The following is an 86,348-nucleotide window of genomic DNA, read 5'->3' as shown; positions in this document are numbered from 1 at the left end:
CCCCCCTCAAGATGAGATTTCCCAAATCGTAAGACCCCTTGAAGACGACGAGGTAGATAGGCTGGGGGTGGAAGTGCAGCAATGCATGGAGCTGACCAGTACTAATCGGTCGAGGGCTTATCCAAAACAAACCCCACTAAGTGAAAACTGGCGGGGCTAAGACGCAAAGAAGTTTCGTATCCAGTTTTCAAGCGATCAAGCTTGAAACAAGCATTTGTTATACAAATGCCCGTTTGGTGGCGATGGCGGAGGGGTTCCACACGTACCCATCCCGAACACGACCGTTAAGCCCTCCAGCGCCGATGGTACTTGGACCGAAGGGTCCTGGGAGAGTAGGACGCCGCCAAGCGGATTCCCTTTTGGGAATTTTTTTGTGAGTGTGTAATGGTTTGGGCCCTTAGCTCAGCTGGTTAGAGCGCACCCCTGATAAGGGTGAGGTCGGTGGTTCGAGTCCACTAGGGCCCACCAGATAACTACATACAAAATGTGCTTCAACAGAGCACTAATTGGAAATATGGGGCCATAGCTCAGCTGGGAGAGCGCCTGCCTTGCAAGCAGGAGGTCAGGAGTTCGATCCTCCTTGGCTCCACCATCGTATTCCAAAAGTGAAAATGTCCTTTATAGTAATTCCGGTTGCTATTCGAAGGACCCCGGTAACAACAGAATACCTTTTTACTGACGCGGGGTGGAGCAGCCCGGTAGCTCGTCGGGCTCATAACCCGAAGGCCGCAGGTTCAAATCCTGCCCCCGCAATTTGGTTTGTTATGGCGGTCGTGGCGAAGTGGTTAACGCACCGGATTGTGGCTCCGGCATTCGTGGGTTCGATCCCCATCGATCGCCCCATTCATAAAGATTGGGGATTAGCCAAGCGGTAAGGCAACGGACTTTGACTCCGTCATGCATAGGTTCGAATCCTATATCCCCAGCCACTTCACTCTTAAGTGAAGTCCAAGATTCAAGGTAAATCCGAACATTTTTTCGGAAAGTCCTTATCTGAGAGCCATTAGCTCAGTTGGTAGAGCACCTGACTTTTAATCAGGGTGTCGAAGGTTCGAGTCCTTCATGGCTCACTTTTCTTAATTGCATTATGCGGACGTGGCTCAGCGGTAGAGCATCGCCTTGCCAAGGCGAGGGTCGCGGGTTCGATTCCCGTCGTCCGCTCCAATTTTATACATAAAGCTATAGTGCCTAAGATGCCAGCATCTTGGTACTTTTTTTATACGATCAACCTGATGATTGAAACCCAAAAAAGCCCGTTTATCCTCAAACGATAAGCGGGCTTTTACATTTTACCTTAGTTCTTAAAGGATGAGCATTGCAGACAGGCCGCATAAAATGCCCAGCACGACAACAGATGAAGCAACAAAGGCAATGACCTTTCTCGGGTAGGAACGGGAAATCATCAGCAGGGACGGCAGGCTTACAGCCGGTAGCGTCAGCAATAAAGCGCCTGCAGGACCCGCTCCAAGGCCGAAGGACATGAACGACTGAATGATCGGAATTTCGGCTGCAGTCGGAATGACAAACAGCATGCCGGCAATGGCAAATCCGATAATAGCGAGCAAATGGTTTCCTTCGCTAATGCCGATTTCGGGGAAAAGCCAGGCCCGGGCTGCTCCAAGAATAAGAACAAAGATCAGATAGGCAGGGACAATGCTTAACAGCATGCTGCCGATGTTTTTAACCCAACGTATAAGAAAAGGCTTGTTATCGGCCTGAGTGTTCTCTTGAACGGAAGAGAGCACTTCGTCAGGAACTTTGGCGTCTTCGGCGAAACGATTGGCGAAGTAGCTTACACCAAAGGTGAGAGCGATGCCGAAGATCAGCCTGAGCAGCGTAAACTTCCAGGACAGGACAAAGGTCATGAAAATGAGAGTCGCCGGATTAATGGTCGGATTGCCGAGCCAAAAGGCGAGACTCGAACCTACAGAGACATCCTTTTTGCGAAGTCCGACGGCAATCGGTGCAGCACAGCAGGTGCACATCATAGCGGGCAGAGAAGCAATACCGCCAATCGCGGTGCTTTTAAATGTGGCTTTGCCAAGCACTTTGAGCAGCCATTGTCCCGGCAGAAGCACTTGCACAAGCGAACCTAGCAGGATGCCAAGCACCGCAGCTTTCCATACCGATTTAAAATAAGCGGCTGCGTAATCTACAGCTGCTGACCATGAAGGAGCAGGTGCAGTTTCCGAGCTGCCGCTTATGATCGAGGAGCCGATGGAATGCTCGGCTGCCGCCTTAAACGCTTTGCCGTAATAGGGCCACCATTTGACATAAGCCAGTCCGGCCACGGCAATGAGCACAAAAATTACCGCAAGTATGGCTGCTTTATAATTGCGGTGAGACGCAGGGGATGAATCCGTGAGTTGAACCATGTTAACCGCCACTTTCTATTAAAATGATGTCAGAATGATAGTATAACATAATAAAGAGCATTTTTTCCGGTAATTCTTTAGTGGTATACTGTTTGAGGATAGTTTGGAGCTGGATGCCAGCTTTTGATAGATAGTTTAAGAAAGGATGATCTTTATGCCATTGCAAGACAAAATAAAATTGACTTTGTTGTCCTCAAAAGGAGGCTGCGGCTGCAAAATCGGACCTGCCGATCTGGCACAGGTAATTCGCAGCCTTCCGCCTGCTGAACCAAATCCGGATCTGCTTGTGGGACTGGATACAAGCGACGACGCGGGTGTATATCGTCTTACAGACGAGCTTGCCCTGGTACAGACGGTCGATTTTTTCACGCCGATTGTTGATGATCCGTATGATTTCGGACAGGTAGCGGCAGCCAACGCGATCAGCGATATTTATGCTATGGGTGGGAAGCCGCTGACGGCTCTTAATATTGTTGCATTCCCGATTCATACGCTTGATAAAGCGGTTCTGTCGGAGATATTGAGAGGAGCCGGGGATAAATTGAAGGAAGCCGGGGTTACGCTGGTAGGCGGTCACTCGATAGACGACAAAGAACCCAAATTCGGTCTTGCCGTAACGGGGCTTGTTCATCCCGATCGTGTGCGGACCAATGCGGGCGCCAAAGCGGGGGACAAGCTGATTCTGACGAAGCCGATCGGGGTCGGGATATTGACGACATCCATCAAGAAGGATCAGCTGAATGAGGAAGAAGTGGCGAGGGTGACCCGTGTCATGACCACTTTGAACAAGACCGCCGCCGAGACCATGGAGCCCTATGAAGTGCACGCATGTACGGATGTTACCGGATTTGGACTGCTTGGACATGCCTCCGAAATGGCAAAGGGAAGCGGAACAGGCATTATCATCAGCAAGGACCAGGTGCCTTTCCTGCCTCGGGTAAGAGAGCTTGCAGAAGCCGGATTTGTACCTGGCGGAACCAAAAATAACTTTGCCCATCTTGAAGGCTCGGTCACCTTCCCGGAAGGACTGGATCAAATCGGTCAGTGGATGCTTTGCGATGCTGTAACTTCTGGAGGCCTGCTCATTTCTGTTGCAGGCGCGGAAAGCGGCGCTCTATTGGACGCCTTGAAAAAGGCAGGGGTGGAAGCCTCGTTAATAGGAGAAGTGACCGAAGATCATCCGGGTCACATTCAGGTGATTTAATATAGAAGTTGCGGGCGGCAACAAGATGGAAACAAGGGGCGGGTAGGTTTGTTTAAAGATATTAATATAGAAGAGCTTCTTGAGAAGCAAAATCAGCATGAGGTGACAACCATCGATGTTCGCTCACCTTCCGAGTTTGAAGAATCCACGATTCCCGGAAGCGTTAATATCCCGCTGTTCAATGATGAAGAGCGCGCCGAAATCGGAACCTTGTATAAACAGGTAAGCGTGGACGCAGCCAAACAGCGGGGACTGGAGATCGTTTCCGCCAAGCTGCCATCTTTTATAAGGCAGTTTCAAGCAATCCAGGGCGACAAGGTCGTGTTCTGCTGGCGGGGCGGCATGCGAAGCCGCACGACGGCAACGCTGCTGACATTAATGGACGTTCACGTTAGGCGCCTGGACGGCGGAATACGTTCCTATCGAAGATGGGTGGTTGACGAGCTCGAGCATTTTGAGATGAAGCCGCAAGCCGTCGTCCTGGGCGGGAACACCGGATCGGGAAAAACGTCTATTTTGCGAAAGCTTAAAGAAGAGGGCTACCCGGTGCTGGATCTGGAAGCGATGGCAGGCCATCGCGGATCGGTGTTCGGACAAATCGGACTCGTGCCTCATAATCAGAAAACCTTTGATTCTCTGCTGCTGCAGGGGTTGCTTCAGGTTCAACATTCGCCCTATGTGCTGCTGGAAGCGGAAAGCAAACGGATTGGAAAAGTAACGATGCCGGATTTTCTGGCCCGCAAAAAAGAAGAGGGGATCCAGTTATGGGTCGAACTTCCGATGGAGGAGCGGGTGCGGCAAATTCTGCTGGATTATGCCCCGGCTTCCCACCATGAACAATGTATGTCGGCTTTCAAAAAAATTAAGGAGCGGATTCATACTCCCATTGCCAAGGAGATCGACATTTACTTGCAAAGCGGGCGGTTCGCCGAGGCAGTAGAGATGCTGCTGGTTCACTACTATGATCCTCGTTACGAATATACAGCGAGAGAAATTGAACAAGAGCGGCGCGTAATGATCCGGGCGGCCAATGTGGATGAAGCAATCGTTCAGATCAAGCAGGTTCTGCAAGCGGAGTTTTAAACTTTAGGAAAAAGAAAGAGAATACAAAAAAAAGCGATCCTTGCCTCAGGGCAGGACCGCTTCTTTTAGTGCTGTTATAACTCTTTATCGTTAACGCCGTTCAGCCAGCTTTCGATATCTCCGATAACGGAACGGATGCAGCCGTCTTTAAAAGGCGAGATCAGCCCGGCGAGCTCAACCAGCTTGAGGAAGGATTGGCTTCCTCCGGCTTGGCAGAGCTGTAAATAATCGCTCCAGGCGGTTTTGAAATCTTCGTTCGAACGTTTCCAGAACTGGAAGGCGCAGAGTTGGGCCAACGTATAATCAATGTAATAGAACGGCGCGCCAAAAATATGTCCTTGCTTTTGCCAGAAACCGCCTTGCTCCAGATAAGCGTTGCCGTCATAATTGCGGTGCGGCAAATATTTCTTCTCGATTTCCCGCCACGCCTGTTTACGCTCGGTCGGGGTCGCTTCCGGGTTGCTGTAAACAAAGTGCTGGAATTCATCGACGGAAACCCCGTAAGGAATAAACTGCAGACAGTCCGCCAAATGATTGAACCGGTACTTGCCGGCGTCTTCTTTAAAGAACAGATTCATCCAAGGCCAGGTGAAAAATTCCATGCTCATGGAGTGGATTTCAGCCGCTTCATAGGTCGGGAAAGCATATTCAGGCACTTTGAAATTACGGCTTTCATAGGCCTGGAAAGCATGGCCGGCTTCATGGGTCAGGACGTCAATATCCCCGGAGGTTCCATTGAAATTGGAAAAAATAAACGGAGCCTGGTATTCGCTGAAGTAGGTGCAGTAGCCGCCGCCCTGCTTGCCTTTCTTGCTTACCAGATCCATGAGATCGTTGTCCAGCATAAAGGTAAAGAATTCGTCCATCTCCGGAGAGAGCTCATGGTACATCTTGGCGCCGTTCGCTACTATCCAGTCCGGATCGCCTTTCGGGGTAGCGTTCCCGGTTTTGAAATTGAAGTTCTCGTCGTAGTATTTCAACTCATCAAGCCCCAAACGCTCAGCCTGGCGTTGCTTCAGCTTCTGGGCAACCGGAACGATATGCTCAAGAACCTGTTTGCGAAAATTGGCTACCATTTCGGCGTTATAATCAGTGCGCATCATGCGGTCATAGCCCAGTTCAACAAAACTGTTGTACCCAAGCTTTTTGGCAATACGGGTGCGGACCTTGACGAGCTCGTCATAAATGCGGTCGAAGTCCGGCTCGTGTTCAGACATAAAGCCATATCTGGCTTCGGAAGCGCGTTTTCTCATTTCGCGGTCCGTGGACAATTCAAACGGAGCGAGCTGAGGCAGCGTGCGTTCCTCGCCTTCGAACGGAATTTTGGCGGACGCAATGAGCTGGGAGTATTCCGTTGAAAGTTTGTTCTCGAGCTGCAAATCCTCAATGATTTCCGGACTGAACGTGCGAAGCGAAACTTCGGCAAGCTGGAACAGCTGCGTCCCCCATTCCTGCTCGAGCTCGGCTCTGTACTTGGAATTTACGATTGCCTTGTAATATTCGGTTATGTACTCTTGGATGACAGGTCCGATTTCATCCATATAGTCTTGTTCGGCTTTATAAAATGCATCAGTCGTATCGATGGAGTGCCGAACACTAACCAGTTGCTGCATGGTGTCAAATTCGCTGCGGAGCTTATTGATTTGGGCAAAGGAAGCTCTTTGTTCTTCCAATGTAGCGGCAGCATTCAAAGTTGCCAGCAGACTGGTAAAATCCTGTTTGAGTTTGTCAACATCAGGACGTTCATATCGGTATTCGCCAAATTTCATAAATGGATCAACACCCTTTCTGTACAATCTAGTCCCTATTATATATAATCGGGAAGACAGTTTACCACTGTTTAATTAATTTAAGTCGTTTCATGCGCGGCAGCCTATGTACCGGAATTCACAGGCAATGAAAAGGAGAGGGCGAAGCTGGTGTTGGCACATAGTATAATGTCCTATTTCACAGAAGAAAATATTAGAGAGCTCATGGATCGCTACCGATCCTTCGGTCCCCTTCCGGGCATTTTGCTGACTTTTATGAAATCATTTGTACCTCCGCTTCCTACTATGCTGATTGTAGGCATCAATGCTGCTGTGTACGGAATGTGGCTGGGGTTTCTGTACTCCTGGATTGGCATAGTCGGCGGCTGCATGACCACTTTTCTGATTGTGAGGAAAATGGCGGAGATCCCTTTTATGCAGAAGTGGTTACGGAAACCTAAGATTCAGCGGAGCATGAACTGGATTCGAACCCGCGGGTTCAGCTACGTGTTCCTGCTCAGTCTTTTTCCGGTTGGACCGTTTGTCATCGTAAACATGGCCGCAGCGGCTGCCCGGATGCAGGTTCGTTCCTATCTGATTGCCGTCGTTTTCGGCAAAGCCGTTATGGTGATGTCGGTTTCCTATATCGGACATGATTTTTATGAATTCATACGTCATCCGTACAAGCTGGTTTATGTTGCCTTGTTTGTGGGGTTGTCGCTTTGGGCCAGCCGGACGATCGAAGGATATTTCGCCAAAACATCCGGTGAGAGACGGAACAGAAACCTGACGTGAAACTCAAATCATTTCTTTTTCGCCAAAAAGTCGATGTTTTGTCACTTAACAAGCGATTTGAAAGCAATATATAATTGACATAAACAAGAATCCCAATAGGAGAGCCTTAAACATGAATCATAATCCGGATCAATATAACAACGCAGCAAGAAGCTCGAAAAATTTCACCGGACTCATCATCACGGTGTCGGTCATTGCCAACATTATTATTTTGCTTCTGTTCTTCTCGCCCATCGGGTACCAGGGAGCGGTTGATTTTGACTTGACGATCTTTCCGAGACTGAATGCGATCTTCAACAGCTTTACTTTTATTTTTCTCATTGCGGGACTGATCGCCATTTTGAAGAAAAATATCCGCGTGCACAAAGTATTTATTCTGCTGGCCTTTACGTCGACGCTGCTCTTCCTTGTTTCCTATTTGACGTTCCATTATATCTCTCCGGAAACGGCCAAATATGGAGGGGAAGGCTTTATCCGTCCTGTTTACTTCTTCATTCTGATTTCGCACAGCTTCCTGGCGGCGGTTGTGGTTCCGCTTGCGCTTTTCGCTTTGGTATGGGGCTGGACGATGCAGGTTGGCAAGCATAAAAAGATTGTCCGCTGGACGATGCCCATCTGGTTGTATGTCAGTCTTACAGGCGTCATCGTATATTTGATGATGGCTCCTTACTATTGATTGATGTCCGGAACCCAGCCTAACAAGCAGCAGAGCCGACTTTTCGACAGAAGAGCCATCTGCTGCTTGTTTGTTGTATATAGGGAGGATTAGGCATTGGATGAAACAAACATGTTAGTGATGCTGCTTCAATTGTTTGAACGGTCGGCGCTGCTGCTGATGTGCCTGTTCTTTTTGAGCGCATTACGCGTTTCAGAGAGCTTCTTCAGAAGACGAGCCATTCCGTGCAGGAGCTCAGCGTGGTTGCGCTTATTTTCTCGCTGTTTGCGATATTTGGAACCTATTCGGGGATTAACGTGGAAGGTTCCCTTGTCAATATCAGAATTGTGGCCATCATCTCCGGAGGCATTCTGTTCGGTCCCTGGGTAGGTATTGTAACCGGGATTGTTTCCGGGATTCACAGGTACTTCATCGATATACACGGGGTGACCTCGATACCCTGTCTGATTACAAGCGTGATTGCAGGGGTTGTATCCGGTTATATTAACACCCGGGTTCCAAAGCGGCACAGATGGAGCTTAGGGATTGCCGCGGGTATGATCTGTGAAACGCTAACGATGGTGTTGATTTACTTGTTCGCCGAGCCTCATTCGCTGGGGGCGGAAATTGTCTCCAAAATCGCTCTCCCGATGATTGCGGGGGAATTGAGCGTAGGGCTCATCGTGCTGCTCGTTCAAAGCGTGGAAGGCGAGAAGGAGTTGGTGGCGGCAAGACAGGCCAAGCTTGCTCTCGATATTGCGAGTAAAACTTTACCCTACTTCAGACACATCAATCCGGAGTCGCTGGCGACGATCTGTACCATTATCAAAAACGAGATCGGGGCGGATGCCGTTGCGCTGACCGATACGAAGGTCATTCTTGCTTATGTGGGGACCGGCGAGGAAAGATACAACATTGGCCACGAAATTATTACGGAGGCTTCCAAGCAAAGCATAAGAAGCGGGCAAATCACGATCCGAAACAAGGACGCGGATGAGAAGACGCCGGAGATCCAGTCCCTGATCATTATTCCGCTGAAAGAAAAAGGCGAGGTGACCGGAGCGCTAAAAATCTATTACCGCAAAGCGCACAAAATTACATACTCTCTTCAGGCCATGGCCGTCGGGCTGTCACAGATGATCTCTACGCAGCTTGAGGTATCCCGAATAGAACAGATGCGGGAGATGGCCAATAAGGCGGAGCTTAAGGCGCTTCAGACCAAAATCAACCCTCATTTCCTGTTTAACTCGCTGAATGCCATTTCTTCCTTGATCAGGATAAATCCCGACAAGGCCAGGGAGCTGATCATCAGCTTGTCCAGTTATCTTCGTTATAATCTGGAACTGAACGATGAACTGATCGATATGAAAAAAGAGCTTCAACAGGTCCGCGATTACGTTGAAATCGAAATGGCCCGTTTTGGCAACAAGCTGAACGTAGTTTATGAAATCGATGAGGTTGAGGTTATGATGCCGAGCCTGCTGCTGCAGCCTTTGGTTGAGAACGCGATTGTCCATGGCATTTTGAAAGGAAAAGGCGCCGGAACGGTTACCCTTAAAGTTGAAGAATTGGGAAACCGTGTACGTATATCCGTTTCGGACAGCGGGCCCGGTATAGACCCGGAGATTATCCGAAAAATCATTTCCGGGGAAATGCCCTCCGCCAGAATCGGCCTCTCCAATGTACATGAGCGGGTCAAACTGATTTATGGAGAAGGTCTGCATATCCGCATGCTGGAACCGGGAACGGAAGTCTATTTTTTTATAAACAGGGTGAAATCATGAGAGCTATTACTGTTGAAGACGAATTTTTGGCCAGGGAAGAGCTTAACTATTTGATCAGAACCCACAGCAATATAGAAATCGTGGGCAGCTTTGAAGACGGCCTGGATGTTTTGAAATTTTTGCAGCAAAATGAAGTCGACGTTATTTTTCTGGATATCAATATCCCGTCCCTGGACGGCGTTCTGCTGGCTCAGAATATTAGCAAATTCAGCAAAAAACCGTATATCGTCTTTATTACCGCTTACAAGGAACATGCGGTGGAGGCCTTTGAAATCGAGGCGTTTGATTATATCCTGAAGCCTTATCCCGAATCGCGCATCATAGGCATGCTGCAAAAGCTTGAAGCGGCTTACAACCGGGATCGCGAGATGTCTGCCAAAGCCCGGAATTCGGGTATTACCGCCGGGAAATCCGAAGAACCGGAACCGGCTGCGGAGCCTGTAGCTTTTGCCGGCACGGCCAACCAGACAGTGAACCTTTAGAAGAATGAAAAAATAATTGTGACCGACATCAACGATATTTATTACGCCTCCGCGCAGGAAAAAGTCACTCTTGTCTATACGAAACATGAGGAATACGTGATGCAGATGAGCATCACGGAGTTTCACGGCAGGCTGCCCCAGGATCAATTTTTTCGCTGCCATCGGTCTTTTATCGTGAATTTATCCAAAATCAGAGAAATTATTCCGTGGTTTAACAATACGTACATTCTGCGGCTGCGCGATTTGGAATATGAAGTGCCGGTCAGCCGGAGCAAAGTTAAGGAGTTTCGGCAGATTATGCATATTTAACTGCCGTTCATTCCCCGTTTTCTGCATTTCGTTCCGATTTTGCTCCCTCGTTTCTTGCCTGCTATATAATGAAGACAGGACAAGGGAAAGCAGCCGTTATATGTTGTGAAAAGTGTAACATACGGAATACGATGCCGGCCGCTTTCCAATCCTAAGATAACAACAAAGAACAAAGGCGGAAAGAAGGAGATCGTATGAGTACACAACCTGTAAAACGGTGGCTTATTGTGGTGGGAACGATTATTGTTCAAATGGGTTTGGGAACGATTTACACCTGGAGCTTGTTCAATCAGCCCCTGGCAGACCGTTTCGGCTTTGACCTTAAAAACGTTTCGGTCACCTTTTCCATTACAAGCTTTGCGCTTGCTCTGGCCACGTTGTTCGCCGGAAAAATCCAGGAAAAGATCGGCATCAGAAAACTGGTTGCAGCATCGGGAATTGTGCTTGGCGCAGGGCTTATCCTCAGTTCACAGGCTTCATCGCTCGGACTCATTTACCTGCTCGCAGGACTTATCGTCGGTTGGGCTGACGGGACGGCTTACATCACTTCGCTGTCCAATCTGATTAAATGGTTTCCAAACAAAAAAGGATTGATATCCGGCATTTCCGTAGGGGCTTACGGTACGGGCAGCCTGATCTTCAAATACATCAACGGCGAGCTGATTGGATCGGCAGGCGTGTCCCAGGCCTTTATGTATTGGGGAATTATAGTTCTGGTGATGATCGTGGGCGGTTCATTTCTTTTGCGGGATGCGGTTGTTGCCCCCTTAAGTAATAAAGGCGCCGTTTCTGCTGCAAAACCGGTTGCCAAAGATTATACGGTAAAAGAAATGCTGCGCACCAAGGAAGCTTATTTGCTGTTTATCATATTTTTCACCGCATGCATGAGCGGTTTGTATCTGATCGGGATTGTAAAAGATATCGGGGTTCAGATGGCGGGCCTGAATTTAACCGCTGCAGCCAATGCGGTTGCGATGATCGCCATTTTTAATACGCTCGGTCGTATTATTCTCGGCGCGCTGTCGGACCGGGTCGGACGGATCAAGGTGGTTTGCGGAACGATGCTGGTTACAGCAGGAGCGGTATCGGTTTTAAGCTTTATGCAGCTTAATTATACCTTGTTCTTTGTATCCGTAGCTGCGATCGCCTTTTGCTTCGGCGGCAACATCACGGTATTCCCGGCCATCGTCGGCGACTTTTTTGGACTTAAAAATCACAGCAAAAACTACGGCGTCATTTATCAGGGCTTCGGCCTCGGCGCATTGTCGGGTTCCTTTATCGCCGCGCTTCTTGGCGGATTCGAGGTTACCTTTATAGTCATCGCCGTTCTGTGTGTCATCTCGTTCCTCATTGCCGTCACGATCAAGCCTCCGGGCGAGCGGAGACCGCGCAAAGAGGAAGGCTTGAAGCTCCATCCGCATACCAAACTTGGCTAAAAGCCGGGGGGTAATGCGCAGCTAATGCGCGAGCTGATCCCGGGATTCAACAACAAGAAAGGCAGACGTCTTTGGACGCCTGCCTTTCTTTCGTGCCATATCCCTGCTTATTGGGGATTGGTTGTCCAAATGCCCGCAGTTTTCAGGATAACCCGGGAAGGAAGCTTAAGCCCCGCTACAATCAGCTGCGCCACGTCTTCCGGCTGCATCATGCGGTCTTCGTCGCCGATCGGCAGGCCGGCTCCCGCAGCCAGCGGCGTATTCACCGTGCTTGGCGTAAGAGCGGTAACCCGGATGTTGGACTTGCGGACTTCCTGCATCAGCGCTTCAGTCAGCCCGAGCACCGCAAACTTGGATGCGCAGTAGGCGGAGCCGGTAGCAAATCCGCGTTCTCCAGCCGTCGAAGAGACATTGATGATATCTCCGCTGTTTTGCTGCAGCATGGCAGGAAGGGCCGCACGTGTTACATAATAGGTGCCCATGAGATTCACCTGCACAATTTTTTCCCAATCCTCGGGATCCATATCAACCAGCTTGCCCAGTTTGAGAATTCCCGCATTATTGATCAGGATATCAATCGCGCCGAGCTCCGTCTGAAGCGAAGCGACTGCGGCCTCAGCCTGATGGCGGTCGGAAATGTCCGAGACGCTGCTGGCAATCTTTACGCCGTAAGTGCCGGAAAGTTCCTCTTGCAATTGCTTCAGGTCTTTGGCGGTTCTTGCAATCAAGCCCAGGTTTACGCCCTCAGCAGCCAGCGCCTGAGCGACGGCCCGGCCGATTCCTTTGCCTGCTCCCGTGATTATTGCTGTTTTTCCTTTTAATGTCATAACGGTTCCTCCTGTATGGAAATTTAGGTTATTTAGTCAAATAAATGATGCCAATCGTTTTTGGACCGCAGTGGCTGGAAATGACGCAGCCGGCTTCTGTCAGAAATATTTCCTGCGGCTGAACCTTGTCCTGAAGCATTTGACGAAGATTGTTCGCGTCTTCCCGCGCTACGGAGTCCGTAATGAACAAAGTGTCCTTATCCATCACTTCGAGCTTGCCGAGCGCGTTTCCGACCATCTGTTCAAAAGCTTTTTCACGGCTGCCCCGCACTTTGTAAGCAGGCGTCATCTTGCCGTTAATCACTTTGATCACAGGACGGATTTTAAGCAGACTGGCGACAACGCTCTGCATGCCGGAGCAGCGACCTCCCTTATGTAAATAGTCAAGGGAATCGATGATAAATTCCGTTTCCACTTTTGGGCGAATCGTAGTCAATAACTCAATGATTTGAGGGACGGTGTGCCCTGCTTGCGCAGCCCTTGCCGCTTTAAGAACCTGGATGCCGATTCCGGTGGAGAGATTAAGCGAATCAAACACGGTCACCCGGCCGTCTTCGTATTCATTTGCAGCAATGACCGCATTTTGATAAGTAGAAGATAATTCGGACGACAGGCTAATATAAAGAATGTGGTCTCCTTGATCCAAAAATGGTTCGAAGGCTTGCATGAAATCGGAAGGCGCGGGGGCCGCCGTTAATGGAAGCCTGCCTGATTCGTCAACTTTGGCATAAAGCTGGGCAGGTGTCAGATCAACGCCATCGCGGAAAGTGTCCTGATCAAAAGTTACATATAAAGGAACGATGCCGATATCGTATTGCCTGATCAGCTCCGCAGACAGATCGCATGTGCTGTCAGCGAAAATTTTAATTTGATTCATTGCGAATCACCTTTCTCCAATAATGGGTTTAAAGCAAGGAGCTACATCTGGAGATCGCTCGTTCCGGCGACCGTAATTCCGATAATAAACAGCAAAATCAGAATGATCAGCGGCAGCAGTCCAAAAACCAAACCAAGCACGGAAAAGACCTTCTTGCGATTCTTCAGCGCCAGTCCGATAATGGCCAGAATGATGCCGGCAATATTAATGACGACACTGGCGATTACCACAAATACGCTGATGACAAATCCCTGCTGATTCATGAGTATTTCTTCCGACAACTCCGCTTCCCCAATCCGGTGCAGTGTCACGAACGTCAAGGACAGTCCGGCAATATAACCCGCGATAGTGAGTAAACTCATAATGAAGGAAGCGATACCGGGACCGGAATGTTTTCTTCTCGGCTCGCTTTCCTGCTGCTCTTCGGGACGGTAGGGGAAAGGGGGACGATTTTCTCCCTGAGGATATTCGTAATCCATGATCACATCTCCTTTGGTCTCAGAGTCTTATTCTTGTTCATTTTTCAATATTATGAAGGAAAATGCAAGCCGGTTTTGTTAGAAGATGACGAATTGGAATGGAAAAGCCCGCTGTTTTTGCGCTAAAATAAAAGGGTTCGAGTTTAGAAAAAAGGAGGGGAAGGTGTAAAGATGGGACGCAAGTATATCGCGATTGGCGCCTTTATGTGCATGCTGGCGGTGGCGATCGGTGCCTTTGGAGCGCACGGGCTTAAACCCGTTATCGGCGAAACCGCCTTGAAGACTTACGAAACCGGGGTCCAGTATCATATGTTTCATGCACTTGGCCTTCTGATCGTTGCCCTTCTGGCGAACGTTTGGGGAGAGTCCTCCAGATTGCTGCTCGGAGCGCGTCTATTGCTCGCCGGAATTATTCTATTTTCGGGAAGCTTGTATTTGCTCAGCATTACCGGTGTCAAAGCCTTGGGCATCATTACTCCGTTTGGCGGTATTGCGTTTATTGCCGGATGGATAATGATCGCACTCGCCGGAATGAAAAGAACGTAGGAAAAAGCGGACATAGCCTTGAACCGCAAGGGATGTCCGCTTTGATTTATTCGTATTGATTCATGCATCCAAAATGTCGATAATCTCATTCAGCTTGTAGGTGTAAACCTGCTTCTCGTCTACATGGTAAACATTAATGATCTCGTTCTCGGGCAAATAATTCAGAATTCGGCATGGGATGCTCAGGCGTCCTTTCGGACCATCAATGAGGACCCTAACCAGACGATTGCTGGAAATGTAGGATTGAATCCATTCTCCGACAGGATTCCCCCCCGCCGCGGTCAGATGCTTGCCTGCTTCATCCGGCTTGCTTCGGGCTTCTTTTCGCTTGACTTGGGAAGAAACCATCGATTTTCGTTTTGCCGCAAGTGAAGCTTCAATAATTTCACCGAGCTCAATGCCTGATTTAATGCGATAATCGGCAACCTCACCCTGATGGTTATTAAGCAGTTGGAGGAGCAGCTGAAGGGCCTGAGCATTCGCCGAGCTCTTTATAAGAATATCTACATTAAACAAAAACCCGTTTTCTTCATGTTCTTTCATCGTGCTCTTTCCTCCGAAATGCTATAAATAATAACATTGTCCGCCTATAGTCCCTGACGGCAATCATTATGATACCATCATTTGGCCTATAAACCTAGTCAAGAAGGCTTAGCAGGCTCATTTTTTTTGGAAAACGGGGAAGGCATGAATGAACGGCATTATTTCTTGAAAAGAGCGGCCAAACCTTCGGCGAAAGGCGGTCTCACGATTCCTTTCTCCGTAATAATCGCCGTCACGTATTCATTTGGCGTAACATCAAAAGCGGGATTAAATACTTTTACGCCTGCCGGAGCGGTCCGCTTGCCAAAAGCTTCGGTTACCTCGGTCTCCGGCCGTTCTTCGATCGGAATATCCCGGCCTGTCGGCGTGTTCAAATCGATCGTGGACAGCGGCGACGCTACATAGAACGGGATGCCATGGGCTTTCGCCAGAACGGCTACCCCATAGGTACCGATCTTGTTGGCGACATCGCCGTTGGCGGCAATACGGTCGGTACCGACGATTACGGCCTGGACCCAGCCCTTGGACATGACGACCGCTGCCATATTGTCGGTCAGCAGCGTGACGTCAACCCCGGCCTGCTGCAGTTCGAACGCGGTTAGGCGCGCGCCCTGCAGGACAGGGCGGGTTTCATCCGCGAATACTTTGAGCGGCATGCCCCGCTCCTGCGCGAGATAGATCGGCGCGAGAGCCGTGCCGTATCTCGCGGTGGCAAGGCCGCCGGCGTTGCAGTGCGTCAGCACGCCCATCCCGCTCTCGAAGAGCGGAAGGGCGTTCTCGCCGATGCGCCGGCATACGTCCTCATCCTCCTGGTGGATGAGGACGGCTTCCGCGAGCAGCCCCAAAAAGCGGTTCTCCGCTCCCTGCTGCTCTTTCGCCACAATCGCGGCGCGCTGTTTCATGCGTTCCAGCGCCCAGAACAGATTGACGGCCGTCGGCCGGGAGGTAGCGAGATAATCCGCCGCTTTCTTGACGTGCGGGAGCCAGCCGTCCGGATCATCGGCATAGCGGCTTGCGGCAAGCGCGACGCCGTACGCGGCGGATATGCCGATGGCGGGCGCGCCGCGCACGACCATCGAGTGAATCGCTTCCCATACCTCCTCCGGCGTCGTCAGCTCCACAAACACAATACGCTCCGGCAGCAGCCGCTGGTCAAGGAGCAATAGCTTGCCGTCCTCCCAGCGGATGCTCAGCAGCGGCTTCTGTTCCTGTGCGCTCATCGGACTGCTCCTTCCGCGGCAGCGGCGTCGCGTGCGATCAGCAGCACTTCTTCAAAGCTGCTTGCAAAACGGCCGCGCTTGATCAGCGCTTGTCCGATTTTAAGCGCCGTGATTCTGGCCTGACGCTGCGCATGTTCATCCGCGATCGTATCGATATCGGCGACATGGGACAAGCCGACGATGCGGCGAACGGTTTTGGCGCCAGCGAAGCCGATCGTGTCGCGAAGTATTTTTTGGATATACAAATCCTGATAGCCGGGAGCTTTGGCGGTAACGTCCACGAGATCGCGGCTCCACAGCTTGCGGAATTCCGCTTCGAAATGGTTCCATACCTCTGCTGCGGTAGCCAGGAGCCAGTTACGCCGCTGCTTCAAGGTCTCTTCGTCAGCGCTCCAGCCGGGCTGGGCCGCAAAATTAAGCAGCAGATTGGCGATGACCGCGCCGATATCAAAGCCCATAGGGCCGTAAAACGCGAATTCGGGATCAATGACTTTGGTGGAAGCTTGCGTGACAAAGACGCTGCCGGTGTGCAGATCCCCGTGCAGCAGCGCCTCCGCATGGGTCAGAAATTTTTCGCGCAGCAGGGCAACCTCAAGATGAAGCTCATCGTCATGCCAAAGCGCTTCCGCTTCTTTCCGAATGTTCTCCGGGAAGCTGTTATTCGGGGAGTCGCGGTAAGGGTCCTCGAAGATGAGGTCCTCGGTTATTTTGCATAAATCCGGATTCGCAAAACTGGCCGCCTGAAGCTTCTTCTCTTGCTGATTCATCCCGAGATCCGATGTATAGAACAGGTTATTCGCGATAAAGCGCCCGATGTGCTCCGCAAACTTCGGATAGCTGCTTCCCTCGATCAGTCCCTTTCGCATAATGACATGATCGCTTAAGTCCTCCATGACCGTTACGGCAAGCTCGTTATCGTAAGCATAGACGGCCGGAACGAGGTCGGGAGCAACAGCGTGCTGAATTTGCAGCGCTTCCCGTTCAATTCTGGCCCGGTCCAGACTGAGCGGCCACGATTCCCCAACGACCTTCGCATAAGGAAGGGCCTGTTTGATAATCAGGCTTGTCCCGTCTGCGGGATCCGAAATATGAAAGACAAGATTTAGATTCCCGTCGCCGATTTCACGGCAGGCCAGCTCCGCGTTTTCACGGAAATGACCGGGAATGGATCTTGCATATTCGATAGCCTCTTCGTTAGTGAAGGGATGATATAATGACAAAACCTACACCTCCAGTCATAAATCAAAATGCATGCCGCAAGGCTGCAAATTATTATTGGCGTACATGTAAAGTTAGTATATCGGAAAAGATTGAATTTTTGCATCATTTTTTTGAAATATAAGAATCTGTATTTTTGAGTTTGGTTTAGGCCGTTTGTATTCGGGTTTACTCGGCAGGCTTGTCAGGCTGCTTTGTTTCGCGATTTGCCCCAGCGGGTAAAATAAATCAGGGATGACATCTCCCCCTTTTGTTGACACTACAGCTTATCACCGGCCGGTCCTTAGCCGGGTAATCTGATTTCACCATTTCACCTTTATCATGAAAACAGAAAGCGGGGATTAGCATGGCTAAAGCGAATTCGAAAGCTCAGGGCAAAACCAAAAGCAAGGCGCTTCATCAGGTATTGAACGAGCAGGTGGCGAATCTTAATGTTTTGTACGTAAAAATGCACAATTATCACTGGTATGTAAAAGGGGAGAACTTCTATACCCTGCATGTGAAATTCGAAGAGCTGTATAATGAAATTACGCTTAAAATGGACGGGATTGCAGAGCGGCTGTTGATGTTGAAAGGAGAACCTGCAGCAACGCTGAAAGAATATCTGGAAATGGCCACGATTCAGGAAGGGACAGGCAAGGAGGATCAGCGGGCCATGGTTCAGTCGTTGATCGAGGATTTTGCGACATTAGCCGAATCCTTTCAGGAAGGCGTCGACCTCGCCGAGAAGGAGGGAGATGCCGCTACAGCGGACCTGTTAACCGGGTACAAGGGAGAACTTGAGAAGCATATGTGGATGCTTCGTTCTTATCTGGGCTAGCAGCCTTGGCGATCTGCTTCATCACTTTGCCAATGCGGAATTTGCCGAAAAAGCCGGAGTTCTTAAAGCGGCAATGCAGCAGCAGGATCACAGGCTTGGCCTTTATGCGGCCAGGCCTTGTTTGTTACTTAAGTCGGATTGTCATGGAATGGTCCGTTGATAATGAGTTTTAATTGCGTTAGAATGAAATGAGAATCAATGAGAATCAATCGGTATTGCTTAGAATGATTCTAATTTGATACTAATTATGATATGATAAAGATCACAACAGGGAGGCGTCCCTGTCAAAATAACGTAGAAAATCTTTGAAGATTGACCAATAGATGAAGGGAGCTTCCAGTTATGTCCACAAAGTTTGTCATTGAAGGCTTGAAAGCGACAATTGAAGGCAAGGAAATTTTGAAAGGCATTGATCTTGAAATTAAAGGCGGGGAAATTCATGCGATCATGGGACCGAACGGTACTGGTAAAAGTACGCTTGCATCGGCGCTCATGGGGCACCCCAAATATGAAGTAACGGACGGCAGCGTTACGCTTGATGATGAGGATTTGCTGGAAATGGCGGTTGACGAGCGCGCACGCGCCGGTTTGTTCCTGGCTATGCAGTATCCAAGTGAAATTGCGGGGGTTACAAATTCCGACTTCCTGCGCAGCGCCATCAACGCCCGCCGGGGTGAAGGCAATGAAATTTCCCTGATTAAATTCATCCGGCAGATGGAAGGGAAAATGAAGGAGCTCGAAATGAATCCCGAGTTCGCCCACCGTTATCTGAACGAAGGCTTCTCAGGCGGGGAGAAGAAACGGAACGAAATTTTGCAAATGATGATGCTTGAGCCAAAAGTCGTTGTGCTCGACGAAATTGACTCGGGCCTTGACATCGACGCCCTCCGTATTGTGGCTGAGGGTGTAAATGCCATGCGGAGCGAAGAGCGCGGGTTCCTCGTCATTACCCACTATCAGCGTTTGCTGAACTACATCAAACCGGACTTTGTGCATGTCATGATGCAGGGACGAATCGTGAAGTCCGGCGGTCCGGAACTAGCTGAACGTCTTGAGAAAGACGGCTACGACTGGATTAAAGAAGAGCTTGGCATTGTCGATGAAACTGTCGGCCAAGAGCAAGAGGCCTAGGAGACGGAAGGAGGAGTACAGAATGACAACACAAACCGTTCTTCCTGTGGAGGCTTCGGCTCTGACCGCTTTTTCCGAGCGCAGCAGCGAACCTGCTTGGCTCAAGGAGAAAAGACTTCAAGCTCTTGAACTGGCGGGTCAGCTGGAACTTCCAAAGCTGGAGAAGACTAGAATCGACCGTTGGAATTTGCAAAACTACGGAGCGCCCGGTGCTGGCGCACAACCCGGACAGGAGCTGCCGGACAGCATTTCGGCCTATGTTGATCCGGCCCATAACGACAATCTGATCGTTCAGCGAAATTCAGGCGCGGTGGTAGCGCGGCTGTCCAAGGAGCTTTCGGCGCAAGGCGTCATCTTCACCGATTTGGAAACAGCCGCCAAGGAGCATGGCGAACTGGTTCAGAAATACTTGTCCAGCGTCATTCCTGCAGGGGAGAATCAGCTTACGGCACTGCATCACGCGATCTGGAACGGCGGCGTATTTCTGTATGTGCCGCAGGGCGTCGAAATTGAGATCCCGCTTCAGGCTGTATTTCTCGTAGACGATGCGGATGCGGTGTTTGCGCCCCATGTGCTGGTCGTAGCGGAAAGCAACAGCCGGGTGACCTACGTAGACAACTATATTTCGGGCGAACTGAACAGCCCGCTCGTTCACAACGGTGCTGTTGAGGTTATCGTTAAACCTGGAGCAAAGGTTCAATATGCTACGGTCCATCATCTGGGAAGCCAAATCACGGATCTGACTTACCGCCGCGCTTTGGTTGAGAATGATGGCAGCATCGAATGGATTGTCGGCGAAATGAGCGGCGGAGACTCGATGAGCGAGACCCTTTCCGTCCTCAAAGGCAACGGTTCTTTGTCCGACGCCAAAGTGATTGCTGTCGGCTCCGGTTCCCAGCGCCTGAACTATACAACAAAAGCGACCCATTACGGCAAGAGCTCCGAAAGCCAAATGATTACCCGTGCCGTTATGAGAGAGGAAGCTACCGCGATTATCAACGGCATTACCAAAATCGAGAAGGGCGCGACCAAGGCAAACGGCGAACAGACAGAGAAAGTCCTGATGCTTAGCAAGAAGGCGCGCGGCGACGCCAATCCGATTCTGCTGATTGACGAGGATGACGTAAAGGCAGGACATGCCGCATCCGTTGGTCAAGTGAACCAGGAGCAAATTTACTATCTGATGTCCAGAGGGATTTCACGGGAGCAGGCCGAACGCCTCATTATTTACGGATTTCTGGCTCCGGTCGTTTCCGATATTCCGCTTAAGCAGCTTCAGGACCAACTGCAAGCTCTTGTGGAAAGGAAGTTGGGTCAATGAATTCAACATTGCTGAAGGAACAATTCCCGATCCTTGATCAGGAAATCAACGGGCACCGGTTAGTCTATCTGGACAATGCCGCGACTTCCCAGAAGCCGCGTGCCGTCATTGAAGCCGTAAAGCGCTATTACGAATGGGAAAATTCGAATGTGCACCGCGGCGTCCATACTCTGGGCAGCCGCGCAACCGATGCTTATGAAGGCGCCCGGGAGAAAGTGGCGCGCTTCATTGGCGCAGCCGATACCGCGGAAATCATTTTTACTCGCGGAACTACTTCTGCTTTAAACCTTGTCGCTTCTGCTTACGGACCTTCTGCTGTTAGCGCGGGCGACGAAATTGTCATTACCGAGATGGAGCACCACAGCAATCTGATTCCCTGGCAGCAGCTTGCGATCCGGACGGGTGCAACGCTGAAATATATTCCGATGCAGCCGGACGGACATATCGAGCTTGCCGATGCCGAGAAGACCATTACTCCGGCTACGAAGATTGTTGCCATGAACTATGTATCCAACGTGCTTGGCGTTGTCAATCCGGTCAAGGAAATTGCCGCGATCGCACACCGAAACGGTGCCGTTATGGTTGTAGACGGTGCGCAAAGCACGCCGCACATGAAAATCAATGTGCAGGATCTGGATTGCGATTTTTACGCTTTATCCGGCCATAAAATGTGTGCCCCTACCGGTATTGGTGTATTATATGGGAAGAAGGCGCTGTTGGAAGCGATGGAGCCGATTGAATTCGGCGGCGAAATGATCAATGATGTTGGTTTGTATGAATCGACATGGAAAGAGCTGCCGTGGAAATTCGAAGGCGGCACGCCGATTATCGCCGGGGCCGTCGGTCTTGGCGCCGCCATTGACTTTCTGGAAAGCATCGGAATGGATGCCATTGCAGCCCATGAGCAGCAGCTGGCCAATTACGCGATGGATCGCCTTGCCAGCATCGACGGTCTGACTTTGTACGGACCGCGCAACCGCAAGGTGGGACTTGTCACTTTCAATCTGGATGATATTCATCCGCATGATGTGGCAACTGTCCTGGATTCGTATGGAGTTGCGGTCCGGGCTGGCCATCACTGCTGCCAGCCGCTGATGCGCTGGCTTAAAGCAAGCGCTACGGCCAGAGCCAGCTTCTATTTGTATAATACCGAAGAAGACATCGACCGTCTGGTGGATGGCTTAATCCAAACAAAGGAGTATTTCGGGTAATGCAACTTGACGATCTCTACCGCCGTGTCATAATGGATCACTATAAAAATCCGCGAAATCGCGGTACGTTCGGTGATGACGCCGTAACGGTCAACCTGAACAATCCGACCTGCGGTGACCGCATCTCCCTTCAGTTAATTGTCGAGAACGGAATTGTAAAGGATGCCCGTTATACGGGGGAAGGCTGCTCGATCAGCATGTCCTCCGCATCGATGATGACGGACGCCGTCAAAGGCAAAACCGTGCAGGAAGCTCTTGAACTTGCTGACCGCTTCTCAACGATGATGAAGGGCGGCGAAGCCCAGTTTGACGATTATGAAGACATTGAAGCCCTGTCCGGCGTAAGCAAATTTCCGGCACGCATTAAATGTGCAACGCTGGCTTGGAACGCCTTGAAAAAGGGAATCGAATAAATAAGGAGGGTATAACCATGGCTAAAAAAGCGCCTGAATTGGAAGAGTACAAGTACGGTTTCCACGATGAGCACAAAGCAGTATTTCAGACCGGCAAAGGGTTGACCCCGGAGATTGTTACGGAAATTTCCCGTATCAAAAATGAGCCGGAATGGATGCTGAATTTCCGCCTGAAGTCGCTTCAGCAATTTGAAAAAATGCCGCTTCCGCGCTGGGGCGGCGATCTGGATGATCTGGATTTCAACGACATCCAATACTATGTAAGACCTTCCGAAAAGCAAGGAAAGACTTGGGAGGAAGTACCTGCTGAGATCAAGGAAACTTTCGACAAGCTTGGTATTCCTGAAGCCGAGCAGAAGTTTCTCGCAGGTGTGTCTGCGCAATACGAGTCGGAAGTCGTGTATCACAGCATGCAGAAGAACCTGGAAGATCAAGGGGTCATCTTCATGGATACGGACACTGCGCTCCGTGAGCATCCTGAAATCTTCCGCGAGCATTTCGGTACCGTCATTCCGCCTGCGGACAACAAGTTTGCCGCGCTGAACAGCGCCGTATGGTCCGGAGGCAGCTTCATTTACGTGCCAAAAGGCGTAAAATGCGAAGTGCCGCTGCAGGCTTATTTCCGGATTAACTCCGAAAACATGGGACAATTCGAACGGACGCTGATCATTGCCGACGAAGACAGCTTCGTGCATTACGTAGAGGGATGTACCGCGCCGATTTACAGCACGAACTCCCTGCACAGTGCCGTTGTTGAAATTATCGTGAAGAAAAACGCCCGCGTTCGTTATACGACGATTCAAAACTGGGCTCCGAATATTTACAACCTTGTTACGAAGCGTGCTGTGGCCGAAGAGAATGCCAATATGGAATGGGTTGACGGCAACATCGGCTCCAAGCTGACGATGAAATACCCGGCTGTTGTTCTGAAAGGACGCGGCGCTAAAGGCAGCGTGCTGTCCATTGCGGTTGCAGGCAAGAACCAGCACCAGGATGCCGGAGCGAAAATGGTTCATCTGGCGCCGGATACGACGTCCACGATCGTGTCCAAATCAATCAGCAAGCACGGCGGTAAAGTTACCTACCGCGGTCTCTCTTCCTTTGGACGCCAGGCCGAAGGCGCGAAATCCAACATCAAATGCGATACGCTCATTTTGGACAATGAGTCAACTTCAGATACGATTCCTTACAACGAAATCATGAACGATAACGTTGTCCTGGAACATGAAGCTACCGTATCCAAAGTTTCCGAGGAGCAGCTGTTCTACCTGATGAGCCGCGGCCTGACGGAAGCCGAAGCAACGCAGATGATCGTCATGGGCTTCATCGAGCCGTTCACGAAAGAGCTGCCGATGGAGTACGCGGTCGAAATGAACCGGCTGATCAAGTTCGAAATGGAAGGTTCTATCGGTTAAGCCTTGTATACCAAGGATTCCGAGTTAGAGAAGAGAGCATGTTGCGTGCATAACGAAGTGGAGTAACTAAGGAGCCGTGCGGCAACACGACTCCAAAGCACGGGTAGCCGCTCTTAAGGGCGGTGGCTCATTCAACGGTGGAAGTTAGGCTCCCTGGGTGTCGAATCCAAGGGGGCCAACTTCTTTTTTTTAAGTAGATAAGCAAAGCAAGCCGCTCCATAGTGCAGGAATATTATACAATAGCCCGAATTATACCTTCCAAACCCCATTTTGCATGATGATTTCTTCAGTCCCATCGCTATGGATGCCAAACACATCCATTGTTGAACTGCCGAACATGATATCCTGATGGGCCGATGAAAAATTCATCCCCAATTGCTTTAGCTCGTCTTCCTTTAAAGCAAATCCATCTTGAATGTTGTCCATGTAAGCCTGTCCAAAGGCAAGATGAATAGCCGCATTCTCGTCAAGCAATGTATTATTAAAGTTGACATTGGCTTTATCGATCGGGGTGTTTGCCGGAACTAAAGCTACTTCGCCAAGCCTCGAAGCCCCTTCATCAGTGTTAAGGAAATCGGACATGATTTCCGGCTTATCACTGCTTATTTTTACAATTTTCCCCTGATTGAAATGCACCCTCAGTTCATGAACTAAAATACCATTGATATTTGAAGGCTTTGTCATCGTAAAATAACCATCAACCTGCCTGCTGTCAGGCATGGTCCATATCTCTTCAACCGGCATATTGGACATAAAGGGTTCTCCACCCTTTGTGATTTCAGAACCGCCTATCCATAAATGGTTTTTAACCAATCCAATAGTCAGATTTGTTTCATCACTAACGAATTTAAGGCTTTTAAACTTCTTCGCATTTAAAATGTGCTGAACATTTTTAAGCTGACGATCATGCTGCTGCCATGCCTCAATAGGCTCATCTTCGAAAACTTTTGTAGCGCTAAAAATTACTTTCCATAATTTCGCTAATGCTGCTGCGTCTTCTAAATCCGGGTACACGGTTGTGGCCCATTCTCTGGTCGCATAGTTGACGATAACCCATTTGTTATGGTTTTCCATGCCGTATTGTCTTACCGGTTTCATGGCAATCGATTTCGCCCGGTTCATTCTCTGAATTCTCTGCTCATCAAGTAGGGCGTGGCTGTTTGTGAAGGGCGCTAAAATCGTGATTTCCGAATAACCGGAATGCTGGAAATTCAGATGATTTTCGACTTCTGCCGCCGGAAAGGTATCTAAAAATTGTTCATGTAAAAAGCTAGCCCTCGCTTCTTCTATTCTAGAGTCCCGAAAATTAAGAGCTACGGTTGAAGCCCCTCTCTTATAGGCTGATTCGGCGATCAATCTAACTAAATCAATGCTCTCCGAGTGGAAGTTGATTTTTACCTTTTCGCCTTCGTGAAGGTTCAATCCTACGGATACGATTAAATCCGCATACGTCGTCAAATGTTGATAAAATTCGCCTGCGTTCATGGTAGCCTCCATTATCTGATTTTTTTATGATTAATTTACATAATTTGTTTTCGACATTTCCTAATTATATCAATTGTAAAAGGTATAGGCGAAGACAATTTCTGAAAGCCAAGTTTAATAGTGATCTATATAAGTTGAACAAATGATTGAATCATGGATTTGTAAAATTTATGAATAAAGGTTCTTTAAAAGAGGCTGAACGTTTTCTAAAACCGGATGAGCAGGTCTTAAACGTTGAAGGAGTCAACTTGGAAAAATCTCAGGGTCTGCTAACAATCAGTTTATTATTACGGCCATTAATGGAAAAAGGGGAAAAGAAATTCAACGAAACATTATGGAGCGAATTTCTTAAGACTCCAAAGATTGTCTTATTTCCAGTTATGATGTGGAATTAAATAACCATCCAAAGTTTTAGTTTTTTTAGAATATACATAAATTCTATTCCATAAAGGAAAACGGCTGCTACTTGGAATTATAATATTATCAATCGCTTTGATTGTCGTTTGTTTCTGGATCGATAAGTTTATGAATGCATACGGATTTATGTTATTTCTGTTCCTGCTGTTTAGCACTTTGGGCAGTATTCATCGGGTCAATAATGCGGTTTACATTCACAAGAAATCTGTCGACCGTTATAATGACAGCTTTAATTTGGAGGATGATCTGCTTAGATAGTTCGGATAAGGTACAATTTATGGTTCCGGTTACTTCTTTTATTTCCAAAACAGGTATCATGGAGCCCAAGTAATTTCCTGTCATTTCGATTCCAAAGCGTACCCGGGATCGCGGATACGCCTTAAATCAGTTTGGTTTGCTATTCCATATAAAGAACGTATGTTCTTATATGACTCAAAAAAATAAAACCTACCGCGTTTTTTCAATTGTCTGCGCACATCAGCACCCCCAGAACGATTGCTCGTCCCGCCAAAACTTGGACCATTTGCTGTCTGAGGCCGCTTCCGTATAGTACGAATGAAGCCATTTCGGAATGCCGCAGCGCAGCAGGAAGTATTTCGCGGTTTCGCCGCGCTCGGGCTGCGCGGTGCCGATTAACAGCTTCAGCGCAAACCGGTTGGCCTCCTGCTCGATGCGGTCAACGGAGATAAGTGTATTTTTCCGTAGAAAAGGCGTGTTAATCTTGGAATGCAGGAGGCAGTGCCCAAGCTCGTGGGCGGCCGTAAAAAGCCTGTCAAACCGGTTCAAATTCTCATTGATATGAATGATCGGAATACGGTTCGCGTTGCTGAAGTATCCCCAGATGTTCTTGCCAAGCCGCTCGTACAGAACCAGAATATTACGTTGCTGTGCAATTCTTAAGGGGTCGTTGGTTCCGTGGGCCCTGATCAGCTTCTTTATGAGACGTTCTTCGTCCATACGGTAACCCCCGGATGTTATTTTCGGTATTTGTTCGGCGTAAATTTCTTCTTAGCCATATATTTGGACAGCCGCAGCGTGTTCTCAAGGGACGCGCGCAGCGCTTCCCGATCCTCGTCGTCTTCCAGCGGTTCACCGTAATAAGCGAGCGGAACACCGCTTTCCAGCTCATCCAACAACTTCTGCAGACGTACGGCAATATCCTTCTCTTCTTTCGAAGTTAAGGCATACGGGTCCTCGTCACCACCCGTTAAAAGAGAAGGGTCGTCTGTCTTGCCGAGCAGGTAATCGGGTTTGGTACGCAGGATATCGGCGATCTTGTCCAGATCGACGCTGGAAGGGACCACCCGGCCGTTCTCGATATGGCCAAAATTGGAGCGTCCCATATCAAGCTGCCTGGCAATTTCGATCTGCGTAAGTCCAAGCTGTTTGCGGCGATTTCGTATTCTTTCCCCAAGTGACATAAACTGCGCCTCCAATAAAAAAGTTGAATAAGGGTATTTTAAATACTTGACGGTATTTTAAATACCTAATATAATCAGGTTACGAAATGACCGGGAGGTGAAAAGAAAGCAGGTAGTCCAAATAGTCTTTTTCAAAAGGGTATTTATAATACTTTTACATTATATTAACGGATTTTAAAGGTATCGTCAATACTGATGGCCTTTTATTTTTAGACTATAGGGTATTTATAATACCCTAACATATTTCAGGGGGGAGCAAAATGGCAGAGCGGGAATGGTCGGACATGCAGGAGCTGAAGTTGGCTTATGAGTATACGTTTAGAATCCTGAAACAGCTCAGGGAGAAGCTGCCCGAGCAGGACGGAGATCGCAGGATTGTCGGTGAAATGATGGCGGATTGCACCTATGTGATCGAATGGCTGAACACTGGCCGGAGGCCGGGAAACCGAAGGGGAATTGAGCGGCTCGCGGGATATCAGCGGGAAAAGCTGATGGACCCGATACAGATGCAAGTATTTGTCAATCCTCCTGCGGCGGCGGGGTCCAGCCGTTTGTCCGAAAGGAAGCGGGTATTGGTGAAGCAAGCATTAGCAAGCTTGAGCAAGAGAGAACGGGAGTGCTACACACTGGCTTACGGGGAGTGTTTTTCACTCGCACAAATTGCGGAAATGCTCGGCATTTCAAAAAGCAGCTCAGCTCTGTATGTACGCCGGGCTCAAAAGAAAATAGCGGACTATTTAAGCTATAAAAATTTACTTAATATCTAGTTTTTGTCACACGGTTGCCACCTAAGAGTGAGAGACGAAATTAGCGTCCTTGAGGCTGATCCCGGATTCAGGGATGACCGAACAAGAAACGCCTGAAAGGAGGTGATGGAACAGCGAAAGCCGGATGAACTAAAGCAACCGAAAGGAAGGGGGAGGGGCCTATGATCCCGATTGTGGAAATCAAAACGGCTATTACGGAAGGAATATCCGCAAGTACCGGATTGATTTTCAAGGAGATTGGCCATGAAGCGGATACGGCTGAAACGGAATATTTGGTTTTCAGTTTCAGCAGCATGATGAACAGCCGAGGGTTTCCGGTTGTCGAATATGGCGACGGGATCATGCGGCAAAGCGAAACGGTCAGCTTCACGGCATCCATATTTTCCTATAGTCAGGACAAGCTGCCGAGAATCATCAATGCGATGAAGGCCCGTGACTGGGTGGACCGAATCGGGAGAATGCAGCTTAAAGACGGTTTTGACTGCGTTGTTGTCAATGTGGGACCGGTCATCACAAGGGATTACAAGGAATATGAGAATGCGGCGTGGATCCGCCGTGAAGGCTTTGACGTGCAATTCCGTATGGTAGATGTTACGGAGACGGAAGTTGAAATGATTGAAACGGTAAATATCAAAGGAGCTGATCGAATTGTCACAAATTAAAGACGTGAATGTAATTATTGATATTAAACGGCCGACACCGGTTTTGGGCTTTGGCAAACCGCTGATTATCGGCACAAGCACAGCGGGGATGGACTATACTTCCTACTCTTCCTTGGAGGAGCTCAGCGCTGCTTTTCCGGCTGGAACTGAAGAATATAAAGCGGCGGCGGCTATTTTTGCTCAGGCTAACCGGCCTGATGAGCTGGCAATCATGCAGCGGAAAACGGACGAAACGTTGGCCGACTTCCTGCCGAAAGTGTTTGACAAGGACTTTTATTTCCTGCTTACAACAAGCACTAATGTTCAGGACATTCTCGCAATTGCGGGAGCGACCGAGACTAATGGCAGCCGCCAGTTCTTTGCCAGATCGTCCAGTCTGGATGATGTGAAGACGATTCAGAACCAGAAGCTGCTGAATACGACCGTGTTCTATCACACAAATACGGACAGCTATCCGGAGGCTGCGCTGGTTGGGGAGGCCGGGTCCAAGCCCGTCGGATCGATTACCTGGAAAGGCCAGAGACTGAAAGGCATTGCTCCGCTTGAAGTCACCGCCTATGAGCTGAAGGCGATTCATGACGCCGGCGCCATCACCTATGTAATGAAAGCAGGCGATCCGGTAACGAGCGAAGGCATGACGTCGGGCGGCGAATACATCGATATTATTCATGCGAAGCATTATGTAGTTTACAGTATCGAATTCGAAGTGCAGAAGCTGTTTAACAATGCGAACAACCAAAAGATTGCATACGACAATACCGGGATTGCCCAAATCGAAGGTACTGTCCGGGGCGTTCTTCAGCGCTCCCTGATTCAGGGCATTATTGCCAAAGACAGCAGCGGCAACGGGCTCTACAGCACGAATTTCCTTACCAGGGAGCAAACAACGGCTGCCGACAGACTGTCGCGCAGCTATGACGGCGGCAATTTTGAATTTGAGTTGGCCGGCGCCATTCATGAATCTACCATTACCGGACTTGTCACATACTAAGGAGGAATATAAACGATGGCAACTACTTATGATGCAAAGCACTTGACTGTTATTGTTGACGATGTACACCTTACCGGATTTTCCGAGGATATGGTCGAGTTTGAAAAAGACGAAGATAACTGGACGACTAAAGTAGGCGCCCAGGGGGATACGGTCCGTTCGCGGGTCAACAACAAGCTTGGTACTTTAACGATTACGCTGTTGTCGATCAGTCCGCAGGTAGCTCTTCTGGACAGTCTAGCGAAAAACGACAAGCTTGTGAAGGTGTCCGTGATCTACAACGGCGATCCGAAAGAAACGATCACTTCGAATTCGGCATATATCAAAAAGCCGGCAACCCGTACCTACAGCAATGAGGTGGAAGACAGAGTGTTCGAGCTGCAGCTGATGGATGCGGAGATCAATTAACTCGTCAGGCTGACTTGATTTCAATTCCAGAAAGGATCGATGACCGTGGCAAATTTTAAACAGAAAGAATATACATCAAAGTCCGGAGCCAAGTATGTTTTCCAGCATCCCGGAGTCCGGGCCGTATCCAAAATCAACGATGCCGCCAAAAACAAGTTTGGTGTCGTGTCGGAGGAACGGCTGTCCGAAGAAATTTTAAAATATGTAGTAGTCGAGCCCAAACTGAAAATCGACGAGTTCGATGACTATCGTGAATACAGCGAGGTCGTGAATGCTGCTTACCTGTTCATCTCCGGGCAGGAAGGTGAAGAGCTTGACGATCAGCAGGGCTGAAGCGGAGCAGAGGGCTAAACAGCGCTGGCGCTACTGGCGGCTGCTGCTGTCGGATATCGGCATCAGCTATTCCGATCTTCATCAAATGGATGAAGACGACGTGGCCGAGGCCAATGCCGCCCTGGATCTTTATCTCAAGCAGCAAACCAAACGGCATAAATAAGCGGGCGTCCTTCGGGACGCTCTTTTTCCTATTGGAAAGGGGGTGTGCGGCTTGGCGGTTAATAGACGTAACACAAACAAGAAAAAGCAGGAACAGCAAGAAAAAAAACAAGAGGAACAAAACAAGCAAGACGAGCAAAAGAAAAAGAAGGCCGATGAGGCGAATGCCAAAATAACCGCTTTCAATCAAGCAAGCATCGACGCCATTATGAAATTCGGTAAGGCCTCCGTTACGGCTGCTTCTGAATTTGAGAAATCGATGTCCCGGATTCAGATGGCAACCGGGGCGACCAATCAGCAGATGAAGGCTACCAAAGAAATTGCAAAAAACCTGTATGCCCAAAATTTTGGCAAGGATTGGGAGGAAGTGGGGAGCGCCATTTCCAAAACTGTTGAGCTAACGGGACAGCAGGGAACAGCTCTTGAGCAAACGACTAAAAATGCGTTTTTGCTTAAAGAGGCCATGGGCTATGATGTGGCAAGCTCCGTTAAATCGGCCAACTCCCTGATGAAAAATTTTGGGGTCACCAGCGATCAGGCCTTTGGTCTGATTGCCCAGGGCAAGACGGCACGCCTCGATATTAAGGGAGATATGCTAGGCTCCATTGATAAATATGCAAAAGATTTTAAAGCTTTGGGGTTTAGCGCTAATCAGATGTTCAATATGTTTGCAGCCGGAGCCCAGAATGGGGAATTCAGTCTTGACGATGTAGGAAGTACGATCCAGGAATTCAAGAAACGGGCGACGAGCGGCTCCGAGGCCAGTATGAAAGCCTTCAATTCGCTTGGTCTCAATGCGAAGCAGATGAAGAGTGCCATTGCAGCCGGGGGGCCTTCAGCCAAAGCCGCTTTCGGACAAATAACGAGCTCCATTGCGAAAATAACGAACCCGGTGAAGCAGAACTCGATCGCTATGGATTTATTCGGCTCCAAGTTTGACGATGTACAGGGAAAGGTCGTATCAGCCATGGGAACCGTCCAGGGTAAGTTCGATATGACCCGGAAGACGATGGATGGCTTGAATCAGACCAGGATGAATCAACCCGGACAGGCTATGGAAATTTTCAAAAGGCAGATTGCCGTAGACATTTTACTTCCCGTAGGGGAACAGCTTATGCCAGCCCTTAATAAGTTTGGACAGTGGCTGACCAGCCATGAGCCGCTTCTCAAGGATTTTGGCGCAGCTTTGGCGGATGGTATCGGCAAGACAGTTGACTATGTTTCTTCCGTACTGAGTGATATTTTGCCTTATCTGGATTCCTTTGCGAATGTATCCCTGTCCATTTTTCAGCATGTTACCCAGTGGGAAGGACTCGTACCGGTTATTTCCGGAGTTATTGCCGCGCTTGCGGCGTACAAAACGATGGTAACGCTCATCACGCTCGCAACGGGGGTCTTGAACGCGGTGCAGACTCTACTTGAAGCCAATCCTATTCTTTTAATTATAACTGCGCTTATTGGGCTCGGCGTTGGCCTTGTTGTGGCCTATAAGAAGTGCGAATGGTTTCGCAATATGGTCAACGGAGTATGGAACGCTATTAAAATCGGCGCCGCTGCGGTGATGAATTTTTTCGTTGTGCAAATTCCTGCTTTCTTTAACCTCATTGCTTCTTTTTTCACTGTGAAAATTCCGGCTATTGCTAACAGCATTGTTGGCTTCTTCGTCACATGGGGGCAGCGGATTCTTTCCGTAATCATGTTCCCGATCAGTTGGATCGCTAATTTTATTGCTACAAACTGGACGGCTATTCGAACTAAGACGATTACAATTTTTAATGGCATCGTCTCTTTTGTAATGAATTCCTGGACCCAATTTAGAGATCAATTTATGGGCGTGTTCAGTGGAATAGGAGACTTCTTTACGGGAATCTGGGATGGCATAAAAGGCGTATTTTTTATGGGAATCAACTGGGTGATCGACCAGGTCAACGATTTGATCGGTATGCTGAATCGCGTACTAAACTTTGAAATATTCGGCCACAAGCTGGGGATTACGATCCCGACCATCGATCATGTCGTCAGCGGCTTAGATCCCAAAACGAAAGCTGTGGGAGGCGGTGGTGGCAGCGGCAGCGGAGGGATTGTCCAGGTTGCTGGCAGCTATGCAACGGGTCTTCCATATGTGCCGTATGACGGGTTTATTGCCGAGCTGCATAAAGGAGAACGTGTGCTGACCGCCGATGAAAACAAAGCGTACAGCTCGCCTGTCCAGGCGCCTGCAAGAGTGAATGCCGGAAACGGCGGCAGCCGGATGGATATTCATCTTACGGTGGACGTCCAAGGCAGTTCGCTGGACAGCAAGCAAACCTCGGATCTGATGGTCCAGTTCCGACAGGCGATGCAGCAAGTATTCCAGGAAACGATGCGGCGCGGCGGATTGGAGGGGGTTAACTGATGGCTACCATAGACGGACGATATATTTTGGTTGAGAAAGAAGACCTTAGTTATGAAGTTGATCTTACCCAGCAGCCCGTAGAACGAGGCATCGATATCACGGACCATGTGCAGCGCAAAGCCCGTTCCCTGTCCATCAGCGGTGTGGTTTCAGGGGAAAATGCTGCGGAAATGCACCGTTTCCTGGCAGAGGCTCAGGATAAGGGAAAAATAGTCAGCTTTATAGGAAGAACAGCGATCAGAGGCTTGATGTCAGGCTTGTCCACAAGCCGGGACTACACGGTTGCAGACGGCTTTACCTATTCAGTCACGATTACTGAAGTGCAGATCGCCTATTCGTCTTATACAGGCAAGCTTCCTGCGGCCGTCAAAACACAGACCGAGGGTGTCGCAAGTTCTGGCGTCAAGCAAACAAAAGGCAGTAAAGCGACTGTGAAAACCGCATCAAACATGGAGAAGCCTCCCAAGACGGTCAGCCGGGTCCGAAATTACAAAGTGAGGGCAGGAAACCTATGGCAGGAAAGCTGGTGACAAATGAATTACATCGATATTGAAAAAGAGCTGATTCCCTACCGGTTCGATATTTCCTTGTTTGGCGAAATGTTTACGATAGAGGTTCATTACAATAGCGATTATGATTTTTTTGCGATTGATCTGGAGCGGGATGGGGAAGTGCTTGTGACCGGCGAAAAGCTGATTTATGGGCAGCCGCTGTTTCGTGATGTTATGGATAACCGTTTTCCCAAACTGCCAATCATTCCGTATGATGAAGCGGGCAAAGAAAACAAGGTAATTTGGTCGACGCTCTCTGAGAGCGTCTTTTTATTTGTGGCGGATGAGGGTGCTGGCGGATGAATAATTTTGGACGTGTGGCAGAAGTCGTGACAGGCCATATGAAATTTTCCATGAAGGATTTTAATATTGAGGCTTCAGTCCCGTTTGATGCGGATGCGCTGCCTAACGAGTCCGAGATTAAAATCTGGAATTTATCGGATCAGACGGTGAACAGGCTCAAGGCTGGGCAACCTCTTATCCTGAATGCGGGATACGAGGGCGATATCGGTCTTGTGCTTCAGGGACAAATTTCAAACGTTAGAACCGCGTGGGACGGTGTTGATAAAATCACGACCATCTATGTGCTGGACAGCGAGGATTTCAGCAAGAAGAAGGCGATTGATATCGCTTTTGCAAAGGGAACCTATGCGAGCAGCATCCTCAGGCAGCTGGCAGCCAAGGCTAATCTTCCTGTTGCTCTGATAGAGCTGTATAAGGACATCCGGTATGAGAACGGCTACTCCGCTTCAGGAAAGATTATGGAAATCATCGGCAAGGTAGCGGGGGATTGTCAAACAAGAGCTTATATCAATAAAGCAAAGCTCTATATTCGTAATCTAAGGAAGGGACCCGCTAATGTGTTCAGGCTTAACGTGAATACAGGGTTGATCGGTACGCCGGAGTCGTTTGTGGAGGAAGGCGTCAAAGGCTACAACTTGAAGCAGCAGCTGCAGTATCGGGTGACGACGGCTTCGGCTATTGATCTCGACAGCTCCGTGTACCAAGGGAGGCTGTATGTGCGGAGCGGAACGCATCGGATCAGCCGGAGCGGTGATTTTACAACAGAAAGCGAGGCGATCGTTTGAAAAGCGATCCATCAGGGGTGCTGTATCAGGTGTTGACCGCTATGATTCATCATTCTTTGTCCCAGGCCCGCGTCGGTATTCCGTGCCGGGTGATCCGTTTTGATTCCGCAGGCTGCTCGGCGGATGTCCAGCCATTAATCCGGACAACGAAACATGATCCGGCCATCATTCACAGTGTGCCTGTGCTGGGGCATCGGTTGCTGCAGGATGGTTCCTCAATCGAGGCGGTTTACAGGCCGGTTCTGAAGAACGGAGATATCGTATTTGTCGTCTGCGCCGATCGGGAACTCAAGAATGCCCGGACCGGCAAGGTCGCAACGGCAGATACGGATCGGCAGCATAGCGTAAACGACGCGGTTATTGTGGGGGTGTTTCCATGGAGTCTTTGAAGCTGGATTCGGCCGGTGATATTCAATTTGAAATGATAGAGGGTCAGGAGGAGCTTGCCCAGTGCTGCCGGATCGGGCTTGGCACGAACAAAGGAGAATGGTTTTTGAATCCGGATAGCGGGCTTGATTACTCTTTGTTTGTAGGCAAGGAGCTGAATGAAGCTCAGCTGCATGACGAGCTGACGCGCGGGCTGCTTCAGGAAGAGCGCATTCAATCCGTTGATGCAGTCGATTTTACGATAGACCGCAAGGCTCGAAAGATGCTCGTTCGCTTCGAAGCGACGGCAGCAGACGGAACAGCGGTCACGCTGGAGGAGGTGCAAATCGATGCTGGATAAAACAGGCTTTAAACGGAAGCGATTTAACGATCTGTTGAGTGAAATGGAGAGCAAAGCGCGCGAATCGTTCGGGGAAACTGTCAACACTTCGGAACGGTCGCCGCTTGGGATTATATTGCGGATATTCGCCTGGTTTCTGTCCCGGATCTGGACCACGGCCGAGGATGTCTATAACAGCGGCTATATCTCGACCGCAGAAGGCGCCAATCTGGACAGGCTGGGTCCTTTTGTAGGCATCAGCCGGATTTTGGAGCAGTATGCGAAAGGAAAGGTTGTCATAACAGGAACAGCGGGACATACCGAGGCTGCCGGATTCCGGGTAGGCACAGCAGGGGGCGTTTATTTTGACACGACCGAAGCTTTTACCATCGGAGCTGACGGTACGGCAGAGGTGGCGGTTGAGGCGATCGACCCCGGGCAGAAAGGGAACGCTGCCGCAGGAGCGGTAACGGTTGTCGTCAATCCCAATCCTGACATTTCAGGCGTTTCGAATCCGGAACCCATTACCGGCGGCCGGGAAAAAGAAACGGACCCCGAATTCCGGGCACGCTACGAAATGTCCGTTGCAGGGGGAGGAGCGGCCTCCGTCGATGCGCTTCGCGGCGCATTGCTCAGGCTCGACGGCGTTCGGGCCGCCTCCATCATGGAGAACAATGGGATGGAAACGGACAGCGCAGGGCGTCCTCCGAAATCTTTTCAAGCGTATGTGCTTGGCGGGGATGAGCGGACTATTGGGGAAACGATATTTTTAACCAAATCAGGGGGAATTGAAACCTGGGGAGACATCGAGCAGGAAGTGGAAGATGCGGCGGGTTATCCGCATTTGATCCGGTTCAGCCGGGCGGAAGAGGTTCCTGTAGCGGTACAAATTGAAGTGACCCGAAACGAAAGCTATCCTGCCGACGGGGATGAGCAGATACGAAAGGCTATCATCCGTTATATCGGCGGGGAAGATGATGCAGGCAGCTATTATAACGGCTTGTCCATGGGCGCGGATGTGATCTATACACGCCTGATCAGCGCGGTATACTCGGTTGAAGGTGTTGAAGATGTGATGTTGAGCGCAGGGACGCAAGGTGTTTGGAATACCGGCAATTTGGCGGTCGAACCTTTTCAGGTGGCGCAGACCAAAGCGTCCGATATTGCGGTGAGCAGCCATGTTTAGCATGTTTAGTCTGAAGGATATGCTCAGCCGCTTTGCCGATGTGTTCAACAAGGACCCGAACAGCAATCTGGGGCGGCTCATTGGTATTTTGCATGCCCAGCTGCAGGAAATGGGAGAAGCATTTGAAACGGTCCGAAGCTGGCGCGGCATTGACGAGGCTCAGGGAACGACGCTTGATTTAATTGGGCAAAATGTGGCCCAGCCTCGCGGCGCTGCGACGGATGAAATCTACCGGGTTCTGATCCGGTCGAAAATTGCGCGGAACCTGTCCAAGACGGACATCAACACGATCATTCAGGTGCTGGCTTTGGCGCTGAATTGCGATGTTGCGGACATCCGGATTCAGGAGAAGTTTAACGACCCGGCTCAACCGGAACCGGCCGCGTTGTCATTGATCCGCGTTCCGATCAAGCGGCTGAATGAAGTCGGCATGTCGCCGCTGCAATTCGGACAGATCATCCAGAAGACGGTAGCCGCTGGGGTGCGTGTCGCCATGATCGAGCTATCCGGGACGTTCCGGCTGGCTTCGGGATACAGCACGTTGGAACAGGCAAGCTTCGGGCTTGCCGATCCGGAGATGACGACCGGCGGAACGCTGGGCGAAGTTTATGTTCCAGGCAATGATTATACATTACCTATTTAGGAGTGAGTGATACGATGGCATTCGAAAAGCAACCGCCAGAATGGGCGGCAACAGGCATTGAACCGCCGGAGACCAAAAAACAAACGGGCTGGGAAGTCGAGGACCGGCCTCCCGCCGCGTGGCTGAACTGGTTCATGAATTCAACGGGAGAGTCGCTGAAGGAACTGCAGCAAAAGGCAGCGGAGACGGAGTGGGTGCAGCAGCAGCTTGCGGAGATAAATCCGGAACTTCCGGATGCTTCCTTGACGACAAAGGGCGTTGTTCAGCTGTCCAGCGTAACAAACGGGACGTCGGAAAGTTTGGCGGCGACTGAGAAGGCGGTCAAGGCGGCTTATGACAAAGCATCAGCAGCCGAGACTCCCAGCGGAGCGCAAGCCAAAGCAGATGCTGCTAAAACAGCAGCAATCACGGCGGCAGCGACAGACGCGACGACAAAGGCCAATACAGCAGAGTCTAACGCTAAATCTTATGTGGATGCTAAGCCATGGCAGAAAACACCAGTTACAGCCGGCCAATATGCTATTAATATAGCAGGCCAGGATCTGAATGCTGAACGTGCTACCGGTTGGTATATGGGTGACAACATGGCAAACGCTCCATCTTCCGAATGGTATTGGATTGAGATTATTAGACATAATCCAGTATGGGAAGTGCAGAATGCTTATTGCTTTAACAGAAATAGTTTCTATCAAAGAATTAAACAAAATGGCACTTGGACAGCGTGGAGCCAAGACCTTTTTCAATCTGGCGTTGATGCTAAAAATGGTATCGTGGGTGCCATTAACGCCATGGGGGGAAGTGCATCCACTAATGACACATGGGCAACGTTGGCGAGTAAGATCGGTACGTTGTCTAAATCGGGTATTGTACAAATGTCAACTAGCATTAATAAAACGGCAGCAGACATACCTTATGGCGATAGTTGGGTTCCTATTTTATCGTTTCCAGCAGGTACAAAATTCATAGAGTTTTATAGACCCGGATCGGATGAGTGGGCAGCATATACGGAAGGCAACTACGGGTCGGCTTCTACCAGCACAATTACACAGTGCAGTGTGTGCATATCGGATCGTAACGGCTTAAGTTTTGATTTGCTGTTGAATCACAACCCAATTCACTTCGTATCCTTTATGTTTGACTTAGTAAATAAATATGCCGTGTGGGTCGAGCATGACGGTATTTATAGAACGAATCCTATGACTATTAAAACGATAGAGTACCCATTAAGTTTCCCGGCAGGGTTTGATACAAGTGGCCCAATTAATCTCCAACTGCATATAAATCGAGGACCCTCAGCCACTACATCATCCGCAAAGGCTACTTTAACAGGCAAGTTAATTTACGGATAAAAGGAGGAAAACAAGTTGATTAAAAATATTACGTATACGGCTTTAAGGGAAAAGGTAGGAACGGTGCAGTCAATTATTTATAGCCCATACCCGGAGCAAGTAGATGAACACGGCCTATCCTTGGACGTAGAAATACCGAATCGGGAGGATATCCCGAACATGGATGCCTACCTAAGAATCAATCTGGAAACAAATCAGCTTTACTATGACTACATTGCCCGTGAAACCTTTGAAACTAAACTTTACACTGTAACAGCGGAAAACGCTGAACTGAAGCAGGCGATTGCAGATTTAACCATGACAATGGCCGCAATGATGGGGTAACATGATGGGCCAATGGAAGGAGGTGATAAGGATATGACCATGATCTATACAAAGGACAGTGGACTGGTAAAGATTTGGGTCGGCCTGGTTCTTGGCGGAACTTACACGCTTGATCAAGTGCCAAACCTGTATAATCTCAAAACCGTCGTAACTGATGTCGTAAACGGCACAGTAGCTTAACCGGCGTTCCGGCTTAATGCGGAGCGCTATTTTTATGCCCCCGGGACACCGGGGGCTATTCTTTTACAAAAAAGGGGGATTATGATGATCGATCATATCAAAGCCTTCAGCACTATGATCCTAACCGCAGTGGCTGGTGAAACGCATAAAGAGGCCGCTACAGGCGGCATTTTTGCGATTATCGGTCTGCTAACTTCGGTGCTTGGCGGATGGGACAAGCCGATGCAAATCCTGCTTTGGCTGATGGTGGCCGACTACATTACTGGGGTACTTGGGGCGATCAAGACCAAAACAGTCAACTCAGACATTATGTTCTGGGGTGGGATCCGAAAAATCACAGTATTGTTCGTTGTCGCTTTGGCTGTGCTTATTGATGGCTGGGTTAGTCCCGGTTCGTTCATTTTCAGAGCGCTGGCCATTTACTTTTATATTGGCCGAGAAGGGCTATCGGTCGTAGAAAATTTGGGAACATTGGGCGTACCGATGCCCGACAAAATAAAAGGTTTTCTGGAGCAACTGAATGAGAAAGGGACGGATCGGGATGCAGCCAAGAAACTCCCGTAACGCAAAGGGAATCGATGTTTCGCATCACAACGGCAGCATCGATTGGGGCAAGGTTGCGGCAAGCGGCTGCACGTTTGTGTTTATAAAAGCGAGTGAGGGTCAAAGCTATCAAGATAGCCGATATATTGTCAATGTGAAAGGCGCAAAGGAAGCGGGCTTGCTTATTGGCGCCTATCATTTTCTGAATGCGACAACTGCCGAAGCGGCAAGGCGGGAAGCAGACCATTTTGCAGGTACGATCAAAGCGGCGGGCGGAATTGGGTTCTTCGATCTGCCCCCGGTGCTGGACTATGAGATTAATCCCGGCGGCTTAACGGCTCCCCAGATTTGCACCGTTGCGGAAGCCTTTCTCACCGAACTGGAAAAGCTTACGGGACGTGCTCCCATCCTTTATACCGGAAACGCGTTTGCTGTCAATTTTAACGCTACCTTTGGCAAATACAAATTGTGGGTCGCCCGTTATAATAACCAGCCGCCAAAGGACACAACCGCCTGGACCAGATGGGACTTTTGGCAGTACAGCGATTCCGGCACGATCAACGGCATTGATGGAAAGGTGGATCTCAATGAATTTAACGGAACATTGGACGAGCTGAATCAATCGATGGGCCATGACCAGCAGGAGCAGGAACAGACGCAAGAAGAGGAGAGCGAAATGGAGCAACTGAAAGTGCTGCAAGAGCAGCTAAACAAGCTGGAACAAACGCTGAAAGCTCAGGATAACCGGATTTCTATACTGGAAAAAATCGTGAACGTCTCGGGCAATCAGGAAATTCCTGCGTGGTCAGCAGATGCGCTAGCCGCTGCAAAGGCAGCGGGAGCGATTACGACGTCTGCCGACAAAGGGAAGGCCGAGCTCGTTGGGCTCCAAATTTTGTACAACCTTGGTTTGTTGAAGAAGCACAAGGACGTATACTTCTAACAATCCTTGGACATCTGTCCAAGATAGTAGATACAAAATTCATTACCCCTTGCTGCTTCAGCTTTTGCGCCCATACATGGATCGGCCCGTGAAGACGGCGGGGGAACCTGCCGTTTTATCTTGTAAAGGTTAGTTAGTAACAAAACCATTAAACTTCCAAACCTCATCCTTGATAAAGAGCATGTATATTTCGGATGAAGATTCGCTCGCGATTTGAGCAAATGCAATTTCTAAAGTATTCTCTCCTGTCAAAATCATTGCTCTATATTCCAGATTTTCAAGATTTATATCGTCAATAAAATGAGTAGTTGTTTCTTTGCCGCCATATTGAAATACAATACTATCATTTGCGCGATCAATAGTTACATTGCCAGAAGCTGCGGTTTCGAGATACTTATAGTTTTTGGTGCTCATTGCAGAAAATATTTTTAGGGATAGATTTAAAGTTTCTCGCAAATCAGATTGTAAAGCTGTATTTTCTTTCTTTAACTGCTCATTTTCTGCCTTAAGATTGTTGTAAGCATTGATTTGATCCTGTGATGTAGCAGGGAGACTAGCTGTTTGATCCTGAGAATTACCATTGGTACATGAAGTCATGATCAGTACCAGCATAAGTGCTGAATAGGGGAAGATTTTTTTCATAACAACCTCCTTTGGCAACAAATTATAGCACGAAAATGGAACTTTATTCCAAAACAAGAGCCGATTTCACATTTCATTAATTTTGAAAAAGGAAGGGGGAAGTCGCCGCACGACGGCTCCTCCCTTGTTCTGCATACCAAAAAAGCAGGCCTTCCGGCCTGCCTGCCATTTCATTATCGCTTACTTCCAAACCTTACTTCAAATATAAACTTCCTGAATTTCCGTTTCGCGTTCTTTGGACAAGTCTGCGAAGCGGGTTTCGGTCTTCACAAGCGGACGGAAAAAGTCGGAATGGTTGGTCATGACGATCTGACCGGTTTCGCCGGTGGTCAGCAGCACTTTCTTGCCGATAAAGTTCGGCACCAGATGCCGGATTAACGCCTGCACCGCTTCACCGTCAAGCTTGCCGAAGCTGAGTCTGTACAGCTCCTGAAGCACCTTCAGCTGTTCTTTCTTGCTCTGGTAGGCGCGTATCGAGGTCATCGCGCTGTATGTATCGGCTACGGCCGTAATTCGAGCGTAAGGATGAATCTCTTCTTTCGTAAGACCAAGTGGATAGCCGCTTCCGTCATCGCGCTCATGGTGCTGCTGGGCCACCAATGCGCAGGCCTTATCACCGGTTGAATTGAGAATAAGCTCATAGCCGTACTGCGAGTGTTTTTTTACAAGTTCAAATTCCTCGTCTGTCAGTTTGTCAGGCTTGTCCAGAATATGAGGAGGGATCATGCATTTTCCGATATCGTGCAGATAACCCGCTTTTCCGATCTCATACGCCTCGTTCTTGTCATAACCTAACCAGACGGCCATGTAGTAGCTAAGCAAGCCGACCTGCAGCGAATGATTGTAAGTGTATTCATCTTTATGGGTAAACATCATCAGAAGGGAAACGACGTCTTTTTGCGCCATAAGATCCCCCATCAGCGGTTTTAGCGTTTCATCTATGTAAGCTTCGCTGAATTTACCGTTTGCCAAAGACTCCAAAAAGAGCGTTTCAAAAACATCAACAGCTTCTTCTACTTTCGGCTTAAGTTTCTGCAGTGAGGAAGATAGAGGATTCCCGCTGGAAGGAGATGCCTCGGAACGAAGCTCGATATCTACATAATCTATGCCATGCTGAACCAGCTTGACTATGGCTTCGTTTGTCAATTTGGCGCCTTTCTGAAGCACATACACACCAAAGCTGTTAAAAATATCTTCCGTCACACAATCGCCCGGCCGAAGTTCCATGACGTGAGTTCGCAAAGGACCATCCACCTTCTACCTGAAATTTTTATTAACACCATCATAACAGGCAATATATGGATTTGACAATTACTTTCATCATTCGACAGAATCAGTTTTTTGTAACAGTAGGGTCCCACGTGTGGGATTGAGGCCCCTTCCATTCGGAACCATCCTCCCAAATCTCTTTTTTCCAAATCGGGACGATTAGTTTTAGACGTTCAATGGCGTAGCGGCTTGCTTCATAGCATGCGTCCCTGTGAGGAGCGGATACGGCAATCACGACGCTGGCCTCCGCGATATTTACCTTTCCAATACGGTGGCTGATAGCGGTTATCGTTCCGGGCCATTTCTTCTCGATCTCTTCTCCTATTTGCTGCAGCGTTTTTAGAGCCATCGGCGTATAAGCCTCATATTCCAAATGAATGGTGCGTTTGGCCCCCGTCATCTCGCGGGTAGTTCCTACAAATACGAGTGAAGCTCCGTGGTTCGGATGGATTACTTTAGACTCGATCTCTTCTACATCAAGCGGCATGGATGTTATGGCAAACAAGCCCTCCTCCGTGGTAACATCTTCCGCCAGTGAGTGCTCTCCGCCGGAGACAGGCGGAATCAGCGCCACCTCATCGCCAGGCTGGATAGGGGTGTCATCAGGCGCATATTCCTGATTTACTGCAACGAAGGACTGCGCAATCTGGCCGGAGGCCTCGGGATAACGTTCGGTCAACAGTGCTTTCAAATCAGCTGCCGTAAGGCTGCTGCCTTCAGTGTCCAGATCAACGGAAGAGGATTTGAGGGACTCGGCAAGACCTGCAAAAAGACGAATTCTCAGTTTCATTTTCTTTTCTCCTCGGAATGCTTTTATTATAAATATAATATATCATAAGAGAAGGACAATGCTTGCGGCAAAAGACACCGAAAGGGGCGCGAAAGCGGGATGCAGCAGGAAACAGAGTTAAGTACGCTGACGATACTTCACACCAACGATCTTCACAGCCACTTCGGTGCAATGGCCCGGATCTCCGGGATGATCAAGTCGGAACGTTCTGATTCGAAGGACGATTTGCTTCTGCTTGATATCGGCGACCATATGGACCGGGCTGCTGTTGAGACTGAAGGCTCGCTGGGACAGGCTAACGTGGATATTCTCAATTTGACCGGTTATGATGCGGTAACCATCGGCAACAACGAAGGCCTCACGTTTACTCCTGAAATGCTGGAGCAGGCGTATGCGGGGCTAACATGCCCGGTTGTGTGCTGCAACATTCTGGAGAGCAGGAAGGGGACTCGCCCTTCCTGGATGAAAGGGCATGTCATTCTGGAGAAGGCCGGATTTACGATCGGACTTATCGGGGCGACAGCAGCTTTTTCGGAATTTTATCGTATTTTGGGCTGGGATGCGGTTGATCCGCTCGAAGCGATTGCCTCGGAGGTTAAGCAGCTTAGGGACAAGGTAGATCTGATCATCGTCATGTCTCATCTTGGGCTTCCGCTTGACAAACAATTAGCTGAGAAGGTGCCGGGGATTGATCTCATTCTTGGAGGGCATACCCATCATCTGCTTGAGCAGCCCCTCCGGGCTCAAGGCTCCTGGCTTGCCGCTGCCGAGAAGTTCGGCCATTATTTGGGCCGGATCCGGATCATCCGTTCCGCAGATGGCAAGGCTGCCTTGCAATCCGGGGAGACTCTCTCCGTTTCGGATGTTAATATAGAGGGTAAGGATGAGGAAGTCTCCCGAGCCATTGCCATTCACCGTCAGCAGGCGATGCAGCGTCTGAAGAGGACGGTTGCCTTTACGAAGCAGATGCTTCCGGTTGACTATGCGGAAGAATCGGCATTTGCCAATTTGCTGGCCCAGTCGGTTCGAAGATTTACGGGCAGCCGGATTTCCCTGGTGAATGCGGGCCAGCTTCTCGGCGATCTTCCGGAAGGCGAGATCAGCGAAGGAATGCTGCACGAATTATGTCCTTCGCCGATCAATCCGTGCCGGATGAAGCTTAAAGGAAAGTATATTTTGCAGAGCCTGGAAGAATCGCTCCTTCCGGAAATGACGCAGAAGCCGATTACTGGGTTCGGCTTTCGGGGCAAGGTGCTCGGCCCTCTTTGTACCGATGGAATGGAGATTGTGTATGATCCGCAGCGTGAGCCTTATCACCGGATTATTCAGGCCAGCATTCAAGGGGTTCCGATTGAACCGGAAATCGATTATGATGTAGGGACACTGGATATGTTCACATTCGGAATCGGTTATAAAGGACTTGCGCTGGGAACCGAGAAAACGTTCTTGCTGCCTGAATTTCTAAGGGATCTGCTTCGGATGGAGCTGCAGACGGCAGGCGCGGTGGAATCGAGCTGGCTTCCGAGATGGAAGAGGCACATGACTTAGGTTTCAGGGTTAGTCAGGGCCATTTCAAAACGGAGCTTATGCTGCCGATAACAATCAAGTTATTTTATGAACCGGGAGGAAGTCATGAGTATTATTGTTGCCATTATTCTGGGAATTGTGGAAGGATTGACCGAATTTATTCCTGTCTCGTCTACAGGCCATATGATTTTGACGGCCAGACTGCTTGGTTTCGATGACCAATCGCCTGAAATGAAAACTTTTGAAATTGTCATTCAGCTTGGTGCCATTCTGGCGATTGCCTGGGTCTACAGGTATCGCATTCTGAATTTGCTTGGTCTGCAAAAGGCTCGCCCAGTATCTGCAGCCGATAGACCTTCTTCCAGGCTGAACCTGATACATATTTTGCTCGGGATTGTGCCTGCTCTGGCGGTAGGATATATATTCAAGGATCATATCAAAAGCTTGTTCAGCGCATCAACCGTTTTATGGGCGCTCGTTGTCGGAGGCCTGTTCATGCTGTTTGCCGAATGGTATAACAAAAAGAAAGCCCGCGTCACCGCACGCGAGATCGATGAAATCAGCTATCAGCAAGCACTGATGATCGGCCTGTTCCAATGCATTTCGGTATTGTGGCCCGGATTCTCACGATCCGGTTCAACGATCGCCGGCGGCATGATCAGCGGGACAAGCTATAAAGCTTCCGCCGACTTCTCCTTTTTGATCGCCGTGCCGATTATGGTTGCCGTCTCGGGGTATGAGCTGCTGGATTCTTACAAGGAACTGAGCTCGGATATGCTGCTGACCTTTGCCATCGGGTTTATCGTTTCGTTTATCGTTGCCTATTTGGTGGTCATTGCTTTCCTTAAGCTGATCCAGAAGGTTCAATTGAGACACTTCGCATACTACCGCTTTGTGCTTGCCGCTATTTTCTGGATTTTTATTATGAACTAAAACGATGGCTGCAACAGCAGGAGGACTAAGAGTATAATTCCATTAACATAAACGAATTATAGATACGGAGTGGAATACTTGCGATTACTACCAGTGAAATCTCTGCAGCCAGGAATGAAGCTGGCCAAAAAAATCTATAATGATGATGGCCTCGTTCTTTTGGGTGAAGAAGTGGAACTAACCGCTTCCCTGATCAGGCGTTTATCTTCGCTTGGAATCGATTTTGTGTACATCTCGGATCCAAGAACAGATGATATTATCATCCCCGAGCCAATTTCGGAAGAAACCGGGCGAATGGCGATGAAGGAAATCCGTTCGAATTTCCAGAAGATCTCAAACTCTTCGATTAAAGGGCTGGTCTACCCTTACCTGGGGAAAGCCTTTCTGAATGTGGTTGAAACCATTATGGACGAGTTAAGCAGCCGGGAAGATGTTTTGATTATGCTGGCGAACATCAACAGAGCTGACCGTACCTTGTTCCGTCATTCCCTGAATGTCTGTATCTATACTCTTATGCTTGGAAAAGCGTTTGGATATAATCAAAATGAGATGATGGCGCTGGGGCTTGGCGCGATTCTTCATGATATCGGCAAGACAAGGATAGCCCCGTCGATTTTGCTTAAGCCGGATGGCCTGAGCGACAAAGAGTTTGACGAGATGAAGAAGCATGCCGAGATCGGATACAATATGCTCAAGGACGAACCCGGCATTCCTCTGCTAGCTGCTCACTGCGCTTTTCAGCATCATGAACGGATTGACGGAAGCGGCTATCCCCGGGGGCTGGTAGGATCGGATATTCATGATTATGCGCAATGGATCAGCATCGCGGATTCCTATGATGCCATGACTACCCACCGGGTCTATCGTTCGGCATACATGCCGCACCAGGCGCTCGAGGTCCTCTATGCAGGCTGCGGCACGCTGTATGACAAAAAGAAGCTGGAAGTATTCCGTGATCATGTCGCCATTTATCCGATTGGCATGACCGTTACTTTAAATACAGGCGAAGTCGGCGTCGTATCCCGAATTCCTTATTTTTCTCCACAGCGTCCGGTGGTTAGAGTACTGCAGGGACCTGAACAAGAGTGTCTTAAGGAGCCCTACGAGATTGATTTGTCGAAAAAATTGACCGTGGTCGTTACAAGTATTGAAGGGGAACCGGCTTCTCCGATTGCGGAGCAAGTATAATACATTATCTCCGACCCGTTCGTTAATCGGACGGGTCTATTTACATAGCAGCCTGCGTGGAATACAGGCATTGCCAGGCATTTCATGGTATGATAACAGGCATAACAAAAATTTGCGGCCGTTAGCTTTTGCATGGCTGCGAATCAGGTTAATAAATAGGATAAGGTGAGTAAACAATGAGTACAGGAAGCATTTCGCAAAGCAGGAATCAGGCTGTTTCGCCTGCCAATGATCCGTGGGATCCGATCCGTTCACTGCGCAAGTATGGCAGACACCGGCTGACCAGCGTGGAGATGACGGTAACAAACCTGTGCAATATGCGCTGCGAACATTGCGCGGTTGGCGACAGCCTCGTGGTGAAGGAACTGGAACAGATTCCGCTGAGCCTGATGTTAAAGCGGCTTGAGGAAGTCGAACATCTGGAAACCATTAGCATTACGGGAGGGGAGCCGTCCTTCCGGTTAAAGACTGTTGAAGAGAAGATTATTCCACTTCTGAAATATGCCAAGGAGCGGGGGATTCGCTCGCAGATCAATTCCAATCTCACGCTCGATTACGGACGGTACGAGAAGCTGCTGCCCTACCTTGACGTCATGCATATTTCATTCAATTATACGAATGTTCATGACTTTCATGAGGTATGCTTTGCAAGAAGCGGCCATCCGGTCAGTCTGGAAACGGCGTCCAAAATGTATGATGCAATGCTGGAGAATGCAATGAGACTGAGCCGGGACGGCATGTTCATTTCCGCCGAGTCGATGATCAACTACCGAACGCATCAGAAATTGCCTGAAATTCATCGCCTGATTTTGGAGATGGGCTGCCGTCGCCATGAGGTGCACCCGATGTATGCGGCCGATTTTGCTGAAGGACTCCCGATGCTGTCCCTGGATGACATGCACGCCGCTATTCTAAATCTATTGGATGCGAGAGATCCGGAAATCTGGATGCTGTTCGGGACGCTGCCTTTCTTCGCTTGCAGTCAGAACTCACGGGACCTTGAGCTTCTCGGACGCCTTCGTAAAGAGAAGAATGTAACAGTTCGCAATGATCCTGATGGACGAAATCGCGTTAACGTCAATATGTTTACGGGCGATGTGTTTGTAACGGACTTTGCGGCTATCCCGTCCTTTGGCAACATTGCAGAGCAGAAGCTTGACGATATCTTTGAGCGTTGGCTGAACGAGCATCCGCTTTCCCAGACGGTGAACTGCCACTGCGATCTGGCCAACTGCTGCGGTCCTAATCTGCTCGTTGCAGATATGTATTACAAAGATACGGATTTTAAATCACGCCAAGCGATTACATTATAGAAATGAGGCGTTATTGTTGGAAGGTCACACGGAATTTGAAATAGGCAAATTGATTTGGAATTTGCTTTTGGTCTTTATTCTGGTTTTAATGAACGGCCTATTTGTCGCCGCCGAGTTCTCGCTGGTCAAGATGCGCCAGACCAGGCTGACGCAACTGGTGAGTGAAGGAAACCGGAGAGCGGGCTTTGCCCTGAAAGTCAGTAAACGGCTGGATTCCTATCTGTCCGCCACACAGCTCGGGATAACCCTCGCTTCACTCGGTCTTGGCTGGGTGGGCGAGCCCGCTATTTCCGAACTGCTGATTGAACCGATTATGCATCAAGCGGGGATAACCGACAATACGGTCATCAAAACGGTATCGGTTGCGGTCGGCTTCTTTGTCATTACTTTCCTGCATATCGTGCTTGGCGAGTTGGCCCCGAAATCGCTGGCTATTCAGAAGACCGAAGCGACGAGCCTTTGGCTGTCCGCTCCGCTGTTGTATTTCTACAAGCTGTTTATGCCTGTCATTTGGCTGCTGAATACAGCGGCTAACGGAATACTTCGTTTGATGGGCGTAAAGCCTGCGACCGAGATGGACGTGGCCCATTCCGAAGAGGAGATCCGGATTTTGATGAACCAGAGCGCCAAAAGCGGCATTTTTGACAAGGACGAAATGAAGCTTGTGGACAATATATTCGATTTCTCGGATTTGCTGGCACGGGAAATTATGCTGCCCCGGACGGATATGCACTGTCTCTACACGAACCTGTCTTGGGAAGAAAATATGAAAATTATTGAAGAGACCAAGCATTCCAGGTATCCCGTGGCCCGCGAGGATAAGGACCAAATTATCGGCTTTGTACATATCGCCGACCTGCTGCTCCCTGATCCGGATCGCGGCAGAAGGCTGGAAGATATCGTTCGCCCGATTCTGAATGTGCCGGAGTCCATGGAAATCAGCCATGTGCTGCGTTTGATGCAGAAGCGGCACTCCCAGATGACGCTGATCGTTGATGAATATGGAGGAACTGCGGGATTATTGACTGCGGAAGCGATTATTGAGGAGATTGTCGGCGACCTGTATGATGAATTTGAGAACGAACGTCCTGAAGTGGAGCGTCTTGGAGAAGGCGTCTATTCCGTTGATGGCCGCCTTCTTATTGAAGAGGTTAATGATTTGACCGGCGTTGTCATCGAAGACGATGAAGTGGACTCCATCGGCGGCTGGTTGTTCAAGGAGCTGGAAGGCGCGCCGGTGAAAGGCAGAAAAATTCAGATGGACAATGTTGTGTTTGAAGTGGCGGAAGCGGCAAGACTACGGATCAAACGCGTGAAAATCCAGCGTATTGAGCCTGTACAGGAACTTGAAGAAAGCCATCCGGATTAAGCCGGAATGGCTGAAATACCCGGACAGTAAGGGAGAGGCGTCAGCCAGCATCTGCCTTTGCTGTCCGTTTTTTTTGACTTTTTGCAGACCCTTTAAGTTAATCTTGGTTCATGGATTCGCTTCCATTCGCCTCGAAGTGAAAGCCCCGTTTCGGGGCTATTTTGCTAGTTGGCGTTGGGGGTTGTCAACGCTTCATGCGTACATGGATGAACAAGCACTTACTTGGGAAAAAATTTGCGATTTCCGTGAGAACAGTTCATTTTCTGGGCGGAAGTCATATGTTAAAGATAGGTGATCTGCGATTCGGGCTTGTTTTTACGGGAAGTCTGAATGTGCAATACTGCCAAAGGAGGTTTAGATATTGGCATATCCGCAGGAGCAAGAGTATTACCCTTTTGTCGGACCGTATGATCCTTGTCCCCCGATTACATGCAAAACGTATTCAACGCCGCCACAGCTCTATATCCCTTTTCAGCCCCCCAATCTTCCGCAATTCAGTCCGCATGAAGCGCTGATGAAAGGCACTTTGTGGCCGGCCCTGTTCAGTCCGTACGAATCCAGATGGGGAAAGGGAAGGTGAGAAGATGGATTCCCAAAAACCATGTGAACCGGAATATTACGAGCTGCTTGAGAAGCTGCAGGCGCTTGATTTTGCGCTTGTGGAGCTCAATTTGTATTTGGATACGCACCCTGACGACCTTCAGGCCCTTCAGCAGTACAACGTGATGACGCAGCAGCGTACCCAGGTAGCCAATCATTTTCAGGAAAAATACGGGCCTCTCCAGCATTTCGGCCATGCGTACAGCCGTTATCCGTGGGAATGGTCAAAGGCCCCTTGGCCGTGGCAGGTCTAGCGCCTGCCTTCTTGACTTTCGGAACGGATGCCTATGCGTCACAAAACTAAGTCTACGCTTCCGAAGTGAGTTTTGTTGCGGTGTTATTCAGGAAGCTTATGCTTCCGATGCAAGTTTTGTTGCGATGTATAATCAAGAAGCCTATGCTTCACAAAACTTTTAGGAGGGATAATCCGAATGTGGATCTATGAGAAAAAGCTGCAATATCCGGTCAGGGTAAGCAAATGCGATCCCCACATGGCCAAATTGCTGCTTGAGCAATATGGCGGCGCCGACGGCGAACTGGCCGCTGCATTGCGCTACCTCAACCAGAGGTACACGATCCCGGAAAAAGTCATCGGTCTGCTTAACGATATAGGGACCGAAGAATTCGCCCATCTCGAAATGATTGCCACCATGGTTTACAAGCTGACCAAGGACGCCACCGTGGAGCAGCTGAAGGCGGCAGGGCTGGATGCTCATTATGTCAGTCATGACAGAGCGTTGTTTTACGAAAATGCTGGCGGGGTCCCTTGGACGGCAGCCTATATTCAGGCGAAAGGCGATCCGATTGCCGACCTGTATGAGGACATCGCTGCGGAGGAAAAGGCGCGCGCTACATACCAGTGGCTGATTGATATGACGGACGATGTGGATCTGCAGGACAGCCTGAAATTCCTGCGCGAGCGGGAGATTGTCCATTCGCTGCGGTTCCGCGAGGCGGTGGAGATTCTGAAGGATAACAAGGATATGAAGAAGGTGTTCTAAAGAGGATTAACTTTATGAAACGCCAATGCAAAAGGGAAGCTGCTTGAAAAGCAGTGGTTCAGCAAAAAGCGGGCTGAGCTGCTGCTTTTGTTATTTTTAGAATTACAGAAGGACATTCAATTGGCGGGAAAAGATGCCATGGGCTCACGCCGAGAAGGCATGCGGGCATTTCTTCAAGGGGAGGTTTCGCGGCGGCACACGCAAAGGAAGCGCAAGGGGCTCAGCGCGAGAAGCTGACACCACCCGCAAAGTAGATGGTAATTATATGGGAACCCTTGATGACTTCGTTATATGATCCTGCCATGTACTCACTAAGGTTAATCAGCAGGAACCCATGTCAGCAGGGCTGACGTGTGGGTTGATGTGCCGAAAGCAAGGTCGTTTCTGACTTATATGCCAGCTCCTTTTTTCTCCAAAGGTATATTTGCAAGAGTGACAAAGTGTTATTTTGTAACTTTATGGTTTACAAATGTGTAAGTTTGTTGTTAGAATAAATTACATAAAATGCATCCTACCCGACAGCAGGTCGTTAGAAGTTTCCCTTCTCTCATCCCTCCTTGTCGATCGTATAGATGCAGAAGGATTCGCTTAAAGGGGAGAGCAGCCGTGCTTTATGACAGAGACACGATTTATGTCATTGGAGATGCGCAGACCTCCGTCAACAACCCCATTACACAGCAATACAAAGCATTTTTTATTGGTCTGGTCGTGGATACAACCAATCATAAAATTGTGGATGCGGGCTGCGCGTCAACGATACCGCTAACGTCCCAGTTTGTCCGCTCGATCTTTGTTGGACAGAACATGCTCTCGTTTGATGATGTGGTCGGGGAAATTAAACGAAGGTACTACGGATCGTCGCAAAAAGCGATTATTGTTGCCTTCAAAGACGCTCAAAAAAAATATAAAACAATTTTGAACAACCGCGAGGGAGGCGAATCGAGCCCCTCGTGGACGGGATAGAGCTTATAAGCTGCTTTGTTTATCAGTATGGAAACATACGCGTAAATAAAATCCGGCAAATGATTATCCGTGAAGCCTCATGGCTGACGGTTGTCGTTTGCTGTTTTTTGTTTTTATTGTAGATTTTAAGGCTTTAAAACTATCATTTTGGAGGGCTTCAGCATGAAACTTTATATTTCGGTTGACATGGAAGGCATTACAGGATTGGTCGATTCAACCTTTGTCGACTCCAGCAAATACAACTATACCCGGGGCCAGCGAATTATGACGGCCGAAGCCAATCATGTCATTGAAACGGCTTTTTGGGAAGGATGCAAGGAAGTCGTGGTCAACGACAGCCATTCCAAGATGAACAACCTGATTATTGAAGAGCTTCATCCGGAAACCCAGCTGATTTCCGGAGACGTCAAACCTTTCTCGATGGTGCAGGGGCTGGATGAAAGTTTTTCCGGAGCTGCGTTTCTGGGCTATCATACGAGAGCGGCGCAAAAAGGCGTTCTCAGCCATACGATGATTTTTGGCGTGCGGAATATGTACATAAACGATACGGCTGTGGGGGAGCTTGGATTTAATGCCTTTGTCGCCGGTTATTACGGCGTGCCGGTCCTGCTTGTGGCGGGAGACGACGAGACGGCGAAGGAAGCCGAAGAATTGATTCCGGGCGTGACGACAGCCGTTGTAAAAAAATATATATCCCGTACCTCTGCGCTCTGTCTTACACCTGAAAAAAGCGGTCAGCTGTTGAGAGAAAAGGCAAAGCTTGCCATTGCCTCAAGGGATCGGGTCAAACCGCTTGTCCCGCCGGAAAACCCGATGCTGACGATCGAATTTGCCAATTACGGACAAGCGGAATGGGCCCATTTGATGCCCGGCACCAGCATTGAACAGGGGGCTCCCATCGTTTCCTTCCAGGCCAAAAATATTCTGGAAGCCTATCAGGCCATGCTGGTTATGACGGAACTGGCGATGCGAACTTCATTCTGCTAAAAAAGGGTGATCACGTGGCACAGTACATTCTTAGACGATTTTTCTCGATGATCATAACCTTGTGGCTGATCGTTACGGTCACATTTTTCCTGATGCACACCGTTCCGGGTTCTCCCTTCGATAAAGACGGCAAGGAGGCTAGTCCCGCCGTTATTCAAAATATGATGTCTTTTTACCATTTGGACGAGCCGTTATCCGTGCAGTACGTGCTGTATTTGAAATCGCTGCTTACGCTTGATCTCGGGCCGTCCATCGCGCATTACCCGGACAGCGTAAACAGTATGATCGACAGAGGATTTCCCGTATCCTTTCAACTGGGCATCGTATCGCTTCTTCTTGCCATTATTACCGGAATCGGGCTTGGCACGATTGCCGCTCTTCGCCAGAACGGCCTAATCGACTACGTGGCAATGGTGCTGGCGGTTATCGGCATCGCAGTGCCGAGTTTCATCATTGCGCCGCTCCTGATCAAATATGTGGCGGTGGAATGGAAACTGCTTCCGGTTGCGACCTGGGGATCGTGGAAACATGTCGTCCTGCCTGCCATTGCGCTATCTACTGGACCGATCGCCACCATTGCCAGACTGACGCGAGCGAATCTGATTGAGGTTTTGACACAGGATTACATCGAGACGGCCAGAGCGAAAGGCCTCTCGCCGGCAACGATTGTGTTTAAGCATGCGCTGCGCAACGCGGTGCTTCCGGTCGTAACCTTGCTCGGCACTTTGCTGGCAAACGTGCTGACAGGCAGCTTTGTTATCGAGAAAATTTTTGCCATTCCCGGAATGGGAAAATATTTTGTCGACGGTATCAATAACCGCGATTACGCGGTCATTATGGGAACGACCGTATTTTACAGCGCGCTGCTTATCTTTATGATGTTTCTGGTCGATATCGTATACGGTCTGATCGATCCGCGTATCAAGCTGCATAGGAAGGAGGCATGAGCATGTCTGTACCCGATCATTTATTTGTGCCCATGTCCCAAAGTCCGGGCCGCGCGGAGCAGATTGTAAGGCCGCGTTTATCCCTTTGGAAGCAAGCTCAAATCCGGCTGTTTAGCAACAAGCTGGCTATGGCAGGGCTGATTATTATCATGCTGCTGGCTATTCTAGCGATTTTTGGACCTTTAATGACGACCCATAGCTATTCCAAGCAAGACTTGCTTCATGGAAATCAGCCGCCCTCCCTGAAGCATTGGTTTGGCACTGATGATCTTGGCCGCGATGTATTCGCCCGCATCCTGTTCGGATCGCGCATCTCGCTGACAGTTGGCATCGCAGCTGCACTCATCGATTTTTTCATTGGTATCGTCTATGGGGGCATTGCGGGATATTTCGGCGGACGAATTGACAATGTGATGATGCGTTTCGTCGACATTCTCTACGGAATTCCGTACCTGCTCGTAGTCATCATGCTGATGGTTGTGATGGGCCCTGGACTCTTAACGATTATTATTGCCTTGATTTCAACCGGATGGATCGGCATGGCCCGAATTGTGCGTGGACAGGTGCTGCAGCTCAAATCTTCGGAATACGTAATGGCTGCCCGAACGCTTGGAGCGGGTTCGTGGTATATTATTCGCAAGCATATGCTGCCTAACACAGTTGGCGTCATTATTGTACAGATTACCTTTTCTGTTCCATCGGCCATCTTTGCGGAAGCGTTTCTCAGTTTTCTAGGATTAGGGATTCAGCCTCCGCTTGCGAGCTGGGGCACGATGGCGAACGATGCGCTGCCTACGATCCTTTCAGGCAATTGGTGGCGGCTGTTCTTTCCGGCCTTTTTTATTTCGCTCACGATGCTGGCGTTTAACCTGCTCGGCGACGGGCTGCTGAATATTTTTAATCCGAAGCAAAGGAGGTAGCTTCATGATAGACAAACATCGGCTGCGTGCATCCGAAGTTCTGCTTGATGTGAACGATCTGCACGTTTCTTTTGCCACTTACGGCGGCGAGATTCAGGCGGTACGGGGCGTGAACTTTACACTGCGTCGCGGTGAAACGCTGGCGATTGTAGGCGAATCCGGCTGCGGCAAGAGCGTTACGGCGCGCAGCGTCATGCGGCTGTTGCCTCCGCGCTCCGCCAAAATCAAGCAGGGCAGCATCCGCTTTAAGGAACAGGAGCTGACCGGACTGCCGGAGAAAGAGATGCGAAAGCTCAGAGGCTCGGAAATTGCAATCATCTTTCAGGATGCGATGACTGCGCTTAATCCGACGATCACGATCGGGGAGCAATTGATGGAAGGCATTATCACCCAGCAGAAAATTACCCGGGCGGAAGCCCGCAAGCGGGCGATTGAGATGCTGCAGCTTGTCGGCATACGCGACCCGGAAATCCGGCTGAAGCAGCATCTGCATCAATTCAGCGGCGGGATGAGACAGCGGATTATGATTGCGATCGCGGCAATCGGCAATCCATCCGTATTGATTGCCGATGAACCGACAACGGCGCTGGACGTGACTATTCAGGCACAAATTCTGGATTTGTTCAAGATGCTGCAGCAAAAAACCGGGGTCTCGATCATTATGATCACCCATGACCTCGGGGTCGTCGCTAATATTGCCGACCGTGTCAACGTCATGTATGCGGGCAAAGTGGTTGAGAGCGGAACCGTACATGAAATTTTCCGCAACCCGCAGCATCCGTATACGAAAGGGCTTCTTGCCTCAATCCCGCGTCTTGACCAGGACCGCAGTACTCCGCTGCAATCGATTCCGGGAACGCCGCCTGATTTGTTCGCTCCTCCGAAAGGCTGCGCTTTTGCCGCCCGCTGCGCGCACGCGATGGAAGTATGCGGCGCTTTCCAGCCCGAAGCAGCATCATTGCCCGGAGGACATGAAGTCGCATGCTGGCTTCAGGACAAACGGGCCAAACAAGTGATTCCGCCGCTCCGAAAGACTGTCAGTGAGACGGCTGCATCAATCGATAAATAATTATAGGTGAGGGAGAGGGTTTCATGAAGAAATGGTCAGTATTGCTTCTGATCTGTATGGTGTTAACTGTAATGGAACTGTCGGGGTGCAGCAGCAGCGGTGCCGATTCCGGCAAGAAGGAAACAGGGTCCAAAATTGTGCTATACAATAACACGCGGGAACCCACTTCGCTGGATCCTCCAATCGGATTCGACATGGTCTCTTATGATGTTCTGAACAATGCGATGGAAGGCTTGACGCGTCTTAACAAGGATCAGGCACCTGAACCTGCAATGGCTAAGGAGTGGAAAGTGTCGCCTGATGGCAAAACGTATACGTTCACGCTGCGGGACGGCATTAAATGGTCCAATGGCGAACCGGTAACAGCCTCCGATTTCGAATTCGCCTGGAAACGGCTGATCGACCCGAAAGTAGCTTCGCCGGCCGCCTTCCTCGCTTACGTCATTGAGGGAGCCGAAGCATACAACTCGGAGAAAGGCTCCGTGGACGATGTGAAAATCAAAGCGGTAGACGACAAAACGTTTGAAATTGCGTTAAGCAAGCCTGCTCCGTGGCTGCTCAGCATGATTGCGAACCCGGCCTTTTTCCCTGTACCGAAAGCAACGGTAGAAAAAAATGACAAATGGGCAAGCGAAGCGTCCACATTTGTCAGCAACGGTCCTTTCAAAATTTCCGAATGGAATCATGATTCCGAATTGAAGATGGTCAAGAACGATCAGTATTGGGATGCGGCGAACGTCAAGCTTGACGGGGTCACATTCAAAATGATCAATGACAGCAATACCGAATATCAGATGTACCAGAGCGGGGATCTGCACATTGTAGGCGTCATCCCGCCGGAGCTGAGCGATCAGCTGTTTGCGGATGGCAAGGTGAAAGTAGAAGACTCCGCAGGAACGTACTTCTACCGGTTCAACACTACGATGCCACCGTTCGACAATGCCAACATCCGCAAAGCATTTGCGATGGCCATAGACCGGCAAAAACTCGTCGATCTGGTCGTCAAGCAAAAGCAAAAAATTGCCGGCGGACTCGTATCATATGGTCTGAAAGATCCTTCCGGCAAAGACTTCCGCGATGTGGGCGGCCAGTTCCTCACCTTTGATGCGGCTCAGGCAAAAGAACTGCTGCAAAAGGGGATGGCCGAAGCCGGATACAAAACGCTGCCGCAAGTAACGCTGACCTATAATACGAACGACCTTCACCAAAAAATTGCGGAAACGATGCAAGCGATGTTTAAGGACAACCTTGGCGTAGACGTGAAGCTTTCCGGTATTGAAGGAAAAGTGCTGACCGCTGAGCAGAAAAAACTGCAGCTTCAGTTCTCGCGCTCTTCGTGGCTTCCAGACTTTGCCGATCCGGTCAACTTCCTGGACATTTTCCAAACTGGCAGCCCGAACAACCGGACAGGCTGGAGTAGCAAGCAGTACGACAAGCTGATTACGGATGCATATAATGAACCCGATGAAACCAAGCGGTTCCAAATGCTGCATGATGCCGAAAAAATCTTGATGGATGAAGCGCCGATTTTGCCGCTTTACTACTACAACTCCGCTTACTTGCAAAGCGACAAATTGACAGGAGTCGTTCGTCATCCTTACGGATACATTGATTTCAAATGGGCGGACTTGAACTAAAAAGATCCAAATCGGGGGGCAGGCATTCGCTACAGGATGCCCCTCCCCTTTTTTTCACGAGACGAAAGGAGGAGCTAAGCTTGCCGATGCTATTAAAACCTGCTCATCTCAAACCCGGCGATACAATCGGCATTACGGCCCCGGCCAGCTTCGGCGACCGAAGCCAGGCAGAAGCGGCTGCCGCTTACTTTGAACAGATGGGCTTGCAGGTCAGGTTAGGCGACACGCTTTCCAAACAATACGGCTATTTGGCCGGAACCGATCAAGAACGGGCCGAAGAATTAAATGCCATGTTTGCCGACCCAAAGATTAAGGCAATCATTTGTGCGCGCGGGGGCTATGGAACGGGGAGAATAGCCGATTTGCTGGACTACGACTGTATCCGGAACAACCCGAAAATTTTTTGGGGTTACAGCGACATTACGTTTTTGCATACGGCCATTCGCAACAAAACGGGGCTTGTTACCTTCCACGGACCCATGCTTATCTGCCTTGGGGACAAGGATGTTCATCCGCTGACGCTGCAAAGTTTCCGGCAGCTCCTTCACCCGGAGCTGTTCCATTATTCAGAAACGATTTCTCCTCTGCATACACTGGTGGAAGGAAGCGCCCGCGGCCCGCTAGTCGGCGGGAACCTGTCCTTGCTTGTAAGCACGCTCGGTACGCCGTATGAGTTGGACTGCAAAGGCTGTCTGCTGTTTATCGAAGACATTGATGAAGAGCCGTACCGCATCGACCGGATGCTGAACCAGCTTCGGCAAGCCGGCAAACTGGCGGACGCATCGGGAATTCTCGTCTGCGATTTCCACAACTGCGAACCGAATAAACGGAAAACATCTTTTACACTGGAGCAGGTGCTGGATCATCACATTACCGCGGCCGGCAAGCCGGCGTTATCGGGATTTAAAATCGGTCACGGTTCACCGAATATTGTCATTCCGACAGGCGTTGAGGCGGTTATGAGTACGCGCGACAAAACCCTGAAGAGTACTGAACTTGCTATGCTAGCATAAGGAGGTTTCCAGATGAAAATTCAAAGCATAGAAGCCTTTCGGCAGTCCACCCCCCTTTCGAAACCGTTCAAAACAGCGCTTCGCACGGTCTGGAATGTGGAATCGATTGTGGTCCGGATCACGACGGAAGATGGCCGCATAGGCTGGGGGGAAGCTCCTGCAACGGTTGTGATTACGGGGGACAGTCTGGACAGCATTCAATCGGCTATCCTCAACGTATTCACGCCTGTTATGATCGGTCACAATGTGCTGGCTTACGAGCAGATATTTCAAACCGTTCATCAAGCGATGCACGGCTGCAGCAGCGCCAAAGCGGCCATTGATATGGCCGTGTACGATTTGGTCGCGCAGTACAGCGGATTGCCTCTATATCAATTTCTCGGCGGATACAAGGATCAGATCGAAACGGATTTTACCGTAAGCATCAACTCTCCGAAAGAAATGGGCGAAGATGCGGTTCGTTATGTACAGTCCGGATTTAACGTCTTAAAAATCAAGGTGGGCAAGGACCCGATTGACCAAGACATCGAACGGATTAAAGAGATTCGCAGCCGTGTCGGGAATGACATTAAAATCCGGTTGGATGCCAATCAAGGCTGGCAGGTTAAAGAAGCGGTAAAGTCGATCCGCCGGATGGAGGACCTTGGTCTGAATATCGAGCTTGTGGAGCAGCCGGTCAAAGCGCATGACCTTGAAGGATTAAAAGCCGTCACGGATGCTGTCGACACGCTCATTATGGCCGATGAGGGCGTATTTTCCCCGGCTCATGCGCTCCAGCTGCTGCAGCTCCGTGCCGCTGACCTGATCAATATTAAACTGATGAAGTCAGGCGGCATTTACAAAGCGCAAATCATCAACCAGATGGCGGAAGAATATGGGGTAGAGTGCATGGTCGGCAGCATGATTGAATCCCGTGTCGCCGTGACCGCGGCAGCGCATTTTGCGGCAAGCAAGAAAAATATTACCCGTTTCGACTTTGATGCGCCGCTGATGATGCAGCATGATATTGTCGTCGGCGGCGTCCGGTACGATGGCCGCGTCATGACATTTCCGCAGGAAGCCGGGCTCGGCATTCGCGATGTGCATTGTCAGGACGGAGTAGGAGCGTTGTCATGAGCACCCTGTCCAAAATGAGAACTGCCGTTTCGGTCGCTACGGTGTGGACAACGCCGGAGTCCCCGCGCCCCCTTGACGAACCGGCGCTGCAGCAGCCGGCTCTCCTAGCGGAATGGATAGGGGCCATGACAGTGCCGGATAAGCTCGATTTATATAACGGAAATCGGATTCAGACGCAGCTTCTGTACGGCACCGAAGTGTTGGCCGCCGAGCAGCGCGGCGACTGGATCAAGGTGTTCATTCCGGATCAGGCGACCCGGAAAGAAGCATTGGGTTATCCGGGATGGGTGCCTAAATGTCAGCTTGCCGCCTCTGACGAACATTATCAAGCGGACAAGTGGGCCGAGGTAATCGCCGATAAGGCGCAGCTAATACTTGAAGGCAATCAGGATACAACGATTGAACTGAGCTTCCTGACACGTTTGCCCGTCCTTGCCGAAGCCGGCGAAAGCGTGACGGTTCATTCCCCGCATGGGACGGCCGTTTTGCAGTCCAAAGATGTACGCATCATAAGCGGATCTGCTTCGGCGTCGCCAGATGCGGGGCAGATTGGCCAGCGTATTGTTGAGCAGGGCATGCGTTTTCTCGGGCTGCCGTACCTGTGGGGCGGCATGTCATCCTTCGGGTACGATTGCTCAGGTTTTGCTTACAGCATGCACAAATCTCAAGGAATCATCATCCCAAGGGATGCTTCCGATCAGGCCAGGCAGGGGGAAGTGATAGAACGGGACGAGTTGCAGCCGGGAGATCTGCTCTTTTTTGCGTTCGAGAAAGGTAAAGGAAATGTTCATCACGTCGGCATCTATGCCGGTGACAATCATATGCTTCATTCTCCCGATTCCAGCAGTTGTATTGAGCTTATCCCTTTGGAAGGCTACAAGCTGGCAGATGAGCATTGCATTTCCCGAAGATACCGCTAGTCATATAAACGATCCCAGAAACTATCTAAACGAAGCAGCAAGATGAAAAGCTTGAGAAATCAGGCTTTTTTTCATGAAAATTAAACCGCACAAATGACCACGCTTCCGAAGGAGATTATAGAGTGAAAGCACATCGCCTTTTTTATTCGGTCAGTTTTTTACAGTTTTTTATGAGTGAGATTACCGGGACGACTCTGATCTTGTTTTTATTGTATAAGGGCCTTTCTCTGGAATACGCAAATTATTTATTAGTTGTTTATTTTATAAGCATTCTGCTATTTGAAATACCAACAGGAGCCGTTTCGGACAAATTTGGCCGAAAAGTATCTATGGTTTTGGGGTTAGGCTGTTACTTGCTGTACAGCATTATATTTATGATGACGGAAAGTATATGGGTACTCATTTTGGCGTAGGTGTTAGGCGGGTTATCCATATGTCTTCAATCGGGCTCTCTGGAGTCTTGGGTGGTAGAGCATACGGACAAGCCTGTTGAAACCCTGTTTACAACTTCAAACAGCATCCAATACATATCTGGATTTATATGCGGGATCCTCGGTTCACTTTTGGCTGCTTATCACTATTGGCTTCCGTGGATGGTTAGCATTTGTTCTGTGGTGGTCGTTATCTTCTTATGCGTATCCTTTATGAAGGAAGATCTCCATGATCGCAAAAAACAAATGAATGAAGTTAACATTAAAACGATTATCACGAATAGCATCCAAATCGGGCTGCAAAACAAAAGCATCTGGCTCATCTTTGTCGTTGGATTGTTTATCAGTTTTTCCAACTCGGCTGGTAATGCGTTCCAACAACCAAGACTGGTGGGCTTATCAGAGCAGGGCATTTGGATTATGGGTATCATTAAAGCAGCCTACTCCTTATTTATGACCTTTGGAAGCTATCTCGTGCGAAAAATGATAGCCGGACGCCATGAAGATGTAAAGGTTTTGATGTATGCATGCGGCATGATTGGCATCTGGCTTACTTTGTCAGGAGTGCTCAATACTTTTTACCCTGTGCTGATCACCTTTTTGATTTACGAGATAGGAAGAGGCATGTATCCTGCAGCGAAACAAATATTTTTGAATAAAAGAATTTCAAATGAATACCGCTCGACGTTATTGTCGCTGGATTCGGCTATTTCGCAGGTAGGCATGTGCATTGGGTTAGTCATAACAGGCATGATGAGTCATAATTTCAGTAATTTATCCTCCGATCAAACGCCTATCCGGTTAGCGTGGATCGTATGCGGGATCGCAGCCTTGATTCCGGTTCTGTTGTTATTTCGCGCGAACAAAACGTCTAATTTTCAAGTAAAGCAAGGAGAAGCTTCCCGCCAAGACCAACAAAATAAGTCTATGTGAAGGATAGGCGTGACGGAGCGCATTGAAGTATATGTTACAATGATACAAAAGAAAGGATGATGGTCATGAAGCTGATGTTTATTTCCGATATCCACGGCTCCGCACATTGGCTCAGCCGTGCGCTGGACAAGGTTCACGAGGAACAGGCGGACCAGATAGTCATGCTAGGCGACTTTTTGTACCACGGACCGAGAAACCCGCTGCCTGATGGATACAATCCAGGGCAAGCAGCGGAAATGCTGAATAAGTACAAGGAAAAAATCGTCGCCGTTCGCGGGAATTGCGACGCCGAAGTGGACCAGATGTTGATCGAATTTCCGATTATGGCGGACTATACGATGATTCTGCATGAAGGACGCCGGATTTATGCCACTCACGGGCATGGTTACAGCATGGAGCATCTGCCTCCATTGATGGAGAATGATGTATTCATTCAAGGACATACCCATATTCCCGTGGCAGACCGCAAGGAGGGGGTATACTTGCTGAACCCGGGTTCGATTGCGCTGCCGAAAGAGAACTATCCTCATTCCTACGGCATTCTCTTTGGCGATGAATTTATCGTAAAAGATTTCGACGGAGGCACGGTTAAACGAATTTCATTCGGTTCATAGCGACTCTTCAGCAGGCGATGACACGATACATTTACAGAGAAAGAAGGCTGAAAGAATGGAGAGAACAATAGCAATCAGCGATATCCATGGCGAGCAGGACAAGCTGACCCGGCTGCTCAAAGCGGCTTCCTATAATCCGGACCGCGACCGGCTCATGCTGCTGGGCGATTATATTGACCGTGGACCGGATTCCAAAGGGGTTCTCGATATGGTTATCAGCCTCAAGCGGCAAGGGGCGTCTGTCTTAAAGGGAAACCACGAAGACCTGATGATGCGCGCTTTGACATTGAAGGAAGAAGAACACTGGAACCGTTGGGTAAAGCGAAACGGCGGGGACAAAACCCTGCTGAGCTACGGCATGTTTGAACGGGACATTGAGGCCAAGGGGGAAGGAGACTCCTTCCGGATGCCCATTCTGTATTCTCCGGATTTATGGCGCCATCTTGAGTTTATTCAGAGTCTGGATCATTTTATTGAGACCGATGAGCATATTTTTGTTCACGCAGGTTTGGAGCCGGCCCTTCCGCCGGTGGAAACCCCGCCGCATACCCTGATGTGGATTCGCGGTCCATTCCATACAGGCTATGCAGGCAGCAAAAAGGTGGTATTTGGACATACGCCTACCAGAGGACTCCATGATGATCCTGAAAATAATTTTGTGTACTACGGGAGCAACAATATTATAGGGATCGACGGAGGGGCGGTATACGGCGGTCAATTGAACGCCCTGGATATCACCAACGACATCGTCTATTATGTTCGATAAAGTAACATATGCACGTCCAGAGATATGAAATTGTTGTTATGATTTTTAACTCGATTGAGACCTTTCCTGGATGCGAGGCTTCCTATAATGTAAAAAGGGCAGCATTTCCTTCATCAGCACCAGGAAAGGTAGAGAACATATGAATGATGACAACCCGGTCTACAGCACATTGGGCCGAGATGACAGTAAAGCTTACATAAGAGAGGTCAATAGCGGTTCCGAACCGCCCCCTGTGATCAGACGGTATATGCCGGGTCTGGACGGATTAAGAGCCCTGGCCGTTTTTGCAGTCATTGCTTATCATTTGAATCCGGCCTGGCTGCCTGGCGGCCTGCTGGGGGTAAGTATCTTTTTTGTCCTTTCCGGCTATTTGATAACGGACATTTTGTTGTCGGGCTGGTACAGGAACGGTAACATCGGTTTAAAACAATTTTGGATAAGGCGGTTCAGAAGACTGCTGCCGGCGATGCTGCTAATGCTGGTTGTCACCGCCGGATGGACGGCCGCATTTAGCCGGGAACATCTGGCTTCCATGAGAGGGGACATCCCTGCGGTGCTGGTCTATATGAGCAACTGGTGGTCCGTATTTCACCAGGTGTCCTATTTTGAAAAGTTCGGTCCCGTTTCGCCCATCGGCCATTTATGGTCGCTTGCGGTGGAGGAGCAGTTTTACCTCGTCTGGCCGCTGTTGCTTGCTGCCGCGCTCTGGGCCGGCTGGGGACGAAAGAGGCTGGCCGCCTGCATCATGGGCGGCGCCATGCTGTCGGCAATTTTAATGGCGGTCATGTACTCGCCGGGAACTGACCCGAGCCGGGTATATTACGGAACGGATACCCGCCTGTTCTCGCTGCTGTGCGGAGCTGCGCTTGCGGCTGTCTGGCCAAGCGCGAAGCTGAAGAGGACCGTGTCCAGGCAAGCCGCCTTTATATTGGATTTGGCAGGGGCGTTGTCGCTGCTTGCCGTCCTGTACATACTTGTTAGCACAACGGAATATGATCCCTTTCTGTACCAGGGAGGCATGTTCCTGATGTCCATTATGACGGCGGCTGCCGTTGCTGTTCTGGCCCACCCGGCGAGCATGCTTGGCAAATTTGCCGGATCGGGGCTGCTGCGGTGGTTCGGCGCGAGGTCCTACGGACTGTACCTGTGGCATTATCCGGTAATTGTCCTGACTAGTCCGGTTGTAAATACCGGGGGCTTCCATCTCGCAAGGTCGATCATTCAGGTAGCCGTTACGATTGTGCTGGCGGCATGGTCATGGCGGTTTATTGAACAGCCGATCCGGCAAAACGGATTTAGAGGGGCCGCAAAAGCCGCATGGACACGAATCAAGCCCAGAAAAGAAGCATTTACGGCTTATGCGGCTGTATTGGGCGCGGTGGCGTTTCTATTGTTTGGCATTTATGAGATCAGTGCGGCCAAAACAGGGGGGCCGGTCTCGCGGATTCAGCCTCCCGCTCTGGCTGCGCCCTCTGCCGAACTATCGGCTTCCGGGGCGCCCGTTCCTTCCCTGGAAACCGGCAAAGCGGGGGAAGCTTCCGGTACTGCTGCCAAGCCTCCCCGGACATCGGACGATTCGGGCGGTCTGCAGGGTTCCGTCAAAGCCGAAGATCTCGACGGGACCGACGTTACGGCAATAGGGGATTCGGTTCTTCTGGACATCAAGCCTTATCTGGAGAAGCAGCTTCCGGGAATCGTGATTGACGGCAAGATCGGAAGACAGTTTAGCGAAGCGGAAAAAGTGACAGAACAGCTCAAAGCAAAGGATCGCCTTGGCAGCTATGTTATCATAGAGCTTGGAACCAACGGCGCTTTCACCGGCAAACAGCTGAACAAGCTGCTCGCTTCGCTTAAGGATGCCAAGCGGATCATTCTGATCAACACGAGAGTTCCCCGTCCCTGGCAAGAGACAGTGAACGATGCTTTGGCCAAGGCGGCGGAAGGGCCTGGGAACATAACGCTCGTGGACTGGTACACGGCAAGCGAAGAAAAGGATGCTTATTTCGAAGCGGACGGGGTCCATCTGAAGCCGAAAGGAGCCAAGGCCTATGCCGCTTTGGTCATGGAGGCGCTCAGGGAAGGCGGGCATTAAAGTAAAGGAGGAGATTGACGAAACATGGGAAAAGCCGGACATCTTAGCAAACCTCAAGCGATGGTTTTTGATATGGATGGTACTTTGTTCAAGACGGAGACGCTGCTGCTGCCGGCTTATTATCAGGTATTTGACAGGCTGCGTGAAGAAGGGCTTTATAAAGGGGAAACCCCTCCGGAAGAGCGTATACTGGGCAGTCTGGGCATGCTTCTCGAAGAAATATGGAAAATTGTCATGCCAGACGAGGACCTGGCCGTACATCGGCGGGCTGATGAGCTGCTGCTGGAAATGGAGCTGAAGGGCCTGAAAGAAGAGAACACCGAATTGTATCCGCAGGTTGCCAAGACGCTGCATCGCCTTAAGGAGCGGGGCGTGGCCCTGTTTGTAGCCAGCAACGGACTGGAGCATTATGTCAAAGGCATTGCGGAAGCGCATGGAATCGCGTCCCTGTTGGGCGGACTATACAGCGCAGGGGAGTATCAGACCAGATCCAAGGTGGATCTATTGCATCTGCTGATGGACCGGCATCATCTGGACCATGTCTGGATGGTAGGCGACCGTTCATCCGACGTGGAGGCAGGCAAGAAGAACGGTCAGACCGCAATTGGCTGCAATTATGCCGGCTTTGGGAATGAGGACGAGCTCAAGGGCGCGGATGCGGTGATTACGAGCTTTGATCAGTTGCTGTCGCTGTATGATCAGGCGGAAGCCGCAGAGTGATCAATGCCTTAAATCGGATAGCCGTATCTCGCAAGGAGAGGCGGAAAGCCAAATAACAGACCTCGCAGGTGAGCGGCGGTCTGTTATATTTGTTTGCATCAACTTTTAGGATCTGCGTGCATTCATCTGTTCTTCTGTCTGTATAGCCATAGAGCATATTCCAGCGGTTTCGTTATCGCGTTCCGGTAAGCTTCGACATCGCCGCTGCGGGCAAAAACTTCGCGAGCCGGCTTGGGATTGACCTCCAGCACGAAAATTTTCCCGTTTCGCTCAATAGCCAGATCAAGCGCAAGCTCGCAGAGCGGCCCATAAAGCGTTTCAAGATAGGCGGCAATCTCCAGGCTTATGTTCTCGGCTTCCCTGCGGACTTCCTGCCGCTTTTGTTCGGAATCGATCCACTTCTTCAGCAGCAGGGACATCGCGGCCGCCGACCCGCCGCCGTGAAGGTTGGACGTTACGCTCCGGGCAGGGCCTATTCTTCCCGCGCAGCCCGTTACGGACCATTTTCCGCTTCCATTTTTCTGCACAAGCATCCGATAATCATGCACACGACCGCTCGGGAGCGTAATCCGAATGCCCTCCTGAACCAGAAAACGGGTGCCTTTTTTCCAACCGAGCAGAAAAGGCCCCATGCGGGAAAGATGAAGCTTCTGGGACGGAACGATGGCCCTTTTTCGGTTTCTGCCCTGGATCCGGTACAGCTTGGGACCGATGCTTTCGATGCATAAAATGCCCCGGCCCCCGGTGCCTTGTATGGGCTTGATATAGACGATGTTCTTTTTTTTCAATAACCTGTGCACATCCGATAAAGTGTTGAAAAATGCAGTCTCAGGCAAATAAGGCCTGAATTCGGGCTTGCGCGAAAGAACCTGGTAAATCGTCCATTTATCGCGCAGCGGACGATTGAGAAAGGTCAGATGAGCATACCGCTTGCGGAAGACGCGGAGCTGCTCGAAGCGTTTGCTTCTCTGAATCCGGCAGCGGTCAAAGATCATGTCCGGAAAACTGCGCTGCTTCCTCGACCACTTCCGGGAGTCCGTATCGAACACCATGGCATCGATCATTTCTTTGCCGGTGATCACATCCGCCGGGGTGAAGACGATGACGTTTAGTCCCAGCTTCCGGCCCTCAATGGTCATGCGTTCATAAATCTTCCGCTCTTCGAGCTGTCCTTTGTCGTTCAAATAAAGTGTAAGAATGCCAAGCACGGGCTGCGGCAAAATGTCCACCTTCTTTTAAAGAAAGTTCTGATTCAAGATCCTGATTCCACTAGAATTTCGTGTCGTTTCCCGGACAGAACAAGCGTAGGTTTACCGGTAGGTCCTTCAGCTACATTGCATGCGGACAGTCCGGCTTTGAAACACATTCTCAGAATGGAAATGTTATCTATGGCTACCTTGCAGTTCAAACGTCCAAGTTCGGCCAGCTGTCCCTTGAGCAGCCTGGTTCCAATGCCCCTGCCCCGGTACAGGGGATGAACGACGGCAACGCTCAGATCGTCGCCATATCCTTCGGTACACAGGATACCGGCAATGCGCCGCCCATCCTCCGCGCATATGGTAGCCATCATAATCCCGTTCCCCGCCCGGGACAGGGCAAGCGGGGACAGACGCTGTATTCTGCGATAGGCGTCGGCTGTAATCCGTTTGGAGCCGTATTTGCGGATAAAAGCAAGAAGAGTGCCGTGAAATTTTTCCCACGACTGAACATCTTCCGGATGAATGGAGGATATATGCATCCTTTATTCCTCCTCTCTAGAATTTGCCTGTTTTGGACAGGTATTGGCTGTATTGAAAAATCCGCTGCAGCGATTTCTGGCGGATCTGGGGTTCATCAAATTTCATCGGTCTCGAATTAGCCTCGAAAAACCAGATTTTCCCTTCCTGGTCAACGCCGAGGTCCATCGACATTTCGCCAAGGGTATTCCCGCATGACCGCTCGATTTGGCGGGCGATAATCACGGCATCGGCACGAGCCCTGCTGAGCAGCCAGGCCGTTTGCTCCTCGCCGAATGTCGGAAGCAGCAATTTCTCTGGATCTTCGACGCTTCCTCCCTGGGGCACATGGGTCGTGATCCGTCTCTTTCCGGCCAGACGGGCTCCGATGCCGGTAACGGACCAGTTGCCTTTCCCTGTCTTCTGAATGAGCACCCGCAAATCAAAACGCCTGCCCTGATAGCTTGTGAGCCGGATCCCCTGCTGCAAAATATAGGGGTCATTATCCGCTTCCTTGCGGATGCGCCGCCAGAGCAGCGGAAGTTTTGCCGTTTTGTAAATGACATTTTTGCCGGGAGCCTGAAGGATAAGTTTGTAGGGTTTTGCTTCATTGACGCTGTAGGACAGCTTCATAATTCCTTTTCCGGCTTTCCCGCTCTCGGGTTTCAAATACAGATCGTCATATTTGACCAGCATGGAAGAAAGGACCTTCCGGCTGCTTAAGCGTCTGGTCTCCGGAATGAAGGAAGAGGTCAGTTTGGATTTCCTGAGCCAGCTGAACAGCTTCCACTTATTGAAAAAAAAAGGATTGAACAGCTGGATTGTAGGGTGATTCAGGCAATCGTCAATTTTGCGCCGAACCTGCGGCTTCTTCTCGTCTTCCCGCGTTGGAATCCGGTTGTACAGAATATCCGGCAGAGGGAACCATTTTGAAACCCACTGTTTATTCTCGGCCGAATACGTATATCCGAGAACCTGTTCCTCCGACAGCTTTAAATCTTTGGTTGTAATGATGTATACCGGGAAACTGAGCTGCTTCCCGGTCTTCAGAATATCGTTGAAGTTGGAGCGGTTTCCGGCAAATTTTCGCAAGGGATCTACACTCGTCAGAACAGCGATGACCGGTTTACGCTCTTCCTGCTGAATTATGCTCATGATTCTTCCCTCCTGCGGAATTTGCTCAGATACATGCAGTGCTCAAGAATATGCTGGATTGAAGCTTTTCCTTCGGGCTTGAGCTGTGGATGTTTAAAAATTGACCGGCCCGGTTTGGCATTGGCTTCAAACATCCAGATATTCTCATCCTTGTCGATGCCAAGGTCAAACCCGAGCTCGCCAATGAGATGCTCATGGTGATGCTCAATGGCTTCGGCAAGAGAAATGGCAACCTGCTTGGCGCGGCGGAGCACTTCTTCGCCGTTTGCTCCAAACGCCCGATTCAGCGCTTGCTGGGGAGTGAGCAGGGATCCTCCGTTTTTGATATGCGTGGTGACACTGCCTCTGCCGGCTTTTTTCGCGCCAATCCCGACAACCGCCCATTGATTTTTTCCATTCTTGTGCATATGAAAGCGAAAATCGATAGGGCAGCCTTCAATCTCAATAAGCCGGATCCCCTGCTGGACAACATACCTGTGCAAGCCGCGGCCGTGCTGGCGCTGCAGTGTTCTCATCAGGGAAGAGAAGCTGCCGAACCGCTGAAGCACATTGCCGGTCTTCTTGCGGTACCTGACAAAATATCCGGTTTGCGGCACATGGGAAATCCGGTATATTCCGTTTCCAAGGCTTCCGCCCGTTGGTTTGTAATAGACAATGGAGTACCGGTCCAGCATGCCTTTGATTTGCTCCGGAGAAGGACTCATGATCGATTCGGGAACATATTTATTAACCTGGACGTCGTTCTCAAGCAGACGATAAATATCGGACTTATTGAAAAAGCTCCAGTTGAAGAACGGAATCTTCCTGCGGCCAAACCGCTCCCTTAGCTGGTGGATCGGGGAGGTGGTTTCCGCCCTTCGGCTGGGCAGCCGGTTGTAGACGACGTCGGGCAGCGGAACCTTCTGACGGTAAAAGCTCCCGGAATCATTCAGAAAGAAGGCGTGGACCGTCTCGTCCTGCCAGTTGATGTCCCGCGGCGTAAAGGCAAAAATATAAGACATCTTGCTGCCTTCCCAAAGCAGCTGCTTGATGAAACCCGTCCGGTTGCCGAACGGTTGAGTCGAAGAGGAAGTCGGTCCATCGGTGAGAACGCCGATCAGCGGGCCGATTTGCACTTCGTCTTTTTGCTGGACGCTGCGAAGATAGATCGACCCGGCCTTTGGCACCCGGATTCCACGGCGAACGCCTGCTGCCAGATACAGATGATTGCCGGGTTTCTGGATCGGTTTTACGGCGGCATGCACCTTTTCGGCCCCAAGGCGCAGATTCACTTTTTTCTTGCCGCTAAGCTTGAGTTTTTTAAGCAGGGAACCCGATACATAGACGACGCTTTGGGGCTGCTGGGTAAAATGCACATTGCAGAAAGTCAAACTCATGGGTTATCCTCCTAGGAGTTTTGCGAAGCAAAACTTTGTTCATAGGCTTTAGGTGAGTCGAATGATTTAAGATTGTTTCAATAAATGACAGGCGTACAGAATCGGATTCTCCACAGCTTTTCTGGCGCTGTTCATGTCTCCGATGAATCCGAATGCGCTTCGTCCGGGCTTTGAATTAACCTCCAGAATCCACACGTTCTCTTCAGAATCCACGCCAAAATCGATGCCGAGCTCCGCCAGTCTTCCGAAATGCTCTTCCAAATAGGGCGGAATGACAGCGGCCAATCGGCGTATGGCCGTTAACACCGATTTTGCGCTTTGAGCGCCAAATTCACGTTTCAGAAGCTGCGAGGCCCGGAAAGCTCTTCCTCCGCCATGCAGATTTGAGGTCAGTGAGTCTGATTTCCCGACTCTTGCGGCCATTCCCGTCATGGACCATCTTCCGTCAGCCCCTTTCTGCATAAGAACCCGAATGTCGAAGGGCTCTCCCTCCTTCGTGGACAGCTGAAGATAGGGCTGCAGGAGAAAAGACCTGCCGCGTCTGAACATTTCGATGAACCGGGCTGCTTCCCGGATCGAAGCAAATTGCCGGTTAAACACGGTATTCCTGCTGTCCCTTCCGGTAAGCTGAATCCGGCCCTCCCCGGATCTGCCGTCACGGACATGCAAAGTCATCTTGCCGTGCGTTCCGAATTGCGGCTTCAGAAAGGCTTCTCCCTTCCACCTGAACAGCTTTGCGGCAAGCTGCTCCGCTTTGGTGTACAGGCAAGTTTCCGGCAGATAGGGAGCCGTTTCGTCAAACAGCTTAAGCGTTTCGTAAACGCTCCATTTTCCTGCAAGTCCCCGGGTCAGATAACGGAATGGGCGCTTTCTTGCCAGTAGGGCAAGCTTGCGGCGCTTTTCGATTTTTTGTTCTCCTTTCGCAAAGCACCGGTCATAGACAATGTCCGGAAAGGGAAACGCCTTGATTACCCACATCCCGTCTTGATACGTATATCCATGAATCCTGTTCGCTTCAGTTACCGCTTGCGGAGTAAAGGCGAATATCGTAAGTCCGCGTCCGGCGGCGGTAAGACAAAGCTTGCGGACGAATCCGGACTCCGAAAAAAGAAGGGGGTTGTTATTACTTGCCGCGACAAGGATGCCCATCGTACCTTCTATTTTAGAAATCATGGGAATCCCCCTTTCTTTAATAGCCCGACAAATAACCGGCATAATCCACCAGACGTCTGACGGAAGGGCGAATGATATTTTCACCGAGCGAGGTATTGTCGTTTTTGGACGGCTTCGAATTGACCTCAAGCAGCCAGATCCGGCCGGCTTGGTCCATGGCGAGGTCAATGCCGAGCTCGCCGAAATGAGCTGCGATCCGCTCATCCACTCCCTCGGCGATTTCAAGTGCCGCCTTATGCAAACGTGCCCCGGCTTTCAGCTTGATCGCGGCCGGAAGCGTGCTTCTGTCAACCGCTTCCTTCACCTTGGACAGCGTTCCGCCGCGGGCAAGATTCGACACGAAATGCTGGGAGCCCGCAATCCGGGCAACGATAGAGGTGACGGCCCATTTACCCTGCGCGTTTTTTTGGACGAGAGCCCGGAAATCAACCGGGCGTTTGCCGATCGCAATCAGATAGAGACCCTGCTGGATCTGATAACGCGTCGTTTTCATCTTGCCGGCGAGCGAATGATGGAGCTTCACTAAATTGTCATGGATTTGCTTACGTGTCCCGTAGCTCTGGGTGGAAAGGGTCATATACGAACCGTCCGATGTCCGGTTGATGCGAATGATTCCCTTCCCGAGACTTCCTTTAATTGGCTTCAGAAATACAACCGGGTATTTGGAAAGCATGCTTCTCAGGCTGGACAAGCCGCGGTGCAGATGCGATTCGGGCAAATAACGCTCGAGCTGCCCGTCTTTCTGAAGAGCGTCAAACACTTCGGTTTTGTCGAGATATTTTTCATTGAAAAAATGACTGTTGTAGCGAGTTCTGACATCATTCATAAAGTGCTGGACGCTGGCCATGCTTTCCAGTTTTCTGGAATTCAAACGATTGTAGTATACATCGGCTACCGGAAGGTCTGTCTTTCTCCAGCTGTCTTCGAAAACCCAGCCCTGAATTTTAGCAGCACCCTGTTCGATTCCGGCGGGCGTAATGAAATAAACAAAGGCGCCTTGTTTTCGTCCGGCAAAGGTGAGCTCTTTGCAAAACGATGTGATAAGACCGAACGGCCGATCAAGGTTCTCGGGAAAATCCCGACTGATCAGTACGCCGATCACCGGCCCCAGATGCAGGGTACGGGTTGAAGGCGTATAGACAAGACGCAGTGTCGTTTTGGGGGAGATCCCCATTTTTTTGGCCAGGTGAGCGCTGATGCGAAGGCCTCTGGCCTTGCTCTGGGGAATAACCCTGACATAGTGCTCGAAAGATCCAAACTTCATACGGATCGGCGTTTGGGGTGGAATTTTCAAACGCTTGACGGTTGCTGCCCCAAGCAAAATGTCGCTGTCTCCGAGTAACCCCGGATTCGTAATTTGTAGAGTAAGTTTCCTGGAGGGCATATGTCGTTCTCCTTCCAACCTGAGGCTGGTAACGCTTTTCTTGTCAGCACGACCTGCATGATTGCATGTAATTCATCATATGAGGACATATTTCCCTTGGTGATTGGCCCAGTGCATGAAATTGGTCGGTTTTGCTTATGGACCTGCATGTGGGTTATAATTTCGTAGACAAAGCCTAGAAGAGGAGATGCGGGTAAAAATGAACATATACGATCAAGCTCACGGGCTGGCGAAGGCGCTTAAGGAGAGTAAGGAAGTTGAGGAAATTAACGCTGCGATGAAGCTGGTGAACGCCGATCCGGAAAGCAAGCGGATGCTTGAGGAATTCCGCAGCCGCCAGAATGAGGTGCAGCAGCGGATGATGTCTGGGGATATGCCGTCCCAGGAAGAAATGGAGCAGATGGAAAAGCTGTTTGAAACGCTGAGCCTGAATTTGAACATCAGACGCCTATTTGACGCCGAGCGCCGTCTTAGCGTCATTATTCAGGATGTGAACCAAATCATTACGGGCAGCCTGCAGCATCTGTACGGCACGAGCCTGTAATTTCGTGAAGAAGGAAGATTAAGATAGCTCTCATATTTGTCCACGCAGCTTCATAGACTAGAAATATAGATTTCGGGTAGAAGGAGCTGTGTAAACCTTGACAATACGGAGCAAAATGAAGCATGTGCTGTACATGCTGACCGCTTTGGGCATGCTTTTGTACGCCCTGCCAATGATTTCGTTCGATTCCGGCAGAGGCTGGGTAACCCTGTTTGGGGCGTTATGGGCTTTATTCGCATTTCTCGTCGTCGGAGCTCATCTTCACTTTCTTCTCGGCGTCGATGCCGAGAAGAAGAAGCAGCTGGAGCGGGTTCGCAAGGCCAAGCTGCGCGAATGGCAGATGAAGTGGTCCAAGGAACGCAAAGAAAGCCGCAGCCTTTAACAGACTGCGGCAAATGATTTCTATAGGATACCAAAAGGCAGAAGGAGCCCTGTTCGGTCATGTTTGACGGCAGGGCTTTTTGCCTGTGCGCATTGCCATCGCTTTAGCTCCCCGGCGGTACAAACTCGTTGCCGGATCGTGTACAAGTTTTTCTCCCTCTTTTTTGATGCTATAATAGATACAGATTAGTACAGATGGGCGCCTGGAGGGGTAACAGATGGAAGGACATGAGGATTCCATTACGAAACACGAGCAGTTGCTGCAGCATATTGAGAGCCTGAAGATCGGTACGAAAATTTCGGTCCGCAAGCTGGCCAAAAGCATGAATGTCAGCGAAGGCACGGCTTACCGGGCTGTCAAGGAAGCGGAAAACCTGGGGATCGTGATTACGAAGGAACGGATCGGAACCGTTCGCGTCGAGAAGAAGCCGCGGAATCTGACGGACCAGCTGTCTTTCGGGGACGTCGTTGAGATCGTGGAAGGGCATGTCCTGGGCGGAAGCGAAGGGCTGAACAAAACGCTGCACAAATATGCAATCGGGGCCATGAAGAATGATGCCATGGTGCGCTATATCGATGCAGGCAGCCTGCTCATCGTCGGGAACAGGGACGACGCGCATATTCTGGCGCTTGAGCAGGGCGCAGGGGTACTGATCACCGGCGGTTTCAGCACCAGCCGCGAGGTCAAGCAGCTGGCCGACAGGCTCGCACTGCCGATCATCTCTTCGCGCCATGACACCTTTACGGTGGCCTCCATGATCAACAGAGCCATCTTTGACCGTCTGATCAAGAAGAAAATCATGCTGATTGAGGACATCGTAACGGGCAAAGGCAGGGTTAGCCAGCTGAAGGTAAGCAGCAGCGTGGCGGATTTTAACCGGCTGGCCGAAGAAACGGGATTTCAGCGTTTCCCCGTCACTGACGACTGGAATCGCGTCATCGGCATTATCAGCCGCAAGGATATTGAAGACGCCGATCAGGGACAGTCGATTGATAAATTTTTGACGCGTCACCCCATCACGGCCGGCTTGCAGACGTCGCTTGCTTCCGCGGCCCAAATTATGATGTGGGAAGGCATTGAATTCCTGCCGATTGTGGATCGGAACCGGAAGCTGGTTTCTTCGGTTACCCGCAAAGAGGTGCTGCAGGCTATGCGCGACGCGCAAAATCAGCCGCAGCTCGGGGAAACGTTCGATCATCTGATGTGGAACGGATTCGCCGAGGAGCGGGATGAAGAAGGGCGGCTGTTCTTCCACGGGCTAATCACCCCGCAGATGGCTACTTATCTGGGAACGATATCGGAAGGGGTTTTAACGTCGCTGATGACGCAAGCAGGCATTGCGGCTGCCAAGGATATCAGTGGCAGCGGGTATGTGGTGGACAACATGACAACCTATTTCATCAAGCCGCTGCAGATTGAGAATCAGATCGTCATTACGCCGGTTGTGCTTGAAGTGAGCCGCAGAACGTGCAAGCTTGAGATCATTATGACCCATCATGACGGAATTGTGGCCAAATCCGTCATGACGATGCAGTCGATCGATCACGGCTAATACAGGGGCCCCTTATCTGACTCCCGGTATGGATTCCTTCATTTCCACCCATACCTGAAGGACGCCTTCACTGACGAGCATTGTTTTGATCTCGATACTGTATATTTTCCCCCGGACCTCATATCTTTTCTGATTCAGGAGGGTGCGCGCCATCTTGGCATCACTGTCGATTTCAAACATGCTGCGTCCCCTGAGCACATTCAGCTCGCTTTTCAGCATTTGAGCCACTTCTTTAACGGACAAGGAATCATACGGCGGATCGTGCTCCTCAATCGTAATTTTAATCTCCTTGATTGCCGTTTGCCGTTTGCTGTATTTTTTCATGGCCTGAAGATCGATTTTGGCTTGCTCCAGTTCGATCTGCAGGTCTTTTTTTTCGGTCCAAATCCGGTTGTAGGCGGTATGGTACAGAGAATTATAAACGATGCTGCCGGCCAGCATGCCCAGCACAAATACGGCCGTAAGCTGCATAAAAGGGCGAAAACGTTCGAAAGGCGGCACTCTCATGGGTTACACCTTGCCTCCGCCGCATACCCACTTCACCAGCTCCGACCCCATGTGGGCGCCTAAAAAAGCGGTCAACAGGTAGAAGATCTGCTTGATCGCAGGCGACAAGTTCCCGTCAAAGAAGTTGCTTTCAATCACCCGCATCGGATCGATTGTGCCCCCGACGGCGGCGGCAAGCGCCCAAATCTTGATCCGGTCGGATACGTCGAGCATGGTCTGCGTCGGAGGCTGAAGGGAAATGACGGCGCCAATGCCTCCAAGCATTGCGCCTCCCAGTACTATGCCAAAGGCAATGAAAAAGTCCAAAATAGCTTTGCTTATAAACGAGCTCATGCTTCCCGCGCGCTCCTTTCAAAGGCTCCGTTATGGGTACGTATAGCCTGGCCAACACCAAGCCGCCGCTTGTCCGGAGCTGCTTTATACCATTGTATGGGCGAACCTTGAGGATGTATGATAAAATATTTATCAGAACTGATGTGCCTATATTTCTAATATGAGGGTGTAGAGGCAGGCTATAGATCGATAGAACGGAGGGGTGGCAAATGCCAAACGGCGGCTTCGTGCATTTGCACGTACACAGCGAATACAGCCTGCTGGACGGGGCTGCAAGGCTGGAAGATCTGGTTGACAAGGCTGCGGAATATGGCATGGAAGCACTGGCTTTGACCGACCATGGAGTCATGTACGGTGCGGTGCCTTTTTACAAGTTGTGCAAAGCTAAAGGAATCAAACCGATTATCGGGCTGGAAGCCTATTTTACGGCCGGATCGCGCAAAGAGCGGGGAAGCCGCAAAGACCAGCCGATCTATCATCTTATTTTGCTGGCCAAGAACGGGAAGGGCTACCGCAATTTGATGAAGCTGTGCTCCATCGGACATCTGGAAGGGTTTCATTACAAGCCGCGGATCGACTGGGCTGTCCTGAAGGAACATAGCGAAGGCGTTATTGCGCTTAGCGCTTGTCTGGGAGGCGAAGTGCCGCAGCATTTGCTCCACGGGCGTTTGGAAGAAGCCAAGCGGGCGGCGCTGCGCTACAAAGAAGTGTTCGGCGAAGATTTTTATTTGGAGCTTCAGGACCATGGGCTGGCGGAGCAGAAAAAGGTAAACCCGCTGCTGGTAGAGCTCTCGAAAGAGATCGGGGTTTCTCTCGTGGCAACCAATGACGTGCACTATCTCCAGCGGGAGGACGCGGAGGTTCAGGATGTCCTGATCTGTATCGGCACCGGCAAAAATGTAGACGATGAGGAACGCTTCAAAATACCTACCGATCAGCTTTACCTTAAAAGCCAACAGGAAATGGGGGCTCTGTTTCCCCAGTGGGCCGAAGCGCTGCTGAGCACGGCGGTTATAGCCGATAAATGCAATCTGGAGCTTGAATTCGGCCGCTCCATTTTGCCTGCCTACCGCCCCCTCCCGGACGGCATGACTGCGGCGGAGTATCTGGCGGAATTATGCAGGAAAGGCTTGGAGGAACGGTACGGCGGGAAGGAAAGCTGGAATAACCGGGAGAGCAGGGCCGAGCTGGAAGCGCGCCTTGCTTACGAGCTCGGCGTCATCGAAAGTATGGGCTTTTCGGATTATTTCCTGATCGTATGGGATTTTATCGCCTTTGCTCACCGGAAGGGGATCGCCACCGGCCCGGGGAGAGGCTCGTCCGCAGGCAGCCTTGTCGCTTACACCCTCCATATCACCAATGTGGACCCTATGAAATATCACCTGCTGTTCGAGCGGTTTCTGAATCCTGAACGGGTGACGATGCCGGATATCGACATCGATTTCAGCGATGAGCGGCGGGATGAGGTTATCGCCTATGTTGTCCAAAAATACGGCGCCGAGCACGTCGCGCAAATCATCACGTTCGGAACGATGGCGGCCCGGGCGGCGGTCCGGGATGTCGGACGGGCGCTGAACGTGCCGTTCGGGGAGGTGGACCGCGTCGCGAAGCTGATCCCCGGGAATCTGGGCATGACGATCAGCCGGGCGCTGCGGGACAGTCCGGACCTGAAGGCGTTGTACGAATCTTCTCCCAGGATCCGTGGGCTTCTGGATATGGCGCAAAAGGTGGAAGGTATGCCGAGGCACGCTTCCACCCATGCCGCCGGGGTTGTCATTTCCCGCGATCCCCTGACTGATGCCGTTCCGCTGCAGGAAGGCAGCGAAACGACTGCGCTGACCCAGTATTCCATGGAAAATCTGGAATCGATCGGCCTGCTCAAGATGGACTTTCTCGGACTCAGGACGCTGTCGATTATTGAGCGCACCATGAACTGGATCGGTGCACTTAAAGGCTCCACGCCTGATTTTCACGTCATACCTGACAATGATCCGGCCACGTATGATATGCTGTCCCGCGGAGAGACGACAGGCGTGTTTCAGTTGGAGTCGGCCGGCATGCGCCGCGTTCTGAAAGAGCTGCGCCCTTCCGATTTTGAAGATATCATTTCCGTGCTTGCCCTTTACCGGCCGGGGCCGATGGAGTTTATCTCCAAATATATCGGGGGCAAGCACGGAGAGCTGGCGGTCGAATTTCCGCATCCCGATCTAGCTCCCATTTTGGAAGACACCTATGGCATTATCGTCTATCAGGAGCAAATTATGAAGATCGCCTCCTCGATGGCCGGTTTTTCGCTCGGTGAAGCGGATCTGCTGCGCAGAGCCGTGTCCAAGAAGAAGCGGGAGGTGCTGGACAGGGAGAGAAGCCACTTTGTCAGCGGCAGCCTGCGTCAGGGTTATTCGGAGGAGGAAGCAAACGCCGTTTATGATATGATCGTCCGCTTTGCGGACTATGGATTTCCGCGCGCGCATGCGGCTGCTTACGGAGTGCTTGCTTTTCAAACCGCTTATCTGAAGGCGCATTATCCGGTCCCGTTTATGGCCTCCATGCTGACGGCGGTCATGGGCAGCCACCGCAAAGTGGCCGAATACATTGTCGAATGCCGCCGCATGGGCATCAAGGTGCTGCCGCCCGACGTCAATGACAGCGGCGTGCTGTTTACCCCCCGTACGGAAGAGAACGGCGGCGGGGTCATCCGGTTCGGCCTGGCCGCCATCAAAAATGTCGGAACCCAGGCGATGGAGAGCATCATTCGGGAACGGTCCGATCGGCCGTTCGAGAGCCTGCTCGACTTTTGCCGGCGCGTCGATTTGCGCGTCTGCAACAAGCGGGTCATCGAATCGCTGATTCAGGGAGGGGCGTTTGATTCCCTCCCCGGCCATCGGGCGCAGCTGCTGGCCATGCTTGACGAGACGGTGGAAGCCGCGCTGAAATGGCGGAAGGAACGGGAGGACCTGCAGCTGCAGCTGTTTGACTTTGATATTGCCGAAACGGTAAACTGGGAGATTCCTTATCCGGAAGTGCCGCATTTTACGGCGGGAGAGCAGCTTGATCTCGAAAGGGAGCTGCTTGGCCTCTATCTGTCCGGTCACCCGCTGGACGACTATGAAGAGCTGCTGTCGGGCGAGGGGGTGGACAAGCTGATGGAGCTCGGGGAAGCTCCTGATGAAAGCCGCGCCGTTGTGGGAGGCATGGTTGTATCGGTCAAGCCGATCACGACAAAACAGGGCAAGGCGATGGCTTTTATGGAGCTGGAAGATCAGATAGAACGCGCGGAAGTCGTGCTGTTTCCCGAGGTCTGGGCCCGAAGCCGAAGCCTGGTTGAGAAGGGCGCCCTGCTGGCTTTGAGGGGAGCGGTGCAGCAGCAGGACGAGGGTTTCAAGCTGCTTGCCGACGAGCTGGCGCCGCTTGGCGAAGCCGGCCTTGCGCAGCTTGTCCGCGCGGCCAAACAGGCGCGGCCCCGCGGCGGGGAGCGCCGCGCTGCGCCGGCGGGCCGCCAGGCCGGCCGCGCAACGGCGGCTGCCCCGGCCGCCGGCGCTTCAGGCGCCGCCGCAAAGCCGGCCGCCGGCGGGCCGGCTGGCGCAGCCTCGCCTGGCGCAGCCCCGCCGGGAACGCCGCAGGCTGCCGGCGGAGACAGGCCGAAGACGCCGCAACAGCGCGTCTTCATCAAGATTCCCGCGGCGGCGGAGAACGCCCGGCTGCTGGAGCAGCTCAAGGTGCTGCTGGAGCAGCATCCGGGGGCGCTCGCCACCGTGCTGTTCTATGAGCGGACCGGTAAGCTGCTCGCCTTGAGCGAACGATACCGGATCAAGCCGTCGCCCGAACTGGTCAAGATCATCGAAGAGCTGCTTGGCCGCGATACCGTGAAAATCAAATAACGAATGCGGAAGTTTACAAGCACTGCCCTCCTGACGCCACTAACGCCGGAAAGGCGGTGCTTTCTATCGCCTCGCGCTTCCCGCGCGGGCCCCGGCGACCGGAGCTGGTTGACGCGATTTACAGAAACCGGCGTTCGGACGCAGCTTGTGAACGGTTTGCAAAATAGGTGAAGATACATTTTAAGAACTTTTTACCTCCCTTTCGCATACACTTAGGAACACGTAAGGACAACGATGACTTACATCTCCGCGGCCGAGCCAGGCGAACTTTCACGCGGGGGATGCGGGAGGGGATTCATATGTCGTTTGAGATTGCGGAAGCCCAGCTGCTCAGAAGGGGAGTTAGTCTTGAAGCGATCGCATCGATCGTATATCAGCTTCAGATTGCCTATCATCCTGAACTTAAGCAGGAGGAGTGCCTTGCCAGCGTCAAATCGGTTTTGAGCAAACGCGAGGTCCAATATACGCTGTTTACGGGTATCGCACTTGATGAACTCGCCGAGAAGAAAGAACTTCCGGAACCGCTTCAGGCCATTCTGGATGCCGACGAGCCTTTATACGGAGTAGATGAAACGATGGCGCTTGGCATTACAAGCATGTTCGGCATGATCGGTTTAACCAGTCTGGGGTATCTGGACAAGGTAAAGCCTGGCATAATCGGCGTATTGAACGACAAGACAGACAAGGTTCATGTGTTTCTGGACGATCTGGTTGCCGGAATAGCCGCGGCGGCCTCGGCCCGGATTGCCCATAAGAATGAAGGGGCGAGGCAGTACCTGTAAGAGGTTGTTCCCAAAGTCCTCTTTTGATCATGAAGTGAATCACGAAGCCAATTCGACTTCGATATTTTTTCAAAATAAGGGTTTACCATCTGGGCGAATGGGACAACCTGGCGTCGGGGGCAAAATAGCAGCCTTGCCGGCTGTGTAATCCTTTGGGGGAACCGTCATAGGATCATGCGGCGAAAACGGATCGTAACTGTTCTGTTCTGCTCTGAACGAACTATAGTCGTCCCTCATTTGTTGCGGGAAAAATAAAAATTATGTTATCATAATTCTATTATACGGGCTGGAGAACGTTGTAAGGGGGCTTCACGAAAATAATGTGGACGGTTATTTACATTGCTCCTACCGCAAAAATGGCGGAAATGATTAAGCAGAGGCTTTCAGAAGAAGGCTTTCTGGTTCAAACCCGTCCTGTGAATATGTCCAAGGGACAATTCGAGATTTTGGTGCCATCCGGCGAGCTGGAAGAGGTACAGGAAGTATTGAATTTCATTCTGCATCCGTGACGATCAAAGACTATCGATCGGACGGGTTGTAAGATGCGGCCATGACAATAACGGCTGGTGAGGTGTAGCTTTTTGTTCAAAGATTTGTTCCAGAAGAAAAGAAAATATGCGACCATTCCTTCAGAGCGTCTGAGCCAGGGAGGTGCCGCCGAACAGGGCGACCGACCGAAACGGGAAATTCCTGAAGGGTTGATGAATAAATGCGGCAAGTGCGGAAGCATTCAGTATAGCAAGGAGCTGGACAAGAACTTTAAGGTATGTTCTTCGTGCGGCTACCATATGCGGCTTAACGCGATGGAAAGAATCCGCTATACGATGGATGAGGGCAGCTTCGCTGAGTTTGACGAAGACCTTGACTCGCTCGATCCGCTCGAATTTCCGGGTTATGCCTCCAAGCTGGAACAGCAGAAGCTGAAATCCGGTTTAAGGGAGGCCGTGGTGACAGGCCAGGGACTGATCGGGGGCTATCCGGCAATCGTAGCTGTCATGAGCTTTGATTTCTTTTCCGGGAGCATGGGGTCAGTCGTAGGCGAAAAGATTACACGAGCAATCGAGGCAGCAACAAAGAAGGGACTGCCGCTTATTATTTTCTCGACATCAGGCGGCGCCCGGATGCAGGAGAGCATACTAAGCTTGATGCAGATGGCCAAAACCAGCGCAGCTCTGGCCCGTTTCCATGAGCAGGGGGGCTTGTATTTGTCGGTGATTACGGATCCTACTACAGGAGGCGTTTCCGCCAGCTTTGCCATGCTCGGAGATATTATTATTGCAGAGCCCGGCGCCGTTTTCGGATTTGCAGGCCGTATTGTTATCGAACAAACCATTCGCCAGAAGCTGCCCGATGATTTTCAAACGGCTGAATTCAACCTGCAGCACGGACAGCTTGACCTGGTCGTTCATCGTAAGGAAATGAAAACAACGCTTTCGAAGCTTCTGGATTTGCATGGTGTGAAGGGAGGAACTGCAATTGGCGGGTGAAATGCCTTTTGAAGCACCGCTTGTGGAAATGCGGAAGAAAATCCAGGAACTGGAGCAGTTTGGCGCTGAGAAAGGAATCGACTTCAGCGAGGAAATTGCCAGACTGGAAGAACGATACCGTCAACTGGAGGAGGAAGTGTACAGTAACATTTCTCCCTCACAGAAGATGCATTTGGCTCGTCACCATCAGCGGCCAACTTCGCTGGATTTGATCGGGCTTATTTTTACGGACTTTATAGAGCTGCATGGAGATCGCTTATTCGGCGATGATCTGGCGGTGGTCGGCGGTTTGGCCAAACTGAACGATGTGCCGGTTACGGTTCTTGGACAGCAGCGCGGCAAAGACACGAAAGACAATATCGCGCGTTTTTTCGGAAGCCCCCATCCGGAAGGGTTCCGAAAAGCGCTTCGTCTGATGCACCAAGCAGACAAATTTGGGCGTCCCATCATCACCTTTATTGATACAAAAGGAGCATACCCGGGAATTACGGCCGAAGAGCGCGGCCAGTCCGAGGCCATTGCCCGTAATCTGAAGGAGATGGCGCTGCTTCGGGTGCCGGTGATTTGCGTCGTGATCGGAGAGGGCGGTAGCGGCGGAGCGCTTGCGCTTGGCGTAGGCAACCGTGTGCTGATGCTCGAGAATGCCATTTATTCGGTGATTTCGCCGAATGGTGCGGCTTCTATTCTGTGGAAAGACGCATCCAAGGCGGATCAGGCTGCAGAAGCAATGAAGATTACCGCCAAAGATTTGCTGGAGATGGAAGTCATTGAGGAGATCGTTCCTGAGCCGCGCGGCGGCGCGCACCGGGACTATGAGGAAACCGCGGCGGCGGTCAAGGCTTCCATTGTCAAGCATTTGGAGGAGCTGTCTGTCATGAATGCAGATGAGTTGCTTGAGGACCGGTATGCCAAATTCCGTAAAATTGGAAAATTCACTGAATCCGCTCGCCCGGGCAGCGGCTCCGATTCTAAGAATGCCGATATCATGATAGAGTCGGCTCATACGGGCAATGAGTAGATAAAAGTCATGACAATGACAATTTTCCTATACAAACCCGTGATAATGTAGTAGATTTAATAGTTGGAAAAAGTGTTGGAATATGACCTGTAAAGAGAGTACTTAAAACGGAGGAAACCCAAATGCGCAAAACAAAAATCGTATGTACCATCGGCCCTTCCAGCGAATCGTTAGAGAACACGAAGAAACTGATTATGGCCGGAATGAATGTGGCTCGTCTCAATTTTTCCCACGGAGATTTTGAAGAACATGGCAATCGAATCAAGACCATTCGCCAGGCAAGCCAGGAACTGGGAAAATCGGTCGCCATACTGCTTGATACAAAAGGTCCGGAAATTCGTACCGGGAAATTGAAGACTGAGCCCATTGAACTGGTGCAGGACGAGTTCATCACGTTGACAACAGAAGAAATTTTGGGAGACAAAGACCGGATTTCCGTTACATATAAAGAACTGCCGGGTGACGTAGAAGTCGGGTCAACGATTCTGATTGACGACGGTCTGATCGGCCTGACAGTCCTTGATGTGCAAGGTACTGAAATCAAATGCCGGATCGTTAACGGCGGTACGATCAAGAGTAAGAAAGGCGTTAACGTACCGGGCGTAGCCATTTCGCTGCCGGGTATCACCGAGAAAGACGCTAACGATATTGTGTTTGGCATCGAGCAGAAAATTGATTTCATCGCGGCTTCCTTTGTTCGCAAAGCGAGCGACGTTCTTGAAATCCGTGCCTTGCTTGAGAAGCATAATGCAACGCATATTCAGATTATCTCCAAAATTGAGAATCAGCAGGGTGTAGATAACCTGGACGAAATTCTTGAAGTTTCCGACGGACTGATGGTAGCCCGTGGCGACCTTGGTGTGGAAATTCCTGCTGAAGATGTACCATTGGTACAAAAAATGATGATTGAAAAATGCAACCGTGTAGGGAAGCCTGTTATTACGGCAACTCAAATGCTCGATTCCATGCAGCGCAACCCAAGACCTACCCGTGCGGAGGCGAGCGACGTTGCAAACGCCATTTTTGACGGTACGGATGCTATTATGCTGTCCGGCGAAACGGCTGCAGGCAAATATCCGGTTGAATCGGTTCTGACGATGTCCCGGATTGCCGAGAAAGCGGAATCCGCTCTTGCTTATCGTGATATTTTCGAGAAGCAAAGCTATGCTCAACAAAGCACGGTTACCGAAGCAATCAGCCAGGCGGTTGCGAGTTCCGCAATGGATTTGAATGCCAAAGCGATTATCACTTCGACGGAAAGCGGCCATACAGCCCGTATGGTATCCAAATATCGTCCTAAAGCGCCGATTATCGCCGTTACTACGGTAGAGCAGACCATGCGTCGACTTGCCCTCACCTGGGGTGTGACGCCGGTTAAAGGCGAAGTGGCTTCATCTACGGATGAAATGTTCGAAAGAGCCATGAAGGGCGGCCTTGATTCCGGCCTGGTTAAGGAAGGCGATCTTGTTGTCATTACGGCTGGCGTACCACTTGGATGTTCTGGTTCTACAAATCTGATCAAGGTTGGGCAAATCAGAAAGTAATACAGTCTGCAACCTTATAGGTTTGAATACAAAAGCAATGGCGGTCCCCTAGCGTGGAGCCATTGCTTTTTCTCACATTAGCCGGGAAGTCAGCACCATTACAGTAATCTAAAGCTGCGAAAGAGGTGGCATCGTTGGATAATTCCGGGACTGAACATTCTTCTTTGCCCCGCTGGTATGTGAACAGTCTTCGCGTTCGCTATCAGGAGAGCGATCAAATGGCGGTCGTCTATCATGCGAATTATTTAAACTGGTTTGAGATGGGGCGCACGGAACTGATTCGTGAACTCGGCTTTACTTACCGGAGCATGGAGGAAAGCGGCGTACTGCTGCCGGTAACCGAGCTGGATGTGAAATACAAACGCCCGGCGTTGTATGACGATCTTGTTGCCGTCTTTACGCGCGTAGTCAAGCTTACGCCCCTCCGGCTGAAGTTTGAGTATGAAGTTCGGCGTCCGGAGAGTAGGGAGCAGCTTGAAGGGCCAATCTGGCATATTGAGGATGAACTCCCAGGTGAACTGCTGGTTACGGGTTCCACCTCGCATGTATGGGTGAACCGTGAAATGAAGCCGGTCCGACTGGATAAAACGCTCCCGAAGCTGTACAATACATTGCAAGGGAATTTTAAAGGCTCTTCTTGATTCCCGGTTTTTGTACTGAAGGATCCAGTATAAGATCACTCTTTAAGATTAAGGAGTACCTATATGCGCAAATGGTTGGGCGTTCTTATTGTTCTTGTACCGATTCTCGAATTTTACGGCTTTGTGTTCGTAGGCGAGAGAATCGGTATCGGAAAGACCATTTTTCTCACGCTGGCTACTTCGGTCATCGGTGGGCTCATGATGCAGTTTGAAGGCCGCAAGGTTATCGCGGATGCGAAGACCCAAATGAATAACGGGCAAATTCCGGGCAGATTGCTGCTGGATGGCATCTGCATTTTTGGCGGAGGCGTTCTGCTGCTGATTCCAGGGTTCGTGACGGATCTGTTTGGTTTTTTGCTCGTGTTCCCACTCACCAGACCGCTGTTCCGGGTCCCTATACTGAAGTGGATCGAGAAGAAAATGAAAGACGGATCGCTTACTTATTTCCGGCGTTTCTAAAGCTAAAGATAAACAAACACTAGAAGAGGCAAAATAGGCAAGCCAATAATCATTCGAGGGGGACACGCGGTGTCTCCTTTTTTATTTGGCGTGCCCAGAGGCACGCATCTTCTAGCCGGTGAAAGTCCGGTCACGGGAGGGGCCAAGCCCCCGTGTAGCTTGGATACCTGCGTACGGCGAAATCTGTGCGTAGAAGCGTATCGACGAAAGTA

Annotated in this window: 89 protein-coding genes, 7 tRNA genes, 2 rRNA genes and 2 pseudogenes; 78 read left to right on the top strand and 22 right to left on the bottom strand. The window is 50.4% G+C overall.

The genetic code is table 11. The features are described from left to right. The 9 genes from K7397_RS13740 to K7397_RS13700 all read left to right on the top strand — a co-directional run. Window positions 1-125: ribosomal RNA gene (locus K7397_RS13740) — 23S ribosomal RNA — on the top strand; the annotation flags it as partial. Window positions 126-232: 107 nt separating this feature from the next. Then, window positions 233-349 (top strand): 5S ribosomal RNA (gene rrf / locus K7397_RS13735). 42 nt (window positions 350-391) lie between these two features. Continuing rightward, window positions 392-468: transfer RNA gene (locus K7397_RS13730), tRNA-Ile, on the top strand. A gap of 48 nt (window positions 469-516) precedes the next feature. Further along, a tRNA-Ala gene (locus tag K7397_RS13725) sits at window positions 517-592 on the top strand. A gap of 87 nt (window positions 593-679) precedes the next feature. Further along, window positions 680-753, top strand: a tRNA-Met gene (locus tag K7397_RS13720). A gap of 14 nt (window positions 754-767) precedes the next feature. Next, window positions 768-843, top strand: a tRNA-His gene (locus K7397_RS13715). 11 nt (window positions 844-854) lie between these two features. Continuing rightward, window positions 855-929, top strand: a tRNA-Gln gene (locus K7397_RS13710). Window positions 930-997: 68 nt separating this feature from the next. After that, window positions 998-1,070 (top strand) — tRNA-Lys (locus tag K7397_RS13705). Window positions 1,071-1,089: 19 nt separating this feature from the next. Next, a tRNA-Gly gene (locus K7397_RS13700) sits at window positions 1,090-1,164 on the top strand. Between the two features lie 137 nt (window positions 1,165-1,301). Here the strand turns inward: K7397_RS13700 and K7397_RS13695 are convergent. Continuing rightward, window positions 1,302-2,375 (bottom strand): permease, encoded by a 1,074-nt coding sequence (locus K7397_RS13695; protein ID WP_223068509.1) that lies wholly within the window; start codon window positions 2,373-2,375, stop codon window positions 1,302-1,304. Between the two features lie 154 nt (window positions 2,376-2,529). Here K7397_RS13695 and selD point away from each other — a divergent pair, with 154 nt between their 5' ends. Continuing rightward, window positions 2,530-3,579: a selenide, water dikinase SelD gene (gene selD, locus K7397_RS13690; protein WP_223068508.1), complete on the top strand. Its 1,050-nt coding sequence runs from the start codon at window positions 2,530-2,532 to the stop codon at window positions 3,577-3,579. Between the two features lie 48 nt (window positions 3,580-3,627). After that, window positions 3,628-4,662: a tRNA 2-selenouridine(34) synthase MnmH gene (mnmH, locus tag K7397_RS13685; protein ID WP_223068507.1), complete on the top strand. Its 1,035-nt coding sequence runs from the start codon at window positions 3,628-3,630 to the stop codon at window positions 4,660-4,662. A 74-nt stretch (window positions 4,663-4,736) separates the two neighbouring features. On the opposite strand, the gene K7397_RS13680 is transcribed toward mnmH, so the two are convergent. Then, window positions 4,737-6,431, bottom strand: a complete 1,695-nt coding sequence (locus tag K7397_RS13680; protein ID WP_223068506.1) for a M3 family oligoendopeptidase — start codon at window positions 6,429-6,431, stop codon at window positions 4,737-4,739. A gap of 168 nt (window positions 6,432-6,599) precedes the next feature. Here K7397_RS13680 and K7397_RS13675 point away from each other — a divergent pair, with 168 nt between their 5' ends. From K7397_RS13675 to K7397_RS13655, 5 genes and pseudogenes are all read left to right on the top strand, one after another. After that, window positions 6,600-7,205, top strand: coding sequence for a TVP38/TMEM64 family protein (locus tag K7397_RS13675; protein WP_223068516.1), 606 nt, complete (start codon window positions 6,600-6,602; stop codon window positions 7,203-7,205). A 112-nt stretch (window positions 7,206-7,317) separates the two neighbouring features. After that, a complete protein-coding gene (locus K7397_RS13670; RefSeq protein ID WP_223068505.1) occupies window positions 7,318-7,881 on the top strand; it encodes a DUF420 domain-containing protein in 564 nt (187 codons plus the stop codon). Window positions 7,882-7,992: 111 nt separating this feature from the next. Continuing rightward, a pseudogene (locus tag K7397_RS13665) lies at window positions 7,993-9,644 on the top strand (LytS/YhcK type 5TM receptor domain-containing protein). Then, window positions 9,641-10,435 (top strand): annotated as a pseudogene (locus K7397_RS13660) (LytR/AlgR family response regulator transcription factor). The pseudogenes K7397_RS13665 and K7397_RS13660 overlap by 4 nt, the downstream one beginning before the upstream one ends. Window positions 10,436-10,629: 194 nt before the next feature. Beyond that, window positions 10,630-11,871, top strand: coding sequence for an L-lactate MFS transporter (locus tag K7397_RS13655; protein ID WP_223068504.1), 1,242 nt, complete (start codon window positions 10,630-10,632; stop codon window positions 11,869-11,871). A gap of 107 nt (window positions 11,872-11,978) precedes the next feature. Here the strand turns inward: K7397_RS13655 and K7397_RS13650 are convergent, their stop codons facing one another. The 3 genes from K7397_RS13650 to K7397_RS13640 are packed head-to-tail and all read right to left on the bottom strand — an operon-like array spanning window position 11,979 to window position 14,054. Further along, complete coding sequence (locus tag K7397_RS13650; RefSeq protein WP_223068503.1) at window positions 11,979-12,698, bottom strand: 3-ketoacyl-ACP reductase; 720 nt, start codon at window positions 12,696-12,698, stop codon at window positions 11,979-11,981. 28 nt (window positions 12,699-12,726) lie between these two features. Continuing rightward, entirely contained in the window at window positions 12,727-13,575 is an 849-nt protein-coding gene (locus K7397_RS13645) for a DegV family protein (RefSeq protein ID WP_223068502.1), read from the bottom strand. A 41-nt stretch (window positions 13,576-13,616) separates the two neighbouring features. After that, entirely contained in the window at window positions 13,617-14,054 is a 438-nt protein-coding gene (locus K7397_RS13640; RefSeq protein WP_223068501.1) for a hypothetical protein, read from the bottom strand. Between the two features lie 171 nt (window positions 14,055-14,225). On the opposite strand from K7397_RS13640, the gene K7397_RS13635 reads away from it, so the two are divergent. Further along, the gene (locus K7397_RS13635; RefSeq protein ID WP_223068500.1) at window positions 14,226-14,600 is read left to right on the top strand and encodes a DUF423 domain-containing protein; all 375 of its coding nucleotides are present in this window, start codon (window positions 14,226-14,228) and stop codon (window positions 14,598-14,600) included. Window positions 14,601-14,660: 60 nt separating this feature from the next. Here K7397_RS13635 and K7397_RS13630 read toward each other — a convergent pair whose 3' ends face one another. From K7397_RS13630 to mtnK, 3 genes are all read right to left on the bottom strand, one after another. Continuing rightward, a complete protein-coding gene (locus K7397_RS13630; protein WP_223068499.1) occupies window positions 14,661-15,143 on the bottom strand; it encodes a hypothetical protein in 483 nt (160 codons plus the stop codon). Window positions 15,144-15,301: 158 nt separating this feature from the next. Further along, on the bottom strand, window positions 15,302-16,363 hold the full coding sequence (mtnA, locus tag K7397_RS13625; protein WP_223068498.1) for an S-methyl-5-thioribose-1-phosphate isomerase: 1,062 nt from the start codon (window positions 16,361-16,363) through the stop codon (window positions 15,302-15,304). Next, window positions 16,360-17,583 (bottom strand): S-methyl-5-thioribose kinase, encoded by a 1,224-nt coding sequence (gene mtnK / locus K7397_RS13620; RefSeq protein ID WP_223068497.1) that lies wholly within the window; start codon window positions 17,581-17,583, stop codon window positions 16,360-16,362. The genes mtnA and mtnK overlap by 4 nt, the downstream gene beginning before the upstream one ends. A gap of 344 nt (window positions 17,584-17,927) precedes the next feature. Here mtnK and K7397_RS13615 point away from each other — a divergent pair, with 344 nt between their 5' ends. The 6 genes from K7397_RS13615 to sufB all read left to right on the top strand — a co-directional run bounded on the left by K7397_RS13615 (window position 17,928) and on the right by sufB (window position 23,892). Next, window positions 17,928-18,401 (top strand): Dps family protein, encoded by a 474-nt coding sequence (locus K7397_RS13615; protein ID WP_223068496.1) that lies wholly within the window; start codon window positions 17,928-17,930, stop codon window positions 18,399-18,401. Window positions 18,402-18,743: 342 nt separating this feature from the next. Further along, on the top strand, window positions 18,744-19,532 hold the full coding sequence (sufC, locus tag K7397_RS13610) for a Fe-S cluster assembly ATPase SufC (protein WP_223068495.1): 789 nt from the start codon (window positions 18,744-18,746) through the stop codon (window positions 19,530-19,532). Window positions 19,533-19,554: 22 nt separating this feature from the next. After that, window positions 19,555-20,853, top strand: coding sequence for a Fe-S cluster assembly protein SufD (sufD, locus tag K7397_RS13605; RefSeq protein ID WP_223068494.1), 1,299 nt, complete (start codon window positions 19,555-19,557; stop codon window positions 20,851-20,853). Beyond that, the gene (locus K7397_RS13600) at window positions 20,850-22,064 is read left to right on the top strand and encodes a cysteine desulfurase (RefSeq protein WP_223068493.1); all 1,215 of its coding nucleotides are present in this window, start codon (window positions 20,850-20,852) and stop codon (window positions 22,062-22,064) included. Before sufD ends, K7397_RS13600 begins: the two co-directional genes overlap by 4 nt. Beyond that, complete coding sequence (gene sufU / locus K7397_RS13595) at window positions 22,064-22,477, top strand: Fe-S cluster assembly sulfur transfer protein SufU (protein WP_223068492.1); 414 nt, start codon at window positions 22,064-22,066, stop codon at window positions 22,475-22,477. Before K7397_RS13600 ends, sufU begins: the two co-directional genes overlap by 1 nt. 17 nt (window positions 22,478-22,494) lie before the next feature. Then, window positions 22,495-23,892 carry a Fe-S cluster assembly protein SufB gene (gene sufB / locus K7397_RS13590; protein ID WP_223068491.1) on the top strand — a complete coding sequence of 466 codons (1,398 nt, stop codon included), beginning with the start codon at window positions 22,495-22,497 and terminating at the stop codon, window positions 23,890-23,892. Window positions 23,893-24,141: 249 nt separating this feature from the next. Here sufB and K7397_RS13585 read toward each other — a convergent pair whose 3' ends face one another. Continuing rightward, window positions 24,142-25,377, bottom strand: coding sequence for an aminopeptidase (locus K7397_RS13585; RefSeq protein WP_223068490.1), 1,236 nt, complete (start codon window positions 25,375-25,377; stop codon window positions 24,142-24,144). A 170-nt stretch (window positions 25,378-25,547) separates the two neighbouring features. On the opposite strand from K7397_RS13585, the gene K7397_RS13580 reads away from it, so the two are divergent. Together K7397_RS13580 and K7397_RS13575 are read left to right on the top strand one after the other, a co-directional pair. After that, a complete protein-coding gene (locus K7397_RS13580) occupies window positions 25,548-25,772 on the top strand; it encodes a hypothetical protein (RefSeq protein WP_223068489.1) in 225 nt (74 codons plus the stop codon). 130 nt (window positions 25,773-25,902) lie between these two features. Next, on the top strand, window positions 25,903-26,052 hold the full coding sequence (locus tag K7397_RS13575) for a hypothetical protein (RefSeq protein WP_223068488.1): 150 nt from the start codon (window positions 25,903-25,905) through the stop codon (window positions 26,050-26,052). A gap of 219 nt (window positions 26,053-26,271) precedes the next feature. Here the strand turns inward: K7397_RS13575 and K7397_RS13570 are convergent, their stop codons facing one another. Both K7397_RS13570 and K7397_RS13565 read right to left on the bottom strand, forming a co-directional pair. After that, window positions 26,272-26,751: an ImmA/IrrE family metallo-endopeptidase gene (locus K7397_RS13570; RefSeq protein ID WP_223068487.1), complete on the bottom strand. Its 480-nt coding sequence runs from the start codon at window positions 26,749-26,751 to the stop codon at window positions 26,272-26,274. Between the two features lie 17 nt (window positions 26,752-26,768). Beyond that, window positions 26,769-27,215 carry a helix-turn-helix domain-containing protein gene (locus K7397_RS13565; protein WP_223068486.1) on the bottom strand — a complete coding sequence of 149 codons (447 nt, stop codon included), beginning with the start codon at window positions 27,213-27,215 and terminating at the stop codon, window positions 26,769-26,771. 260 nt (window positions 27,216-27,475) lie between these two features. Between K7397_RS13565 and K7397_RS13560 the strand changes: the two genes are divergently transcribed. The 19 genes from K7397_RS13560 to K7397_RS13470 all read left to right on the top strand — a co-directional run bounded on the left by K7397_RS13560 (window position 27,476) and on the right by K7397_RS13470 (window position 40,446). Continuing rightward, window positions 27,476-27,982 (top strand): sigma factor-like helix-turn-helix DNA-binding protein, encoded by a 507-nt coding sequence (locus K7397_RS13560; protein WP_237690912.1) that lies wholly within the window; start codon window positions 27,476-27,478, stop codon window positions 27,980-27,982. Between the two features lie 161 nt (window positions 27,983-28,143). Further along, entirely contained in the window at window positions 28,144-28,644 is a 501-nt protein-coding gene (locus K7397_RS13555; protein WP_223068485.1) for a phage neck terminator protein, read from the top strand. Further along, window positions 28,631-29,635: a DUF3383 family protein gene (locus K7397_RS13550; protein WP_223068484.1), complete on the top strand. Its 1,005-nt coding sequence runs from the start codon at window positions 28,631-28,633 to the stop codon at window positions 29,633-29,635. The genes K7397_RS13555 and K7397_RS13550 overlap by 14 nt, the downstream gene beginning before the upstream one ends. A 15-nt stretch (window positions 29,636-29,650) precedes the next feature. Further along, window positions 29,651-30,043 carry a phage structural protein gene (locus tag K7397_RS13545; RefSeq protein ID WP_223068483.1) on the top strand — a complete coding sequence of 131 codons (393 nt, stop codon included), beginning with the start codon at window positions 29,651-29,653 and terminating at the stop codon, window positions 30,041-30,043. Between the two features lie 45 nt (window positions 30,044-30,088). Further along, complete coding sequence (locus K7397_RS13540) at window positions 30,089-30,376, top strand: hypothetical protein (protein WP_223068482.1); 288 nt, start codon at window positions 30,089-30,091, stop codon at window positions 30,374-30,376. Beyond that, window positions 30,357-30,539, top strand: a complete 183-nt coding sequence (locus K7397_RS13535) for a hypothetical protein (protein WP_223068481.1) — start codon at window positions 30,357-30,359, stop codon at window positions 30,537-30,539. Before K7397_RS13540 ends, K7397_RS13535 begins: the two co-directional genes overlap by 20 nt. A 51-nt stretch (window positions 30,540-30,590) precedes the next feature. Continuing rightward, window positions 30,591-32,933 carry a phage tail tape measure protein gene (locus tag K7397_RS13530; RefSeq protein ID WP_223068480.1) on the top strand — a complete coding sequence of 781 codons (2,343 nt, stop codon included), beginning with the start codon at window positions 30,591-30,593 and terminating at the stop codon, window positions 32,931-32,933. Continuing rightward, window positions 32,933-33,463: a phage baseplate protein gene (locus tag K7397_RS13525; RefSeq protein WP_223068479.1), complete on the top strand. Its 531-nt coding sequence runs from the start codon at window positions 32,933-32,935 to the stop codon at window positions 33,461-33,463. The genes K7397_RS13530 and K7397_RS13525 overlap by 1 nt, the downstream gene beginning before the upstream one ends. Before the next feature lie 3 nt (window positions 33,464-33,466). Then, window positions 33,467-33,787 carry a phage baseplate plug family protein gene (locus K7397_RS13520; protein ID WP_223068478.1) on the top strand — a complete coding sequence of 107 codons (321 nt, stop codon included), beginning with the start codon at window positions 33,467-33,469 and terminating at the stop codon, window positions 33,785-33,787. Continuing rightward, the gene (locus K7397_RS13515) at window positions 33,784-34,572 is read left to right on the top strand and encodes a phage protein (RefSeq protein ID WP_223068477.1); all 789 of its coding nucleotides are present in this window, start codon (window positions 33,784-33,786) and stop codon (window positions 34,570-34,572) included. The genes K7397_RS13520 and K7397_RS13515 overlap by 4 nt, the downstream gene beginning before the upstream one ends. Then, on the top strand, window positions 34,569-34,961 hold the full coding sequence (locus tag K7397_RS13510; RefSeq protein ID WP_223068476.1) for a Gp138 family membrane-puncturing spike protein: 393 nt from the start codon (window positions 34,569-34,571) through the stop codon (window positions 34,959-34,961). Before K7397_RS13515 ends, K7397_RS13510 begins: the two co-directional genes overlap by 4 nt. Further along, window positions 34,949-35,299 (top strand): DUF2634 domain-containing protein, encoded by a 351-nt coding sequence (locus K7397_RS13505; protein WP_223068475.1) that lies wholly within the window; start codon window positions 34,949-34,951, stop codon window positions 35,297-35,299. Before K7397_RS13510 ends, K7397_RS13505 begins: the two co-directional genes overlap by 13 nt. After that, the gene (locus K7397_RS13500; protein ID WP_223068474.1) at window positions 35,289-36,464 is read left to right on the top strand and encodes a baseplate J/gp47 family protein; all 1,176 of its coding nucleotides are present in this window, start codon (window positions 35,289-35,291) and stop codon (window positions 36,462-36,464) included. Before K7397_RS13505 ends, K7397_RS13500 begins: the two co-directional genes overlap by 11 nt. 1 nt (window position 36,465) lies before the next feature. Continuing rightward, window positions 36,466-37,107, top strand: a complete 642-nt coding sequence (locus tag K7397_RS13495; protein WP_223068473.1) for a hypothetical protein — start codon at window positions 36,466-36,468, stop codon at window positions 37,105-37,107. A 14-nt stretch (window positions 37,108-37,121) separates the two neighbouring features. Beyond that, window positions 37,122-38,456, top strand: coding sequence for a pyocin knob domain-containing protein (locus tag K7397_RS13490; protein ID WP_223068472.1), 1,335 nt, complete (start codon window positions 37,122-37,124; stop codon window positions 38,454-38,456). A 15-nt stretch (window positions 38,457-38,471) separates the two neighbouring features. After that, window positions 38,472-38,780, top strand: a complete 309-nt coding sequence (locus K7397_RS13485; protein WP_223068471.1) for a hypothetical protein — start codon at window positions 38,472-38,474, stop codon at window positions 38,778-38,780. 33 nt (window positions 38,781-38,813) lie between these two features. Next, the gene (locus K7397_RS13480) at window positions 38,814-38,960 is read left to right on the top strand and encodes a hypothetical protein (protein ID WP_223068517.1); all 147 of its coding nucleotides are present in this window, start codon (window positions 38,814-38,816) and stop codon (window positions 38,958-38,960) included. A gap of 81 nt (window positions 38,961-39,041) precedes the next feature. Beyond that, window positions 39,042-39,524 carry a phage holin family protein gene (locus K7397_RS13475; RefSeq protein WP_237690910.1) on the top strand — a complete coding sequence of 161 codons (483 nt, stop codon included), beginning with the start codon at window positions 39,042-39,044 and terminating at the stop codon, window positions 39,522-39,524. After that, the gene (locus K7397_RS13470; protein ID WP_223068470.1) at window positions 39,481-40,446 is read left to right on the top strand and encodes a glycoside hydrolase family 25 protein; all 966 of its coding nucleotides are present in this window, start codon (window positions 39,481-39,483) and stop codon (window positions 40,444-40,446) included. The genes K7397_RS13475 and K7397_RS13470 overlap by 44 nt, the downstream gene beginning before the upstream one ends. 129 nt (window positions 40,447-40,575) lie before the next feature. Here K7397_RS13470 and K7397_RS13465 read toward each other — a convergent pair whose 3' ends face one another. The 3 genes from K7397_RS13465 to moaD form a co-directional block, all read right to left on the bottom strand. Continuing rightward, window positions 40,576-41,088, bottom strand: a complete 513-nt coding sequence (locus K7397_RS13465) for a hypothetical protein (protein WP_223068469.1) — start codon at window positions 41,086-41,088, stop codon at window positions 40,576-40,578. Window positions 41,089-41,286: 198 nt separating this feature from the next. Continuing rightward, window positions 41,287-42,330 (bottom strand): HD-GYP domain-containing protein, encoded by a 1,044-nt coding sequence (locus K7397_RS13460; RefSeq protein WP_223068468.1) that lies wholly within the window; start codon window positions 42,328-42,330, stop codon window positions 41,287-41,289. A 91-nt stretch (window positions 42,331-42,421) separates the two neighbouring features. Further along, window positions 42,422-43,147, bottom strand: a complete 726-nt coding sequence (gene moaD / locus K7397_RS13455) for a molybdopterin converting factor subunit 1 (protein ID WP_223068467.1) — start codon at window positions 43,145-43,147, stop codon at window positions 42,422-42,424. A 99-nt stretch (window positions 43,148-43,246) separates the two neighbouring features. Here moaD and K7397_RS13450 point away from each other — a divergent pair, with 99 nt between their 5' ends. From K7397_RS13450 to K7397_RS13345, 23 genes are all read left to right on the top strand, one after another. After that, a complete protein-coding gene (locus tag K7397_RS13450) occupies window positions 43,247-44,695 on the top strand; it encodes a bifunctional metallophosphatase/5'-nucleotidase (protein WP_223068466.1) in 1,449 nt (482 codons plus the stop codon). An 84-nt stretch (window positions 44,696-44,779) separates the two neighbouring features. Continuing rightward, window positions 44,780-45,607: an undecaprenyl-diphosphate phosphatase gene (locus tag K7397_RS13445; protein WP_223068465.1), complete on the top strand. Its 828-nt coding sequence runs from the start codon at window positions 44,780-44,782 to the stop codon at window positions 45,605-45,607. A 69-nt stretch (window positions 45,608-45,676) separates the two neighbouring features. Then, entirely contained in the window at window positions 45,677-46,795 is a 1,119-nt protein-coding gene (locus K7397_RS13440) for an HD-GYP domain-containing protein (RefSeq protein ID WP_337926733.1), read from the top strand. Between the two features lie 176 nt (window positions 46,796-46,971). Further along, window positions 46,972-48,108, top strand: coding sequence for a radical SAM/CxCxxxxC motif protein YfkAB (gene yfkAB / locus K7397_RS13435; protein WP_223068463.1), 1,137 nt, complete (start codon window positions 46,972-46,974; stop codon window positions 48,106-48,108). A 16-nt stretch (window positions 48,109-48,124) separates the two neighbouring features. After that, on the top strand, window positions 48,125-49,477 hold the full coding sequence (locus tag K7397_RS13430; RefSeq protein WP_223068462.1) for a hemolysin family protein: 1,353 nt from the start codon (window positions 48,125-48,127) through the stop codon (window positions 49,475-49,477). A gap of 361 nt (window positions 49,478-49,838) precedes the next feature. Then, window positions 49,839-50,057, top strand: a complete 219-nt coding sequence (locus tag K7397_RS13425) for a spore coat associated protein CotJA (RefSeq protein WP_223068461.1) — start codon at window positions 49,839-49,841, stop codon at window positions 50,055-50,057. Window positions 50,058-50,061: 4 nt separating this feature from the next. After that, complete coding sequence (locus K7397_RS13420) at window positions 50,062-50,331, top strand: spore coat protein CotJB (protein ID WP_223068460.1); 270 nt, start codon at window positions 50,062-50,064, stop codon at window positions 50,329-50,331. A 177-nt stretch (window positions 50,332-50,508) separates the two neighbouring features. Beyond that, the gene (locus K7397_RS13415) at window positions 50,509-51,078 is read left to right on the top strand and encodes a manganese catalase family protein (RefSeq protein ID WP_223068459.1); all 570 of its coding nucleotides are present in this window, start codon (window positions 50,509-50,511) and stop codon (window positions 51,076-51,078) included. A 606-nt stretch (window positions 51,079-51,684) separates the two neighbouring features. Continuing rightward, window positions 51,685-52,041 (top strand): DUF3870 domain-containing protein, encoded by a 357-nt coding sequence (locus K7397_RS13410; protein ID WP_337926732.1) that lies wholly within the window; start codon window positions 51,685-51,687, stop codon window positions 52,039-52,041. 162 nt (window positions 52,042-52,203) lie between these two features. Continuing rightward, the gene (locus K7397_RS13405) at window positions 52,204-53,028 is read left to right on the top strand and encodes a M55 family metallopeptidase (protein ID WP_223068457.1); all 825 of its coding nucleotides are present in this window, start codon (window positions 52,204-52,206) and stop codon (window positions 53,026-53,028) included. Between the two features lie 14 nt (window positions 53,029-53,042). Continuing rightward, the gene (locus tag K7397_RS13400; RefSeq protein WP_223068456.1) at window positions 53,043-53,975 is read left to right on the top strand and encodes an ABC transporter permease; all 933 of its coding nucleotides are present in this window, start codon (window positions 53,043-53,045) and stop codon (window positions 53,973-53,975) included. A 2-nt stretch (window positions 53,976-53,977) separates the two neighbouring features. After that, window positions 53,978-54,895, top strand: a complete 918-nt coding sequence (locus K7397_RS13395) for an ABC transporter permease (RefSeq protein WP_223068455.1) — start codon at window positions 53,978-53,980, stop codon at window positions 54,893-54,895. Between the two features lie 4 nt (window positions 54,896-54,899). Next, a complete protein-coding gene (locus tag K7397_RS13390; protein WP_223068454.1) occupies window positions 54,900-55,964 on the top strand; it encodes an ABC transporter ATP-binding protein in 1,065 nt (354 codons plus the stop codon). A gap of 23 nt (window positions 55,965-55,987) precedes the next feature. Next, a complete protein-coding gene (locus K7397_RS13385) occupies window positions 55,988-57,601 on the top strand; it encodes a peptide ABC transporter substrate-binding protein (protein WP_223068453.1) in 1,614 nt (537 codons plus the stop codon). An 86-nt stretch (window positions 57,602-57,687) separates the two neighbouring features. Beyond that, complete coding sequence (locus K7397_RS13380) at window positions 57,688-58,614, top strand: S66 peptidase family protein (RefSeq protein WP_223068513.1); 927 nt, start codon at window positions 57,688-57,690, stop codon at window positions 58,612-58,614. A 12-nt stretch (window positions 58,615-58,626) separates the two neighbouring features. After that, on the top strand, window positions 58,627-59,730 hold the full coding sequence (locus K7397_RS13375; protein WP_223068452.1) for a mandelate racemase/muconate lactonizing enzyme family protein: 1,104 nt from the start codon (window positions 58,627-58,629) through the stop codon (window positions 59,728-59,730). Further along, window positions 59,727-60,650: a C40 family peptidase gene (locus K7397_RS13370; RefSeq protein WP_223068451.1), complete on the top strand. Its 924-nt coding sequence runs from the start codon at window positions 59,727-59,729 to the stop codon at window positions 60,648-60,650. Before K7397_RS13375 ends, K7397_RS13370 begins: the two co-directional genes overlap by 4 nt. Before the next feature lie 122 nt (window positions 60,651-60,772). Beyond that, a complete protein-coding gene (locus tag K7397_RS21585) occupies window positions 60,773-61,063 on the top strand; it encodes an MFS transporter (protein WP_337926731.1) in 291 nt (96 codons plus the stop codon). 51 nt (window positions 61,064-61,114) lie between these two features. Continuing rightward, window positions 61,115-62,014: an MFS transporter gene (locus K7397_RS22040; RefSeq protein ID WP_337926730.1), complete on the top strand. Its 900-nt coding sequence runs from the start codon at window positions 61,115-61,117 to the stop codon at window positions 62,012-62,014. Between the two features lie 65 nt (window positions 62,015-62,079). Beyond that, complete coding sequence (yfcE, locus tag K7397_RS13360) at window positions 62,080-62,628, top strand: phosphodiesterase (RefSeq protein ID WP_223068450.1); 549 nt, start codon at window positions 62,080-62,082, stop codon at window positions 62,626-62,628. A 55-nt stretch (window positions 62,629-62,683) separates the two neighbouring features. After that, window positions 62,684-63,394: a metallophosphoesterase family protein gene (locus tag K7397_RS13355; protein WP_223068449.1), complete on the top strand. Its 711-nt coding sequence runs from the start codon at window positions 62,684-62,686 to the stop codon at window positions 63,392-63,394. Window positions 63,395-63,533: 139 nt separating this feature from the next. Then, the gene (locus tag K7397_RS13350; RefSeq protein WP_223068448.1) at window positions 63,534-65,486 is read left to right on the top strand and encodes an acyltransferase family protein; all 1,953 of its coding nucleotides are present in this window, start codon (window positions 63,534-63,536) and stop codon (window positions 65,484-65,486) included. Window positions 65,487-65,510: 24 nt separating this feature from the next. Next, on the top strand, window positions 65,511-66,206 hold the full coding sequence (locus K7397_RS13345) for an HAD family hydrolase (protein ID WP_237690909.1): 696 nt from the start codon (window positions 65,511-65,513) through the stop codon (window positions 66,204-66,206). 122 nt (window positions 66,207-66,328) lie between these two features. On the opposite strand, the gene K7397_RS13340 is transcribed toward K7397_RS13345, so the two are convergent. The 6 genes from K7397_RS13340 to K7397_RS13315 all read right to left on the bottom strand — a co-directional run bounded on the left by K7397_RS13340 (window position 66,329) and on the right by K7397_RS13315 (window position 73,009). Next, window positions 66,329-67,426, bottom strand: a complete 1,098-nt coding sequence (locus K7397_RS13340; protein WP_223068447.1) for a YheC/YheD family endospore coat-associated protein — start codon at window positions 67,424-67,426, stop codon at window positions 66,329-66,331. Between the two features lie 32 nt (window positions 67,427-67,458). Then, complete coding sequence (locus tag K7397_RS13335) at window positions 67,459-67,944, bottom strand: GNAT family N-acetyltransferase (RefSeq protein WP_223068446.1); 486 nt, start codon at window positions 67,942-67,944, stop codon at window positions 67,459-67,461. 16 nt (window positions 67,945-67,960) lie between these two features. Continuing rightward, the gene (locus tag K7397_RS13330; RefSeq protein ID WP_223068445.1) at window positions 67,961-69,076 is read right to left on the bottom strand and encodes a YheC/YheD family endospore coat-associated protein; all 1,116 of its coding nucleotides are present in this window, start codon (window positions 69,074-69,076) and stop codon (window positions 67,961-67,963) included. Next, on the bottom strand, window positions 69,073-70,452 hold the full coding sequence (locus tag K7397_RS13325; protein WP_223068444.1) for a YheC/YheD family endospore coat-associated protein: 1,380 nt from the start codon (window positions 70,450-70,452) through the stop codon (window positions 69,073-69,075). The genes K7397_RS13330 and K7397_RS13325 overlap by 4 nt, the downstream gene beginning before the upstream one ends. A 66-nt stretch (window positions 70,453-70,518) precedes the next feature. After that, window positions 70,519-71,625 carry a YheC/YheD family endospore coat-associated protein gene (locus K7397_RS13320; protein ID WP_223068443.1) on the bottom strand — a complete coding sequence of 369 codons (1,107 nt, stop codon included), beginning with the start codon at window positions 71,623-71,625 and terminating at the stop codon, window positions 70,519-70,521. A gap of 16 nt (window positions 71,626-71,641) precedes the next feature. Beyond that, window positions 71,642-73,009 (bottom strand): YheC/YheD family endospore coat-associated protein, encoded by a 1,368-nt coding sequence (locus K7397_RS13315; protein ID WP_223068442.1) that lies wholly within the window; start codon window positions 73,007-73,009, stop codon window positions 71,642-71,644. Window positions 73,010-73,208: 199 nt separating this feature from the next. On the opposite strand from K7397_RS13315, the gene K7397_RS13310 reads away from it, so the two are divergent. The 3 genes from K7397_RS13310 to K7397_RS13300 all read left to right on the top strand — a co-directional run bounded on the left by K7397_RS13310 (window position 73,209) and on the right by K7397_RS13300 (window position 75,487). After that, window positions 73,209-73,553, top strand: coding sequence for a YlbF/YmcA family competence regulator (locus K7397_RS13310; RefSeq protein ID WP_223068441.1), 345 nt, complete (start codon window positions 73,209-73,211; stop codon window positions 73,551-73,553). 115 nt (window positions 73,554-73,668) lie between these two features. Next, window positions 73,669-73,935: a hypothetical protein gene (locus K7397_RS13305; protein ID WP_223068511.1), complete on the top strand. Its 267-nt coding sequence runs from the start codon at window positions 73,669-73,671 to the stop codon at window positions 73,933-73,935. 217 nt (window positions 73,936-74,152) lie between these two features. Continuing rightward, window positions 74,153-75,487, top strand: coding sequence for a DRTGG domain-containing protein (locus tag K7397_RS13300; RefSeq protein WP_223068440.1), 1,335 nt, complete (start codon window positions 74,153-74,155; stop codon window positions 75,485-75,487). 12 nt (window positions 75,488-75,499) lie between these two features. Here the strand turns inward: K7397_RS13300 and K7397_RS13295 are convergent, their stop codons facing one another. Both K7397_RS13295 and K7397_RS13290 read right to left on the bottom strand, forming a co-directional pair. Beyond that, complete coding sequence (locus tag K7397_RS13295; protein WP_223068439.1) at window positions 75,500-75,994, bottom strand: sporulation membrane protein YtrI; 495 nt, start codon at window positions 75,992-75,994, stop codon at window positions 75,500-75,502. 3 nt (window positions 75,995-75,997) lie between these two features. Then, on the bottom strand, window positions 75,998-76,327 hold the full coding sequence (locus tag K7397_RS13290) for a YtrH family sporulation protein (protein WP_223068438.1): 330 nt from the start codon (window positions 76,325-76,327) through the stop codon (window positions 75,998-76,000). Window positions 76,328-76,536: 209 nt separating this feature from the next. Between K7397_RS13290 and K7397_RS13285 the strand changes: the two genes are divergently transcribed. From K7397_RS13285 to K7397_RS13250, 8 genes are all read left to right on the top strand, one after another. Then, window positions 76,537-80,205, top strand: coding sequence for a DNA polymerase III subunit alpha (locus tag K7397_RS13285; RefSeq protein ID WP_223068437.1), 3,669 nt, complete (start codon window positions 76,537-76,539; stop codon window positions 80,203-80,205). 299 nt (window positions 80,206-80,504) lie between these two features. Then, window positions 80,505-80,987: a phosphatidylglycerophosphatase A family protein gene (locus K7397_RS13280; protein ID WP_223068436.1), complete on the top strand. Its 483-nt coding sequence runs from the start codon at window positions 80,505-80,507 to the stop codon at window positions 80,985-80,987. Window positions 80,988-81,307: 320 nt separating this feature from the next. Then, the gene (locus K7397_RS13275) at window positions 81,308-81,496 is read left to right on the top strand and encodes a glutamate decarboxylase (protein ID WP_223068435.1); all 189 of its coding nucleotides are present in this window, start codon (window positions 81,308-81,310) and stop codon (window positions 81,494-81,496) included. Between the two features lie 72 nt (window positions 81,497-81,568). After that, window positions 81,569-82,474 (top strand): acetyl-CoA carboxylase, carboxyltransferase subunit beta, encoded by a 906-nt coding sequence (accD, locus tag K7397_RS13270; RefSeq protein ID WP_223068434.1) that lies wholly within the window; start codon window positions 81,569-81,571, stop codon window positions 82,472-82,474. Continuing rightward, entirely contained in the window at window positions 82,464-83,492 is a 1,029-nt protein-coding gene (locus K7397_RS13265; protein WP_223068433.1) for an acetyl-CoA carboxylase carboxyltransferase subunit alpha, read from the top strand. The genes accD and K7397_RS13265 overlap by 11 nt, the downstream gene beginning before the upstream one ends. Before the next feature lie 122 nt (window positions 83,493-83,614). Then, on the top strand, window positions 83,615-85,036 hold the full coding sequence (gene pyk, locus K7397_RS13260; protein WP_223068432.1) for a pyruvate kinase: 1,422 nt from the start codon (window positions 83,615-83,617) through the stop codon (window positions 85,034-85,036). Between the two features lie 134 nt (window positions 85,037-85,170). Further along, on the top strand, window positions 85,171-85,677 hold the full coding sequence (locus tag K7397_RS13255) for an acyl-CoA thioesterase (RefSeq protein ID WP_237690908.1): 507 nt from the start codon (window positions 85,171-85,173) through the stop codon (window positions 85,675-85,677). A gap of 63 nt (window positions 85,678-85,740) precedes the next feature. Next, a complete protein-coding gene (locus K7397_RS13250) occupies window positions 85,741-86,136 on the top strand; it encodes an FxsA family protein (protein ID WP_223068431.1) in 396 nt (131 codons plus the stop codon). Window positions 86,137-86,348 lie beyond the last annotated feature (212 nt).

This window comes from Paenibacillus caui, from assembly GCF_019904135.1.
In the GTDB taxonomy this organism is placed as follows: domain Bacteria; phylum Bacillota; class Bacilli; order Paenibacillales; family Paenibacillaceae; genus Fontibacillus; species Fontibacillus caui.
Note: the sequence above shows the minus strand (reverse complement) of the source record. Positions and strands in the feature narration are given on the sequence as shown.

What these genes read in the sequence shown, in the direction of transcription:
- K7397_RS13695 (WP_223068509.1), bottom strand. Translation starts at nt 2,375, where the DNA reads ATGGTTCAACTCACGGATTCATCCCCTGCGTCTCACCGCAATTATAAA.
- selD (WP_223068508.1), top strand. Translation starts at nt 2,530, where the DNA reads ATGCCATTGCAAGACAAAATAAAATTGACTTTGTTGTCCTCAAAAGGA.
- K7397_RS13680 (WP_223068506.1), bottom strand. Translation starts at nt 6,431, where the DNA reads ATGAAATTTGGCGAATACCGATATGAACGTCCTGATGTTGACAAACTC.
- K7397_RS13675 (WP_223068516.1), top strand. Translation starts at nt 6,600, where the DNA reads ATGTCCTATTTCACAGAAGAAAATATTAGAGAGCTCATGGATCGCTAC.
- K7397_RS13670 (WP_223068505.1), top strand. Translation starts at nt 7,318, where the DNA reads ATGAATCATAATCCGGATCAATATAACAACGCAGCAAGAAGCTCGAAA.
- K7397_RS13655 (WP_223068504.1), top strand. Translation starts at nt 10,630, where the DNA reads ATGAGTACACAACCTGTAAAACGGTGGCTTATTGTGGTGGGAACGATT.
- K7397_RS13650 (WP_223068503.1), bottom strand. Translation starts at nt 12,698, where the DNA reads ATGACATTAAAAGGAAAAACAGCAATAATCACGGGAGCAGGCAAAGGA.
- K7397_RS13645 (WP_223068502.1), bottom strand. Translation starts at nt 13,575, where the DNA reads ATGAATCAAATTAAAATTTTCGCTGACAGCACATGCGATCTGTCTGCG.
- K7397_RS13640 (WP_223068501.1), bottom strand. Translation starts at nt 14,054, where the DNA reads ATGGATTACGAATATCCTCAGGGAGAAAATCGTCCCCCTTTCCCCTAC.
- K7397_RS13635 (WP_223068500.1), top strand. Translation starts at nt 14,226, where the DNA reads ATGGGACGCAAGTATATCGCGATTGGCGCCTTTATGTGCATGCTGGCG.
- K7397_RS13630 (WP_223068499.1), bottom strand. Translation starts at nt 15,143, where the DNA reads ATGAAAGAACATGAAGAAAACGGGTTTTTGTTTAATGTAGATATTCTT.
- mtnA (WP_223068498.1), bottom strand. Translation starts at nt 16,363, where the DNA reads ATGAGCGCACAGGAACAGAAGCCGCTGCTGAGCATCCGCTGGGAGGAC.
- K7397_RS13615 (WP_223068496.1), top strand. Translation starts at nt 17,928, where the DNA reads ATGGCTAAAGCGAATTCGAAAGCTCAGGGCAAAACCAAAAGCAAGGCG.
- sufC (WP_223068495.1), top strand. Translation starts at nt 18,744, where the DNA reads ATGTCCACAAAGTTTGTCATTGAAGGCTTGAAAGCGACAATTGAAGGC.
- sufD (WP_223068494.1), top strand. Translation starts at nt 19,555, where the DNA reads ATGACAACACAAACCGTTCTTCCTGTGGAGGCTTCGGCTCTGACCGCT.
- K7397_RS13600 (WP_223068493.1), top strand. Translation starts at nt 20,850, where the DNA reads ATGAATTCAACATTGCTGAAGGAACAATTCCCGATCCTTGATCAGGAA.
- sufU (WP_223068492.1), top strand. Translation starts at nt 22,064, where the DNA reads ATGCAACTTGACGATCTCTACCGCCGTGTCATAATGGATCACTATAAA.
- sufB (WP_223068491.1), top strand. Translation starts at nt 22,495, where the DNA reads ATGGCTAAAAAAGCGCCTGAATTGGAAGAGTACAAGTACGGTTTCCAC.
- K7397_RS13585 (WP_223068490.1), bottom strand. Translation starts at nt 25,377, where the DNA reads ATGAACGCAGGCGAATTTTATCAACATTTGACGACGTATGCGGATTTA.
- K7397_RS13580 (WP_223068489.1), top strand. Translation starts at nt 25,548, where the DNA reads ATGAATAAAGGTTCTTTAAAAGAGGCTGAACGTTTTCTAAAACCGGAT.
- K7397_RS13575 (WP_223068488.1), top strand. Translation starts at nt 25,903, where the DNA reads ATGAATGCATACGGATTTATGTTATTTCTGTTCCTGCTGTTTAGCACT.
- K7397_RS13570 (WP_223068487.1), bottom strand. Translation starts at nt 26,751, where the DNA reads ATGGACGAAGAACGTCTCATAAAGAAGCTGATCAGGGCCCACGGAACC.
- K7397_RS13565 (WP_223068486.1), bottom strand. Translation starts at nt 27,215, where the DNA reads ATGTCACTTGGGGAAAGAATACGAAATCGCCGCAAACAGCTTGGACTT.
- K7397_RS13560 (WP_237690912.1), top strand. Translation starts at nt 27,476, where the DNA reads ATGGCAGAGCGGGAATGGTCGGACATGCAGGAGCTGAAGTTGGCTTAT.
- K7397_RS13555 (WP_223068485.1), top strand. Translation starts at nt 28,144, where the DNA reads ATGATCCCGATTGTGGAAATCAAAACGGCTATTACGGAAGGAATATCC.
- K7397_RS13545 (WP_223068483.1), top strand. Translation starts at nt 29,651, where the DNA reads ATGGCAACTACTTATGATGCAAAGCACTTGACTGTTATTGTTGACGAT.
- K7397_RS13525 (WP_223068479.1), top strand. Translation starts at nt 32,933, where the DNA reads ATGGCTACCATAGACGGACGATATATTTTGGTTGAGAAAGAAGACCTT.
- K7397_RS13520 (WP_223068478.1), top strand. Translation starts at nt 33,467, where the DNA reads ATGAATTACATCGATATTGAAAAAGAGCTGATTCCCTACCGGTTCGAT.
- K7397_RS13515 (WP_223068477.1), top strand. Translation starts at nt 33,784, where the DNA reads ATGAATAATTTTGGACGTGTGGCAGAAGTCGTGACAGGCCATATGAAA.
- K7397_RS13505 (WP_223068475.1), top strand. Translation starts at nt 34,949, where the DNA reads ATGGAGTCTTTGAAGCTGGATTCGGCCGGTGATATTCAATTTGAAATG.
- K7397_RS13500 (WP_223068474.1), top strand. Translation starts at nt 35,289, where the DNA reads ATGCTGGATAAAACAGGCTTTAAACGGAAGCGATTTAACGATCTGTTG.
- K7397_RS13495 (WP_223068473.1), top strand. Translation starts at nt 36,466, where the DNA reads ATGTTTAGTCTGAAGGATATGCTCAGCCGCTTTGCCGATGTGTTCAAC.
- K7397_RS13490 (WP_223068472.1), top strand. Translation starts at nt 37,122, where the DNA reads ATGGCATTCGAAAAGCAACCGCCAGAATGGGCGGCAACAGGCATTGAA.
- K7397_RS13480 (WP_223068517.1), top strand. Translation starts at nt 38,814, where the DNA reads ATGACCATGATCTATACAAAGGACAGTGGACTGGTAAAGATTTGGGTC.
- K7397_RS13475 (WP_237690910.1), top strand. Translation starts at nt 39,042, where the DNA reads ATGATGATCGATCATATCAAAGCCTTCAGCACTATGATCCTAACCGCA.
- K7397_RS13470 (WP_223068470.1), top strand. Translation starts at nt 39,481, where the DNA reads ATGAGAAAGGGACGGATCGGGATGCAGCCAAGAAACTCCCGTAACGCA.
- K7397_RS13465 (WP_223068469.1), bottom strand. Translation starts at nt 41,088, where the DNA reads ATGAAAAAAATCTTCCCCTATTCAGCACTTATGCTGGTACTGATCATG.
- moaD (WP_223068467.1), bottom strand. Translation starts at nt 43,147, where the DNA reads ATGAAACTGAGAATTCGTCTTTTTGCAGGTCTTGCCGAGTCCCTCAAA.
- K7397_RS13450 (WP_223068466.1), top strand. Translation starts at nt 43,247, where the DNA reads ATGCAGCAGGAAACAGAGTTAAGTACGCTGACGATACTTCACACCAAC.
- K7397_RS13445 (WP_223068465.1), top strand. Translation starts at nt 44,780, where the DNA reads ATGAGTATTATTGTTGCCATTATTCTGGGAATTGTGGAAGGATTGACC.
- yfkAB (WP_223068463.1), top strand. Translation starts at nt 46,972, where the DNA reads ATGAGTACAGGAAGCATTTCGCAAAGCAGGAATCAGGCTGTTTCGCCT.
- K7397_RS13420 (WP_223068460.1), top strand. Translation starts at nt 50,062, where the DNA reads ATGGATTCCCAAAAACCATGTGAACCGGAATATTACGAGCTGCTTGAG.
- K7397_RS13415 (WP_223068459.1), top strand. Translation starts at nt 50,509, where the DNA reads ATGTGGATCTATGAGAAAAAGCTGCAATATCCGGTCAGGGTAAGCAAA.
- K7397_RS13405 (WP_223068457.1), top strand. Translation starts at nt 52,204, where the DNA reads ATGAAACTTTATATTTCGGTTGACATGGAAGGCATTACAGGATTGGTC.
- K7397_RS13395 (WP_223068455.1), top strand. Translation starts at nt 53,978, where the DNA reads ATGTCTGTACCCGATCATTTATTTGTGCCCATGTCCCAAAGTCCGGGC.
- K7397_RS13390 (WP_223068454.1), top strand. Translation starts at nt 54,900, where the DNA reads ATGATAGACAAACATCGGCTGCGTGCATCCGAAGTTCTGCTTGATGTG.
- K7397_RS13385 (WP_223068453.1), top strand. Translation starts at nt 55,988, where the DNA reads ATGAAGAAATGGTCAGTATTGCTTCTGATCTGTATGGTGTTAACTGTA.
- K7397_RS13380 (WP_223068513.1), top strand. Translation starts at nt 57,688, where the DNA reads ATGCTATTAAAACCTGCTCATCTCAAACCCGGCGATACAATCGGCATT.
- K7397_RS13375 (WP_223068452.1), top strand. Translation starts at nt 58,627, where the DNA reads ATGAAAATTCAAAGCATAGAAGCCTTTCGGCAGTCCACCCCCCTTTCG.
- K7397_RS13370 (WP_223068451.1), top strand. Translation starts at nt 59,727, where the DNA reads ATGAGCACCCTGTCCAAAATGAGAACTGCCGTTTCGGTCGCTACGGTG.
- yfcE (WP_223068450.1), top strand. Translation starts at nt 62,080, where the DNA reads ATGAAGCTGATGTTTATTTCCGATATCCACGGCTCCGCACATTGGCTC.
- K7397_RS13355 (WP_223068449.1), top strand. Translation starts at nt 62,684, where the DNA reads ATGGAGAGAACAATAGCAATCAGCGATATCCATGGCGAGCAGGACAAG.
- K7397_RS13350 (WP_223068448.1), top strand. Translation starts at nt 63,534, where the DNA reads ATGAATGATGACAACCCGGTCTACAGCACATTGGGCCGAGATGACAGT.
- K7397_RS13345 (WP_237690909.1), top strand. Translation starts at nt 65,511, where the DNA reads ATGGGAAAAGCCGGACATCTTAGCAAACCTCAAGCGATGGTTTTTGAT.
- K7397_RS13335 (WP_223068446.1), bottom strand. Translation starts at nt 67,944, where the DNA reads ATGCATATATCCTCCATTCATCCGGAAGATGTTCAGTCGTGGGAAAAA.
- K7397_RS13330 (WP_223068445.1), bottom strand. Translation starts at nt 69,076, where the DNA reads ATGAGCATAATTCAGCAGGAAGAGCGTAAACCGGTCATCGCTGTTCTG.
- K7397_RS13325 (WP_223068444.1), bottom strand. Translation starts at nt 70,452, where the DNA reads ATGAGTTTGACTTTCTGCAATGTGCATTTTACCCAGCAGCCCCAAAGC.
- K7397_RS13320 (WP_223068443.1), bottom strand. Translation starts at nt 71,625, where the DNA reads ATGATTTCTAAAATAGAAGGTACGATGGGCATCCTTGTCGCGGCAAGT.
- K7397_RS13315 (WP_223068442.1), bottom strand. Translation starts at nt 73,009, where the DNA reads ATGCCCTCCAGGAAACTTACTCTACAAATTACGAATCCGGGGTTACTC.
- K7397_RS13310 (WP_223068441.1), top strand. Translation starts at nt 73,209, where the DNA reads ATGAACATATACGATCAAGCTCACGGGCTGGCGAAGGCGCTTAAGGAG.
- K7397_RS13305 (WP_223068511.1), top strand. Translation starts at nt 73,669, where the DNA reads ATGAAGCATGTGCTGTACATGCTGACCGCTTTGGGCATGCTTTTGTAC.
- K7397_RS13300 (WP_223068440.1), top strand. Translation starts at nt 74,153, where the DNA reads ATGGAAGGACATGAGGATTCCATTACGAAACACGAGCAGTTGCTGCAG.
- K7397_RS13295 (WP_223068439.1), bottom strand. Translation starts at nt 75,994, where the DNA reads ATGAGAGTGCCGCCTTTCGAACGTTTTCGCCCTTTTATGCAGCTTACG.
- K7397_RS13290 (WP_223068438.1), bottom strand. Translation starts at nt 76,327, where the DNA reads ATGAGCTCGTTTATAAGCAAAGCTATTTTGGACTTTTTCATTGCCTTT.
- K7397_RS13285 (WP_223068437.1), top strand. Translation starts at nt 76,537, where the DNA reads ATGCCAAACGGCGGCTTCGTGCATTTGCACGTACACAGCGAATACAGC.
- K7397_RS13280 (WP_223068436.1), top strand. Translation starts at nt 80,505, where the DNA reads ATGTCGTTTGAGATTGCGGAAGCCCAGCTGCTCAGAAGGGGAGTTAGT.
- K7397_RS13275 (WP_223068435.1), top strand. Translation starts at nt 81,308, where the DNA reads ATGTGGACGGTTATTTACATTGCTCCTACCGCAAAAATGGCGGAAATG.
- pyk (WP_223068432.1), top strand. Translation starts at nt 83,615, where the DNA reads ATGCGCAAAACAAAAATCGTATGTACCATCGGCCCTTCCAGCGAATCG.
- K7397_RS13250 (WP_223068431.1), top strand. Translation starts at nt 85,741, where the DNA reads ATGCGCAAATGGTTGGGCGTTCTTATTGTTCTTGTACCGATTCTCGAA.